This is a genomic window from Agrobacterium rubi TR3 = NBRC 13261, from assembly GCF_000739935.1.
Taxonomy (GTDB): Bacteria; Pseudomonadota; Alphaproteobacteria; order Rhizobiales; family Rhizobiaceae; genus Agrobacterium; species Agrobacterium rubi.
In genome coordinates this window covers 57,672-159,734 of record NZ_BBJU01000027.1, presented here as the reverse complement: position 1 = coordinate 159,734, position 102,063 = coordinate 57,672, and the positions used below count along the sequence as shown (strand labels likewise).

At 56.0% G+C, this 102,063-nt stretch carries 89 protein-coding genes and 4 pseudogenes (1 of these 93 cut by a window edge); 49 read left to right on the top strand and 44 right to left on the bottom strand.

Translation table 11 applies throughout. The annotated features are described in order from the left end of the window. A partial coding sequence (locus RRU01S_RS21070) for a hypothetical protein (RefSeq protein ID WP_045232171.1) occupies positions 1 to 477 on the bottom strand: 477 nt, incomplete at its 3' end. A 183-nt stretch (positions 478 to 660) separates the two neighbouring features. Between RRU01S_RS21070 and RRU01S_RS26845 the strand changes: the two are divergent. Next, positions 661 to 741: pseudogene (locus RRU01S_RS26845) on the top strand (DUF2000 family protein); the annotation flags it as partial. A 97-nt stretch (positions 742 to 838) separates the two neighbouring features. Here the strand turns inward: RRU01S_RS26845 and RRU01S_RS21060 are convergent. From RRU01S_RS21060 to RRU01S_RS21050, 3 genes are read right to left on the bottom strand one after another with little or no spacing between them, the layout of a single operon-like run. Further along, positions 839 to 1,345: a DUF1810 domain-containing protein gene (locus RRU01S_RS21060; RefSeq protein WP_081880148.1), complete on the bottom strand. Its 507-nt coding sequence runs from the start codon at positions 1,343 to 1,345 to the stop codon at positions 839 to 841. Positions 1,346 to 1,400: 55 nt separating this feature from the next. Continuing rightward, on the bottom strand, positions 1,401 to 1,721 hold the full coding sequence (locus RRU01S_RS21055; RefSeq protein ID WP_045232169.1) for a hypothetical protein: 321 nt from the start codon (positions 1,719 to 1,721) through the stop codon (positions 1,401 to 1,403). Beyond that, positions 1,718 to 2,494 (bottom strand): exonuclease domain-containing protein, encoded by a 777-nt coding sequence (locus tag RRU01S_RS21050; protein ID WP_178119237.1) that lies wholly within the window; start codon positions 2,492 to 2,494, stop codon positions 1,718 to 1,720. Before RRU01S_RS21050 ends, RRU01S_RS21055 begins: the two co-directional genes overlap by 4 nt. Before the next feature lie 329 nt (positions 2,495 to 2,823). Between RRU01S_RS21050 and RRU01S_RS21045 the strand changes: the two genes are divergently transcribed. The 3 genes from RRU01S_RS21045 to RRU01S_RS21035 are packed head-to-tail and all read left to right on the top strand — an operon-like array spanning position 2,824 to position 8,268. Then, positions 2,824 to 3,576 (top strand): ImuA family protein, encoded by a 753-nt coding sequence (locus tag RRU01S_RS21045; RefSeq protein ID WP_045232168.1) that lies wholly within the window; start codon positions 2,824 to 2,826, stop codon positions 3,574 to 3,576. Beyond that, positions 3,497 to 5,008: a Y-family DNA polymerase gene (locus RRU01S_RS21040; RefSeq protein WP_045232167.1), complete on the top strand. Its 1,512-nt coding sequence runs from the start codon at positions 3,497 to 3,499 to the stop codon at positions 5,006 to 5,008. The genes RRU01S_RS21045 and RRU01S_RS21040 overlap by 80 nt, the downstream gene beginning before the upstream one ends. Beyond that, positions 5,005 to 8,268, top strand: a complete 3,264-nt coding sequence (locus tag RRU01S_RS21035) for an error-prone DNA polymerase (RefSeq protein WP_045232166.1) — start codon at positions 5,005 to 5,007, stop codon at positions 8,266 to 8,268. The genes RRU01S_RS21040 and RRU01S_RS21035 overlap by 4 nt, the downstream gene beginning before the upstream one ends. A gap of 64 nt (positions 8,269 to 8,332) precedes the next feature. On the opposite strand, the gene RRU01S_RS21030 is transcribed toward RRU01S_RS21035, so the two are convergent. The 8 genes from RRU01S_RS21030 to traC all read right to left on the bottom strand — a co-directional run bounded on the left by RRU01S_RS21030 (position 8,333) and on the right by traC (position 14,311). Next, on the bottom strand, positions 8,333 to 8,536 hold the full coding sequence (locus RRU01S_RS21030) for a cold-shock protein (RefSeq protein WP_045232200.1): 204 nt from the start codon (positions 8,534 to 8,536) through the stop codon (positions 8,333 to 8,335). Between the two features lie 124 nt (positions 8,537 to 8,660). Continuing rightward, the gene (locus RRU01S_RS21025) at positions 8,661 to 9,752 is read right to left on the bottom strand and encodes a nucleotidyl transferase AbiEii/AbiGii toxin family protein (protein ID WP_045232165.1); all 1,092 of its coding nucleotides are present in this window, start codon (positions 9,750 to 9,752) and stop codon (positions 8,661 to 8,663) included. Beyond that, positions 9,733 to 10,440: a DUF6088 family protein gene (locus RRU01S_RS21020; protein WP_045232164.1), complete on the bottom strand. Its 708-nt coding sequence runs from the start codon at positions 10,438 to 10,440 to the stop codon at positions 9,733 to 9,735. Before RRU01S_RS21020 ends, RRU01S_RS21025 begins: the two co-directional genes overlap by 20 nt. Before the next feature lie 586 nt (positions 10,441 to 11,026). After that, positions 11,027 to 11,293: a WGR domain-containing protein gene (locus tag RRU01S_RS21015; protein WP_045232199.1), complete on the bottom strand. Its 267-nt coding sequence runs from the start codon at positions 11,291 to 11,293 to the stop codon at positions 11,027 to 11,029. 95 nt (positions 11,294 to 11,388) lie between these two features. Beyond that, positions 11,389 to 11,841, bottom strand: coding sequence for a thermonuclease family protein (locus RRU01S_RS21010; RefSeq protein ID WP_052816184.1), 453 nt, complete (start codon positions 11,839 to 11,841; stop codon positions 11,389 to 11,391). Then, positions 11,838 to 13,793 (bottom strand): Ti-type conjugative transfer system protein TraG, encoded by a 1,956-nt coding sequence (gene traG, locus RRU01S_RS21005; RefSeq protein ID WP_268823039.1) that lies wholly within the window; start codon positions 13,791 to 13,793, stop codon positions 11,838 to 11,840. Before traG ends, RRU01S_RS21010 begins: the two co-directional genes overlap by 4 nt. 1 nt (position 13,794) lies before the next feature. Continuing rightward, positions 13,795 to 14,010, bottom strand: coding sequence for a type IV conjugative transfer system coupling protein TraD (gene traD, locus RRU01S_RS21000; RefSeq protein ID WP_045232163.1), 216 nt, complete (start codon positions 14,008 to 14,010; stop codon positions 13,795 to 13,797). 4 nt (positions 14,011 to 14,014) lie between these two features. Then, entirely contained in the window at positions 14,015 to 14,311 is a 297-nt protein-coding gene (gene traC, locus RRU01S_RS20995; protein ID WP_045232162.1) for a conjugal transfer protein TraC, read from the bottom strand. A gap of 258 nt (positions 14,312 to 14,569) precedes the next feature. Between traC and traA the strand changes: the two genes are divergently transcribed. The 5 genes from traA (at position 14,570) to RRU01S_RS20965 (ending at position 20,669) form a co-directional block, all read left to right on the top strand. After that, positions 14,570 to 17,872, top strand: coding sequence for a Ti-type conjugative transfer relaxase TraA (gene traA / locus RRU01S_RS20985; protein WP_045232160.1), 3,303 nt, complete (start codon positions 14,570 to 14,572; stop codon positions 17,870 to 17,872). Then, the gene (traF, locus tag RRU01S_RS20980) at positions 17,869 to 18,396 is read left to right on the top strand and encodes a conjugative transfer signal peptidase TraF (protein ID WP_045232159.1); all 528 of its coding nucleotides are present in this window, start codon (positions 17,869 to 17,871) and stop codon (positions 18,394 to 18,396) included. The genes traA and traF overlap by 4 nt, the downstream gene beginning before the upstream one ends. A 16-nt stretch (positions 18,397 to 18,412) precedes the next feature. After that, on the top strand, positions 18,413 to 19,582 hold the full coding sequence (locus tag RRU01S_RS20975; RefSeq protein ID WP_045232196.1) for a conjugal transfer protein TraB: 1,170 nt from the start codon (positions 18,413 to 18,415) through the stop codon (positions 19,580 to 19,582). A 13-nt stretch (positions 19,583 to 19,595) separates the two neighbouring features. Further along, positions 19,596 to 20,222, top strand: coding sequence for a TraH family protein (locus tag RRU01S_RS20970; protein ID WP_045232158.1), 627 nt, complete (start codon positions 19,596 to 19,598; stop codon positions 20,220 to 20,222). A gap of 141 nt (positions 20,223 to 20,363) precedes the next feature. Then, on the top strand, positions 20,364 to 20,669 hold the full coding sequence (locus tag RRU01S_RS20965; protein ID WP_045232157.1) for a transcriptional repressor TraM: 306 nt from the start codon (positions 20,364 to 20,366) through the stop codon (positions 20,667 to 20,669). 62 nt (positions 20,670 to 20,731) lie between these two features. Here the strand turns inward: RRU01S_RS20965 and traR are convergent, their stop codons facing one another. The 4 genes from traR to RRU01S_RS20945 all read right to left on the bottom strand — a co-directional run bounded on the left by traR (position 20,732) and on the right by RRU01S_RS20945 (position 24,754). Next, a complete protein-coding gene (traR, locus tag RRU01S_RS20960) occupies positions 20,732 to 21,436 on the bottom strand; it encodes an autoinducer-binding transcriptional regulator TraR (RefSeq protein ID WP_045232156.1) in 705 nt (234 codons plus the stop codon). A gap of 118 nt (positions 21,437 to 21,554) precedes the next feature. Further along, positions 21,555 to 22,472: a nucleotidyltransferase and HEPN domain-containing protein gene (locus RRU01S_RS20955; RefSeq protein WP_045232195.1), complete on the bottom strand. Its 918-nt coding sequence runs from the start codon at positions 22,470 to 22,472 to the stop codon at positions 21,555 to 21,557. A gap of 194 nt (positions 22,473 to 22,666) precedes the next feature. Then, positions 22,667 to 23,908 (bottom strand): 8-amino-7-oxononanoate synthase family protein, encoded by a 1,242-nt coding sequence (locus RRU01S_RS20950; RefSeq protein WP_045232155.1) that lies wholly within the window; start codon positions 23,906 to 23,908, stop codon positions 22,667 to 22,669. A 105-nt stretch (positions 23,909 to 24,013) separates the two neighbouring features. Then, positions 24,014 to 24,754 carry a winged helix-turn-helix transcriptional regulator gene (locus RRU01S_RS20945; protein ID WP_045232154.1) on the bottom strand — a complete coding sequence of 247 codons (741 nt, stop codon included), beginning with the start codon at positions 24,752 to 24,754 and terminating at the stop codon, positions 24,014 to 24,016. A 300-nt stretch (positions 24,755 to 25,054) separates the two neighbouring features. On the opposite strand from RRU01S_RS20945, the gene RRU01S_RS20940 reads away from it, so the two are divergent. After that, entirely contained in the window at positions 25,055 to 25,270 is a 216-nt protein-coding gene (locus tag RRU01S_RS20940; protein WP_045232153.1) for a Y4oE-related protein, read from the top strand. Here the strand turns inward: RRU01S_RS20940 and RRU01S_RS20935 are convergent. From RRU01S_RS20935 to RRU01S_RS20915, 5 genes are all read right to left on the bottom strand, one after another. Then, the gene (locus RRU01S_RS20935; RefSeq protein ID WP_045232152.1) at positions 25,257 to 25,952 is read right to left on the bottom strand and encodes a response regulator transcription factor; all 696 of its coding nucleotides are present in this window, start codon (positions 25,950 to 25,952) and stop codon (positions 25,257 to 25,259) included. The two genes, RRU01S_RS20940 and RRU01S_RS20935, sit on opposite strands and share 14 nt — an antisense overlap. Positions 25,953 to 25,993: 41 nt before the next feature. Further along, positions 25,994 to 26,773 (bottom strand): 3-oxoacyl-ACP reductase FabG, encoded by a 780-nt coding sequence (fabG, locus tag RRU01S_RS20930; protein ID WP_045232151.1) that lies wholly within the window; start codon positions 26,771 to 26,773, stop codon positions 25,994 to 25,996. Then, positions 26,770 to 28,485, bottom strand: a complete 1,716-nt coding sequence (locus RRU01S_RS20925; protein WP_045232150.1) for an acetolactate synthase catalytic subunit — start codon at positions 28,483 to 28,485, stop codon at positions 26,770 to 26,772. Before RRU01S_RS20925 ends, fabG begins: the two co-directional genes overlap by 4 nt. Then, a complete protein-coding gene (locus RRU01S_RS20920) occupies positions 28,485 to 29,819 on the bottom strand; it encodes an aspartate aminotransferase family protein (RefSeq protein ID WP_045232149.1) in 1,335 nt (444 codons plus the stop codon). The genes RRU01S_RS20925 and RRU01S_RS20920 overlap by 1 nt, the downstream gene beginning before the upstream one ends. A gap of 112 nt (positions 29,820 to 29,931) precedes the next feature. Next, entirely contained in the window at positions 29,932 to 30,618 is a 687-nt protein-coding gene (locus tag RRU01S_RS20915) for a GntR family transcriptional regulator (protein WP_052816182.1), read from the bottom strand. A gap of 200 nt (positions 30,619 to 30,818) precedes the next feature. Between RRU01S_RS20915 and RRU01S_RS20910 the strand changes: the two genes are divergently transcribed. From RRU01S_RS20910 to RRU01S_RS20890, 5 genes are all read left to right on the top strand, one after another. Then, complete coding sequence (locus tag RRU01S_RS20910; RefSeq protein ID WP_045232148.1) at positions 30,819 to 31,934, top strand: ABC transporter ATP-binding protein; 1,116 nt, start codon at positions 30,819 to 30,821, stop codon at positions 31,932 to 31,934. Beyond that, on the top strand, positions 31,931 to 32,833 hold the full coding sequence (locus tag RRU01S_RS20905; RefSeq protein ID WP_045232147.1) for an ABC transporter permease: 903 nt from the start codon (positions 31,931 to 31,933) through the stop codon (positions 32,831 to 32,833). The genes RRU01S_RS20910 and RRU01S_RS20905 overlap by 4 nt, the downstream gene beginning before the upstream one ends. Then, a complete protein-coding gene (locus RRU01S_RS20900; protein WP_045232146.1) occupies positions 32,823 to 33,677 on the top strand; it encodes an ABC transporter permease in 855 nt (284 codons plus the stop codon). The genes RRU01S_RS20905 and RRU01S_RS20900 overlap by 11 nt, the downstream gene beginning before the upstream one ends. Before the next feature lie 82 nt (positions 33,678 to 33,759). Further along, on the top strand, positions 33,760 to 34,788 hold the full coding sequence (locus RRU01S_RS20895) for an ABC transporter substrate-binding protein (RefSeq protein ID WP_045232193.1): 1,029 nt from the start codon (positions 33,760 to 33,762) through the stop codon (positions 34,786 to 34,788). Between the two features lie 110 nt (positions 34,789 to 34,898). Continuing rightward, complete coding sequence (locus tag RRU01S_RS20890) at positions 34,899 to 36,356, top strand: NAD-dependent succinate-semialdehyde dehydrogenase (protein ID WP_108722704.1); 1,458 nt, start codon at positions 34,899 to 34,901, stop codon at positions 36,354 to 36,356. 369 nt (positions 36,357 to 36,725) lie between these two features. Here the strand turns inward: RRU01S_RS20890 and RRU01S_RS20885 are convergent, their stop codons facing one another. After that, a complete protein-coding gene (locus tag RRU01S_RS20885; protein WP_045232144.1) occupies positions 36,726 to 37,646 on the bottom strand; it encodes an NADP-dependent oxidoreductase in 921 nt (306 codons plus the stop codon). A 57-nt stretch (positions 37,647 to 37,703) separates the two neighbouring features. On the opposite strand from RRU01S_RS20885, the gene RRU01S_RS20880 reads away from it, so the two are divergent. Then, the gene (locus RRU01S_RS20880; RefSeq protein WP_234936196.1) at positions 37,704 to 38,486 is read left to right on the top strand and encodes an AraC family transcriptional regulator; all 783 of its coding nucleotides are present in this window, start codon (positions 37,704 to 37,706) and stop codon (positions 38,484 to 38,486) included. 296 nt (positions 38,487 to 38,782) lie between these two features. Here the strand turns inward: RRU01S_RS20880 and RRU01S_RS20875 are convergent, their stop codons facing one another. Together RRU01S_RS20875 and RRU01S_RS25980 are read right to left on the bottom strand one after the other, a co-directional pair. Next, complete coding sequence (locus RRU01S_RS20875; protein WP_045232142.1) at positions 38,783 to 40,978, bottom strand: methyl-accepting chemotaxis protein; 2,196 nt, start codon at positions 40,976 to 40,978, stop codon at positions 38,783 to 38,785. 691 nt (positions 40,979 to 41,669) lie between these two features. Further along, a pseudogene (locus tag RRU01S_RS25980) lies at positions 41,670 to 41,759 on the bottom strand (GTP-binding protein); the annotation flags it as partial. 378 nt (positions 41,760 to 42,137) lie between these two features. Between RRU01S_RS25980 and zigA the strand changes: the two are divergent. From zigA to RRU01S_RS20840, 7 genes are all read left to right on the top strand, one after another. After that, positions 42,138 to 43,343, top strand: a complete 1,206-nt coding sequence (gene zigA / locus RRU01S_RS20870; RefSeq protein ID WP_045232192.1) for a zinc metallochaperone GTPase ZigA — start codon at positions 42,138 to 42,140, stop codon at positions 43,341 to 43,343. A 671-nt stretch (positions 43,344 to 44,014) separates the two neighbouring features. Further along, the gene (locus tag RRU01S_RS20865) at positions 44,015 to 45,130 is read left to right on the top strand and encodes an ABC transporter ATP-binding protein (protein ID WP_045232141.1); all 1,116 of its coding nucleotides are present in this window, start codon (positions 44,015 to 44,017) and stop codon (positions 45,128 to 45,130) included. After that, on the top strand, positions 45,127 to 45,777 hold the full coding sequence (locus tag RRU01S_RS20860) for an ABC transporter permease (RefSeq protein ID WP_045232140.1): 651 nt from the start codon (positions 45,127 to 45,129) through the stop codon (positions 45,775 to 45,777). The genes RRU01S_RS20865 and RRU01S_RS20860 overlap by 4 nt, the downstream gene beginning before the upstream one ends. Next, the gene (locus RRU01S_RS20855) at positions 45,774 to 46,445 is read left to right on the top strand and encodes an ABC transporter permease (RefSeq protein ID WP_045232139.1); all 672 of its coding nucleotides are present in this window, start codon (positions 45,774 to 45,776) and stop codon (positions 46,443 to 46,445) included. Before RRU01S_RS20860 ends, RRU01S_RS20855 begins: the two co-directional genes overlap by 4 nt. Positions 46,446 to 46,510: 65 nt before the next feature. Beyond that, positions 46,511 to 47,425, top strand: coding sequence for an ABC transporter substrate-binding protein (locus RRU01S_RS20850; protein ID WP_045232138.1), 915 nt, complete (start codon positions 46,511 to 46,513; stop codon positions 47,423 to 47,425). A gap of 88 nt (positions 47,426 to 47,513) precedes the next feature. Next, on the top strand, positions 47,514 to 48,254 hold the full coding sequence (hutC, locus tag RRU01S_RS20845) for a histidine utilization transcriptional repressor HutC (RefSeq protein ID WP_045232137.1): 741 nt from the start codon (positions 47,514 to 47,516) through the stop codon (positions 48,252 to 48,254). Between the two features lie 71 nt (positions 48,255 to 48,325). Beyond that, complete coding sequence (locus RRU01S_RS20840; protein WP_045232191.1) at positions 48,326 to 49,822, top strand: HAL/PAL/TAL family ammonia-lyase; 1,497 nt, start codon at positions 48,326 to 48,328, stop codon at positions 49,820 to 49,822. Between the two features lie 12 nt (positions 49,823 to 49,834). On the opposite strand, the gene RRU01S_RS20835 is transcribed toward RRU01S_RS20840, so the two are convergent. Together RRU01S_RS20835 and RRU01S_RS20830 are read right to left on the bottom strand one after the other, a co-directional pair. Beyond that, positions 49,835 to 50,578 (bottom strand): phosphate/phosphite/phosphonate ABC transporter substrate-binding protein, encoded by a 744-nt coding sequence (locus RRU01S_RS20835; protein WP_045232136.1) that lies wholly within the window; start codon positions 50,576 to 50,578, stop codon positions 49,835 to 49,837. A gap of 20 nt (positions 50,579 to 50,598) precedes the next feature. After that, a complete protein-coding gene (locus RRU01S_RS20830) occupies positions 50,599 to 51,639 on the bottom strand; it encodes a fatty acid desaturase (protein WP_081880151.1) in 1,041 nt (346 codons plus the stop codon). 134 nt (positions 51,640 to 51,773) lie between these two features. On the opposite strand from RRU01S_RS20830, the gene RRU01S_RS20825 reads away from it, so the two are divergent. Next, a complete protein-coding gene (locus RRU01S_RS20825; protein ID WP_045232135.1) occupies positions 51,774 to 52,610 on the top strand; it encodes a helix-turn-helix domain-containing protein in 837 nt (278 codons plus the stop codon). A gap of 143 nt (positions 52,611 to 52,753) precedes the next feature. Further along, positions 52,754 to 53,116 (top strand): site-specific integrase, encoded by a 363-nt coding sequence (locus RRU01S_RS20820; RefSeq protein ID WP_052816180.1) that lies wholly within the window; start codon positions 52,754 to 52,756, stop codon positions 53,114 to 53,116. Positions 53,117 to 53,575: 459 nt separating this feature from the next. Here the strand turns inward: RRU01S_RS20820 and RRU01S_RS20815 are convergent, their stop codons facing one another. Together RRU01S_RS20815 and RRU01S_RS20810 are read right to left on the bottom strand one after the other, a co-directional pair. Then, positions 53,576 to 53,875 (bottom strand): DUF982 domain-containing protein, encoded by a 300-nt coding sequence (locus RRU01S_RS20815; protein ID WP_045232134.1) that lies wholly within the window; start codon positions 53,873 to 53,875, stop codon positions 53,576 to 53,578. Positions 53,876 to 53,951: 76 nt separating this feature from the next. Further along, a complete protein-coding gene (locus RRU01S_RS20810) occupies positions 53,952 to 54,425 on the bottom strand; it encodes an Hsp20 family protein (RefSeq protein WP_045232133.1) in 474 nt (157 codons plus the stop codon). A gap of 486 nt (positions 54,426 to 54,911) precedes the next feature. Here RRU01S_RS20810 and RRU01S_RS20805 point away from each other — a divergent pair, with 486 nt between their 5' ends. From RRU01S_RS20805 to RRU01S_RS20770, 8 genes are all read left to right on the top strand, one after another. After that, the gene (locus RRU01S_RS20805; RefSeq protein ID WP_165572256.1) at positions 54,912 to 56,144 is read left to right on the top strand and encodes an acyl-CoA dehydrogenase family protein; all 1,233 of its coding nucleotides are present in this window, start codon (positions 54,912 to 54,914) and stop codon (positions 56,142 to 56,144) included. After that, on the top strand, positions 56,141 to 57,448 hold the full coding sequence (locus tag RRU01S_RS20800) for an NtaA/DmoA family FMN-dependent monooxygenase (protein ID WP_045232131.1): 1,308 nt from the start codon (positions 56,141 to 56,143) through the stop codon (positions 57,446 to 57,448). The genes RRU01S_RS20805 and RRU01S_RS20800 overlap by 4 nt, the downstream gene beginning before the upstream one ends. A 206-nt stretch (positions 57,449 to 57,654) precedes the next feature. Further along, a complete protein-coding gene (locus tag RRU01S_RS20795; RefSeq protein ID WP_045232130.1) occupies positions 57,655 to 58,974 on the top strand; it encodes an LLM class flavin-dependent oxidoreductase in 1,320 nt (439 codons plus the stop codon). A gap of 259 nt (positions 58,975 to 59,233) precedes the next feature. After that, a complete protein-coding gene (locus RRU01S_RS20790) occupies positions 59,234 to 60,073 on the top strand; it encodes an ABC transporter ATP-binding protein (RefSeq protein WP_045232129.1) in 840 nt (279 codons plus the stop codon). An 86-nt stretch (positions 60,074 to 60,159) separates the two neighbouring features. Continuing rightward, entirely contained in the window at positions 60,160 to 61,176 is a 1,017-nt protein-coding gene (locus RRU01S_RS20785) for an ABC transporter substrate-binding protein (protein ID WP_412674302.1), read from the top strand. 37 nt (positions 61,177 to 61,213) lie between these two features. Beyond that, positions 61,214 to 62,032: an ABC transporter permease gene (locus RRU01S_RS20780; RefSeq protein ID WP_052816179.1), complete on the top strand. Its 819-nt coding sequence runs from the start codon at positions 61,214 to 61,216 to the stop codon at positions 62,030 to 62,032. 2 nt (positions 62,033 to 62,034) lie between these two features. Then, positions 62,035 to 62,814: an ABC transporter permease gene (locus RRU01S_RS20775; RefSeq protein ID WP_045232187.1), complete on the top strand. Its 780-nt coding sequence runs from the start codon at positions 62,035 to 62,037 to the stop codon at positions 62,812 to 62,814. A 42-nt stretch (positions 62,815 to 62,856) separates the two neighbouring features. Then, positions 62,857 to 63,963 (top strand): LLM class flavin-dependent oxidoreductase, encoded by a 1,107-nt coding sequence (locus tag RRU01S_RS20770; RefSeq protein ID WP_045232128.1) that lies wholly within the window; start codon positions 62,857 to 62,859, stop codon positions 63,961 to 63,963. Between the two features lie 275 nt (positions 63,964 to 64,238). Here the strand turns inward: RRU01S_RS20770 and RRU01S_RS20765 are convergent, their stop codons facing one another. The 11 genes from RRU01S_RS20765 to RRU01S_RS20715 all read right to left on the bottom strand — a co-directional run bounded on the left by RRU01S_RS20765 (position 64,239) and on the right by RRU01S_RS20715 (position 76,360). Next, entirely contained in the window at positions 64,239 to 65,405 is a 1,167-nt protein-coding gene (locus RRU01S_RS20765) for a M20 aminoacylase family protein (RefSeq protein ID WP_045232127.1), read from the bottom strand. 18 nt (positions 65,406 to 65,423) lie between these two features. Beyond that, positions 65,424 to 66,401: an ABC transporter ATP-binding protein gene (locus RRU01S_RS20760; protein ID WP_045232126.1), complete on the bottom strand. Its 978-nt coding sequence runs from the start codon at positions 66,399 to 66,401 to the stop codon at positions 65,424 to 65,426. Continuing rightward, the gene (locus RRU01S_RS20755) at positions 66,398 to 67,396 is read right to left on the bottom strand and encodes an ABC transporter ATP-binding protein (protein WP_045232186.1); all 999 of its coding nucleotides are present in this window, start codon (positions 67,394 to 67,396) and stop codon (positions 66,398 to 66,400) included. The genes RRU01S_RS20760 and RRU01S_RS20755 overlap by 4 nt, the downstream gene beginning before the upstream one ends. Then, on the bottom strand, positions 67,396 to 68,961 hold the full coding sequence (locus RRU01S_RS20750; protein WP_045232125.1) for a gamma-glutamyltransferase family protein: 1,566 nt from the start codon (positions 68,959 to 68,961) through the stop codon (positions 67,396 to 67,398). The genes RRU01S_RS20755 and RRU01S_RS20750 overlap by 1 nt, the downstream gene beginning before the upstream one ends. Before the next feature lie 4 nt (positions 68,962 to 68,965). Then, a complete protein-coding gene (locus RRU01S_RS20745; protein WP_045232124.1) occupies positions 68,966 to 69,868 on the bottom strand; it encodes a polysaccharide deacetylase family protein in 903 nt (300 codons plus the stop codon). Next, positions 69,865 to 70,650 carry an SDR family NAD(P)-dependent oxidoreductase gene (locus RRU01S_RS20740; protein WP_045232123.1) on the bottom strand — a complete coding sequence of 262 codons (786 nt, stop codon included), beginning with the start codon at positions 70,648 to 70,650 and terminating at the stop codon, positions 69,865 to 69,867. Before RRU01S_RS20740 ends, RRU01S_RS20745 begins: the two co-directional genes overlap by 4 nt. Before the next feature lie 5 nt (positions 70,651 to 70,655). Beyond that, positions 70,656 to 71,525: an ABC transporter permease gene (locus RRU01S_RS20735; protein WP_081880146.1), complete on the bottom strand. Its 870-nt coding sequence runs from the start codon at positions 71,523 to 71,525 to the stop codon at positions 70,656 to 70,658. Continuing rightward, positions 71,522 to 72,448: an ABC transporter permease gene (locus RRU01S_RS20730; RefSeq protein ID WP_052816177.1), complete on the bottom strand. Its 927-nt coding sequence runs from the start codon at positions 72,446 to 72,448 to the stop codon at positions 71,522 to 71,524. Before RRU01S_RS20730 ends, RRU01S_RS20735 begins: the two co-directional genes overlap by 4 nt. A 13-nt stretch (positions 72,449 to 72,461) precedes the next feature. Then, a complete protein-coding gene (locus RRU01S_RS20725) occupies positions 72,462 to 73,967 on the bottom strand; it encodes an ABC transporter substrate-binding protein (protein WP_045232121.1) in 1,506 nt (501 codons plus the stop codon). 81 nt (positions 73,968 to 74,048) lie between these two features. Beyond that, the gene (locus RRU01S_RS20720; protein ID WP_052816175.1) at positions 74,049 to 75,560 is read right to left on the bottom strand and encodes an ABC transporter substrate-binding protein; all 1,512 of its coding nucleotides are present in this window, start codon (positions 75,558 to 75,560) and stop codon (positions 74,049 to 74,051) included. Then, complete coding sequence (locus RRU01S_RS20715) at positions 75,557 to 76,360, bottom strand: GntR family transcriptional regulator (RefSeq protein WP_045232119.1); 804 nt, start codon at positions 76,358 to 76,360, stop codon at positions 75,557 to 75,559. Before RRU01S_RS20715 ends, RRU01S_RS20720 begins: the two co-directional genes overlap by 4 nt. Before the next feature lie 669 nt (positions 76,361 to 77,029). On the opposite strand from RRU01S_RS20715, the gene RRU01S_RS20710 reads away from it, so the two are divergent. From RRU01S_RS20710 to RRU01S_RS25085, 4 genes and pseudogenes are all read left to right on the top strand, one after another. Further along, positions 77,030 to 78,112, top strand: a complete 1,083-nt coding sequence (locus RRU01S_RS20710) for a Fic family protein (RefSeq protein WP_327787146.1) — start codon at positions 77,030 to 77,032, stop codon at positions 78,110 to 78,112. A 122-nt stretch (positions 78,113 to 78,234) separates the two neighbouring features. Continuing rightward, positions 78,235 to 78,405: pseudogene (locus RRU01S_RS25560) on the top strand (IS3 family transposase); the annotation flags it as partial. A 109-nt stretch (positions 78,406 to 78,514) separates the two neighbouring features. Then, positions 78,515 to 78,859 (top strand): hypothetical protein, encoded by a 345-nt coding sequence (locus RRU01S_RS20705; protein WP_045232118.1) that lies wholly within the window; start codon positions 78,515 to 78,517, stop codon positions 78,857 to 78,859. A 1,095-nt stretch (positions 78,860 to 79,954) separates the two neighbouring features. Then, a complete protein-coding gene (locus tag RRU01S_RS25085) occupies positions 79,955 to 80,536 on the top strand; it encodes a TetR/AcrR family transcriptional regulator (RefSeq protein ID WP_165572254.1) in 582 nt (193 codons plus the stop codon). A gap of 28 nt (positions 80,537 to 80,564) precedes the next feature. On the opposite strand, the gene RRU01S_RS20695 is transcribed toward RRU01S_RS25085, so the two are convergent. Continuing rightward, entirely contained in the window at positions 80,565 to 83,702 is a 3,138-nt protein-coding gene (locus RRU01S_RS20695) for a multidrug efflux RND transporter permease subunit (RefSeq protein WP_052816186.1), read from the bottom strand. A 6-nt stretch (positions 83,703 to 83,708) separates the two neighbouring features. Next, a complete protein-coding gene (locus RRU01S_RS20690; protein WP_052816172.1) occupies positions 83,709 to 84,890 on the bottom strand; it encodes an efflux RND transporter periplasmic adaptor subunit in 1,182 nt (393 codons plus the stop codon). 1,038 nt (positions 84,891 to 85,928) lie between these two features. Here RRU01S_RS20690 and RRU01S_RS20685 point away from each other — a divergent pair. From RRU01S_RS20685 to RRU01S_RS25555, 12 genes and pseudogenes are all read left to right on the top strand, one after another. Beyond that, entirely contained in the window at positions 85,929 to 86,402 is a 474-nt protein-coding gene (locus tag RRU01S_RS20685; RefSeq protein ID WP_045232116.1) for a hypothetical protein, read from the top strand. A gap of 706 nt (positions 86,403 to 87,108) precedes the next feature. Continuing rightward, entirely contained in the window at positions 87,109 to 87,873 is a 765-nt protein-coding gene (locus RRU01S_RS20680) for a response regulator (RefSeq protein ID WP_045232115.1), read from the top strand. After that, on the top strand, positions 87,870 to 89,234 hold the full coding sequence (locus RRU01S_RS20675) for a sensor histidine kinase (protein ID WP_045232114.1): 1,365 nt from the start codon (positions 87,870 to 87,872) through the stop codon (positions 89,232 to 89,234). Before RRU01S_RS20680 ends, RRU01S_RS20675 begins: the two co-directional genes overlap by 4 nt. A 104-nt stretch (positions 89,235 to 89,338) precedes the next feature. Further along, positions 89,339 to 90,001: a DUF3313 domain-containing protein gene (locus tag RRU01S_RS20670; RefSeq protein WP_045232113.1), complete on the top strand. Its 663-nt coding sequence runs from the start codon at positions 89,339 to 89,341 to the stop codon at positions 89,999 to 90,001. 147 nt (positions 90,002 to 90,148) lie between these two features. Further along, positions 90,149 to 90,520, top strand: coding sequence for a hypothetical protein (locus tag RRU01S_RS20665; RefSeq protein ID WP_045232112.1), 372 nt, complete (start codon positions 90,149 to 90,151; stop codon positions 90,518 to 90,520). 44 nt (positions 90,521 to 90,564) lie between these two features. Then, complete coding sequence (locus RRU01S_RS20660; protein WP_045232111.1) at positions 90,565 to 91,281, top strand: hypothetical protein; 717 nt, start codon at positions 90,565 to 90,567, stop codon at positions 91,279 to 91,281. Positions 91,282 to 92,762: 1,481 nt separating this feature from the next. After that, the gene (locus RRU01S_RS20645) at positions 92,763 to 94,895 is read left to right on the top strand and encodes a peptidase domain-containing ABC transporter (protein ID WP_234936195.1); all 2,133 of its coding nucleotides are present in this window, start codon (positions 92,763 to 92,765) and stop codon (positions 94,893 to 94,895) included. After that, complete coding sequence (locus RRU01S_RS20640) at positions 94,892 to 96,130, top strand: HlyD family secretion protein (RefSeq protein ID WP_045232108.1); 1,239 nt, start codon at positions 94,892 to 94,894, stop codon at positions 96,128 to 96,130. The genes RRU01S_RS20645 and RRU01S_RS20640 overlap by 4 nt, the downstream gene beginning before the upstream one ends. Positions 96,131 to 96,195: 65 nt before the next feature. Then, positions 96,196 to 96,435 (top strand): hypothetical protein, encoded by a 240-nt coding sequence (locus tag RRU01S_RS20635; RefSeq protein ID WP_045232107.1) that lies wholly within the window; start codon positions 96,196 to 96,198, stop codon positions 96,433 to 96,435. Between the two features lie 407 nt (positions 96,436 to 96,842). Continuing rightward, a complete protein-coding gene (locus tag RRU01S_RS26095) occupies positions 96,843 to 97,079 on the top strand; it encodes a hypothetical protein (protein WP_131367812.1) in 237 nt (78 codons plus the stop codon). Positions 97,080 to 97,179: 100 nt separating this feature from the next. Continuing rightward, complete coding sequence (locus tag RRU01S_RS20630) at positions 97,180 to 97,797, top strand: outer membrane protein (RefSeq protein WP_045232106.1); 618 nt, start codon at positions 97,180 to 97,182, stop codon at positions 97,795 to 97,797. A 242-nt stretch (positions 97,798 to 98,039) separates the two neighbouring features. Next, positions 98,040 to 98,183, top strand: a pseudogene (locus RRU01S_RS25555) (transposase domain-containing protein); the annotation flags it as partial. A 502-nt stretch (positions 98,184 to 98,685) separates the two neighbouring features. Here the strand turns inward: RRU01S_RS25555 and RRU01S_RS20615 are convergent. The 3 genes in view from RRU01S_RS20615 to RRU01S_RS20605 are tightly spaced (at most 17 nt apart) and all read right to left on the bottom strand, a layout consistent with a single transcriptional unit that may run on beyond the window. Then, positions 98,686 to 100,710 (bottom strand): SUMF1/EgtB/PvdO family nonheme iron enzyme, encoded by a 2,025-nt coding sequence (locus tag RRU01S_RS20615; protein ID WP_045232104.1) that lies wholly within the window; start codon positions 100,708 to 100,710, stop codon positions 98,686 to 98,688. Further along, the gene (locus tag RRU01S_RS20610) at positions 100,707 to 101,090 is read right to left on the bottom strand and encodes a VOC family protein (protein WP_045232103.1); all 384 of its coding nucleotides are present in this window, start codon (positions 101,088 to 101,090) and stop codon (positions 100,707 to 100,709) included. Before RRU01S_RS20610 ends, RRU01S_RS20615 begins: the two co-directional genes overlap by 4 nt. Before the next feature lie 17 nt (positions 101,091 to 101,107). Next, on the bottom strand, positions 101,108 to 102,063 hold the 3' portion of the coding sequence (locus RRU01S_RS20605; RefSeq protein WP_081880145.1) for an ABC transporter substrate-binding protein. 430 nt of this gene lie beyond the right edge of the window; 956 of the gene's 1,386 nt are visible here — the last part of the coding sequence; the start codon falls outside the window, past its right edge — the gene reads right to left on this strand; the stop codon is at positions 101,108 to 101,110.

The window sequence follows — 102,063 nt, the reverse complement described above, 5'->3', positions numbered from 1 at the left end:
AGCTTTTGCCTCGGCATCCTCCACACGCCATTCTTCCGCGGCTCCTCTGTCGAGAAGATCCTCCACCACCTTGGGGTCGAACACATGGAACGTAATCTGACGAGCGCGTCCGTTCAGTCTGACGGTCCTCGTCCCGGCGCTCGGCAGACGACCGTCTGCAAGCCAACGATGTCGCTCGCTAGTCTTGATCGTGAGGATGTCCTCGATTTCTCGCGGGATGACCGGCATTGCTCCGGCTTCCGCCACCACTTTCGCGACGATAGCCGCTGCCGCGTTGAATGCGGTCTTATCGTTGGCTGTCATCGCCAGTGTAAGATCGACACCTTCCAGCGAGATCGACTTTTTAGAGATCGCAGGCAGCCTTGCTTGTATTTCCTGAAGAACGCCTTTCGCCCGAACGGCCGACCCCATTGTTACCGTGGCTGGCAGGGTCCATGTCCTGATCAGTTCGATCTCATCTTTTTCACGCTTCGGCATGTCACACAAATGGTGGTTCAGCGCTTCCAAGTCAACGAGCCTGGTGACAGCAGACGAGGAACTGCAACCGATCTTTCTGATCCCTCCCTCTTACCGAAACTCTCCATCAAAATGTTCAGGAAGGCTTCCCGTAATCGATGCAGCATGATGCATAAGCGGGCGGATAGTATTCGCCCGCGACCTCACGACGCCGCCAACAGGGAGGTGTTCGCCCAGTTCGGCCCCGACAATTCGAAACTGGTAGGACTGGCACTTAGAGCCTAAAAGAAGGTCGTCGATAAGATCGTAAAGGGAGCAAAAATGCATCCTTGATGTATGGAAATTTAGGTCTCGGCGCCGCGACGCCGTCGAATATAGCCGTCTACGAAAGCGCTTTCACGCGGCCGAAACTTGGTTTAGCTACCTTAAGTCGGGACTTTTGCGAAAGTCGGTAAGCGTCTGATCGTACATGGTTCTTCAGTGCTGCAAGCGTGGCTTGATCGCCTTGACCTCTATAAAAAACGTTGAGGGCAGTCTCGAACGACGAACCACTCTGGGCGGCGATGCCAAATAACGTCATGCTGGAATGAAACTTGAGGTCATCGGGAGAGCCAAGAATTTCGCGTGCACTGAGGCTGGGATGGCTGAGCATGGTGCGCGTGCACTCCTCCAAACGGGCGCCCAAAACAGGATGTTCCAGGTAGGCTTCGGCTTCAGAACGCCCAGAGATCGCGTAAAAGCGGGCAGTTTCCGATCGACCAAGTCCGTGAATTTGCGGAAAGATGAACCACATCCAGTGAGACCTCTTCAGTCCGTCGCTTAACTCCTGCAAGGCTTTTGCGTACGTATCTTGTTGCGCTTTGATGAACCGCGCCAGATCAAATTCCATCCCTGTGTCCTTCGCTCAGCGGGTCAGATTTTTGTCTTCCAGGTGCCATCACATCTCATTCCATTTCCAACTGTGCAAACCATGTAGCGTAGGGGGTGTTCCTGGCGAGATGGCGATTGAAGTCAGGCGCGTCGTCATCCCACCAGACCGGACCGCGTTCTCCAAGGGCAACTTTGGCTGCATCCACTTTCTTGCGTGCTTCGATCATCGCTGGTGAGCCTGCCGATGCATCGCGAACTGCCCGGCGTGCCACCATCAAATCCTTGACCAGTGCCGTACGGGTTTCCTCATCGAGTTTAGGACTGCTGCGACGCCACAGCCTTCCTTTTACGACGAAGTATCGACCATCGGGCGTATCCGGATACTTGTTGCTCATTCGAATCCAAGAGTCCCTTGTGCCGGTTCCGCATCCCGAGACGGCTTGTCCTCAATCCGCCGATCCAGTTCAGTCTGTGCGCTGAAGCGCACGTCCACATCCCGATCTGCGATAAACGCGTTCAGCGCCTCGATGCTGATGCGACCCCAGGGTTTTCCCCGGTCTGGTCCGGCAGGCACACGCGGTAGAAGTCCCGGTTCGTTGCTCCACGTCAGGCAATCCTCAAGCGAGGTTTGGTTCAACATGTCTCGGAGGTGATGAGCCGTAACGTAGGCGTCGGGCATAGCCCTATGCGCTGGGAGGCCGATTTCATGCACCAGTCCGGTGGGCATTCGTTGATAACGCAGCATCTGGTTGGAAAACCGCGGAAGTTGTGGCCAGACACGCAGCGCGCATTTCCATGTGCAGATCCAAGGTGTTCCGCCTGTAAACCGCGGTGTACAATATCGTTGCTCGAAAGCGGCTCGATGAGCTGCCAAGGCGTCAATACGGCCGGGTGGACGGAGAACGGTTGACGCTATTTCTTTCCAGAAGGGAGCATCCGCGACTTGGGCATCCAGAATATGATGAATCGCCATCGTGTCGGGTGAGATGGGACGTCCAGGGTTGACGAACAGCGCCCCGCGCTCGTCAGTGACCTGCCACTTTCCAGTTAGGTCGATGACGACATCCTGCCAGCCGATCTCACAAACGTCGTTCGGGCCATTGCCTCCTGTTTCGAGATCGATGACGCGTACCCTGGCTTCGACCACTTCGGTGCTACCTTTCTTCAAGCTTCAGCATTGGTAAGCGCGATCGGCATAGGATGGTTCCTGAATATGAGGCCTGCGGACAGCGGAGCTTGCATGCATTGACAGCCGAAGCTGAGGGATTGATCAGGCTCTCCTGAAATTTATTTTGTGCACGTTACCAAGCACCGTTCCAAATCTTACTCACTGATTCAATTTGCGAATTTCTCGAGTTGCTAAAAATAGAGGACTGCTTTCCTAATTTAGCGCCTCTTGACTCTCATTGGGCGCAGGAACAGAACGTGAACTTCAACATTGAAAACGGCATGAAGCTGTTCCTATAAACGACACGAACCGGAAGGATTGCGTGAACGATGGCTGCTGCGCGCGAGCATGTCATAGCGGATCTGCGTGGTCGCATCGCTTCGCTGGAAGGCGTCGTGGCCAAGCAAGCTGAGTGTCTGCCGTTCGGGGTAAGCGCAATCGACGCGGTGCTGCCAGGAGGCGGTCTCGTCAGAGGCGCTCTTCATGAATTTGCAGGAGGAGGCACCGGAACCGTCGATGGGGCAGCCGCGGCCCTGTTCGTGGCAGGCGTTGCCGCTCGCACCAAAGGCAAGATCGTCTGGTGCCTGACGCGCCCGGATTTGTTCTTTCCTGCGCTCGCGCAGGCAGGTCTTGACGCAAACCGCGTGATCTTCGTGGAAAGCGATCGCGAAGAGGACGTGCTTGCCTCAATGGAAGAGGCGCTCTCCTTCGGTGGGCTGGGCGCGGTCGTCGGCGAGGTCGTGCGACTGCCGATGCTGGCGAGCCGGCGGCTTCAGCTTGCGGCGGAAAAGAAGGGAAGCTTGGCGCTTGTTGTTCGCAGGTGGCGACGACAGACGGAGGCCAATGATTTTGGCCAGCCGACGGCGTCGACCACCCGGTGGAGGATAAGTGTGCTTTCGTCGCAGGACTTACCCGTGCCGGGTGTTGGGCGGGCAAGATGGTTGCTGGAACTGATGCGGTCGCGTGCTGGCGAATGTGCCGAATTTATCGTTGGAGCGTGTGATGACCAGGGTCGTATCGATCTACCTTCCGGATCTGTCGACGGATCGCATTCGTCGCGCCGATCCAGGCATTCCGGCTGAACGGGCCATCGCCGTGATCGCGAAATCCGGATCAAAACGCTGGGTGTCGGCGGCAGATGTTGCCGCGAAGAAGGCAGGTCTGCGTATCGGCATGCAGGCAGCAAAGGCACAGGCGCTGTTTCAGGGACTGATGATGATCGATGCCGATCCGAAGGCGGACGCCGAAGCGCTGGAGCGCATTACCTTCTGGGCACTGAGCCAATACTCTCCGATCGTCGCAGTCGATGCGCCTGATGGCATCGTCATGGACACAGATGGTGCCGACCATCTCCGGGGCGGAGAGCTTGCCATGTTGAGCGGGATTGCCAATCGCTTTCGGGGCAGGGGGCTGACGGCCCGTGTTGCCATTGCCGACACATGGGGTGCCGCTCATGCCTGCGCACGTGCCATCACCAGAGAGACGGTGATCGTGCCGCGCGGCGAAACCGTAAAGGCGGTCGAGCGATTGCCGATTTCCCTGTTGCGTCTGCCTGAAAAGATGGTGGGTGATCTAAGAACGCTCGGCTTTCGAACCATCGGTGAGCTTTCTGCGACGTCGCGGGCACCACTGACACTGCGCTTCGGACCGGAAATCGCCCGCCGTCTCGATCAGATCTTCGGCCGCACCGGCGAACCCATAGACCCCATCCGCACGCCCGAACTGATCGAAGTCAGCCGCATTTTCCAGGAGCCGATCGGTGCTGCCGAAACGATCGACAAATATGTCGGTCGTCTGGTCATAGAACTCTGCAACCAGCTTCAGAAAAAGGGGCTCGGTGTTCGCCGCGTCGATCTTATCGTCCACAAGGTCGACAACACGACCCAGGCGCTGCGGGCAGGAACGGCAAAGGCCGCCCGCGATGTCGCCTGGTTGACGAAACTGTTTCGCGACATGACCGAAAAGATCGATCCTGGCTTCGGGATCGAGAAGCTGACCCTTGCGGCGATCATGGTGGAGCCGCTTGAGGAAAAACAGAAGGCGTCTTCGCTTGTCGAAGACGAGATCGTGGACATCACTCCGCTCATCGACATCTTCGGCAATCGTGGACAGCGTGTCTATCGTCTCGCCCCCGTTGCCTCTGACGTTCCCGAGCGCAGCGTTCAGCGGATTGCACCCATTGCAGATGACATTGTCGTCTCCTGGTCGCATCACTGGCCGCGTCCGGTACGACTGCTCGCTCATCCCGAACTGGTAGAGGTCATCGCATTGATGCCCGATCATCCTCCCGTTTCCGTCACATGGCGGGGCAAACGCCGCAAGGTGAAACGCGCCGATGGGCCGGAGCGGATTTTTGGCGAGTGGTGGCAGCGAACATCCGAGTGGGCCGCAGTCCGGGACTATTTCATCATCGAAGATGAAGCGGGCGAGCGTCTCTGGGTTTTCCGGGCAGGCGATGGCGTGGATAGCGAAACCGGGTCGCACAAATGGTTCATCCAGGGAATATTCGCATGAGATATGCCGAGCTTCAGGTCACCACCCATTTCTCGTTTCTGCGCGGTGCCAGCAGCGCGACCGAACTGTTCGAGACGGCGAAAAGCCTCGGCATCGATGCCATCGGTGTCGTGGATCGCAATTCACTAGCTGGCATTATCCGGGCACTGGTAGCATCTCGCGCCACCGGCCTTCGTCTCGTGGTCGGCTGTCGGCTTGACCTACAGGACGGGATGTCGATCCTGGTCTATCCGACGGACCGGGCCGCCTATTCGCGTCTGACCCGACTGATCACGCTTGGCAAGGGGCGCGGCGGCAAAAACAACTGCATCCTCCATTGGGACGATGTGATGACCTACGCCGATGGCATGATCGGCATCCTCATTCCCGATCTCGCCGACGATACATGCGCGTTGCAGCTCAGGAAGATGGCAGAGGTGTTTGGCGCCCAAGCCTATGTGTCCCTTTGCCTGCGCCGCAGACCGAACGATCAGCTTCGACTACACGATCTTTCCAACATGGCCACGCGGCATAAGGTCAAAACCGTCGTCACCAACGACGTGCTGTTTCATGAGCCGGGGCGGCGGCAGCTTCAGGACATCGTCACCTGCATCCGCACCAAATCGACCATCGACGACGTCGGCTTTGAGCGCGAACGTCATGCTGATCGATATCTCAAGCCGCCAGAAGAGATGGAACGCCTGTTTCCGCGCTATCCCGAGGCACTACGGCGGACGATGGAAATTGTCGATCAGTGCAGGTTTTCACTTGAGGAGCTGACCTATCAGTATCCCGAGGAGGCGATCGTTCCGGGTAAAGACGCTCAACAATCTCTCGAACATTATGTCTGGGAGTGCGTACCGGACCGCTATCCGGAAGGTATGCCGCCAGACGTTCTGGCGACAGTCCGGCACGAACTCGATCTTATCAAGACGATGAAATATGCGCCGTATTTTCTGACGGTGTTTTCCATCGTCCAGTTCGCGCGCTCGCAGGGAATCCTCTGCCAGGGGCGCGGATCGGCTGCGAATTCTGCCGTCTGTTACATTCTCGGCGTCACCAGCATCGACCCTTCGACGAATGATCTTTTGTTCGAACGTTTCATCAGCCAGGAGCGCGACGAACCGCCGGATATCGATGTTGATTTCGAACATGAGCGCCGCGAAGAGGTCATTCAGTGGATTTACAAGACCTACACCCGCGAGAAGGCGGCACTGTGTGCGACCGTCAGCCGTTACCGTGCCAAGGGTGCCATTCGCGATGTCGGCAAGGTGCTTGGCCTGCCTGAGGATGTGATCAAGGCATTGTCGTCGGGCATGTGGTCGTGGTCGGAAGAGGTCAGTGATCGCAATGTGAGGGAATTGAACCTCAATCCCGATGACCGCAGGCTGAAGCTGACGCTGCAACTCGCACAGCAACTGATGGGCGCACCACGTCATCTCGGTCAGCATCCCGGCGGGTTCGTGCTCACCCACGACCGCCTCGATGACCTTGTTCCGATCGAACCTGCCACGATGGAAGACCGACAGATCATCGAATGGGACAAGGATGATGTGGAGGCGCTCAAGTTCATGAAGGTCGATGTTTTGGCACTGGGCATGCTCACCTGCATGTCCAAAGCATTCGATCTGATCCGTGAGCATAAGAACGATGATCTGGATCTCGCGACCATCACCCAGGAAGATGCGGCAACATACGCGATGATCCGCAAAGCCGACACCCTCGGCACGTTCCAGATTGAATCCCGAGCACAGATGGCGATGCTGCCACGTCTGAAGCCTCGGACATTTTACGATCTGGTCGTCCAGGTGGCGATCGTGCGCCCCGGTCCTATCCAGGGCGACATGGTGCATCCCTATCTGCGCCGCCGCGAAGGCAAGGAAAAGGTCGAATATCCAACGCCAGAGCTCGAGGCAGTTCTTGGTAAAACACTGGGCGTGCCGCTGTTTCAGGAAAGCGCGATGCGCGTAGCCATGGTTTGCGCGGGTTTTACCGGGGGAGAGGCGGACCAGTTGCGCAAGTCAATGGCGACCTTCAAGTTTACGGGCGGGGTCAGCAGGTTCAAGGAGAAGCTGGTCTCCGGCATGGTGCGAAACGGCTATACGGCCGAGTTCGCCGAGAAGACATTTTCGCAACTGGAAGGCTTCGGATCCTACGGTTTCCCGGAATCCCATGCTGCGTCGTTTGCGCTGATCGCCTATGCCTCGAACTACATCAAGTGTCATTTCCCGGATGTGTTTTGCGCGGCGCTCCTGAATTCCCAGCCCATGGGTTTCTATGCCCCGGCGCAGATTGTCGGCGATGCCCGCGTCCATGGCGTCGAAATCCGCCCTGTCTGCATCAACCGATCCCGTTGGGACTGCACACTGGAGCCAATTGGAAATACCGACCGTCATGCCGTGCGCCTTGGGATGCGGATGGTGAAGGGCTTGGCAGCGTCGGATGCGGCTCGAATCGTTGCCGCGCGCATGAACGATGGGTTCAGTTCCGTCGATGATATGTGGCGACGATCGGGTGTTCCGGCAGCATCTCTCGTAGAACTCGCAGAGGCCGACGCCTTCCGGCCATCGCTTCAGCTCGAACGGCGCGATGCGCTATGGTCGATCAAAGCGCTGCGCGACGAGCCACTGCCGCTGTTTGCAGCGGCTGCAGACCGCGAGCAGAAATCGATCGCCGAGCAGGCGGAGCCTGAAGTCGAGCTCCGGCAGATGACCGAGGGCCATAACGTGGTTGCAGACTACGGACACGTCGGCCTGACACTGCGCGAACATCCAATGGCATTCCTACGGGAGAGCTTGACCAAGCGCAGCATGGTGACGTGCGAAGACGCGATGTCCGCCCGCGACGGTCGATGGGTCTACACCGCAGGTCTTGTCCTGGTTCGGCAAAAGCCGGGGAGCGCGAAAGGCGTGATGTTCATCACGATTGAGGACGAGACAGGTCCGGCGAATGTCGTCGTCTGGCCGAGTCTCTTTGAGAAGCGGCGCCGTGTCGTTCTGGGGGCATCCATGATGGCAATCAACGGGCGAATCCAGCGGGAAGGGGAGGTCGTGCACCTGGTCGCCCAGCAGCTATTCGACCTTTCTGCGGACCTCTCTGGTCTCGCTGACATGGATGTCGTGTTCAAAGCCCCATCAGGACGTGGAGACGAGTTTGCTCACGGCTCGGCAGGTGGTGGGGATTCTCGCGATAGACAAAAACCGGTGCCCGAGGCGCGGGACATCTTCGTGCGTGATCTGCACATCGATACGCTCAAGGTGAAGAGCCGCAATTTTCATTGAGCTCCGTAGAGGGCGAGACCAGTTTGCCACTATTTAGCGGCAGGCTGGTCTCGCGGACCATAGGTCAGAGCACGCTGACGTTCTCAGCCTTTGATTTTCCGGTTTTCCGGTCCTGGCCAACTTCGAAAGTAACATTGTCACCTTCTCTCAGCGATCCCCCCTGTTGCGAAGCGGAGACGTGAACGAACACGTCGGTTCCACCATTCTCAGGTGTGATGAAGCCAAATCCCTTGTCATCATTGAAAAATTTAACTGTACCGGTAGGCATAAGAATTCCTTTTAATGTCCCTGCAGTCGCTTGACCAGCATTAGGCTTTTTACCGCTCGTTTGCCTGACCGACAACCTCCAACGCGACAATAGCTGCATGGAAATGTCGCAGGCTGCTGTTCGACTATTTGACCGTGTTGACTGCATCCTCGAGCGCTTCAATACTTTCCATGACAGCTTCGAAACCAGGTGGATTTGCAAAGATCATCGCTGACATTCTATCGTAGTCACTGGCGAGTTTTTTGCGCATATCGGGTGTCGGCACCAGGCGATAAGTGCCTGGCACGGCCAGATCGTATCGGTGATCCGGCGATCGAAACATCAGTTCCTTATGCCGTCGGCATGCCTCGGCGAGTTCACGCATTGAAGCCGTTACCATGCCATAGTCTGGGTGGGTCCAAATCTGGTGGACATCGTAGTAGTGGCGTGAATATCGGTTGAGGTCGGGAACCTTTCGTTCTGGATTATCCTCAGCGCTGCGCTTTTCTGTCGTTTCCGTCATTGCGTGCAGGATGAGGACCTTCTCCCAAAATGTCCTCTCCGGCTTGACGGTCGTAACGTTTTCGACTTTGAAATCGCTTTCCCCCATTTCCCTGGCGACGTAGGCAACAATGGCGCGCGCTTCTGCTGGTAATGGGTCCGGGCGCGCTCCGCCTTCAATGCGCACGGCGGCCTCGACATAGCCTCCGCTGGTATCGAAAACGCTCTTGTATCGGAGCACAAGAATGTCGAGAGCCTCTTTCTTCCGGTAGATGTCGTAGCCGAAACCGAGAGAGAAATGTCCGGTTTGGCCGGTTTCGGTCTCGACTAAGGCAATCTCCTGGCTAAGATTTTCCCTCAGGGGACCAGATATGTACTGGCGCGCGGCCTCGTCCACCACGTCTGCTAATGCCTTTTGCTGCTTGGTCACCGAGGAGAGCGCGGCGATCTCGCTTTCAGTCGGCACTTGGAGATCAGCTTTGTAAATTCCGATATCGATATCCTCGGAGAAGCGATTGATGAGGCTGTAGGCTTTGCTAAGGCTGGTGCCACCTTTGAAATAAAGACCGATCTGATCATTGGCTCGCCCATTGAATAGGAAGTCGAGGACCCAGCAGACATAGAGATCCTTTTCGATATTCTCAGCCCGAGTCTGCAGGTCGGACGCCACCGTTTCAAACAAGGCCCGACGCTCATCGGGGCTACTGCGAAGCACATTAATGAAGCCCTGCCGCATTTTCTTCCTCTGTGACGCGAGTGTCGCGCGCTATCGTTTCCACCACGGGATACATCCACGCAGGAAGCGCGCGAATGTTATCGCGTAAATCCTCGACAATTAGTTGCTTTTGTAGGTTTTGCGCGAGGTGACGGACAATCCCTTCGACGATGATTTCCAAATTTGAGCGTTCATCTCGAAACCAGGTCAGTGCCTGGACGATCCGCATGGCAGGTCGTCCGGCCCAGAAAGCCGTCTTCGCCGCTATTCTCTTGAAATCAAGCTGGTAAATGACAGGCTTCGCTGCATTCGGATCCCCGGAGTTCGCTTCAATCACAATGGTGCGGGGGTAGGTATCCGCATAGATCGTTGAGCGGGCGGGGACAGCTGTTGTCAAGCCAAGGTCGTTTGCGGCGGTCATTCCGTCGACGAGGACACGCAACTTATCACGCCGCGCAATCGCATCGACGAACGCGGCGCGGGGCGGGAACACCATTTTCCCAGTCAGTTGGCTGATGCCCGGCTTATCGTAGAAGCCTCGATATGGTCGCCGGATATCTCCTCGCGCAGTGAGCCTCTGCAGTGCCTTTTCGACCGCATTGGGTGTTCCGATATCGAGGAAGTCGTCACGCGACCAAACGCCTCCAGGGGAGGCGGCAGTTATGCGATCTTGAATGCGCTCAAGAGTATTCGATGTGGGATCTGGCATAGTTATCCTATTTACTGACCGAAGATTATATACAAATTTTGGTCACTAACAACTGGCGAAAGTATACTGACCAATATTTAGATATAAAAATTGGTCAGTGGGCCTTCCGCAGCATTCGGCATAAGGTGTTGTTCTAATCGTATAAACCGGCGAGAAGGAGGTCTCCTCAGTCGGCGGTAACGTAGCCCGAGCGGCCGGGCTATTGGTTATGCTGAAGCCTCAGGCCGCGAGCCTTTTCCCTTCCGGCTTTCATACCTGAAAGGGTTCAATGACTCCGTAGTCTGGCAACATCGAGCATTGCTGCACCGCCCTTTTCAAAAAGCCACAAGCAGCAACTGGCCAACACCTCTGTTGTATCGGAACCAGCAGGTCGCCTGATCAGCAAGCAGCAGGTCAATCCTTGCCGAGCGCAATAATGCTCCACCCATCGGCGTTTCCAACTCCCGCTCTCTTAACTGGCATCCCTAATCCAGTCCCGTCCTTGGACGGTCAACCCGCAAGGGGTTCGCAGCTATCTGCGACCTCTCTGGCTGCGCCGCCGAGGTGACCGCGGTCAGATTGTCATCGGTGACGATGGGGCCGAGGATCAGATCGATGGGATGTCCACAGGTCGTTTTGGCCGATAACCCCGTTTGCGCTTTTCGCGAAGCACGTCGAGGAACAGGTCGATGGCGTGGCTCTCATTGTCGAACAGATGCACCATCTGCTGTCCGCGCGTACCAATCCGCCCCCAGGCGCGTACAAGCGACACATCGCCGAACAATGTCGGCTGAACGGCGAGCGAATAAAACCGCGCCATGTTTTTCTCCGGCGCGATACGCTCGACATAGAGGTGGTAGGGCTGCGTGATCATGCCCGCAGAATCGCGCGTTCGGATTCTGCCGTCCAATGAGAGTTTTGAATCGGACGGGCATTATCGATTCATATCGTTGATCCGTCTGGTTCGTTTCATTCGCACCAACTTCGGCGTGATCCTCCCCATTTCCGAGCCAGGCCTTCAGCGACGAGAATTTCGCCGACCGATCGCCGGTCCCGGTAGACGATCCTGAGCTTCCGCCCAGAGCGATCTTCATCTCTTGCAGCCGCCTTGAACGAGAGCGGACCCGAATTGAGAATGTCGAGCAGACGCTGTTTCGCCGCGAGACCAAGCTCGCGTTCTCGCTTGCATCTCGGTGGACTTAGCTCTGGCGTGTCGATGTCCGCTATCCGGATCTTCTCGCCTCGAAACCAAAACGTATCGCCGTCCACCACGCAGTTGACGCGTTCGCCGCTTCCGCAGATGGAAAAAGCTTCGCTCGCGCTACTTGCATTGCTTGAAGGCTGGGCTGAGGCAATAGCTGCGAGGAAACCAACGGCTAAGGGGGATAGGCTGGCAATTGCCGTAACAAATCTCAATGTCATGTCGTCTCAGTGTCTGTCGTAGAAGCGGTTTCATAGTTCTTCACCCCCTCTGTGGCTAGTTTGTGAAAACGGTTTGCTCCGACGGACGCGCTCATGTCTTTGCGTCTGAACCAGATGGCGCGTCCACATCTGAGCGGCGGATTGCCTGATGTGAACACGATCTGCTCGTCAGCGCGCATGCGCAGCACCTCATGCGGCAGGATCAGCGGCCGGCGGCTGAGCTGCCGGGAACGCGAGCGCGACGATCCCCTCATCCCTGACGAGCGGTTTGTCTGGTCAACTTCGACCGTCGTCTCGCCGCAGCGTTTCGAGATATAGTCGGCGGTATCAGGATCATTGATCGCGGCAAACGAGATCCATGATGCGGATTCGAACCATTTGCTCGTTGCGTCCCGGCCGCCATAGGCCTCGCGCATCTGGCCGATGGACTGGAAGATCATCGTCAGCGTGATGCCGTATTTGCGCCCGGCGTCGCGCGCGGTCTCTAAGATGCGCAGGTAGCCGAGCCTGGCGACTTCGTCGAGCAGGAAGAGAGCGCGACCTTTCACATCGCCATTACGATTGTAGATGGCATTGAGCAGCGATCCGATAACCACGCGCGCCAGTCCCGGATGGGCTTCCAGCACCTTAAGATCGAGCGCGATGAAGATGTCGGTTTCACCATCGGCGAGATCGTCGGTCGAGAAACTGTCGCCCGAGACGAGGGCGGCATAGTTCGGATAGGATAGCCAGTGGGTTTCTTTCACCGCATTGGCGTAGACGCCAGAAAAGGTCTCGGGTGTCATGTTGACGAAGACCGAAACGTTCTCCTTCACGAAGTCCGATTCCGACTGCTCGTAGATCTTGGTCAGTCTCGCCCGCAGCTTCGGTTCCGGCTCGGAAATATTGGCTCTTACGCGGCGCAGCGTCTGGTCTTCCTCGTCCGTGAGACCGGACAGGCAGACGTCGGCGATCAGAGCCGTCAGAAGCTGCATGGCCGACGCCCGAAAGAAGTCGTCGCGCGCAGAGGCCGATCGCGGATTGTCGGTCATGATCCAGGTCGCGACGGCAACGATATCCTCTTCCTTCGTGCTACCATGTCGCCCGATCCAGTCGAGCGCGTTGAAGCCGACGCCTGACGCCGAGGGATCGAGAATGATCACCTTTCGGCCAGCCTTGCGGCGATGCTCTGATACCATCGGCGCAACCTCGCTCGATGGATCGAGGACGACGAGACCGCCACCCCACTTGAGCGCGGTCGGGACCGTTACCGACGTCGTCTTGAAGCCGCCGGATCCGGCGAAGACGATGCCATGCGACGAACCGAAAGAGCCGTCGAAGCATAGGAGCGGGTTCTTGCCCCCCGCGCCCCAAGTCGACGGATCGTCGGCGCGGAACGACACTGCCGCAACGCTATCGCGATCGACACGGTACCTTTCGCCGACAACGATGCCGCCTGGATCGGGGAAAAGTTTTGCAGCCTCTTGCACTTTCATCCAGTCGGCCTCGCCATGCACCGCTCGCTTTCCCCCAATCCGCCGTGGTGCGGCTTTCGCAAAAGCTGCGTTACCCTTCATCGCGACGCGTAGTGCGAAGACACCGGCAAGGAACGTTTTCGATGCGCCAAGCATCGTTGCGGGATCCACATATCCGAGCACGGATTGTCCTTCCGGAATTTCGCCAGCGATCCCGGCCAGGCGAACCCCCTCGCGCAGGAGAGCGATGAGGATGGCCACTCCATTTCCGCTGACGACGCCCCATCCAGCAGCCTTGATACCCGCTGCGCCATTTGCCGCGAACAGAAAGATCGTGCCGATTGCAGCCGCGGTGGCATAGGGCAGCGCGAGGCCGATACGCCCGAGCATCAGCTTCGCCTGCGCGGTCTTTCCAAACGCGGCCAGCCAGTGTTCGATCCCCGGCATGAAAACCACGACAACGATCATCGTCGTGGCCGGGATGACGGCGAGGAACAGTTTACTCACTGTTACGACCGAACGCCTCCGCGCCTATCGCCGTGAGGCGCGATTGCTCCGCATCGTCGCCCTGGAGGCGGCGGCTTGCATCGATCAGCAGGCCGAGCAATAGCGCCCGCTTTTCGTAGCGCAATCCTGCCTTGACGATCAGGCCACCGAGTTCGATTTTTTCGCGCGTGTCTTTCTTGCGTGCATCATTCGTCATCGTGCGAGCCATGCGTTCAAGCCTCACGACTGCTGCCCGCAGCAGCGCCAGTCTCGATCGTCGTGAGCGTCTCGCCTGCTGTCCTGCCGTCACCAGCATTTCTCTTCCTGGTCGAAGCCGCCATGCCACCGCGAAACCGCCCGGTGATTTCTTCAAGCGCAGCCTGTAGCGCGGTTTCCTCGGTCTCGATCTCACCGAGGCCGGCCTTCAGCGCGATCCGGCCGATGCGCTCGGCCTCACGTGTTTCGGCTTGTCTCAGTTGATCCTGTAATCTGGCGATTTCTTCCCTGATCTTCGATGATGGTTTCTTCATTCCGGTCGCATCCCCCTGGAAATCTTGTGGCGTTTGTCACGCTGCAAGATTTCCTCAAAAGCGCTTCCGAAGGAATGTGCAGATCTGCACGTCGGCAAAGCCGACACTTTGGAGGATGATCCCGCCGTTCCGAAGGAGCGGATCCAAGGGCGCAATTATACGTCGCTGACGCGACGCGTTGCTCAGAGCCCCGAAGTGGGGCCGACCATGGCCTGACCGCTCCAGACGAACGGCGTTCGAACCGGGAGATCTACCGTCGTGGCCATCGCCCACTTTTCAGCCAGCATCGTCAGCCGCGGCAGAGGCGCCAGCGTGGTGCTGTCTGCGGCCTATCGGCACTGCGCGAAGATGGAATACGAGCGCGAGGCCCGTACCATCGACTACACCCGCAAACAGGGGCTCCTGCACGAGGAGTTCGTCTTGCCCGCCGATGCCCCGAAATGGGTCCGCGCGATGATTGCCGACCGCTCGGTATCAGGAGCTTCGGAAGCCTTCTGGAACAAGGTCGAGGCTTTCGAAAAGCGCTCCGATGCGCAGCTTGCCCGGGACCTGACAATCGCTCTTCCGCTGGAGCTCACCCCGGAGCAGAACATCGCGTTAGTTCGCGACTTCGTGGAAAAACACATCCACGCCAAGGGCATGGTGGCCGACTGGGTTTACCACGATAATCCCGGCAACCCGCATATCCACCTGATGACCACATTGCGTCCGCTGACCGAGGAAGGGTTCGGATCGAAGAAGGTCGCGGTGATTGGTGAGGATCGCCAGCCCGTCCGTACCAAGTCCGGGAAAATTCTCTATCAGCTCTGGGCCGGGTCGACCGATGACTTCAGCGTTCTGCGTGATGGATGGTTCGAGCGGTTGAACCATCATCTGGCGCTTGGCGGCATCGATCTCAAGATCGACGGCCGTTCCTACGAGAAGCAGGGTATCGAGCTCGAACCGACGATCCATCTTGGCGTCGGCACCAAGGCAATCGAGCGCAAGGCGCAGGAGCAGGGCGTCCGGCCAGAGCTTGAGCGCATCGAATTGAACGAAGAGCTGCGGAGCGAAAACACCCGCCGTATTCTTCGCAATCCAGCCATCGTGCTCGACCTGATCACGCGAGAGAAGAGCGTCTTCGATGAACGCGATATCGCCAAGGTTCTGCACCGCTATGTCGATGACCCGGCTGTCTTCCTGCAACTAATGGCCCGTATCATCCAGAAGCCCGAAGTGTTGCGTCTCCAACGCGACACGATCGAGTTTTCCACCGGAGAAAAGGTGCCGGCCCGTTATTCGACCAGAGCGATGATCCGGCTGGAAGCGACGATGGTGCGGCAGGCGTTGTGGCTGTCGAACCGGGACGGTCATGCTGTGTCTGAAGCTGCTCTGGCCGCAACGTTCCGGCGGCATGAGCGGCTATCGCAGGAGCAGAAAACCGCAATCGAGAGGATCGCCGGTCCCGCTCGGATCGCGGCCGTCGTTGGACGCGCCGGTGCTGGCAAGACCACGATGATGAAGGCAGCCCGCGAGGTTTGGGAACTGGCCGGATATCGGGTCGTCGGCGGGGCGCTTGCCGGCAAGGCCGCCGAGGGCCTAGAGAAGGAAGCCGGGATCCAGAGCCGGACGCTCGCGTCGTGGGAGCTGCGCTGGAACCGTGGTCGTGACGTTCTCGATGACAAGACAGTCTTCGTCATGGACGAGGCGGGCATGGTCGCATCAAAACAGATGGCCGGCTTCGTCGATACCGTTGTCAGGGCAGGCGCCAAGATCGTTCTGGTCGGCGATCCCGAACAGCTCCAGCCGATCGAGGCGGGGGCTGCCTTCCGCACCATCGTTGACCGCATCGGTTATGCCGAACTCGAGACGATCTATCGCCAGCGCGAGGACTGGATGCGCAAGGCGTCGCTCGATCTCGCCCGAGGAAATGTGGAAAAGGCACTGACCGCCTATGATGTGAATACGAGGATCAAGGGAACGCGCCTCAAGGCGGAAGCGGTCGAGCGGCTGATCGGTGACTGGAACAACGATTACGATCAGACGAAGACAACGCTGATCCTTGCGCATCTGCGCCGCGACGTGCGCATGCTCAACGTCATGGCCCGGGAAAAACTCGTTGAACGCGGCATTGTCGGTGAGGGCCATGTCTTCAAAACGGCTGACGGTGTCAGGCGGTTCGACGTGGGCGACCAGATCGTCTTCCTGAAGAACGAGACCTTGCTCGGCGTCAAGAACGGGATGATCGCTCATGTCATTGAGGCCGCACCGAACAAGATCGTTGCTGTCGTCGGAGAGGGTGATCAGCGCCGGCAAGTCATCGTCGAGCAACGCTTCTACAGCAATCTCGATCATGGTTACGCCACGACGATCCATAAAAGCCAAGGCGCGACCGTCGACCGCGTGAAGGTGTTGGCAAGCCTCTCGCTGGACCGGCATCTGACCTATGTCGCGATGACCCGCCATCGCGAGGATTTGCAGCTCTATTACGGGACGCGATCCTTTGCCTTCAATGGTGGTCTTGCAACGGTTCTCTCCCGCAGACAAGCCAAGGAGACCACGCTCGATTACGAGCGCGGAAAGCTTTATCGCGAGGCGCTGCGGTTTGCGGAAAGTCGTGGCCTCAACATCGTCCAGGTGGCGCGGACGCTGCTACGCGACCGACTCGACTGGACGCTGCGCCAGAAGACGAAATTGGTCGATCTCGGCCAGCGTCTTACAGTCTTTGCAGAGCGTCTCGGTCTGCACCACCCCCTAAAAACCCAAACGAGGAAGGAGGCCGCGCCCATGGTCGCAGGCATCAAGACATTTTCTGGTTCTGTTTCCGATACGGTAGGCGAAAAACTCGACGCCGATCCAGCCCTCAGACAACAATGGGAGGAGGTCTCGACCCGTTTTGCATACGTCTTTGCCGATCCCGAAACCGCCTTCCGGGCGATGAACTTCGATGCGGTGCTAGTGGATAAGGAAGCGGCCAAACTGGCGCTTCAGACGCTGACGACCGCCCCGGCGTCGATCGGGCCGCTCAGGGGCAAGACCGGCATTCTGGCCAGCAAGGTTGAGCGCGAGGCGCGTCGTATCGCCGAAATTAACGCCCCCGCCCTGAAGCGCGATCTTGAGCAGTATCTGCAGATGCGTGAGGCTGCCACAAAGCGGCTGCAGGCTGACGAGCAGGCATTGCGTCAGCGCGTGTCGATCGACATCCCGGCACTGTCGCCGGCCGCGCGCGTTGTGCTTGAGCGTGTACGCGACGCGATCGACCGAAACGATGTGCCGGCGGCCATGGCCTATGCGCTGAGCAATCGGGAAACCAAGCTGGAAATTGACGGTTTTAATAAGGCCATCACCGAACGGTTCGGCGAGCGCACGCTGCTCACCAATGCCGCGCGCGAACCCTCCGGAAAGCTCTTCGACAAACTCTCCGAAGGAATGCAGCCCGAGCAGAAGGAGCGTCTGAAGGAAGCCTGGCCGATCATGCGCACGTCCCAGCAGCTCGCCACTCACGAGCGCACCGTCCAAACCCTGCGGCAGGCGGAGGATTTGCGTCTCGCCCAGCGCCAGACGCCGGTGATGAAGCAATGAGGCGTCGGCTTCTCCTGGTCCTGGCCGGCGCGGGCGGGATGATCGCCGCTCTGGCGGCAGTCGCCTATATGGGCGGCTTTCGGTTGAACCTGACGCCGAGCGAGCCGCTTGGGCTCTGGCGTATCGTGGCCCTCCAGCGTCCGGTCGAAACTGGCGATCTCGTGTTCATCTGCCCACCGGTGACCACCTCATTCGAGGAGGCACGCCGCCGCGGCTATGTCCGGCGTGGCCTCTGCCACGGTGGCTTTGCGCCGCTGATCAAGACAGTGGCGGCGCTTCCCGGACAGCATGTCGAAATCGGCGCTAATGTCACTGTCGACGGCAGGCCTCTTGCCTCATCGATCGTTCGCGGGAGCGATGGAGAAGGCAGGCCGATCGCACCGTTCAAAACCGGCATCGTGCCACCGAAAAACCTGTTCCTTCACTCATCCTTTGCGAGCTCCTATGATAGTCGGTATTTTGGGCCGGTTCCCGACACGGGCCTTCTCGGCCTGGCGCGGCGGGTCCTCACGTTCGAACCGTAACTGGCGGCGTTCCTGCCTGCTCACCGCCGTATCCGTCGCTTGCGGCTGGATTGCCTGGAGCGGGCATGTCTTGACCCTTCCTGTCGCCGTGTTGTTTCCGGCGCTCTGGGCAATGTCACCATCACGGCTGACAGCGGGGCTCGTGTCGGCCGGATATTTTCTGGCTGCGTCGCGTGGGCTGCCGCATGGCGTCGCCAACTTCTATGCCGCCAAGCTCTGGCCTGGGCTTCTGCTTTGGGCAGTTGCTTCGCTTTCCTTTGCCGGCGTGCATGCGGCGCTCTGGAAGGGGCGACCGGAAGGCAAGTGTCCGGGAGAAGGTCGAACGAGAATGGCAATGGCGGCGCGCTATCTGGCGGCGGCGACGCTGATGGGCCTGCCACCCCTCGGCATAATCGGCTGGGCGCATCCGCTCACGGCTACTGGCGTGCTTTTTCCGGGATGGGGATGGTGGGGGCTGGTCGCGATGACAGCCGGCCTCGCGATGATGACATCGCGATATTGGCCGGCTGTCGCCATCGTCTTGGGAGGACTTTGGCTCTGGTCCACCGCTACTTGGACATCACCCAATCTACCCGAGGGATGGAAGGGCGTCGACCTTGAACAGGGTGAGAAACTCGGACGAGACGGCTCGCTCGACTATCACCGTGACCTGATCGCAGCGGTGCGCGCGGTTGCGGGAGGGAAAATCAGCTTCGTCGTCCTTCCCGAAAGCGCACTCGGCTTCTGGACACCGACGGTCGAGAGAGTGTGGCGTCAGGGCTTGCGAGGCTCGGAGCTCACTGTGATCGCCGGCGCTGATGTCATCGATCCGGGCGGCTACGACAATGTCATGGTGGGGATTTCGGCTGACGAAGCACGAATTTTTTATCGCCAACGCATGCCGGTCCCGGTGTCCATGTGGCAGCCATGGCGGGCATGGACCGGGCAGGGTGGAGGAGCGCGTGCCAACCTCTTCGGCAATCCAGTTGTGCAAAGCGGTGGCCAGAAGCTCGCCGCGCTGATCTGCTACGAACAACTCCTCCTTTGGCCGGTCCTGCACTCGATGCTGCATTCGCCCACCGCAATCGTCGCCCCGGGCAACGGATGGTGGACCGCGGGAACGTCGGTCGTCGCCATCCAGAATGTGAGCGTGATGGCCTGGGCTAAACTGTTCGGACTGCCCGTCGTCACTGCGTTCAATAAATAAGGAGATATTCGCGATGGTCGATGCCGCCCTCATCAAGGAATGCAGCGATCCCGGCCTAAAGCCGGCGATCGTCGAACAGTTCATCGAGCGGGCAGGGGCACCGGACCCGCTCGTAGTTACGGTCCGCTCCGGAAACCGCGTCATACTGGTGCCGAAGCCGACGACTCCAGAGGAAGCGCTTGCACTGATACGCCAGAACCTCGGCCGCAACACCGTGCGCGTCGGGATCACACAATATCCTGCCGGGCTCAGCATTGTTGAGGCGGGTCAGATGAAGCCGGACCTGGTCGATGCTTGCGAGAACATCCGCATGGGCACTGCGTTGTTCGCCAAGGTCTATCGCATCGTCACCAAATGGTATGGCAACCCGACCGAAAGGCAAGTCCTGCCACAGGTGTTCGACGACGCGATCATTGCCTGGCAGACGGGATACTTCGAGGGGGAGGCAGTGTTTCGAGCGCAAGATCCAAGCGATGTAAAGCTCGCCCAGCCGGGCCTAGTCCGGCGGGATGGTGCCGACACGCAAAATGGTCTTCGGGAAAATAAAGCCAAAACCGAGTTGCCCGCCAACGCTTCGGCATCCGATCCCAACACTGCAGGGATAAGGATCGACCTGTCGAGCATTGACGCCAAGCGCTGACTCCTGCAGATCTGCACGGCAATTGTTCGTCCATCGCAGTAGCGAAAAAAATATCCACATCCTATGAGGGGGCACAAGGCCGGGCGCGTTGTCCCAGGGCGCAGGGGCGAACCGCAGACAATATAAAGGGTTGGATCACAAATGAGTTCAGAAGATACGCTAGTCGAGACATGTGAACTGCGTCCAGTGATCGGGCTGACGGCCGGCCTCGCAAAGGCGGACGTCGAGAGGCTGACGGTCGATGCTATTCGGCTGCACAGGCAGCTTCTTGAGAAGACGGATCAGCTGTTCCAGTCTTTGCCAGAGGACTATAGGACAGGAAAGGCCAATGGTGGGGTTCAGCATCTCGAATACATCGAAGCAATGATCGAGATGCATGCACAGATGAGCGCGGTCAAAACGCTCTTGAGCGTTCTCGGGTACATTCCCAAGATGACCACGAGCTGACCCCGATCTTTTTGGGTAAAGCCTGATGCGCAAAAGATCGAGCGGAGCCGGCCACCGGTCTTTCAGATTAACTTTCTACGAATTGCGAGCGCGGTAAGGTGTGCCTTGCTCCGCACGTTGAAGCGCTTCATAGCCTCGCGGAGCTTGACACGGACGCTATTGTATTTGATGCCCTCCACGGCGGCGATTTCCTCCATTGTCATTCCAACAGCAATCCATCTGAGATAGCTCGCCTCTTTCGGATCGAGCCAAGCAGCGTCTTCAACGGTCGGAGTGGCTTGAAGAAACGATATGCGGGCATGGAGTTGTCCGACGGCAGCCGCCGCTGCGACCGCGTCGATCTCACGGTCGAGATCGATTGTAGGCCTTTCAGACGCCAGAGTGAACATCGACATCGAGCCATTGGCCGTCTTGATGGGTACGGTGACTCCGGAGCGGATACCGAAATCTGCAGCAAGCGCGTATAAGGCGCGCTCTTCCTTCGATTGTCTCGCGCGATCCTGCTCGCCAGACCACGTAAAAATTTGCTTTCTGGAACGCGCGCGTTTGACAACTGGATCAAGCCGGTCGAAACCTTTCTCGAAATACGTTGACCGCCACTCGTGGTGATAATTGGTAACTGCGATGCTATGCTTGTGTTGGATGTGGAGATAAGCGTAGCCGGTGAAGCCGAAATGTTGGGTGAGGTCGGAAAGGCCTTGCGTAAGGATGCTGTCGTCGCCGCGTATAGCCGCAAGATCGGTCAGTTTGTCCAGCCAGTGCTGCATTTTTCACTCCGTTGTGGTGGGAAGGTGAAACGGGTCACGCGAGACACTCAATTCATACTATATAAATAAAATAAAAATCAATCTAAGATTGCATAATGTATGTTATGGAACTTTTAGGTTAGTTCAGCTTATCGGCTGCCTTCTGAAGTGCAGAAATGTGATCGGTACAAACGACGTTTACCAAGGCCAGCAAAACTGCGGTGCGTTGGCCCAGCCACTCGAGCGTTTCTCCGGTTATGTTGTATTGGCTTGAATATCGCGCCTTCACATAGGCTTCGTTGATCGTATTGAACGCAGCACGCTCCCGGTGATGCTCACGCGGAAAAGCCTCTGCCAAGCGGCGATCCTGTTCCTCGGCGAATGACCGCAGAATTTTCAGGTTGTGAGATGCTGGGGCGTAGTTTGTTAGGGTCAATAAAATGCACGAGTATGCCTGTTCAAGCGCTTGGTGAAGCTCGAACGCGGCATTTTCCGAGTATGACTTCTCTGTTGCCAGTTGAGCCATATCGAGGAAACGGGTCGCGGCATTGTATCGCTGTCTGAAATGTTCGCTTGCTAACCTCAAGCGTTCTCTCGGTTCCAACTCCTTGGGTCCGGCGAGCGGTTCGTCATTCAACTCGTAAAGCACAATGCCTTCTTTGCGAATATCCGAGAAGAAATGATGGCCCTCCCTCAGGGAAGTATTCACCTCGCGTAGCGAATGCACGATGAACTGAACTGGCAATTCAATGTCCTTGCTGCGTATCAGCCTGTCTGCCGCCTTATACCAATATTCGGCAAAGTCGGTCAGCTTGCGGTTATTGACGATGACGAGGAGATCGAAATCGGAACGGTATCCCTTCGATGTGAACGGTTCATCGATATACGTCCCTCTGGCATAAGACCCGAACAAAATGATTTTCAGGATCCGTCCGCGCTTTTTGAAGTCCGCTGTCGCGTCCTTCAATGCGTCCTCGAACTCCTCATGAAGAATTTCCAGAGCTTTGGAAAGCTGCTGTTGTTTTTGCGGCGGAATGTGGTCGATATTGGTTTTCATCGTGGATGATAGGTCTTTTGTTACAGTGGCACGGCGGGTTTCGAGCATTAGATCAGTAGCTTACACCACGTGTTCAAAACGACAAATGCATACCGATCGGTGTTTTTCAGTCCGTACGGCTTCTCCGAAAACAGTTTAATCTCTTTTGCAAGTATGGTCGCTCGCGTTCTTTGCAGAGCCCTACTCTTGATCGATCACGTGCCACTCTGTCGTCTGACAGCGCCAGACAAAGCGGTGCAAAGATCTCGGACCTGCTCGTCGGTGTGGTCTGCGGTGACACAGACACGAATACCCGCCCTCCCCTTTGCCACGGTAGGAAAAAAGATCGCGGAACTGTAAATGCCCTTATCCAGAAGTCCCCGGGTTGCGGCGACCGCACGTTCCTCGGAACCAAGGGCAACAGTGCGGATCGGCAATTGGGCACCGGTTTGTTCCGTTTGTAGCAGCGAGTCCAGTAACTCAATATTCGATTTAAGTGCTTTTTGCCGTTTGGCGAGTTCCCCACTGCTATGGATCGCGGCGGACTCGATTGCCGCACCGATGGCCGCAACGTTGAGTGATGCAGAAAATGCGTGGGCGACGGCAAAGCGTCGAAACAGCTCTTCTTGCCTAGCTGTACCCAGCATCAACATTCCGCCGGACGCACCAAAACCCTTTCCCAGGGACGCAGCAATGATCGTGCGTGAGCCGAGATCACTTCCAAAGTGTGATCGCGCAAAACCTTCTCCGTTTTGCCCCCATATTGAAATACCGTGGGCGTCGTCGATATAGAGGAATAGGCCATATCGATCCTGCAATGAGAGCAGATCCTCCATAGGCGCATTTCCGCCCATCGAATAGACGCCATCACAGACATAGGCGACAGATTTGTTGGCCCGGCAAAGATCCTCTAACATGTTCAAGTCATTATGTCCGATCGTGCGGACCTCTGTCTCCAGCGCAATCGTACCCTTATGGAAGGCGAGCGTTGCGTGCGCGTGCTGGTCGAATGCCATCAGCGGCCTGACCCCTCCAGTAAGATGGCCCGAGGCGACGATAGGCAAGGCCCCCATGTTTGCCGCCAAAACCGTTGTGTAGGTTATAATCCGTGCCCGAAAAAGGTCCGCAAGTGTCGACTCTAGGTCACGCAAGATGGCAAAATTTAACCTGGTTCTGGCGCAGGACCAATGCAATGCCCCATAGTCGGTAAGTGCCCGGATCGCGCCGTCAACGACTGCCGGATGATTATCTAGGCCAAGATAAGAACATCGAACAAAATCAGTGATGCGTCGCGCCGGAAAGCCATCGAAGACGATATCCACCTCTCTGCCTTGACGTGGGTGAGCATATATTGCCATCAGTCCCTGGTGATGGGCCGCGCTAAAGTAGCTCTCCGCGTGGTCGATCAAACCGGCCGTGTTTCGGCGCGCTATACGAAGCTCTTCATGACTGGACATCGCTGAAATCCTTGAACGAAACAGATGCACGCAGGATCGGCCAAAGGACAAATTGATCAACAAAGGGTTGCAGAATGTTTTGAGAAATTTCTGTGAAGGTGATTGTCACGCAGTCATGTCAGCAGGATTTGTCTCCCTTTGTGTCAGCTCTATCGCGTAACCACTGGAACGGGCGGTACGGATAACGTCCGAGCCGGTCGCCTTTTTGAGGTGCCGTCTGATGCGGCCCATGTGAACATCGACTGTTCTTGGTTGCACATAAACCTCTTGGGGCCACGCCGCAGCGATCAAGTCGTTGCGACTAAAAATTCGTCCCGGGTCTGTGAGAAGGTGTTCGAGAAGTTTGAATTCGATCGGACCAAGTAAGATTTCCGTGCCGTTCACCATCGCGCGCTTTCGCTCTGGCCAGAGCTCGATGTCTCCCAGTTTCAAATGAGCCTTTGATGGGGATGATCCATAGCGTTGCGCAGGATTGATATCCTTGAGAAATGTAAGAAGATGCGGCGGCCAGAAAGGGCGTATCAAGCAGTGGTCAGCCCCTGCGCGCATCAGGGACATGTATGTTTCGTTGTGTCCGTTGGGGATGATTGCGAGAATCTCAATGCGTTTCCCTATCGCGCTGTGTTTGATGCGTTGACAAATCGCACTGGCGGTTTCGCCATCGTCTTCCACATCGATGATGAGACCAACGATATCCGGGTCAGCACATTTTGCCTCGACGTCTGCCTCGTTGCACAGCGCCGATTTGATCCCTTCGCTCGACAAAATATGCTTGAGGACAGCGAAGTAGTCGGCGCTTTGCGTCATGATAGCGACTGCTTTTGTTGTTTCAAAACTGTGTTGCATTGCAGCTCCGCGATACCTGTTAAAACTGATTTTGATGTCACAAAACGTATACAATATACGGTTAAAATGCTACACAAATTGGAAAAATTGCATATTTTGTTTTATATGCTTGAAATACTCTATCCTTATGTGACATCAAATAGGGGATTTCCTGAACGTCATGTCACGAGGTAATGGAAAGCGTGTGACCGCTATTAATCTGCCAGGGGCGAACATGCAGCTGTTTGACAGTTCTGCATCTCTGAGACGAGGCTAAACGCCCGGCATTCAAGATCCTGCGCCAGGCTCGTAGGAGGTCACATGGATATGAAAAGAAATGAGGAATTCGCTCCGCTTATCGGCGGTGGTATTCCGCCGCGTGTTGACGCGTGCGATGTAGCATCCGCAGCACGTAAAATATTTGGGGCAGATGCGGCGCTCGCGGTCGCGTTTAGTGCTATTGATGCACGTCTCGACGGCAGAGACAGTGATTTTCGCTTCTGGACGTCTGTGTTCCACACACTTACGCGCAATTGACGCGATGGACGTCATCAATGGCGGCGGCGTATCCGATTGATCGCACGGTCCGGATAACGTTGTCGCCAGAGGTGTTCAGCGCTTGCCTGATTCTACCGACATGGATGTCGACAGTGCGTGGTTCCACAATCGCTCCAGCAGGCCAGCAACAGGCGATAAGTTCGTCACGGCTGACGGCCCTACCCGCATGCTTGGCAAGGTGAACAAGAAGCCTGAAATGCAGCGCAGACAAATTGATTTCAACATCGCCACGGCGAACGCGGATTGCTGCTAGGTCGATTTCGACATCCGCGAACGTCACGGTTTTAAAGTTCTCTGGCCCCGATTTGAAAGGCGCGCCAAGTTTCAGAAAGTTGAGCAGGTCGGACGGATCGAACGGACGTTGCACCATATAGTCGAAATGGACAAGGTCAGTGTCGTTGACTGGTTTGCTATCAAGAGGAAAGCCGACTATCCGGAATTCCGGTTTATGTTGTCTCATCAGTGTGGCGGCGCGAAGAAGATCACCTGAACCAAGGCACAGAAGGATCGTGTTCCCCTTGGCGACGAAAGACGGCGCTGTGACGAGCAAACCATCGAGATTGGATGCCAGACCCACGCCATGGCCTGCCTCTTCCAGTATGTATCGTAAAATGAGATACAGTTCGGGGTCAGTCGTGTGGATGAGCAGCGAATGACGCACGTCCGTCCTCCATAAATTTGCGTTTTGCCCGTCTTTCTCAATTACGCGGGGGTGTATTCACCACCATTGATGTCAACGACAGCTCCGTTGATAAAAGCAGCTTCGTCGGAGATGAGAAAGCACACAAGCTTTGCAACCTCGGCGGTTTCTCCTGTTCGTCCAGCCGGAATTCGTTTTGCTGCGTCGAGATTAACCTGGCTTGTTCGGCTTCCCGCCATAGGCGTGACAATGCGTCCAGGTGCGACGACATTGACGGTAATGCCGTTTGACGAGAATTCACTGACGAGCGCGCGGGCGAGACCACCAAGTCCGGCTTTTGAGGCAGCGTAGGCCGCTCCAGCAATCATCGGTCGAGTACGCCCTGCAAGCGACCCTATCAGAACAATACGCCCGAAACCGTTGGTCACCATACCGGGAATTACAAACTGGCAGCATAGCATAGCCCCGGTCAGGTTCACGTCGAGCACATTCTTCCATTCGTCCAGATCGATCGCCACAAAAGGCCGGGCCACGCCATCCGGCCCTTTGGGCGAGATGCCCGCGCAATAGACAAGGATATCGGGAGCAGACCACCGGTACTCAAGATCTTTGAAGAAGCCCCTCACCTCACTCTGATTTCTCACATCGCAGCATTCGACCATGGCACTGTTGGACTCGATGTAACTTCGAAAGGTGGAGCGCGCGGCTTCTGCCGCGCCCTCCGTGTGCCCGAACAATGCAACCTTGTGGCCAAGGCCGAGGAGGTGATGCGCAATTGACAAGCCGATACCTGAGGTACCTCCAGCAACGACTGCCACCCTGCTTCTTTTGTTTCGTGTCATGCAGCGCTGTCCATCTGCGCAAACAGAGAGATGGCTGGGTGAGCCTCTGGATCTGTGACCACCTCAATGAGCAATGGAACGTTGCGACCCGTGACTTTTTTGATCTGAGCCTCAAGTTCCCCCGTGTGGCTGATCCGCACCGCCTCGCAGCCACATGCCTGTGCGATTTTGACGTGATCCACCTCCGCAAAATGGCACGCCGTCGTGTACTTGCCGAACTTCACGGTTTCCGCGTCACGCTGAAAACCGAGAATACCGTTGTTGAGCACAATAATGGTGATTGGGATTTGCATGCGTACCAGCGTTTCCAGCTCGGCCCAGCTATGTGCAAATCCGCCATCACCCACCAATGCAACAACATCGGAATGTGGTGCTGCGACTTTTGCCCCGATTGCAAGCGGCACGCCCCACCCAAGGCCAGCAAGCCCACGGGGTGTGATGATCCGCGTTTTTTCTGACGCCACCCTTAACTGACCGAGAACCCACATCGACGAGTAACTGGCGTCCGCAACAACTGTTGTGTTTTCGGCGATGATGTTTTGGAGTTCAGCCATGACCCTTTCAGGGCGCAGCGGGTTTGCATCGGAGCCATAAAAAACCTGACGATCCGCATTGAAGTTTTCCCAGCACGCGCGGATGCGCGCACATGTTGTCTCACGGGAAGAATACCTGAGATGCAGATCGCAAAGCTGGATCCTTTGACGCAGCCCTGCAAGGGTTTCGCGAGCGTCGCCGACGAGTCGAATCGCTTCGTAGTTTCGGCCGACCTCCTGAGGATCGGCATCTATGTGGATTATATCAGCATCTGGATGATAATGACGCCAGTTGTCAGTACCATTTTGGTTGGTTCTTGTGCCGACCAGAATGACAAGGTCTGCCTCCCGAACCATTTCGACCGTATGTCGGCCAAGTGATTTTGGTCCTACAAGTGATGCCAAAACGCCCGCGGACAATGGATGCCACTCGTCCACCGCACCCTTGCCCATATTGGTTGTGAAGACGGGTAAAAAAGCCTCGTCCTGGAGCATTCGCAATTGCGATGCAGCGCCGGAGGCATGCACACCGCCGCCCGCAATCACGACCGGTGCTCTTGCGGCAGCAATCGCCTGCGCCGCAATGTCAAGATCGTTGTCGGAAGGTCGTGGTCTGTCCAGTGGCCAATGGCCAAGATTTTTCCGGCGAGCCCTTGATGAAGCAACATCTGCGGATCGAAGCAAATCTGCGGGCAACAGCAGGGCGGCCGGGCCCGCGCGGCCTGATGTTGCTGCGGTAAAAGCGGCATCAACGTAGTCTTCTACGCGCTCCTCAACCGTCAAACGTCGCACCCACTTCGTACACGATTGGAAAAGACTGATGTGATCAAGATCCTGAAAAGCGTTGCGATCTGTCTGGTCGCGCTCCACATCCTGCACAAGGGCAATCACAGGAACGCTTGCCTTGAGTGCCTCTGCCAGCGGAGGGACGAGCAGTGCTGCCGCCGGTCCATTCTGGGCGGCCACGATCCCGACCTTGCCGGACCGCCGGGCATAACCGTCTGCCATTGCGCCGCCCATATTCTCCTGCCGGTAGGATATCTGACGGATGCCGATATTTTCAGCTGCAAGTATGACAGCGGACGGAAGGCTTTGGCCAAATATGACCTCGACGCCGTGGCGCTTTAGCGCACGCGCGATCCGTTCAGCGACGGTGGTTATATGAATTTCACTGTCCATCAGGCTGCCTCCCCGGCATGCGTTTTGAAGTTTATGAGGAAATCGTCGAAGACAGAGATGATGTTGCTCATATCCTCTTCTGTCATTGGTGTCGAAATTGATGCCGCTGCTCCGTATGGCATCAAGATGCCATTGCTCAAGAAGTGGCGGCTCATCATCTTCAGAGCATTTTCCCCAGCTGGCGTCGGCAGGCTTTCGCGAAACGAAAAGGGTTCGGATGCCCTTGCGTGAATACGAAAAAGCGATGCTGCTCCCGTGACGCACAAGTCGACACCATGATACGCAATCCTTGAACGCAACCCGTCCCGGACGAAATTGCCAAGGTGTTCAAGATGTTCAAAAGCCTCTTCGTTCAGCGCTTCCATGGCAAGGCGTCCCGCAAGCATTGAAACCGGGTTGGCAGAGAAGGTACCGCCCTGGGGCACAACTGGTTTGCCTCCAGTTTTGCCAAACACCGACATGATTTCCATTCGGCCTCCTATTGCACCCACAGGAAAACCACCACCGATGATCTTACCCATTGTGACAAGGTCTGGCTCAAGGCCGTACCGTGCCGAGGCACCCGCATGCCCTTGTCGAAGGTTAAGGACTTCGTCGGCTATGATGACAATTCCGTAGCGCTTGCCAACGGCGTTGATTGCTTTCATGAACTCCAGCGTCGGTGGTATCAGGCCCGCGCGACTTGGCATCGGATCGATAAGGATGGCCGCCAGGCGCTCCGAGTGTTTCGATACCTGCTGTTCCAAATTTTGGACGTTGTTGAACTGAATGACGACCACATCATCAAGAACACTTTCCGGCATTCCAACATATGCGCCGCGTGGCGCGGTCTGCGTTGCCGATTGGCCAGCCTCAGCCCAGTCATAGGCTCCGTGATATGCGCCTTCGACCCTCGCAATAGCAACGCGACCAGTCGCGGCACGCGCAGCCTTGATAGCGAACATCACCGCCTCTGTTCCACTGACGACAAAGCGGAGATGTTCAACAGCAGGAATACGGTCAATCAAAAGTTCTGCCAGGTCGATTTCGTGGCTCATTGGATTCGCGAAACAGCTTCCCATCCGTAACACATCAGCAACCGCCTCTGTTATCGGGGGGAAGGCGTGTCCGTGGATCAGTGTCGTGAAATTATTGTTGAGATCAAGCATTTGATGACCATCAATATCGGTCACGTACGCGCCTTTTCCATACGATACAAAGATCGGGTGAGGATCCAGCTCGATAGTGGAACGTGTTACTCCCGCTGGGAAAACCGATTGGGCACGTTCAAATAATTCGATCGACCTTTGCCGCTTGAGTGCAAGGTTGCGAGCAGCATTTCTGTGTGATTGCATTGATCCTCATCCTTTCATGGAGAAAAACGGACGAAGTTTACCCGCCCTTCACAGTTTTGTTGCAACAAAAATATGAAGAGTCAATATGTGACGTCAATTTGGGGTTTAGTTGTTATTCCGAACTGTCGGGTGCCGCAGAGCGCAGTTTTCGGTAACCTTCCCGGATGTCATTCTCAACAGCAGCCCTCACGCCTGTCGGGTCCCGGTCTGCCAGCGCTTCAATTGCCACCATGTGATTGTGAACGCCCTGACGGTGTCGTGCATACTCTGGATAAAGATTGAGAAGCGTCGGACCGATCCTCACCCAGAGTGATTCAATCATGCTCAAAAGACCGGGCATGCCCGCTAGCTCGTAGATTGCGAAATGAAACTCCTTGTTATGCCAAAGCGCGTCATGATAGCGGCCAGCCTCAAGGCTCTCATTTATAAGACATTGAATTCCATGAAGGTTTGACACAGTTTTCTCGTCAAAGGTCCTGGCGCCGTACTCCGCCGCTACGCCTTCAAGCGCTATGCGCGTTACCGTGATATCGCGCAGCTGTGCTTTGGTCAGTGTAGGTACAACCAGTGTCTTTGGCCCAGAGAAGATCAGGGCAGACTCTGTGATCAGTCGGTTCAGGGCATCGCGCGCAGGTGTTGTACTCACGTCAAGTTCCCCGGCCACGCCGCGCACTGTGAACTTATATCCTGGAGGGTAGGCGCCGCGGATCATCCTTTCGCGGAGGATATCGTAGACCGCACTCCCCATCCTCTGGTGCGGTAGGTTCGCATCACCCTCTTGACGTGAATTTTCGATCATTTTGCCTCCGTAGCACGTTGACTCGTCATATTTTTGATGTCACAAAAATCAAATGCAAAGCTTTTGCGAAGGCTATGTGACATCAAAGACTAAATATCATTGATTTCAAATGTTGTCTCTTGGGACAGCAGAATAACGCTGCATCTGCCCAAAACGTAAAATCGGGATCTTGGACAGCACGAAAATAAAAGGGGATTCAATTGATTGGCGAAGCACTAAATCTCGAGGGTCTGGTGAAAAGTTACGGGGACACGATCGCGGTGGACGGAGTCGATATCTGTGCATTGCCTGGTGAATTCGTTTCCGTGCTTGGGCCGTCGGGGTCCGGAAAAACAAGCGTACTAACGATGATCGCAGGTTTCGAGCGCCCGTCGGCCGGAAGGATCACTATCGGTGGCCGGAGCATTACCGACCTTGCGCCGAATAAGCGCAACATTGGGATGGTTTTTCAGAAATATGCGCTCTTTCCCCATCTCACGGTACGCCAAAATATCGCATTTCCTCTCAAGCTCAGATCGAAGTGGAAGTCCGGATGGAAACAACGGGCCGACGAGATGCTGGAATTGGTGCAAATGGGCCATCTCGCGGACCGACTGCCTTCGGAGCTTTCCGGCGGCCAGCAACAACGTGTGGCCGTGGCCCGTGCGCTCGCGTTCGAGCCGCCGGTGATGCTTATGGACGAGCCTCTTGGGGCGCTGGATAAAAAACTGCGGGAAGCAATGCAGTTCGAGATCAAGCGAATCCAGAAACAGGTCGGAGCCACAGTACTTTATGTCACCCACGACCAGGAAGAGGCGCTGACTATGTCAGATCGGGTCGCAATCATGCATGCTGGACGTGTCGTGCAGATAGGTACCCCTGCTGCGCTCTACCACGCGCCATCCAACCGCTTTGTTGCTGATTTCATTGGAAAAATGAACTTCCTTGACGGAAAAATCCTATCTGTGGATCACGATGAGGTACTCATACGGCTATCCGGGGATGTGGTTGTACGCACCACAGACAGTTCCCAGGTCGCCCTGAAGACAACGCGAGAAGGCGATAATATATGCTTTGCTATGCGGCCTGAGCGATTGGCACTTAAGAGCCGCGGATCTCAGACCCTTGGAGCAATACCAGGTGTCATCGAGAGCTGTGTTTTCACCGGCTCGTTCCACGTTTTTCTTGTCCGGCTGGAATTGCCTGGAGCACCAGTGGTCGAAGTTCAGGTGGTAACAGGCAGCGAAGCGGAATTCTCGATAGGTCAAAGCGTTGACCTTCTACCCGATCCAGATGCAGCCAGCTGTTTTCTAGAAGATGAGAGGCGTGCGGCATGACTGCTTCTTTGACCGCCCATCGAGCGCCTCGCAAAATTGCTCACATCTTGTTTTCATCGGCCTCTGCGAAGACTTACTCTCACGCAACAGCACTTATATTGCTGTCGCCAGCAGCCGCCTTCCTATTGGCAGGGTTCGCTTATCCGCTTGCGAAGCTCGTGGCGATAAGCCTGCCAGCGATGAGCCTGGAATACTATCGGCGCATCTTTCAGGAACCCCTCTATCTGGACGTTCTGCTGTCGACTGTATTTGTCGCAATTTTTGTTATGTGCGCTAGCCTTATCCTTGGGTTTCCTGTGGCCTACGCCATGACGCGACTGAAAAAACCGTGGGCGACGATTGTAACAGTGTGCGTATTGATCCCGCTTTGGACTTCCGTCCTGATCCGATCATACGCGTGGATTATTCTGCTTCAGCGCAACGGCATCATCAATCAGGTTCTGGTCTCTGCAGGCCTCGTTGATGAACCCTTGCGAATGATCTACACGCAAAGTGCAGTCATTTTGGCTATGACGCATGTCCTTCTTCCCTTCATGATATTGCCGATCTTCGCCGCATTGCGCGCAATACCGGACGAGTATGTCAAGGCAGCCAGAAACCTTGGCTCGGGCCCTGTCCACGCATTCTGCAAGGTTACGGTTCCATTGAGCCTGCCTGGCATCTTCGCAGGCTGTGTCATGAGTTTCGTTCTTGCGCTTGGATTTTATGTCACACCGGCACTCGTCGGAGGTGCAGGTTCTCTCATGATGGCGACGCTGATTGGCCAACAGACGATCGTCTTGCTGGACTGGCCTTTCGCGGCAGCCCTCTCCACAACACTCCTCATCGTCACACTCGCCGTGATCGTCGCGTTCCGCAAGACACTATCGTTGAGCAAGGGGCTGAACAATGGCATCTGATAACCCGACATTTGAAACGCCGCTCGTGACCAATTCTTTAAGTTCGTCACGAGGGTCTCGTCGCAGTATCGTGGCCACGTATGCTGCAGGCCTTTTGGTGTCTGCAATCATGATCTTCCTTATTCTGCCGACATTTCTGGTCATTCCAATGAGCTTGAATGAAAGCAGCTACCTTGCGTTCCCACCACAAGGGCTTACGTGGAAGTGGTATGCCGCGTATTTCTCGGACCCGGATTGGATGGCTGCGACGGCTTTCAGCCTCCAGATTGCGCTGGCAACATCCCTTGTCGCAACCGTGACGGGGACAATGGCCGCATTGGCCCTCGCAAAGAGTAAACTTCCCTTTAAGGGGTTTCTGCAAGGCTTGGCTCTGGGGCCTATGATCGTGCCACACGTGGTCCTCGGTGTTGCACTTTACCTCGTCTTTTCGCCCTGGAGGATGACCGGGACGCTCAGCGGATTTGTGATCGCCCATACGGTTCTGGCCATACCCTATGTCATGATCGTAGTTGGCGCAGCAGTTCAGAAGTTCGACTCATCATTGGAACTGGCGGCACTCAATTGCGGTGCGAACAGAGTTCAAGCTTTCTTTCTTGTCATGCTGCCCAGCATCGGGCCGAGCGTGGCATCCGCTTCCGTTTTTGCCTTTCTGGCATCTTTTGACGACGCGACAGTTTCGTTCTTCATATCTGACATCGGGGGCAAGTCGATCGGGCGCAAGATGTTCGAGGATATCGATTTCAATCTGACGCCTGTCATCGCGGCAGCATCGACAGTGCTCGTTGCAATTTCGCTTGCACTGATGACCGGAGCACAACTTTTGACATCACAACGCAGACGCTAACTCAACGTTACAAATAAGGGAATTTGAAATGATCAAACTGGATCGGACGCCGAAGGCTTGCCTGAAATCAGGTTTAGGTCTGATGTTGGCACTCGCTTTCACAACATCTCTCCACCTCGGAAACGCACAAGCAAACGAGCGCGTCGTCATCGCTACGACGGGTGGCACCTACGAAAAGGCCTTGCGGGATGCCTGGTTCGTGCCTTTCACCAAGGAAACTGGGATAGAAGTTGTTACGGTATCTGCGACAGACGCGGAAAAACGAGCCAAGGTCACGGCCATGGTGCAAACCAACAACGTGACATGGGACCTCTATCTGGACGGAGAAATTCAGGCAGGATCCGACGCTCATTATAAGATCACCGAGGATCTCTCAGCATATTGCCTGCAGTTCGACGTTGACACTCATCTCGTGGCCGATGCCTGCACACGGGGCGGGGCGCGATTGCAGTCGACCGCTACCCTGTTGGCTTACAAGCCTGACGGAAATGGCAGTGACCCGAAAACATGGGCGGACATGTGGAACGTTGAAAAATTTCCAGGCGGGCGAGCATTCCCAAACTTCGATGACCCCTGGCGGGTACTGGCCGCGGCGTTGCTTGCTGATGGCGTTGCGAAGGAAGACCTTTTCCCAATCGACGTTGATCGCGCATTCCGCAAGCTGGATGAAATTCGGCCCGCCGTTCAACTGTGGTGGAAGACCGGTGACCAGAGCGTACAGGGCTTTCGCAACGACGAGTATCGCCTCGGACAGATCTGGTTGACACGGGCTAAAGCGCTGCAGGCTGAAGGGTTTGACATTGGCTGGAGTTACGACGGAGCTTTCCTCGTCGGCGATCGGATCGCGCTCATTCGAGGTGCGAAAAACCGCGAGAATGCGTTGAAGCTGATCACGTACTGGCTGAAAAACCCATCGGTTCAGGCGAAGGCTTGCGAGACGCTTTCGTGCACCCCTCCGAGCCAACAAGCAATTTCTATGATGTCTCAGAAAGCCCGGGACACTCTCCCATCATCGTCAGATGTCGAGCAGCGCATTATCGTACCCGATGCGCAATGGATCAACGCAAATATGAGCATGCTGGTACAGCGTTGGAATGAATGGATCCGCTGATCTGTTCCCAGGAGGCAAGGCACGCTGCTGCCTCCTAGTACACTGTTCCTTTTGAAAATCTCGCCTGAAAACAACGGCTCCACCTCACACCTTCTATTCTGGAAATCATGATGTTGCATAATCACGTGGGTAGCGACTGGCTGAATGAACGTATTTTTATTGGCGGTGACTGGATCGAAGCGGACGACCGCAGGACACTTGGCGTCACCGACCCTGCGACCGACCGCATCGTAGGAACTGTTCCCTATTGCGGTGCAAATGAGACGGCCCGTGCCATCCTGGCTGCAAACGACGCCTTTCCGACCTGGAGCAATTTTACCGCAGGCGAGCGTGCACGCGTACTTCACCGCATGGCTGATCTTATCCATCGACATCGCGATGAACTTGCCGAATTGCTTACATTGGAGCAGGGGAAGCCGCTTCCCGAGGCCCGAGGCGAGATCGAAAGCGCAGCCGCCTACGTCACCTGGTTTGCGGAACAGGCAAGGCGTATCAACGGCGAAACCATTCCCTCGCCTTGGGCTGACCGTAAAATCCTGGTGACGCGGGAGCCTGTCGGTGTCGTCGGCGCGATTACGCCATGGAATTTCCCATTCTCCATGATTGCGAGAAAGCTCGCGGCGGCACTGGCTACCGGTTGCACGATCATCATTAAGCCTTCTGAACTGACCCCCTATTGTGGCCTTGCTTGGGGAAGGCTCGCTGCTGAGTCGGGTGTTCCGGCGGGTGTAGTCAACATCGTCACCGGAGATCCTATCGCAATCGGGGCGGAGTTGACGTCAAGTCGAATGGTGTCAAAAATCACTTTTACGGGTTCGACGGCGGTGGGAAAACTTCTGTACCGTCAATCGGCGGATACGATGAAGCGCGTCTCCATGGAACTGGGGGGCAACGCGCCCTTTATAGTTTTCGACGATGCAGACATCAACAAGGCAGTCGAAGGCGCGATGGCCTCAAAGTTTCGCAATTCGGGGCAAACATGCATCTGTACAAACCGCTTCTATATTCATGACAGCGTGTACGACGCCTTCCTCGAAAAGCTCTCTCATGCCGTGGAGACATTGGAAGTCGGAAATGGTTTTGATGAGGGTGTCGAACAAGGTCCTCTCATAAACATGGCCGCACTCGAGAAAGTCGAACAACACATTTCCAATGCTGTTGCGGAGGGTGGCCGGATCGTAGTCGGAGGCGAACGCCATAAGCTTGGCAAAACGTTCTTTCAGCCCACTGTGTTGGCTGAGGTGAAGGATCATATGGCCGTCTGCCGAGAGGAGACATTTGGGCCCCTGGCTGCCGTCTCTCGATTTCGTGCGGATGAAGAAGTTATAACGGCAGCGAATGCGACGGATTCCGGGCTTGCTGCGTATTTCTATACTCAGAGTCTCAAGCGCACATTTGCCATTTCTCAGAGCCTCAAGTTCGGCATGATAGGGGTAAATGCAGGACTTATCTCCACCGAAGTGGTCCCTTTTGGCGGGGTGAATGAAAGCGGGATCGGAAGAGAAGGATCAACCCACGGGCTTGATGATTATCTAACTTGGAAGTACATGTGTTTGAGCGGATTATAATCCTCGAATGGGATAAGCATCGCATGATTAGTCCTGGTCTCGCCTCGCATGCGCGTCGCCGTCGCTGGTCGAATGCAGAGAATCTTACGATCATCCAGGAAACAGAACTATAGCAGTCTTGAATTTCACCGAGATCTAACCCGTTTTTCCATTTAGCGTAAGCCCATCAGATCCGATGTAAACAATTGCCCGACAACAATATTATAAAGCGTCAGTGGATCACGACGAAACGGAAAAATGGATCAAACGCATATGAAACTGAACACTGATAGGGCGCTGAAACTTTTTGGTTGGACGATTCCGCAGCCTCTAATGGCCGCTAGTTTGACTTGGCGGTCATCAGCAGACGGAACCGACTTGAGATCGCGGCTATTGGTCAATGGGTGTAAGAACGATCTTGCCACGGGCGCGACCAGCCTCAGATAGCGTAAGCGCCTGCCTGATCTCTACCAACGGCAGAACCGCATCGACGTGTGCTACCACCTTACCAGCCTCGACCAGTTCCGTAATCGAGACCAGGTTACGCGCGCTCGGAACGGTGAGCGATCGCTTTACGCTGACACCATATCGCTCGGCTTCCTTGTTGGGGAAGGCTACGACGGTGACCATGAAACCGGCCTTCTTGAGGGTTTTGAAAGCACGCTGAAATGTCTCGCCTCCCATTGTATCGAAGACGATGTCGACTTCGCGTGCCGCGTCTTCAAAGGGTTGGGTTGTGTAGTCGATGAACTCGTCGGCTCCGAGAGCACGAACGAATTCTTCGTTGCGACCCGACGCTACCGCTGTGACATGCGCCCCGCAGGCCTTGGCGAACTGAACGGCAAGAGAACCGACCCCGCCCGAACTGTTGGTGATGAGAAGACGTTGTCCGGCGGAAAGTCCTGCTTCATCGAAAAGTGCCTGCCACGCAGTGGAGCCTGCTAGTGGAAGGGCCGCTGCGTGGATAAGGTCGATATTATGAGGCGTACGCACGACATTGGTTGCTTTAGCAACCGCATAGTCTGCAAAAGCACCGGTGTGGACCATGCCGAAGATGGTCTCACCCTGCTGAAAGTTATCGACACCAGCACCAATCTTCTCGATTGTGCCGACAACTTCGCCTCCGAGGTGAATCGGCAGGGTCATCCCCATGCGCTGGCCCATGCCCCCACGAATTTTCCAATCAATAGGGTTCACGCCTGCCGCGTGAACCTTCACCAAGACCTCGCCGACCCCCGGCTCTGGCCGATCGACCTCAGCGATCTCCACCACATCATTGGACCCGTACTCCCGGATAACAACAGCTCTCATAATTACGTCTCCTAAATATTGACCTGCTCTTTCATATAGATGTAGTTTCCCGATGTGATGCCAATCCGCATCGCGGACAGGCCATTCCACATGCACCCACCTTTCAATATCCACCGCATGAGCAAACCGAGCGGTTCAGCCTTGCCGCTCCATAGTCATGATGAGGCGCAACTCACCTATGCTGCGTCTGGTATGATCCAGCTTCATACTGATGAAGGTGTCTGGCTTGTGCCTCCCCAGCTTGCGGCATGGATTCCGGCAGGTGTTCTGCATCGCCTGGATATCATAACCGACGCCGAGCTTTGGATGGTGCAGTGGCAACCACCTGCAATGGCGATCTGGGCTCCTCCAAATTTCCCGGACCGTGCCTTCGCATCCAAGGTCACACCGTTACTCCAGTCCCTGCTTGCAGCGGCAGTTGAAGACGATGCGTCATCGGTTAAAGCAGAACTTGTGGTGAGGCTGATATTACTTGAACTGAGCGCAGTGTCAGATGCACCGACCTACCTTCCTATACCCAGTAACCCTGTCGCAAAGCGGGTGGCTGAGATCGCTCTTGGCGATCATCGCAATCGCATGGATTTGAACGAGTTGGCATCGCGAGCCGCAACCTCGGTTCGGACAGCAAGCCGTCTGTTCCCGATGGAGACGGGAATGACGCTCAAAGCCTGGAGGCAACGGGCGCGGATCGTAAAAGCCATGGAGCAGCTTGCCCTGGGCAAGGCAATCGCCGACGTGGCGAGCGACGCAGGCTTCTCAAGCACTGCCGCGTTTTCCTGTGCGTTCAGGCAGGTGACAGCGACAACACCTGGCGCTTTCATCGGAGAGCCTCGAAACTAGATGCGATTGGCAGACTGTTTCCGGGCCAACGTTGGAGTAAGTCTGGCAACGCTGCATTTGGCCGATGCCATTTTAAGAAAACTCGATGATTAACCCCTTATCCGCCACTTTAGGTCTTGTGTCGGAGGTATTACTAGGTTTCCCTTCAGCGCTCCGGAGTTGCTGATATCCCATCATTGCTCAATCCCCCGCAGCTATCAGCGCAAAGCCAACTTACATTCACAATGGTATCGTTTCCTCACAGGCGAGCTTGAGAGATTGGTCACTCTCTAATTCTGGACTTCTAAGGCTTCACGTCAGCTAGCCGCTTGGTACTGAAACTCGTGGTTCTGGGTCCGCGCTTGATTTCCCATTACTTTGAAACGACCGATGATTGCAGCCAGTTTTTCGGTTTCCTGTGCAAGACTCTGAGCGGCAGCCGTCGTTTCCTCCACCATGGCCGCGTTCTGCTGTGTGACTTTATCCATCTGATCTGCTGCGGACGACACCTCCCGCAGGCTCACCGCCTGTTCACGCGCATTTGCAGCAATCTGATGGACGGTGTGGCTCATTCCCAAAACCTGTTCGACAATCTTGCCTAGAGATGAACCGGTTTCCTCGACCAGTTGGACACCAGCCTCGACCTGGTTGGATGACATGGAGATCAGTTCCTTGATTTCTTTCGCAGCCTTGGCGGAGCGCTGTGCAAGTTCACGCACCTCCTGCGCCACGACCGCAAAGCCCTTGCCCGCCTCACCTGCCCGTGCAGCCTCGACGCCTGCATTCAGTGCAAGCAGGTTGGTCTGAAAAGCAATCTCATCAATGACGCTGATGATATTGCCAATTTTGCTTGAGGACCCCTGAATTTCCATCATCGCCGCAATCGCGCGGGCGACGACTTCGCCACCCTTCTCAGCATCCCCACGAGCGACATTCACAGTTTTTTGCGCAGTCGATGCGCCATCTGCAGTATTGTTTACGCCACGAGTGACTTCACCCAGAGCCGCGACGGTTTCCTCAAGCGAGGCAGCCTGCTGCTCGGTACGCCGGGCCAAGTCATTCGACGCCGTGGATATCTCAGAGAGACCGGAGCGTATCGTATAGACTGCGTTAACGACGTTGCCGATCGTTTCTTCAAGCGAAGAAACAGATACGTTGAAGTTCTGCCGGATGGCATCAAATTCGGGCGCAACTCGCTCGTTCATGCGCACCGTCAAATCTCCGGCAGCAAGGGAATTGAAGCTGCTCTGGACGATTTCAACAAAGCGACGCAGATCGTCAGCCTTGTCGCTGTCGATCGCGTTCTGGCGCTTGCGGTCGCCGTCGATCTGGCGCTGGAGTTCCTCCTGCTCAGCCTGCATTTCTTCACCCCGGGCCAAGGCAAATCGAAACGTCTCGAGCGCGGCCGTCAGTCTGCCTAGCTCATCCTTCTTGGCCGTCTGACCAACCGGATCCCTGTAATTGCCATCTGCCATCTTGCCGACAGCGCTCAGAACCGCCGTCAATGGCTTTTTGATAAGGATCTGGCTCGCCAGTAGAATGACGCCAAGCGTGACACACAGAATAAGTAGCCCGCCAATCAGAGTGCTGTAGACCTGATGCCATACCGGAGCGGAAAAAACCGTTGACGGAACGTCGAGCACAGTCGCCCACGTGGTGTTCATGCCGGATGCAGTGAATGGATAGATGAGGCGCACCGAACCGTCCGGAAGTCCGGTCACGACCCTCATCTTGCCATCTGCCAACGACTGTTTGACATCTGCAGCACCAACGTCAGAATAATCCTTCATCAGATTATCCGAGTTCGGATGGGTCAACCATTTGCCGTTGCTGGCGAGCAGCATGACGCTACCGCCTTCAAACGGCTTCATCCGTGCCAAACTCGCCGTTAGATCGTCGAGCTTGATATCGACGCCCGCCATGCCGACGACCTTGCCGTCGATCTTGACCGGCACCGACACCGATGTGACAAGCTTTGACATGTTGGTGAGATAAGGCGAGGTGATAATGGCGTTCCCGCTCTTTAGCACACCGCTGTAGTATTCATCTCCCGGTTTGATGGTCCAGGTGGAAAACTCCATCTGGCCACCGTTTCCTTTCGTCCAGTAGGGCGTGAAGATACCTTCCTTGTTCAATCCATCATTACCGACTGTAGGCTTCGGGCTCCTGCCATCGATCAGCTCGCACATCCAGGCCCCGAACACGTTTGGATATTGCGGAGCAACCGACTTGATCATGGCTATAATATCCGCGCGGCTGCGAGAGCCATCGCCAATAATTCCTGTGATCGTAGCAGCAAGTGTTGCGCCAGCTGATGTTGCTTCGGAAATATCTGTTGCAACGTGCTGGCTGACCAAACCGGCCTTTTCGTTCGCCAAGGCCATCACGTCGCGTTCTGTCGCAGATTTGACAGCGACAACATTGAAAGCCGTATAAGCGATGAGGATACCCGTAATGGCGGTTCCCGTCGCCAAAATGAGTTTTCCCGACACAGTACTAAAAAGTTTTTTCATTGACCCGCCCCTGAATACTAGCGGCATCCTCGGCTAAACGTATAAATAATCCGCAAACGATGGTAAATTAAAACAATTCCGGTCACAGGCTATGGGCAGCGAGCAACTTATAAGCAAATAGATCATCAGCATCCCCTGCCTGAAATAATCTCAGGATCAGACGCTCGTTCTCGATAAATTACATGTTGAGATGCTCCAGATCTGTCGGTTTTCACGAAAGACGAGCACAAACACACCGCGCAGATCAAGATAACTTTCGCCGGAAAATTCTGCCGTTGTTAGCAGCTCTTCATTGCATCTAGCGCGCCAAGAGCCCCCCACTCTCATCAGCAACGTCGCAATTGCATTGCAAGCGCTGATGCCGCGCTGGCAGGAAGCGACAAAACAAGCAAAAAAGCAGGCCCATCATGAATGAAGGGTCGTTGTTCGCAGCGACGAGCGCAGGCAACTGAGCGAATGTTATGATCGTTCCTACGTACCACATTTTCCTGGAAAACCAGGCGATCAGTCCAGATACTATCACTGATAACGATAGGCAGCGTACCAATATGTAATGGCATCCCGAGGTTCATTGACGTCGCCTAGATGACACACAAACTGCCGGAAGAATATGTCAAAGATCAATGTTGCGGCCGGTCCTCTCCATCGCGGGTTCATCATCATTAGATCAAAGCACCTTGTTAGAATTAACCGCGTTCGCCACTCCGGACTCCCGAGGAATGTCGTTGAGTAACGTTGTTTTCCCTGCGCCGAGGAACCCGGTCAGCAACGTTACAGGCATGGTCCCATGCGTTGACTGAGACGACCCAGTCGATGTCTGTATGGCGGTTTCCTCTTGGCAAAAGGGTTGGCGAACATGTCTCCTCGCTTGTTCAAGATGGATTTTCGCGGTCAGGGCGGGCCGTACTCGTCGAATCTGCGGGTGGAAAAAGATCGGTGGCGAAACGGCTTGACAGCCATGTAGTATGTAATGGTATTACATTCGCGAATGTTTGTGTTGTTATACCATTACGTTAGATCGGAGGTTTGGCATTGTTGCTAGATTGGCCCGAAACAAGCATCTGGTCCTAACGGTGGTCGAAGAGTGTGAGCGGCCCCCTCCGCCCGGCTCCGTAAGCTTGCTGTTCCACCCTTCCCTTTCGAAACAACGGAGATGCAAATGACGTCGAAACTCCCAGTAACGGTATTGTCGGGATTCCTCGGCGCCGGAAAAACAACCTTGCTCAACCACATCCTTACCAATCGCGAAGGTCTACGCGTTGCCCTCATTGTCAACGATATGAGCGAGGTCAACATTGACGCCGCGCTGGTGCGTGATGGCGGAGCCAACCTCTCGCGGACTCAAGAACAACTAGTAGAGATGACCAATGGCTGCATCTGTTGCACATTGCGCGATGATCTCCTCCAGGAGGTTCGCTCTCTGGCCGAGCAGGGTCGATTCGATTATCTCCTGATCGAATCCACCGGGATCGCCGAGCCACTGCCAGTCGCCGCAACATTTGACTTCCGCGACGAGAATGGTCGCAGTCTTTCCGACGTTGCAAGGCTCGACACGATGGTGACTGTGGTTGACGCTGCCAACCTGCTCAAGGACTACAGTTCCTCCGATTTCTTGGCTGACCGGGGTGAGACGGCTGGCGACGGCGACAACCGAACGCTCGTAGATCTCCTCGTCGAGCAGATTGAGTTCGCCGATGTCGTGATCCTCAACAAGATCGGCACGGCGAGCCCCGAGCAGCGAGACGCCGCACGCAAGATCATCGCCAGCCTCAATGCCGATGCAAAACTCATCGAGGCAGATTTCGGCAAGGTCGGCCTCAACGAAGTGCTGGGTACAGGACGTTTCGACTTCGCCAAAGCGGAGACCTATCCTCTCTGGTTCAAGGAACTGCATGGCTTTGCCCACCATGTTCCAGAATCGGAGGGATACGGTATCCGGTCCTTTGTCTATCGCGCTAAGAAACCGTTCAATCCTGCGAAGTTCCAGTCATTCATCAATCGCTCGTGGTCGGGCGTTGTCCGCGCGAAAGGTTTTTTCTGGCTTGCCACACGTCCGGACCACGTCGGCGAACTAAGTCAAGCGGGTGCGCTCGTACGGACTCAGAAGATGGGCCTATGGTGGACATCGGTACCGAAGGACCAGTGGCCCGACGACCCTGGCTTCCTAAACATGATGAAACCCTACCTTGATCCGATCTGGGGTGATCGAAGGCAGGAAATCGTTTTCATCGGCGCAGATCCCATGGATGAGGCGGCCATTCGAGCTGAACTGGACGAATGCCTGATCGACAGCACCGAATTTTTGCCAGATCGCTGGCAAGGTATGCCTGATCCGTTCCCGTCGTGGCAAAGGCAGGCAGTATGACCGCCGCAACCACCAGGCCATCCGCAAGTTTTGCGGATGGCCTGCTTCTCGCGATGCTCATCGCGGGCGGACATACTCGAGAAGCGAATGCAGCCGGGTTGCGCCATACTCGGCAACGGTCCAGGAACCGGTCCTTCGGTCGCGCAGCTAGCCATGCGTTTCCCGGTAAGTCTCAAAAAACGTCTTAAGCGAGGTGCAGTCTGCGGCCCGATCCTCTATGTCGTGAACTTTCGCAGACCGCGCATTTGAAAAGGCGATCCTTATTAAGGGTTGCGGTTCAAGATGGGGAGAACGTCAAACGCCTTGACTGAATTCGAACTGCTGCCCGCGTTAGTTCTCATAAGCGATTAAATTAGAAGCATTGTGCGAGAAATACTCGTGCCCCTATTGGAAATACTGAGATTGATTTGACACCTCTTTCAGAGAAACTCCCAGAAAATTCGTACGTCGCGGCAACCGGTCCGACTCGACCTCCGCAACGAAACCGCACGTTTAAGTGCACCAACTAGCTGCTGCCCCACGACACTCCCGCATAAAAATTAAGCACAATTAGGGCGCGCAGAATTTTTGAGCGCCCTGCTTGCGTAGGTTTGGCGTTCGTGCTTGTATAGACAACTAACGCATATAGGAGCCTCGGCCAGATCCGATTTTCTACATCAGGGGACTGCGACATGATAACTTTTGACAACGTCAGTAAGCATTACCGCGGCCCAACAACGGCTGTCGACACTTTGTCGCTGACTGCGCCAACCGGCAAGCTTACAATCTTTGTCGGCCCTTCAGGCTGCGGCAAGACGACGTCGCTTCGCATGGTCAACCGACTGATCACGCCCTCCTCGGGCAGAATTCTTCTCGACGGCGAGCCAGCGGATGCGATGGATGTCGCGCTGCTGCGCCGCAGGATCGGGTACGTCATTCAAAACGCCGGACTGTTTCCCCACCGCACAGTCGTGCAAAACATCGCTACAACCGCGCGGCTGAACGGAACGCCCACGCAGCAGGCGCTTCGCACTGCTCATGACCTCTTGGAACGTGTCGGCCTCTCCTCCGCCTTCGCCAATCGCTATCCATGGCAACTTTCCGGTGGCCAGCAACAGCGAGTGGGCGTTGCCCGAGCACTCGCGTCAGACCCGAAATTCATGCTCATGGACGAACCTTTCAGCGCTGTCGATCCGGTTGTCCGCGCCCAGTTGCAGGACGAGTTCCTGCGCCTCCAACACGAAATCGGCAAGACCATTATTATGGTTACGCATGACATCGACGAGGCTCTGAAGCTTGGAGATCAGGTCGCAGTCCTGCGCACCGGCGGAACGCTGGCGCAGATCGCTACCCCCCAGCAATTGCTGGCAAGACCCGCCGACGACTTCGTCGCCGATTTCATTGGACGTGACCGGGGTTATCGCATCCTTGGCTTTGCCGAATTCAACAATGACGGCGTGCCACTTGGCCAGGAGCCGACAGCCACGCTCGGCGCCACTCCGGAGTCCCTTCTTCAGATTGCGATCGACAGATGGGTGCTTGTCGCAGACGCCGAGCACCGGCCGCTAGGCTGGGCCGATATCGAAAGCGTCAAGGCTCCATTAAGAGATGGCGATCTCAATCTTAGTGGCACGCTTGCCGTCGAAGGCAGCAGCCTGCGCCATGTCCTTGATGCTGCACTCAGTTCACCATCAGGCCGAGGCGTGATCGTCGGTCCATCAGGTAAATTGGCGGGCACCGTCACCCTGTCTCATGTGGCAGCCGCGATCGAGGCGGCGCGCACCGGTCGCATGGGAGCGCATGCATGAGGTTCGATTGGCTGTACCGCGAGTCCGGCCGTATCGCCGAACTCTTCCTCTGGCACCTTTGGCTTTCCGTCATTCCCGTGGTCATCGGCCTCCTCCTCGCTCTTCCTCTTGGTTGGCTTGCGCAGAGGGCCGGCTTCTTCCGCTCAAGCATGCTGGGCGCGGCTGGTTTGCTTTACACCATCCCGTCTCTAGCCCTCTTCGTTCTCTTGCCGCTCGTTCTCGGTACGCGCATTCTAGACCCGCTTAATGTGCTCGTGGCGCTGACGATTTATGCGCTGGCTCTTCTCATCCGCACCGTCAATGACGGCCTCGATTCCGTGCAGCCCGACGTCATTCAGGCTGCCAACGCCATGGGCTACCGCACATTGCCGCGGCTTATTTTCGTTGAGCTACCTCTTGCGGTGCCGGTCATTGCCGCGGGCCTCCGTGTCGCCGTGGTGTCCAATGTCAGCATCGTCTCAGTCGCAGCACTCGTCGGCACGCCGCAGCTCGGTCTACTCTTCACGCAAGGGCTTCAACTGCGCTTCCTGACGCCGATCATCGCCGGTATCGTTCTTTGCGTGCTGCTGGCAGCTTTGCTCGATGGGATCGTGGTCTTTGCCACAAAACAGCTGACACCGTGGCAGCCCGGAGGTGCAGAACGATGATCGCATGGTTTTCCGATCCGGCCCACTGGACAGGCACCGATGGCGTCTTCGCCCTCGTCATTCAGCACCTGATCTATAGCGGTGTTGCCCTCTTCTTCTCCTGCCTAATCGGCTTGCCGATCGGTCTTTATGTCGGACACACCGGCCGCGGTGTGGTTGTCATTGCTGGCCTCGCGAACGCACTGCGTGCACTGCCGAGCCTTGGTCTTATCGTACTGCTCGTCATCCTCTTCGGTCCGATCTTTGCGTCCGACATGGCATTCATCGTGCCCAGCATCATCGTTCTCGTGCTGCTGGCCGTACCGCCCATCATGAGCGCAACATATGCCGGGGTTGCGGCGGTGGATCCGGCAGCGGTGGATGCGGCGCGCGGCATGGGCAAGCGTCCGCTCGATATTCTCTTCGATGTCGAACTCCCTTGCGCCCTACCGCTCATTTTCTCCGGGCTGCGGAGCGCGACGCTGCAGATCATCTCTACGGCAACCATTGCCGCCTATGTATCGCTCGGCGGGCTTGGGCGTCTCATTATCGATGGCCGAGCGCAGAACGACTACTACCAGATGGCGGCCGGCGCCGTTCTGGTCGGTTTGCTCGCACTTGTGGTCGATCTGGTGATCGGCATTATGTTGCGGCTTACGGTATCACCGGGACTAACCCGCCGCGCATAAGGCAGGAACACCAACCTAGACTGCAATTTCATCCTGACGACATTGAAACAAAAGGAGTAGCTTGCATGGCATTCAGTATCTTAAATTCCGCCGGCGCGTTTGCGCTCATCGTGTTTTCCGCCACTACGACACTTGCCCAGACCGACCCCCTCGGGAATGCGCCGGCTCAGCGTACGGATACGTCCACCATCATCGTCGGCTCGGCCGATTTTCCTGAAAGCCAGCTTCTGGCCACGATCTATGCAAAGGCGCTGGAGGCAAAGGGCATCAAGACTGAAACGAAGCTCAGCATCGGCAGTCGCGAAGTTTATATGCCAGCACTTCTCGACGGCTCGATCGATCTCCTGCCGGAATATGCCGGCGCGACCTTGAGCTACCTCGACAAGAATGCCAGCGCCCACTCGCCGGAAGACGTAGCGAAGGCTCTGAAGACCGCGCTGCCGGCAGGCGTCACGATGCTGACACCATCCCAGGCGCAGGATTCCGATGGCGTTGCCGTGACCCGCGCGACGGCGGAGAAATACGAGCTCAAGACGATTGCCGATCTCGCGCCGGTTGCATCAGAACTCGTCCTCGGCGGCCCGCCGGAATGGAAGACGCGCAAGGAAGGCATTATCGGCCTGAAGGACCTTTACGGGCTTGAGTTCGAGTCGTTCAAGTCCCTGGATGTCGGCGGCCCGCTGACCCTTTCTGCACTCCTGAACGACCAAGTTCAGGTAGCAAACCTCTTCTCGACGGACCCGGCAATTGCGGCCAACGACCTGGTCATTCTGGAAGACATAAAGAACCTATTCCCGGCCCAGAACATCGTGCCGGTCATGGCAAAGGCAAAGGTCAACGATACGGTGACGAAAACACTAGATGCGGTTTCGTCCGCTTTGACGACCAAGGATCTGATCGTGATGAACGGTCGCCTTGCCAATCACGACAGCTTCGATGTGGTGGCCGAAGAGTGGCTGACGACACACACGTTGAACTAACTGCAGTTTGCGGGTATGGCACGCACCATACCCGCACGCGCGCCCACCGCGTCAGATGCCGAACCTTTGTCGTTCGCCTTGGAGCCTTATGCAAACGCTAAAGAAAAAGGTCGACAAGCTTCAAGACGAGCAGGCGTCCGACAAGCCGCTTTACGTCACGCTCAAGGATTATGTTCGAAGCCGTGTCGAAACCGGAGAATGGTCGGTCGGACAGCGTGTCCCTTCGGAAAACGAGCTGGTTGAGTTGCTCGGCGTCAGCCGCATGACCGCCAACCGCGCATTAAGGGAACTGGCCGATGAGGGCTTCGTCATTCGTGTGCAGGGCAAGGGTTCATTCGTTGCCAGTGAGAAGCGGACGTCGCAGTTTCAAAGCGTTCCCAATATTGCCGATGAGATCACCCGCAATGGCGGCGTCCATACCGCCAATGTCATCGTGCTGCGCATGGAAAGCTGTGACGCCGAACTGGCAGAAGCGCTTTCGGTCGAAATCGGCAGCTCGGTGTCCCATTCGATCATGGTGCATGCGGAAGACTCCGTGCCGATGCAGATTGAGGATCGCTTCGTCAACCACACCATCGTGCCGTACTATATCGATCAGGACTTCACCAGAACCACGCCGAACGCATACCTCACATCGGTCGCGCCAATCATTAGGGCCGAACAGCATATCGAGGCGGTGACAGCGCAGCCCTGGGAATGCAAGCTACTGGCGATCTCCAAGACGGAACCCTGTCTATTGGTCCGCCGTCGCACTTGGTCGCAGGCCGGCGTAATCTCCTCGGTGCGCCTGCTCTATCCTGGAAGTCGCTACCGCCTCTACAGTACCTGATCCTCCATTCGGGGACGATGCTCCTCTCCCGAATGAACAGTCCCTTTCCGAACGAATATCAGGACACTCGCATGACCGTGTTGCTCGATGACAGGCTGATTTGGCAGGATGTGGCCGCTGTCAGCAGGGGAGAGGCGTTAGCCCTGTCTGACGCCGCCATTCAGCGCATCCAGACGGCCCAGCAGATCGTCGACAGCATTGTCGAGCGCGGCATCCGCGCCTATGGCGTCAATACCGGCGTTGGTGCCCTCTCGGACACGGTTGTCGACCGGGCAGCGCTTGGCAAGCTTTCGCACAACATCATTCTGAGCCACGCCTGCGGCGTTGGTCCCCTTCTCCCGCCTCGTGACGTGCGCGCAATCATTGCAGCCCAGATCGCCAATTTCGCCCATGGATATTCCGGCGTCTGCCGACAGGTCATCAAGCATCTGACGACCCTTCTCGAACTGGACTGCATTCCAGAAGTGCCCTCCCGCGGATCGGCAGGATATCTGACCCATAACGCGCACACAGCACTCGTCCTCATTGGCGAAGGCTCCGCCAGAATAGGAGGACGCATCTTCAGTGGGCGGGACGCATTGGCCGAGATCGGACTGGAGCCCCTGGTGCTTGGCCCTAAGGAAGGGTTGTGCCTTGTCAATGGCACGGCCTGCGCCACCGGACTTTTCAGCGTTGCTCTCGACCGCGCCGCCCGCCTTCTCGACTGGGCCGATGCGATTGCCGCCTTGACGCTGGAGGCTGCCCGTTGCCAGATGCCCGCGTTCAGCGAGGCCGTCCTTTCGCTGCGCGTTTCCGACGGCATTGCCACGGTCGGGGCGGCCCTGCGCGCCCGCCTGGCGGGAAGTGGCCTGATCGAGGCTGCGAAAGGCCGCCGCACACAGGATGCGTTGAGCCTGCGCGCCATTCCCCATGCCCATGGCGCTGCACGCGATCTCTTCGAACACTGCGCCACCGTAGTCGACCAAGAACTCGCATCGGTCACCGATAATCCAGCAGTCGCTGGGACACCCGAGGAGCCACTCGTCTGGTCGGAAGCCCATGCGGTGGCCCCGGCGCTTGGCCTTGCCGCCGACGCGCTTGCCATTGCCATTGCCCAGATCTCGGCCATGAGCGAGAGACGGATCGACAGGTTGGTCAACCCGCTGGTGAGCGGGCTGCCACCTTTCCTCGCTTCCGATCCGGGAAGCCACTCGGGGTTCATGATCGCACAGTATACGGCTGCCACTCTTGCAAACGATAACCGACGGCTTGCGGCCCCTGCCTCGACCGATGGTGGCCTGACCTCCGCCCTGCAGGAGGATTTCCTGGCGCATCCGACCGCTGCTGTTAACAAGCTTCTCGCCGTTCTCGACAATGCCGAATACATTCTGGCGATCGAATGGATGGCCGCCACGCAGGCCCATGATTTCTTAGATAGCGTGGCGTGCAGGGCACCCGGCACGGACGTGCTCCATAGCCTTTTACGGTCGCGGCTCAGCCATTACGTTGATGACCGCCCAATCTCATCAGACATGGAAAAGACGAAGTTGCTCATATCTCAGACCGTCCCTCCACATGCGTCCGAGTAACTCGGGCGGGTGTTACATCATGAAGTCGAGGTGGACAGACTTGGCGCGGATGAAAGGCAGGCCCTTGCGTTTTCCGGTCCAGCCAACGACATGCAGATCCCTTGCCGCAGCTTCGTGTCGTTTTGCTAGCATCCATGACCGACAATCGATTGCGGCAAAATCCGCTTCACCCCTTGCCACAGCCATGACCGACGCGCGATGCGCACCGGTTTCGATGAATGCGGAAAATAGGTCAAGACTTTCGCCGATGGATTCCAAGTCACGCTTTAAGGCTAGATAACCCGACATCGAGCGATGCTCGTTGAAGGCAAGTTTCCGGCCTTGAAACAACCTAAGCGGCAAGACAGGTCCGCCGGTGCCAGACGCCTCGACGCTCGTGCCATTCTCCCTGCGGGCAATAACGGCGCTCGAGTAGAGGATGCCGGAACCGCCTGCGATATTGTCATAGGAGCTTTGACCAATGACCTGGACATGATCCTGCAAGCCGAGCTCCATCGGCCCCCAGCAGGTGGCGGAGATGAGGAGAGCCGGATGGCGCCACAGGACATCGAGATCGAGAGCATCAGGATCGAGTGTCGCCGGGTCTGGCGCGATGAGCGATCCGCCCTCACCTCGAATGCCGCCTGGAACTGGCGGCATGTCCACGTTGCGTCGAACGAGGTGCTGTGGCGCATCAATGCCTTTTGCCATGAAGCAGGAACGCATTTCCTCCCAAGTGCGATCCACATCGGAACGCACTTCTGGCCAGTCATACATCGGCAGAGCTGCAATCCAACTCACGCGGAAAGATCCGATGTTACGACTTTGCCGGGTAGAAGAAAGTCAGAAAGATCAATCTGCTCCTGGGGCGAAACGATTGTCATAGGGGAAGCTTCATCACGTCTCAGGACTGGATGCACAACGGGCTCCTTCGCCTTGATCGCGAATGCGCGAAAAACCTCGAAATAGTTAGCAAACACGTAGCCCTCATTCATCCTTTGCCAGTCAGCGCGTCCGCTACGATAGAGTGATGGAAGATCATACCATGCCACGGTGGGCAATTTGTGATGCACGAAGTGCAGGTTGTTGTAGAGAAAGAGCGGCGCAAGAAGCGAGTTTTCGACAATGATCGTCCGCCCGTCCGGCTGCTCCGCCCATTGATGCTCGCAATAGGAGCGGATGGCGATAATCGCAATGCCGAGATAGGTGGAAACCCCCATATAAAGCCAGACGGGAATTCCGAATAGTTGGGAGACCACAAGCAAGGTCGGAATGACGCCGGCAAAGTGGAGGAGCCACGCAACTGTGACCTTAAGGTCGCCCTTTAGGATCTTGCGCCATTCGGAGGCGGTAAATCCGACCACCATGAGGGGCGGACCGATCAGCACACGTCCGATTAGGGTATTGTTCCAGGTAAGCAGGCGCTTCAGGAGCGCCGGCAAAGTCTTCCAGTCACTCGTGGCACGATAATAGCTTTCTGGATCGTCGAAAGGATCTGTAAGACGCTCGTCTGCATGATGCTGAAGATGCGTCCGCTTGTAGCTGCGATAGGGGTAGAAGACGCCGAGCGGTGCAAAGACCAGTGCCTCGTTTACCTTTGCGTTTCGTGTGGGATGGCCGTGCAGGACCTCATGCTGAAGCGAGGAGTGCAAGGCGACTGCCACCCCCATCAGCACGAGTGCGACGATGGGATAAGCCGGATAAAGACCGTATCCTGCCGCCGCCCAAAGTCCATAGCACGCAATAAGCAGACCGACCGTCGGCCACTCTATTCTCCGCATCCTCGTTCGACGGTGGTGCGATCGTAGTTTTTGACTGTCGGAAAAAGTTCGGCTCATCATCATCCCATACATTGTTCCCGGATCAGAATCGCACCACCACGGTAGTTGAACAATGAGACGATGGTGACCAGTCGTTGCTTTTGGTAACAAATAATGTGATATGTTCACTTTAATAAACAGTTGGGTGGATTATGGACAAACGCACTCTGGCGGAACTGTTCCGTGTTCGCTTGATGGAATTGGTGATGCGTTCGGGTGCTAGACATTCCGCATTTGCAGCCGGGATCGGCATTGATCGCTCGGCGCTTTCGCAACTTTTGTCGGGTGATTCGGCGCGTTTGCCGCGCGTGGAAACCCTCCTCAACATTGCGGAGCGCCATGCGGTCTCGCTCGATTGGCTTCTCGGCATCTCGCACGATCCCGGCCTGACAGGCGAATTGCGACCGAGTTTCGAAATCGAGGAAGGCGGCGAGGATTATACCGATACGCTGCTAATGAAATGGCATGCCGAGGCGACGGGGTCGAAAATTCGCTATGTACCAGCACGCATCCCAGACCTGTTGCGGACCCCGCAGATCATCGCCTTCGAAGCTGAGAGCGCGCATCAGAATGTCGGGCCGCAGGCCAGTGAGACAGCCTTTCGGCTCGATTACAATCGCCAGCCGGGCACTGACATGGAAGTTTGCATGCCCTGCGAAACGCTGGAAGCCTTGGCGCAGGGACAGGGCATGTGGAGCGGGCTGACGAAGGAGGTGAGAGCCGCACAGCTGCGTTATATGTCCGATCTCATCAATGAACTCTATCCATCCTTCCGCCTGTTTCTATTCTACGAAAAGGAGCGATTTTCCGTGCCTTACACGATCTTCGGATTGCAACGCGCCGCGATCTTCGTGGGCGGCATGTATCTCGTCCTTAACAACGCCGAGTCCATCCGCAAGATGCAGCGCCACTTCGATGAATTGATCCGGTTTACCCGCGTGCATGCGCATCAGAGCGCTGACTATGTGAGATCGCTAAAGGTTCTTTAGGAGTAAAACGTTAAAAAGTACCTGCTCACTGGTGGATGCTGCTGCTCTTCACCAATACGAACCGCTCACGCGCTGTAAGAACTCGTTGTGTTTCTGATAAATCCCATACGCAATCTCCGGCGTTCCATTCGGCGTAGCAAGTTATGGACCACCGTGACCTTGCTAGCACGGTCAATATTCGCGGTGAGGCCGGCTGGCGCGAAGTGGAGATTCGCCGGGGGTCATCAAACGCGACTTGCCCAATCTTTTCAGTCAAAATTTGGCTCAAGCTTGCTAATATCGCGCATAGTGCGCTGTTTCACCGGGTCATTGGGCAGGGGAAGGCTGTCGGCACCGATCGGTTGAACGACAAGCTGGTCGCCCGACTGGTCAAAACGGCGGCAATAGAGGCCAGTGTTCAAAGCGATCTTGCCGAGCATGCCCGCGGTACCTTGTTCGCGGGCCATTTAGTTCGAGCCGGTCTCGCCTCCTCGGCTGAGGTTGACGAGCGCTATGTGCAAAAGTAACTCGTACATGTGTCGTCCGAGATAACGAAACGCTGTCAGCTCTGGCGGGATTGGCTCCGGGTTAACGTCACCAAGGCTGCCGTGCTGTAGCACCTTGCCCGCTGGATGGCCGCTCTTGAACCCCAACTCAGCCGTAAAAGAAGCGCGAGGGCCACCTCAAAATCGGTCATGATGTTCAGCATGGCAGTGGCAAGGCGTGTGACGTCCACTACGGAACCAGAGCTTTCTGCGTCATCGACTTTTCAAAAAATTAGGCCTGTTTCCGGCCAACCTTCGACTCGATCTCCGTCCATCCAAGGTCGCCACAGAATTTGCGTAGCTCTGGCACGCAACATAAGTATACACATCCTCTCCTCTTGCGGTCGCAAGCTGTTCGCTGCATTGACCTGAACCAGGACCGTTGGTTTTCATCGCGTTGTTGGCAGTGTTCTGGAGTATATTGTCCATCATCCCGTCACCTCACAGCACGTGCGGATCTTTGTCTCGGCACCAACGCCACGCAGCGATTGAGTTCGTTTCCGGCGCTATAAGATCGTGTTTCTCAGCAAAAGCAGCAAAAAAGCCGCGCGCTGTCTCGGCTTCGATTTCACCGCGTAGCGCGGCATTACATGCCTTAAGCGCGACCGAGTGCGCGCTATCCCTCTGCGATGGTGGCCATTCGACAAGATGTCGGTAAGCGTCCATCACGCTTCGAACCTCAGCCGGAAATCCGAGGCCCACCATAATCGACACGGGCTGTCTGAACATGTCGGGTTTCATTCTTTTCTCCTTCCCCACGCGGAATGTTGTCGGGTGCCGTTGCAACGGCACCCTCTTGTTGAGCCGACAATGAAGTTTAAGCCGCCTTTTGCGCTTCGATCTGCGCGGGAGCGGCCGATGTCAGCGTGGGTGCGCTTTCGATGGAAATCTTGCGCGGTTTCAAGGCCTCGGGGATCTCACGAACAAGATCGATGGACAGAAGACCGTTGGCCAGCTCCGCTCCGTTCACCCTGACATGGTCGGCAAGTTCGAAGCGGTGCTCGAAAGGACGGCCGGCAATGCCGCGATGCAGGTAGTCGTCATTTGCTGCCTCCTGCTTCTTGCCCGTGACGGTTAATAGGTTGGACTGAAAGGTGATGTCGAGGTCTTCCTGCGCAAAGCCTGCCACAGCCACAGAGATCCGGTAGCTGTCATCACCGGTCTTGACGATGTCATAGGGCGGCCAATCGCTGATCGAGCGGGCGCGCTGGGCATTTTCCAGAAGGTTGAAGACCCGATCGAAACCAACGCTCGAGCGGAAAAGAGGTGCGTAGTCGTAAGATGTTGCCATAGCCATATCCTCCTTGAAGCAACATGGGGTACGGAAGCGCCGAAACACGGTGCCTCCAGCAAGGCCAGCCCTTTACTAGCGACTGGCGGCAATCGATTTGGTTTTTCACAATTTCGGGTTCAAGAGCTTGGGCAGAAAAAATTCTAGGTTTATTGCAGCCGTCGTAAATAGCGCGTAGCGACGGCGGATCACCGACGATCCCGGCGTGTTCGCCGGATCCGATATCAATTGATACGTGGGACGACTGGACTGAACTCGTGGGAGTATATCGGGGCCTAAAGAGATCGCGCTTCACCTCCATGATTTCGAGCAAAGTGCACAAGCAGCCGCCTGAGCCACGACATCTCCTTGCAAGCTCCGCAAGTTTTTCTTTCTGGCGGACCAAGGATTTTTAACTCGCAGCCGGAATCCCGGCTGCTACCATCATGGACATTGCCCGGTTGCTCCCACGCACAGGATTTAATGAATGATCGACACCCTGCACGCATGGGCCCCCCACCCAGCAAACGCTATGAAACAATTGCAAACCGGTTTCGCCCGATTTTCACCCAGATTGCAACGCATACGGTAGCGCGCGATCTCGACAGGCAACTTCGCTTCGACGCGTATGAAGCATTAAAGGCAACTAGCTTTTCCAAGTTGCGCCTGCCGGAACAGCATGGTGGTCTCGCTCTCACCCTGCGCGAACTGTTCGGCCTCATCATCGAATTGGCTGAAGCCGATCCCAATCTTACCAATGCCTATCGCAGCCATTTCGGCTTTACTAAAGACCTGCTCAACGCCCCCTCAAGCGCATGGCTTGACAGTTGGCTTGGCCGGCTCGGAGAGGGAGAGACCATCGGCAGCGGCTTTTCGGAACTGGTTGATACGCGGCTTGGGACCTACTCGACACAGTTGATCCGTGACGGAAGCAGCTGGCGTCTGAATGGCGAAAAATACTACACCACCGGCTCCCTTTATGCCGACTGGATAACGCTTGGCGCGGTGGATGGAGATGGCGAACCCATCGGCGCACTCGTTCCAACCCGTGCACCCGGCGTTGACATTGTCAACGATTGGGATGGCTTCGGGCAGGCGTTGACGGCAAGTGGCACGGCGCGCTTTACCGATGTGGGGATCGCGGACGAGTTGATCAAACCCAGCGCGCTACGTTTCAGCTATTCCGGCGTATTTTTCCAACTGGTTCATCTGGCATCGCTTGCCGGTATAGGCCGCGCGGCGGCCTCAGATCTGGCACGTCAGGTGGCGGATCGGAAGCGGGTCTATCAGCGTAGCAATGCCGGTCTCTTTTCGGATGACCCGCAAATCCTCCAGGTCGTCGGCCAAGTGCGGCGTGCAGCCTATACCGCAGGTGCAATCGTGCTGAAGGCAGCGGAGGCGCTTCAAGCCGCCTATGACGCCAATCTTTCTGGCGACGAAGAGCAGATTGCTTCTACCAACCGCAACGCGGAAATCGAAGTCAGCCAATCGGTAACAGTTGTCAGTAATCTGATACTCGAAGCCTCCACCACTCTTTTCGACGCCCTTGGAGCCTCTGCCGCCAAACGCAGCCATGGGCTGGACCGTCACTGGCGCAACGCACGCACCATCACCTCCCATAACCCACGCATCTACCACGACCGTATCGTCGGCGATTTCGCCGTCAACGGTGCCTCGCCGCCAGCCAATGGTGGCGTGGGAGTAGCGGTGCAAACAGACAAAGAAAAAACAGAAGCATGAGCAAATCACAACGCCGGCTGAACCTGAACGTTGGTATCAACACGACAGGCTATCTCCCAAATGCCTGGAAATACCGCACCGGCACCCGGCACGACATCAATGATATCGACTATTATCGCCGACTGACGGAAATCGCCCATAAGGGCCGGTTCGATGCCGTGTTTCTGTCGGATCATCCAGCACTTCTGACCGATCCGCTCAGCCGGCCGTTTCACACCATCGACCCGCTGATCCTATCCACATCCCTTGCGGCCCAAGTGCCCGACATCGGCTTCGTGGCGACGATTTCGTCCACCTATAACTCCCCTTACAATCTGGCGAGACGGACGCAATCCATCGATATCGTTTCGGGTGGTCGCCTGATCATCAATGTCGTGTCTTCCTTCAATCCAAATGTCGCAGCCAATTTTGGCAACGCACCGCTGCCACCGCGTAGCGAGCGTTACGCGAAGGCCACAGAGTTTCTGAATGTGGCCAAAAAACTGTGGTCCAGTTGGGATGAGCGCCGTGATCAAGCCGTGCCCAAGGACTGTTTCTGGGACGCGACGAGCGCGCAAGCCATCGAGCATGAAGGAGCCTTCTTCTCCGTCAAAGGCCCCCTCAACGTGCCACGCGGGCCGCAGGGCCACCCTGTAATCGCCCAGGCAGGCGCTTCGGAAGGCGGCATCGATCTGGCAGCACGTCACGGCGAGATCATCTATTGCAACATTCTCGCCCGGCCCCCCGGGCAGGTCTTTGGCAAGAAAGTGCGGGACCGCGCCGTCGCCTTCGGCCGCGATCCATCCGGCATCCGCATCGTTCCGGGCCTTGTCGTAATCCTGGGCAAGACCCGCGAAGAGGCCTTAAGAAAACACGAACTCTTCAGCGGCATGGGTTCTGAAGACGGACTAATCGCCCTCTTCATCAAAGAAAACGGCCTTGATCCTGACCGCTTCGACCCGGATGCCGTATTAAATGCCGAAGAATTCATACCGGACCAGAACCGTCAATGGGCGGTCGGGATGGGGCTCGGCCTCTCCGATCTTCTGACCCATGAGCGGCTGACGGCCCGCCAAGTCGTACGACGCTCCGAGGGACATCACCGCCTGCTGCTGGGCACCGCCGAAGAGGTGGCAGATGGCATCATCGATCTGTGGCAGGACGGAACCGTGGACGGCTACACCCTCCAGCCCCCACGTGCGCCAGATGACATCATCGAATTTGTGGAGCAGGTGGTGCCGATTTTGCAGGATCGCGGCGTGTATCCCCGTGATTACAGTCCCGGTACAGTAAGAGATCGCTCTGGTTTGCCCTACCCTGAATGAAGGTCACACGACCGATGCTGCCGAGTGCCAAGGTTTAGAGAGCGAGACTGCATGCCAAGATGCATGGCTGATGTTATGACCCGCCAGTCATATCAGATTGCGATTCAAGGCTTACCAGTTGCAAGGTAGCCCTACCGTTTCGATATGAAAGGTCACGCCCTCGTTGCGCTCTATCGGGGGTCATTTTCCTCCAGCGAGAGATCCCCATGCCCAATTTCCTTCACCTCACCGCCTTCATGCGCCCCGTCAGCCTTCATACTGGCGCGTGGCGCTATCCAGGTGCTTATGCGGATGCCAACTTTAATTTTAGCCATGTGAGGTCATTTGCTCAGAAACTGGAACAGGCAAAGTTCGACGCCTTCTTCATGGCAGATCACTTGGCCGTCCTCAACATGCCGGTCGAAGCGCTGAGACGCAGTCACACGGTAACGTCTTTCGAGCCGTTCACACTTCTGTCGGCTCTTGCCGTCGTAACTGACAAGATCGGTCTTGCCGCAACCGCCTCAACCACGTTTGACGAGCCGTATCATGTCGCGCGCCGCTTTGCCTCCCTGGATCATATCAGCGGCGGCCGGGCTGCCTGGAACATCGTCACGACGTCAAACCCTGATGCCGCCCGCAACTTCGGGCTCGACGGGCACCTCGAGCATGGTGAACGATACAAGCGGGCGCGCGAATTTTTTGATGTGGTGACAGGGCTGTGGGACAGCTTCGCAGATGATGCGTTCATTCGCGATCAGGAAACCGGAATCTTCTTCGATCCGGAAAAGATGCATGTGCTGGACCACAAGGGCGAGGAGTTCAGTGTGCGCGGGCCGCTGAACATCGCCCGTCCCGTCCAGGGATGGCCAGTGATCGTGCAGGCGGGGCAATCAGAACCCGGCAAGCAACTGGCCGCTGAAACCGCCGAAGTCGTCTTTGCCGCCCCGCGCGATTTGGCCACGGCCAAAACGCTCTATGCCGATATCAAGAGCCGCATGGCAGGATTGGGTCGAGATCCCGCACATCTGAAGATCCTGCCCGCAGCGATGATCGTGGTCGGGGACACGGTAGAGGATGCCCAGGCCAAGCGCGCCAAGCTTGATAGCCTCGTGCACTACGATAGCTCCATGGCTTCGCTTTCCATCGCGCTGGGTCACGATGCCTCTGGCTTTGATCCAGATGCACCTCTACCGGACATTCCGGAAACGAATGCCAGCAAGAGCGGACGGGCGCAGGTGCTGCGAGTGGCCGAGCAGGAAAGGCTCACAGTGCGCCAACTTGCGCAGCGCTATGGCGGCTATGCCGGTCTTGCCTTTGTCGGCACGCCCAGGACGATCGCGGATGAGATGGAAATCTGGTTAAACGAAGAGGCTTCGGATGGCTTTACCTGCGTCTTCCCATTTCTCCCGCAGGGGCTGGATGAGGTCACGGAAAAGCTGGTTCCGGAATTGCAACGACGCGGTCTGTTCCGAAAGGATTATGATGGAACGACTTTGCGTGAGCATCTTGGCCTTCCCCGCCCCGCAAACCAGTTCTTTCTCTGACGATATGGTGGTGTCCATCCTTGAGAAGAGGGTCACGCACAGGAGAGGCCCTAGGACGGCGAACGACTAGCGCCGTCATGCGGGAGACATTGTTCACATGCAAGAATGAAAATAGAATATAATTTCTATAGATTTATTTTCTCACTGTTAGTCTTTCAGCATTCGCATCCTGAGCGTTCATGCCGACCACGGCAGCAGGATCGTTGCGGCAAGGTCGGCGTGTGCTGGCCCTCCATTTCCATTCGAAAGGGTTAGGTCGATGAGCAATACAGCGCATCTCACTATCGAGAACGCAACACGGCAATTTTCCGTTGATTCGAAAACGATCACTGCGTTGCAGGAGGTCAGCCTTTCGGTGGCTGAGGGAGAGTTCGTCACAATCGTCGGTGCCAGCGGCTGCGGCAAGTCTACCCTTTTGCGGTTGGGTGCCGGGCTAGATACCGGTCACCAGGGTGAAATCCGTCACCGGGGAGATGTCGTCAAAGGACCAAGTCTCGACCGTGGTATTGTTTTTCAGGAGCCTCGACTTTTTCCGTGGCTGACAGTTGAACGCAACATTGCTCTCGGGCTGGAAAATGCTGACGTCAGCAAGGCCGAGAAGAAGCGTCTGGTAGACGATCATCTGGAACTCGTAGGCCTGACGGGCTTTGCGAAGGCCTATCCGCATCAGCTTTCCGGCGGCATGGCGCAGCGTGCCGGCATTGCCCGCGGGCTCGTCAACCGGCCAGACGTTCTCTTCCTGGATGAACCTTTCGGTGCTCTTGACGCAATCACGAAGGCGCATCTTCAGACTGAGTTGCAATCAATCTGGTCACAGGAAAAAATCACCATGATCCTGGTGACGCACGATGTGGATGAGGCGGTCTTTCTCGGCGACCGCGTGGTCGTCATGTCCCCACGCCCGGGTCGCATTCGCGAAATCGTACCGGTGAACTTACCACGCCCACGTGACCGGACCTCCGCTGCCTTTTCGGAAGTCCGCGCCCATGTCCTGCAAAGCCTGAACGGAATAACTCCTCTTCGCGAACTCATACCGGTAGCCAGCGAACAGCGCTCCGCCCATGCCAAACCCAACCTAGCCATCGCTAGCGTCGGCTAATTTTTATGAACCATTGGAGCATTGCCATGAAACTCTCGTCCGTTTTGCTTGCGGCGGCAGGGGCCGTATTCGGCATCACCTTGTCGATGCAGCCGACATTCGCCGCGGAGCCGCTTGTCATCCACGTTGGGTATGCAGCTATCGGCGTCGACAACCGCCCCTTTGCAGAAGGTACCTCTGCCGCTACCGCGCGCGCCGGTGAATTCTTGAAAAAGGAATTCGCCAATGACGGAAATATTAAAATCGAATGGACCTTCTTCAAGGGCGCCGGACCTGCAGTCAACGAGGGCTTTGCCAATGACCAGCTGGATTTCGCCTATCAGGGTGATCTGCCCGCGCTCATCGGTCGTGCCACAGGGTTGAAGACGAAATTCTTGCTCGCAAGTGGCGCTCGTAAGCCGCTCTATCTGGCCGTCGCAAAGGAGTCTGGTATTAAAAAGATCGAGGATCTGAAGGGCCGCAAGATTGCCTTGCAGCGCGGCACCAATGGTCACTTGGCGACAATCAAGATCTTGGAAGCGCATGGCCTGAAGGAACGCGATGTGCAAGTGGTGAACCTGGACAGCGCAGCAACGGTCGCAGCACTCACAAGCAAGGATATCGATGCCGCCTTCGGCGATACACAGCTGATCAATCTTGCCGCCAAGGGATCAGCCGATGTGATCTACACCACAAAGGGCGACGATCCCCGTTTCGGGCGCAATGCCGGCATCATTGCTCGGGAAGCTTTCATTGATGCGCATCCAGAAGTAACCCAGCGCGTGGTGGACGCCTTCGTCAAGGCCGCACAATGGTCTTCGGATGAAGCAAACCGCGCCGCGCAGTTCGAACTCTGGGGCAAGTCTGGCACGCCAATCCCGATCCTGGAAGAATATTTCAGCGAGGACACCCTCGCCTATCGCAACTCGCCGCTGATCGATGACCTGCTCGTGTCGCAGTACAAGGAGCAGGCGGTGAAAAGCAAGGAATTCGGCCTTATTCGTCGTGATGTAGACCTGAACGGCTGGTTCGAGCCGAAGTACCTAGACAGTGCCCTGGAGCGGCTGAAACTAAAGAGTTTCTGGCAGCCGTATGGTTCCAACGGCAAGCCGACTGCCTCGTAATACGTTATTGCGACGAACATCAAGGAAATTGAAGTCCATGGCCGCTCTGACGGAATCTAAAACGGATACGGTCATCATTGTCAGTGGGCAGTGGCGCAACCGCGCCGCTGTCGGTGCTTTGTCGCTTTTGCTACCGATTGCGCTTCTGCTGCTGTGGTGGATAGCTTCCGAGAAAGGTTGGCTGGCGGAACAGATCCTGCCGCATCCTCTCTACGTCTGGCAGACGCTACGAGAAATGGTTGCCAGCGGCGAACTTCTGTATCACACCACGGTCAGTCTACGCCGCGTTCTGATCGGCTTTATGCTGGGCGCTACGCTCGGACTCGCGCTTGGCGTCGCAATGGGTCTATCAGAGACCGTGGAAGACTATGTCAAACCGCTTTTCCTCGCCTTGGCCCAGATTCCAACACTCGGCTGGATACCGCTGCTGATGCTGTTGGTCGGCATCGGCGAAACCTTGAAAATCATTATCATCACCAAGGGTGCTCTGGTGCCTATGGCGCTCAACAGCTTTGCTGGCATCCGCAATGTCTCTCCTCGCTACCACGAGGTGGCGCGGGCTTTGCGCTTCAGCCGCTGGCAGACATTGCGGCTAGTCATCCTCCCCGCCTCCATCCCCTTTGTTTTTACGGGTATCCGCTATGGGCTGACGCATGCATGGACGTCCCTGGTGGGCGTTGAACTGCTCGCCTCGTCCGAAGGGCTTGGCTATCTGCTGGTTTGGGGCCGGCAGATGTTCTGGCTGGATACCGTCATCATCGCCATGCTGGCCATCGGCCTTGTCGGCTTCATCATGGACAGTGGGCTCAATCGCACGGAACAGCTGATCCAGCGATGGAAACGGAACGAGATGTGACCATGAGGACTCAAACCTCTACCGCAGTTCGGATCCGCCGTGGTCTTACCCTCCCATTGCTTCTGCTCGTTCTCTGGGAAGTCTCCAGCCGAACCGGGCTAATCGATCCAAGGTTCCTGCCTCCGCTGGAAAGCGTAGCCGCGACCGCAAAACGTGAATTGCTCGGCAATGACCTGGTTTTCGATCTGCTCTCGAGCCTCGCCCGCAATCTGGGCGGCTTTCTGCTAGGGGCTATCGTTGGGATCGCCTTTGCGACCCTGCTTGCACTGTCTTCGCTGGCGGGTATGCTCGTGATGCCGATTTTCAATGGCTTCAAGCAAATCTCGCTGCTGGCCTGGATCCCGCTGATCTCCGTCTGGTTCGGCTTCGGCGAGCAGGCCAAGATCGTCTTCGTGGCACTTGCCTCGTTTATACCTGTGGTTCTCAATACATATGACGGCATCCGGGACGCACCGAAGGAACTGCTTGAGGTCGGGCGCGCCCTGCAGTTCAACGCGCGCCAGCGCTTTCTGCGCATCTATCTGCCCTCTGCGATGCCAACGATTGCCACCGGCATTCACCTTGGCCTCATCTATTCATGGCTGGCGACTGTCGGCGCTGAGTACTTCCTCGCTGTAGGCCCGGGCATCGGCGGCTTGGTGATTGCTGGACGAGAACGCTTCGACATGGCGATGGTCATGGTCGGTGTCATCATCCTCGGCCTTGTCGGCTTTGCCCTCAATCGCCTCGCCTCAATGCTGGAAAGCCATCTTCTTCGCTGGCGCCCACGCCGCACGACGTAAACTCAAATCCATCCTTCCCATTACTTTGATGCAGGCATCAGAATGAACAGCAAGAGCGAATTTCTCTGGTATATCCCGAACGACGTAAAGGCAGGCCATCGCGGCGACACCGCCGCCGAAGGGCACAACAGTCTTGATGCCTTGACCGCGAATGCCTCCGCGCTGGAGGACAATGGCTGGACCGGCGCACTGATCGGCACGGGCTGGGGCCGGCCGGATACCTTCACCGTCGCGGCATCCATTACCGCCCGTACGAAGACGTTCGAGCCGCTGATCGCCGTACGTCCCGGCTACTGGAAGCCTGCCAACTTTGCCTCGGCCACTGCCACGCTCGATCACCTGAGTAGTCAGCGCATCCGCGTCAACATCGTGTCCGGCAAGGACGATCTAGCAGCCTATGGAGATCAAGAAGGTGACAGCACCCATCGCTACGCTCGAACCAAGGAATTCATGCGGCTCGTGCGACGGCTGTGGACTGAAGACGCCGTGACCTTTGAGGGCAAGCATTTCAAGGTGAAAAACTCGACCGTGCAGCCGGGGATCAAGGCAACGGTGGACCGGCCGCATCCAAAGCTGTATTTCGGTGGGGCATCGCAAGCAGCGGAACAGGTTTCTGCAACGGAAGCGGATGTGCAGCTGTTCTGGGGCGAACCGCTGGAGGATGTGGAGGAGCGCATCGAACGTCTAAAAGCTTTGAGCAAGACGCTCGACCGCGATCTACCACCGCTGGAATTTGGTCTTCGCATTACCACGCTGGTGCGGGACACTACGGAGGAGGCTTGGCGAGATGCCGAGGCAAAGGTGGCTGCTATGGCCAAGAATGGCGGCGATAACTGGCACGACCACAAGCGTGAGGTGGCTGTGGGGCAAAGGCGGCTGCTTGAACTGCAGGCAAAAGGCGACGTGCTCGATGACAACCTCTACACTGCACCCGGAAAATTCGGCGGCGGCGGCGCGGGCACAACATGGCTAGTCGGCTCGGCAGAGGATTTGGCGCAATCCCTGAGCAAATACCGCGATCTCGGCATCACGCATTTCATTCTTTCGGACACGCCCTATCTCCAGGAACTCAAGCGCCAGGGAACACAGCTTTTACCGCTGCTGAAAGCATCTGCTTTGCAATCGCATAATCCTGTTCATAGATTATGAGAACATGCCCGCCTTTGTGCGAGTGCCTGCTTCACACGGAAGGGTAAGATTGACGACCAAAGGCTCTTGCTATTTCCGGGCCACATTTACAGCACATCCGCTTCACTCGCTCTCATAGTCGCTGAAATCAGGTTTGCCTCGAGCCGCATTTCGAAGCGACACAAGTGCACCGGATGTAGGACCTTTGTAACTCATTGTGAAAAAAGGATTTTTTAGACACCTTGAAAGAACATCAACCCACGGCACCCTCGCGTTATACGAACATGCACTTAATACTAGTTGTCACCAGCGCATAAAATTCTGGTCTGCGCGATCGAAGCAAGAAGGGCCGCGCCGACTGGAATTATGTCATCGTCAAATTTGTAAGCTGGATTGTGCAGCGGAGCGCCATTTTCCTGGCCAATGAAATAATAAGCGCCCGGAACGATTTTCAACATGTCGGCAAAGTCTTCACTCGCCATGAAGGGTGGGCATTCCGCGTTCACATTACCGCTTCCCAGCAGCGAACCTGCTATATCAATGAGCGCCTGTGTTTGAACAGGATGATTGTGCAGCACCGAAAAAACATCTCGGATATCGACCTCAATCTCTATGCCGTAAAGTTCCTCGCAGCCTCGCGCAGTTTGAAGCATCCTCTCGCGAGCCAGCAAGCGAGTATCCTCGTCTAGCGCCCTGATCGTACCACCTAATTCCACCACATCTGGAATGACGTTGTAAGCAGATCCGGCCGATATTTTGGTGACGGAAATGACCGCAGAAGAAATAGGCGAGACGTTTCGCGAGACGATCGTCTGAAGCGACTGGATCAGCGTGTTCATGACAATAACAGGGTCAATCGTCGTATCGGGCAAAGCTGCGTGACCTCCCTTGCCCTTGATGCGGATATCGAAGAAGTCGGCCCCTGCCATCGCGGGGCCCCTTGAGATTGCAACCGTTCCCTTGGGATGATGAGGTGCGTTGTGAAGCGCATAGATTTCATCACATGGGAAACGTTCGAACAGACCGTCGGCTATCATCGCCCGCGAGCCGCCCAGTCCTTCTTCAGCGGGTTGGAACACAAACATTACGGTCCCTGAGAAATTCCGGGTTTCTGAAAGGTAGCGGGCAGCTCCGAGGAGCATCGTCATGTGTCCATCGTGCCCGCAACCATGAAAGCGATTGTCGTGGCGCGACCGATAGGGAAGATCGGTCAATTCCTGCATCGGCAAAGCATCCATGTCCGATCGCAAGGCAATCGTCGGGCCTTCACCATTTTTCAGCAACCCCACCACGCCGGTCTTGCCGATACCCCGATGCACTTCCACGCCCATGGCCTGCAAGTGTGTCGCCACGACATCTGACGTTCGCTCTTCTTCAAAACCGATCTCCGGGTTCGCGTGGAGATCGTGACGGATGGCGATAAGGTCGGGAAGAAGCCCCGTAATGTGATCGATGATTGACATGCACTCCGTTCCTTCAAGCTATCCGCGTCGCTCGTGGCAAGCGACATCTGTTCCGCTGGTCGTCGGCTCAAGTCGGGGCCGATCTGTATAACATCGTTCCACTTTGATCGGACAGCGCGTGACAAAGGGGCAACCAGATGGCGCGGCGAGCGGGCTTGGAATTTCACCAGACAGGACGATCTTCCTGCGCGCTCTTTGCGCCACCGGATCTGCCAGCGGAATGGCCGATAGCAACGCTTCGGTGTAGGGATGGCGTGGTGCACCATACACATCATCCGTCCTGCCGCGTTCGACAATGGTGCCGAGATACATGACGACCACCTCGTCGGCGATATGCCGAACGACCGACAAGTCATGGGAAATGAACAGATAGCTCAAGTTCAGCTCTCGTTGCAGTTTCATCAGGATGTTCAGGACCTGCGACCGTATCGAGACGTCCAGAGCCGATACGGGCTCGTCACAAACGATTAGCTTGGGCGATAGAGCAAGTGCCCGCGCAATAACCACCCGTTGCCTTTGGCCACCCGATATTTCGTTGGGGAAACGGTTGGCCTGCATGGCTGAAAGACCGACCATCTCCATGAGTTCGGCTACGCGCTTGGTGCGATCCGGGCGCGACCAGCCACGGATTTTCAGCGGCTCGCCGATGCTGTCGGCAATCGACATTCTTGGATTGAGCGCGGCACTCGGATCTTGAAAAACGATTTGCATCTCGTTTGAAATGAGCTCGTGGCGCGCTTTGGCCTGCATGGAGTTCAGAGGCTTGCCATCAAAGTGAATTTCGCCACTGGTGACGGGTGCAAGACCCAGAATTCCGTAGCCGGTCGTGGACTTTCCACAACCGCTTTCGCCTACAAGCGCAAGCGTTTTGCCTCGCTCGATGTCCATCGAGATGCCATCCACGGCCTTGAGGACAGCGCGTCCGCCGGATGCAGCCGGTTGGCTGACATTGAAATGTATCTTGAGGTCTTTTACGGAGAGAATGGGTGACGTCATGCCAGTTCCACCGTTCTTTCAGCGTGCCAACATTCACGCAGGTGAGCGTCTTCGCCGACGGAGTTGCTATTCGGCGCAGGTTCGGTGGCTGGCTGTGTTTCGCATGCCGCATCGCTCAATGGGCAGCGATTGCGGAAACGACAGCCAGCAGGCCAGCTGCCGACATCGGGAACAGTGCCTTTTATGGTATTGAGTTCTGTTTTGCGTTCTCCCGAAAGCTTGGGGATCGTCGTCAGCAGAAGTTTTGTGTAGGGATGCGCTGGCGCGGCAAACACGTCGTCCACCAAACCTGTCTCCACAATTCTGCCCGCATACATAACGGCCACGCGGTCAGCCATCTCGGCGACGACGCCCATGTCGTGGGTAATCAGCAAGATGGACATGCCGGTCTCCTGTCGGAGGCTCTTCATGAGGTCGAGGATGGACGCTTGGATGGTGACATCGAGCGCCGTCGTCGGCTCGTCGGCAATCAGAAGTTTCGGCTTGGAGATCAGCGCTGCCGCAATCGAAACACGCTGACACATGCCGCCGGAGAGCTCGAAGGCGTACTGGCTGTAGCGACGTTCCGGGTCAGAAATGCCGACGCGGCGCATGATCTCGATGGCCGTCTCTTTGGCCTCGGCCTTGCCCGTTCCGCGATTGAGAATGAGCGCTTCGGCAATCTGGTCACCGACAGGCATCAGAGGATTGAGCGCGGCAATCGGCTCCTGAAAGATGACGGACATATTTGCGCTGCGAAATGCCCGTCGCTCTTTCGGACGAAGATTGCCCACATCCCTATCGGCGATACGCAAATCGCCCTGCATTTTTGCCGCATCAGGCAACAGACCCAGGATGGACAGCGCTGTCATGCTCTTGCCGCAACCACTTTCACCAACGATGGCCAGTATTTCGCCCTGCTTGATCGAAAGGTCGATCCCATCGACGATCGTTGCGCCATCGATGCTGACGCGCAGCCCTTCCACATGTAACAATGGCGCCGATTGCCCAACCATCACGTTGCCTCTTTGCCGGTATTGCCCTCAGCCGCCACATGGGCCCAGGGGCTGTAGGGGTGCGCCTGGCCGACACGCATGCCGTCGCTTCTTATCATCACGGCCGACGGGATCGCAAAATTGACCGGGTAGAGCGCGTTGTCGACAATCTCCACTGGATAGTGTTCAGATACGGCAGCGGCGATGTCGTCCGCATCGCGCTGGTCGATCTTGATCGTCGGCGTACTGCTGTCGATGCGGGGGCGATGAAATGCGTCCTCAAGCGTCAACCCGAAATCGACAACAAAGGACACAAGCTGCGTCAGTGCTGGGAAAATCTGGCGCCCACCGGCCGCACCGATGGCCATGAACGGCTTCCCCTCCTTGCGCAGCAAGAGAGGACACATATTGGCAAGCGGCTTCACCCCCGCAGCGATGGAGTTCGGGTAACCTGGACGCGGATCGAACCACATCATGCCGTTGTTCATCAAAAAGCCGGTTTCCGGCAAGGCGACCTTCGATCCGAACCGGGACAGGAGCGTGTTTGTCAGTGAGACCATGTTGCCATGGGCATCGACCACGCTGATATGGCTGGTGCAATCACTATCTGGTGTCGCCGCCTGTCCCATCGTGGTCAGCCGTTTCCGATAGGACGTGCGTGCCGCGGTGGCATAGGCAACGGCTGAGGTCGCATCCGGCGTTGCCTGAGCCGAAAGAGAATTCGCAAGCAACTCCATCGCGTCGATAAAGCTCGGCCCGCCGCTTAATCCCGGCATCACATTGATTTCGACCCCACGGTAATCCATCGTCCTGGGTTCGACCCAGCGCGGCTGATAGGAGGCGAGATCTTCCAGATCGATGGGCGAGCCACCCGCGTTCAGGTCACGCACCAGACTTTTGGCGATATCGCCTTCATAAAAGTCACGCGCACCCACTTCTGCCAGCCGCCTCAGAACCTTCGCTTTTGTGTTCATGGGACGATAGACGTCTGCGGCACGGTCCGAAGTGCGGGGCGGTTTTCCATTCTCCATGAAGAGATCAGAGGTCGTCGGGAACGTCGACAACGTTGCCCACTCGGTCGCGATACAGAAACAGGAATACCAGTCCATCAGCAGACCGCGCTCGGCGTGCTCTATGGCAGGCGCGAGTGCCTCGGCCCAGCTCAATGTCCCAAAGCGCCGGAGTGCTTCGGAAAAGCCTGCAATGGTTCCCGGGACGCAGATGGATGAGTAACCGATGAGGTTGCGGTCGTCTTTCACACCCGGCCAATTGAACCAGTCACCGCCTTGGTCGCCAGTGATCGGATAGCTCTCCGGGTTCAGTCTGCGCGATGATTTCACGCCGAAATCTAGACCATGGACGTCGCCCGTTTTTACGTCCGCATGGAGCAGAAATCCGCCACCGCCGATGCCCGAAAGCCAAGGCTCCACGATGCTCAGGACAAGGCCAGTAACGACTGCAGCATCCATGGCGTTTCCGCCTTTTGCCAGAACATTCGCCCCGGCTTCCGCCGCGAAGCGGTTCTGGGCCGAAACGATGCCGGTGCGGCTTTCGACGGAAGGCTTCTGTATTGTCCAGGTCTGCATAAGGCTATTCCATGTTCGTGCGGGTGTTGAAACCCGCCGGTATTTCGGCATCGACACGAAATCTGTCGTGATTGGGCGAGTTCAGATGATGTCTGGCAATGTCTCCGACGGTGGCGACCCACACGTCTTTTTCCTGCGTGACGAGGTCGAGCAGTTGCTCAAGGAGATGGATGCGATGCGCCCTTCCGGAAATCCAGTCATGGATGGTCAGCATCAGCATGCCACCGTAATGGTGCAGGTTTTGCCACTCGTCACGCCATATTTCGAAAACGGCTTGGGGCGATGCCGGTGGCCAGTGGTCGGCTCCGCCGCCCAGAAATTTGAAATAGATGGCGTCATCGATTGCCCATTGCACCGGAATCTCGACGACATCTTCTATGACGTAAGGGTGATCAAAACCCGACAGGGACGTATCATACAGCCCGTGGCGCTTGATCTCCGCCAGCATATGTGGCGTCACTTCCCACGCGGGTGAGCGAAAGCCAGCCGGTTTTATCCCCGTTTGGCTACGGAAAATCTCAAGTGACCGTTCAAGCGCCTCGGAGAATTCGTCATCGCTCGTCTGCGCGACGATTTCATGGAAGTAACCATGCAGGCCGATCTCATGGCCGCGTTCGACCATGACTGGCAATAGCTCTGGATAGAACTCTGCGACAGAACCCGGCACGAAAAAACTGCCTTTGATGCCATATCGATCCAAAAGGTCGAGAATACGCCAGATACCGACACGCGGACCGTATCGTCTTTGCTCTAGCTGACCCAGAAATCGCGAAGACGCATCGTCCCGGTTCTGCCAGAGCCACGGTGAATCGGCATCGACATCGACCGAAAATGAGAAGGCACTTTTCTTGCCGTCAGGCCATTGATAGTCGGGCCATGGGCCTGAAGTCTTCAAACGCGGTGTCAAAGAGCGCTCCTCTTGTCCTGAAAGACCGTCATAACCCCTGCGGAATTGCCTCCATCGACGGTGAGCGTCGCGCCGGTCACGTAACCTGCGTTGTCGCCTGCGAGGTAAAACAGGGCGTCGGTGACATCCTTTGCGGACGATGCCCTGCCCAGCGGGATGGTGTTCGTAACCGTATTGATGTGGTCATCGGTGAGCTGGCTGACGACACTTCCCGCTGCAAAGCCGGGCTCAAGCGCATTCACGCGGATGCCATATTCCGCAAGCTCGAGAGAGAACCCTTTGGTCAAGCGATCGAGCGCTGTCTTCGATACGCAATACGGTACGACGGTGCGACGCATCTTGCGGGCTGCACCAGAGGAGATGTTGACGATATTGCCACGCACCTTCTCCCTGATCATCAAAAGAGCCATGCCTCGCGTAATCGCAAAGGGAGCGCGCAGATTGATGTCGAAGATCTGGTCCCACTCGGCGACATCGATATCCAGAAGGAAGCCGCTTGGGTAGATGCCGGCATTGTTCACGACGACATCCGGGGCGCCCCACTTGTTTCCGACAGCGTCCACAAGCCCCTGAATGGACTTCGCATCAGTGAGATCGCAGGTGTGAACGAAAGATTGTTCCGAAAGGCTCAGCCGCGCCGCAAGCGCATCGAGTTCCGCCGTTCGGGCATCGGTGATACAGAGATGCGCACCTGCTGAATGGAGCGCCTCGACAATCCATTGACCGATAACGCCGCACGCACCTGTTACAACGATCCGTTTACCGGAAAAATCGTTACTCATAAGAACTACCTCATTTTGGGGTCGAAGCGATCACGAAGCTGGTCCCCGAGCATGTTGACGGAAAGGACGAGAAGAAACAGACAGATGCCGGGGAAGGTCGCGATCCACCAGGCGGTGGCCACATAATTGCGCCCCACGCTCAGCATCGCGCCCCAGCTGGCGGTGGGTGGCTGGACGCCCAGCCCAAGGAAAGAAAGCCCCGCCTCGAACAGCACCATGAGGCCAAACTCCAGCGTTGCGACAACGATCAGCGCGCCCATGATGTTTGGCAGGACATGGCGCAGAAGAACGTGCAGCGTACCGGCACCCATGAAGCGCGATAGCCGAACATAAGGCATATTGGCGACGGACAACGTCTGGCCGTAGGCAACGCGTGCATAGCGGGGCCACCGGGTCAGCGCGAGAACGATCACGACATTGACGAGGCCGGGACCGAGGATCGCGACGGTGATGATGGCCAGCAGGATGGCTGGGATAGAAAGGAAGATGTCGGTAAGGCGCATGATGACCGTCTCGACCACGCCACGGGCGTAACCAGCGATCATTCCAAGTGCAGTGCCAACGATACCGGAGAGAATGACAGAAGAGAACGCAACGAAGAGCGACACGCGTGCGCCATATATCAGGCGGCTCAAAAGATCACGGCCAAGCTCGTCGCTGCCCAGTGCGTAAAATACGTTGCGTGCGGTTGTGCCCGGGACTTTCAGTCGCCCCAGAAGATTTTGCGTGTTGGGATCATAGGGCGCAATGAGGGGTGCGAAGATGGCAGCCAGCACGAACAGCGCCATGATGATGATGAATGGCAGCGCCTTGAGATTGCGACGCAGACGCCTGGGGTTTGTGCGCGGAAATGCCGCCGATACTGCGCCGCTCATCGCTTGATTTCCAGTCTGATGCGCGGATCGACAACGCTATAGAGAACGTCTGCAAGGATGTTCAGCGCGATGGTCACGAAAGCCCCCATGATGACGACGCCCTGCACGACCAGAAAATCTCGGGAGATGATCGACTGCACCGTCAGCTGTCCGAGGCCCGGCCATGCAAACACCGTTTCCACGATCACGGCACCTGCAAGAAGATTGGAGATTTCGAGTGCGGCGACGGTGATGACGGGTATGGATGCGTTTCTCAAAAGGTGTTTGACCACCAGACGCCCCATTGGCACGCCGCGGGCGCGTGCTGTCCTGACATAGTCCTTGGAAAGCTCATCGATCAGGGCCGTGCGCGTGACACGAGCAAACGTCGCCATGCTAATCAGCCCCAGGGCAATGGAGGGCAAAATCAGGTGTTCGAAACCACCTGCCGATGACGGCGGCAGCCATCCCAATTTTACGGCAAAAAACATGATAAGCAGAATACCGCTCCAGAATGTCGGAAGGCTTTGGGCGGCCAGCACAAAGCCAGCCAGAAACACGCTGACCGGATTGCGGTGAAACAGCGCCAGAAAGATTCCGACCGGAATACCGATGCCGCAGGCCACGAAGAGTGCGCCACCGGCGAGCATCAATGTGTAAGGCAGTCTCGACGTGATGATATCGACAACCGGGACGTTCTGAATGATCGACCGCCCGAAATCGAACCGCATCAGATCGAGAAGAAAGGAAGCATACTGAACGAGAAGCGGCCGGTCGAAGCCGAGGGAACGCCGCATCGCTTCAATATCCTGAAGCGATGCCGTTTCGGGTACCAGCAGGAAGGTCGGGTCGCCTGTCAGACGCTGAAGAAAGAAGATGAGTGTCGTGACACCGAAAACCACGACCAAAGCTTCGCCCAGCCGTTTGATGAGGAAATGTTTCATGATGCTGCCAACATCAGTCAGTCCACGTCATGCGGTTGAGGAACATGCTTTCATTCGGCGTCGGCTTCCATTGGAGCTTGTTCGAAGCACCGTAGATGATCGCGGCCTGATAAAGCGGAATCACATAATTCTTTTCCGAGTTAATCTGCTGCACGGTTTTATAAAGCTCCAGCCGCTTGGCCTCATCGAGCGTTTGCCGCGCTGCCACCAGCGCGTCGTCAATCGACTTGTCGCCTGCGGTGGCCCAGCCACTGGTTGAATTGAGGGTTGGGAAGAGAATACCATCGGCATCCTGACAGGCGCAGGACCACCGGCTGAACGCCGTTGGTGGGACGGTCGCAGGCCCGCCCTGCATCTGCTTCAACCAGGTTGCCATGTCCGTCATCTGGATCTGCGCATTCAGCCCCACATCTGTCAGCATCTGCTGCAATGCCTGCACGACACGCTGGTCATAGACGGGAGATGTCAAAAGCGGGATCGGCTGGGTTGCTGCGGAACCGGCGGCAGCGATGAGCTCCTTGGCCTTTTCCGGCTCGTATGGCGTGGAGGTCACACCTTCGACCCAGCCAAAATGCGCAGGGCTCATGAACTGATCGACGGGCTTGTCATATCCGCCGAGAATGCCCTGAGTGATACCCTCCTTGTCGATCGCATAGGCAACCGCCTTGCGAAGGTTGGCATTGTCCATCGGGGCCTTCTGGGCATTGAAGGCAAAATAGGCGACCCGTTCGGTGAGAACAGACAGCGCCTTACCGCTGGTCGAGCCTTCAAGCTGGGCGGCCAGATCAGAATCGAGCGTGACGACGAGATCGGCAGCACCGGCCTGAATATTTGCAAGGCGCGTCGCCGCATCAGGGACAGCACGGAATGTCACTTCCTTGAACGGTCCCTTGTCGCCCCAGTAGTCTGCATTGGCCTCGACAACGACTGCAACCCCGCGATCCCAGCGCTTGAATTTATATGGTCCGCTGCCAACCGGGTTGAGATTGAAAGCGTCCTTGCCGACTTTTTCGACGGTCTCCTTCGGCAGAACCGAAAGCTTCACCAACTGCGCGAGCAGGGCCGGATAGGCACCGTCTGTCGTTAGCGTGACCTTTGAGCGGCCCGTCACCTCTGCATTCACGATCTTGTTGAACTGGCTCAGCTGTGGGCTTGCGAAAGCAGGATCGATGATCCGCTTCACGCTGAAGGCCACATCTTCCGGGGTCAGCTTCTGACCGTTGTGAAAGGTCACATCGTCGCGAATGGTGAATTCGATCCTCGTATCGGAAAGATACGTCCACTCGGTGGCCAGTTGCGGAACGATCTTGCCGTCATCGTCGCGTGTGACGATGTTGTCGAAGATGTTTCGATAGACGAAGTAGCTGTCTGGGTTCCATTGCAAATGGGGATCCAGTGACGACGGCTCGTTCACCAAGTTGACCGTAAACATATCCTTTGCCACCGCAAATTGCGGGGTGGCCGTCGAGAGCAACCAACCTGCGGCGAGGGCAAGCAACCCGTTCCTCACGTTTTTCATGTTCGTTCCCTTTATACTCGAAGCTTTCTGCTTCTTTGAGCTGGCGCCAGATACGCTCTGGCAAGCGTTCGGTACGATGCCTCAATCACTCCATGTCATGCGGTTCAAAAACAGGCTTTCATTTGGAGTCGGCGTCCAAGCGAGGTGCTTGGACGCGCCATAGATTGCGGCCACCTGGTAAAGCGGGATCACAGGGATATCGCTTGCCACCGTTTCATGGACCTTCTTGTAGTTTTCCAGACGCTTGCCCTCATCCAGCGTAGAGCGGGCATCCGCCAGTTGCTTGTCGACCTCGGGATTTCGATAGGTCGACCAGATGTTTTTGGAATCCAGAAGTGGGAAGAGAACACCATCGACATCCTGGCACGCGCATGACCAGCGGCCATAGCCCAGCAAGGATGCGGTTTCGGGACCACCCTGAGAGCGCTTCAGATAGGTCGCCATATCCGTCATTTCGATTTCGACGTTGAAGCCGACATCGGTTAGCATCTGCTGTATGGCCTGCACCACACGCTGATCGAAGACCGGTGCCGTTGCGAAATTGATCTTCGCCTTCGCAGATTCTCCGGCATCAGAGACGATTTTTTTTGCCTGATCAGGATCGAATGCCGGTCCTTTGATGCCATCGACCCAGCCGAAGTGAACCGGCGTTGCAAGTTCGTCGACTGCCTTGTCGTGACCACCGAGAATGCCCTCGATCAGCCCCTCCTTGTCGATTGCATGAGCGACGGCCTGACGCAGCTTTGCATTGTTAAAAGGAGGTTTTTGCGTATTCAGGCGCAGATAGGCGACACGTTCCGTAAGCGCCGACAATGTTTTGGCGGAAGCGGAGCCTTCCAGCTGCGCTGCCAGATCCCCGTCGAGAGTAACGCCGAGGTCCGACGTTCCAGCCTGAAGATTGGCAAGCCGGGTGGAGGCATCCGGCACGGCTCTGAATGTTGCCTTTTCAAACTTCCCTTTTTCGCCCCAATACGACTCGTTGCGCGCAAGGGTGACGGAGACACCCCGCTGCCAGGCCTCGAACTTGTAAGGTCCACTGCCGATTGGCTGGAGATTGAACGCATCCTTGCCTCCCCGCTCGACAATGGCCTTAGGCACAATAGACAGTTTGACGAGCTGCGCCAACAAAGCTGGGTACGGCCCGTCCGTTGTCAAGATAACGGTGTCTTGACCGTTCGCCTTCGCATTCAGAATCTTGTTGAATTGGCCAAGTTGAGGACTGCCGAATTTTGGGTCGGTAATGCGCTTGACGCTGAAGGCGACATCGTCGGCCGTCAGTTTTGAGCCATCGTGAAACGTGATGTCGCTGCGTATCTTGAATTCGATTTCAGTATCGGAAAGATACTTCCACTCCGTCGCAACCTGCGGGATGATGGTGCCCTTGTCGTCACGTGTGACCAGATTGTCAAAAATATTTCTATAGACGTAATAGCTGTCCGGGTTCCATTGCACATGGGGGTCCAAGGAGGATGGCTCGTTGACGAGATCAATTGTCAGCGCATCTTTCGCCCAGACCGGACCAACCATGGGAGCGGTCAAGAGAAAGATCCCGAAGACCGAAACAAGCATTTTCCTGCCAAGTGAAGTTGTCATTGCTCATTTCCCTTTTTTTTGGAATTCGACGGGCCTACCAGGATTTTTGACGCAGTGCTGGGATTGATGGAGGGCTGTTCGCTCATTCGAGTGGCCGCAGCGACCTGAGGAAACGCTGACGTGAACGTTTTCGATCGCAGCATGCGATCGACGATATATTCGCGGAACCGCCGCAAATCGTCCAAGAGCAGGCCCTTTGCGGCAGCCCCATCTCCATTCTCGAGAAGATCGACCAGGGCTGTGTGGGAAGAAGGAATGTAGTTGGGATGGCTCCCTTCAAAATAGGACAGCAGCCGTGCTGAGTGATCCAGAGCGCTATTAAGCCATTGGACGACTATTTCGCCGCGCGGTTTTGCCAGAAGAGTGAGGAAGGAGCGATCAAGCGCTCTCGATGCTAGAACGGCCTCGGTTTCTGCTCGGTCGATCAAGGCATCAAGTTGCGAAGCGACGCCTCGCAAATTTGCCAACTCTTCCGGTGTGAAAACACCCGTTGCCAACTGAGGCTGGACAAGGTTGCGGGCCTCTAAAATGTCACCGATCGCCGCGCCTGTGATTGGTGCGACCTGCCAGCCATTTCTTGGGATGGGAGAGATAAACCCTTCCACTTCCAGCCTGGCAAGCGCATTGCGGACGGCGGCTCTGCCCAGACCAAAACGTTCCGAAATTTCACCCTCAGACACTGCATCTGCGGGAGCGAGTTCGCAGGTGATCAAGGCACGCTTCAGACGCTTGAACGCGAAGGCGTTCTTGCCTTCAGGCTGCAGGGACAGATGGGAGAGGGGTGAGGACTGATCTAACATGGCATGACGATACTGAGGATTTGAGATTTCACAAGGTCAAAATTAATATCTCAAATACGAATTTTGGAATATTACACCTTGCCTGCGTCTTCTTTCGAACATGTCCTTCCAGACGGAACTATTGCTTGTGCGAAGATATCCAAGCAGACGCCTGCATCTGCGAGCTTCTACGAACCCGGCCGAACTGAATCAGGGGATTACCGCGTGTAACGTTTGGAGCACGACTGCCAAGACCCACGGAACTGGCGTTAAAGTAGCTTTCTCCAGCTTCGCAAACCAACAATGTCTAAGGTCAGACGACAGACATTATCTTGCATAAGGCTACAACGCCCCGATGCGGGCGTAATGGAATAGAACGCCTACGACTAGATCGTTTGACGCACCTCCTTGAAAGGATATGAGCCAGCGACCCTGCTAATCAATCTTCCTCAGTTTGGAGATTGTTTTACCAAAGCAATTTCTTGTCGCGATTTGAAATAAGATCGACCAGTCTATTTATCCCATCGCGCCACCTAGCATCACTGATTGAAGCGCCGTGCGGAGATTAAGCGCCATAAAATCCGCATAGTTGCGGAGCTTAACTTGCTACTCTCCAATCTGGAGCGTACTCTGAACTATGGTGTATATCTGGCAGTCTCCTCAATGGCCGAAGTTCCGATGGAAGTTTGAATACTTGGCATAGCAGCCGCACGCCTCGATCAGGGGCGCCGCATTGGTCGCGTCGAGAGTCTCGGGTTTCGCATACGCGAGGCAACGTTCCTGCAGGCGCTGACGGACGACGTCGTCAAATCGTCGGCGATCGAAGGGGAGCGCCTGGATGAACAGCAGGTTCGATCATCGTTAGCCCGACGGCTTGGTATCGACATCCATGGCTTCGTGACGCCGAACCGCTCTGTTGAGGGCATTGTCCATATCACTTTCGATGCCACGATCAATTGCTCACACCCACTAACGGCAGAGCGGCTATTTCAATGGCATGCAGCACTGTTTCCGATCGGGCGAAACGAATGGGGTCACAAGCTGCGTGTCGGAGATTGGCGTGATAACTCAGGCGGTCGTATGGAAATCGTGTCAGGCGCATTCGGATACGAGAAAGTCTACTTTGTCGCGCCGCCGGCAGATTGCTTAGAGCGTGAGAAGTCAATCTTCCTTGAATGGTTCAACGAAACGCATGATCTCGATCCCCTTGTCAAAGCCGCTATCGCCCACCTTTGGTTTGCAGCCATCCATCCTTTCGGGGATGGCAACGGTCGCATCACCCGCGCAATCGCCGACATGACTCTTGCACGGAGTGGTGGTGAGGCACAGAGACTTTACTCTATGTCCGCCGCTATCGAGAGGTCTCGCACTGGCTATTACGAAGCCCTGCAATTAATCACCAGCAATGAATCTCTCGACATAACAAGCTGGGTTGAGTGGTTCTTGGATCGTTTGGGCAACGCTGTTGAAGGCGCCCTGGCAACTCTCGACAACGTCATGCTGAAAAATGATTTTTGGCAAAAGCACGCTGCGCATGATCTTAACCCGCGACAAGCCAAGGTCCTCAACAGGTTGCTAGAGGGCAACTTCGAAGGCAAGCTCACATCGACGAAGTGGGCGAAGCTGACGAACGCATCTCAAGATACGGCGTTCCGCGACATCTCAGACCTTTTGGAGAAAGGCATCCTGAAAAAGGGAGATGCTGGAGGCCGCAGCACAGCCTATGAGTTGCTTGTCGAGTTTCCAGTGAGCCAATTGTCCAGAGGAGCTTAATCAGGAGTCGTTAGAACTCGCGATGTCGCCTCGTCCGGCAAAACCACCTCTTCGGCGTAGTCGCATCAACTCAATCAGCGTATTAAGGCCTCGTTAACCTCATTCCCTTAGCAAGCCGCCCCCGGGCTGGAACGGAACTCTTCTATCCACGCGACTGGAAGGCCATCACGATCGACCAGTTCGTTAAAGAAGTGGATGCCTATATCCGCTTGTACAATGAGAAGCGTATCAAGATAGCGCTGGGATCACTCAGCCCGATCGAGTATCGAAGAAGCCTTGGTCTTAGCCCATAAAGCAGTCCAACTTTTTATCCGCACCCCCGTTTGCAACAAAACATAATCATTCGAAACGCAAAGACACACGTCTCTGAACTAAACTTCGTAGAAAACCGGAGAGTGGTCGATGTTGAATCTTGTTGGATTGTGGGCGTTGAAAAGTGTCTGTCTCTACATGCCAGAACCGCGGGCAATCAAACTGTTTGAAAGCGTCTGCGAGGCAGAGGGTGTTGCGACGTTTAGTGCAACAACGCCTGATGAGTTTGAGCTGGCAGCTCGGAATCACCAATTCGCAGCAATCGTAACTGTCGCTGACTGCATCGACGAGATTCGGTTAGTGAGCAATCTACCGATCATCGATATTCAACCCCTTATAGACGATTGGCTCGCAGCGGGTTCATTCCAAAAATTGGTGGGGATCGAAAACCTGACATTTCTTCACGGTACCTGTTTCATCGCTAGGCGACGATAATCGTATCTGGCTTCGGATATGTTCAGAGCATTCAAAGGCAGAATGTGAGCCGTAACGGGAAACCTGCGCGTAACTCAATCAGCGGCCGTAGTCAGCAGGTGTCAGTCACAGTCCCGTTTTCCAACGCAATCCTCTCCAGCCCTGGATCCCTTCACGGTTTGGCGCGCTAGTGGTGAACCGCTTCGAAGCGGGATCGGGAACAACGCTTAGCCGGAATGACGGGCCAAAGGCCAATTGACGACCCCATTTGCACGCTTAGGAGCCGTCTGACTTGCGGCCTCGCATGTCGTAGCAGCCCATGTTCGATACGGCCGGTCCATTAACTTGGCCAGAAGTCGGAGGGGCGTGGTCCCGCCGCCATTTCCACGGAAATCAAGGGTGAGGGCCTTGGCTTTCTGCGATTGATCTACAAAATCGATGGCTGCGTCCTCGAATGCGTCCCTTTCGAAGCTGCGACTGCGCAGGATTGGAATGAACGAGGAGAAACGATCAAGCGCCGGTGCGAGCGAGAGTGTTGGCAAGACGTGTTCGCTTCTCCGGACTTGGACACATTCTCCGCCGGCCAGAAGAGGCGAGAAGCTAGATGGAAAAAGGAAGGTACGACGAAACAAAGCAACTCGTGCAGCCCAAACGCGGGGCCGAAGCCCCGTAAGTCGGCTATAGCCTTCTTTTTCGCCATAGCTCAATTGTCCGCTTCATCGTGACCACGCGGGCGAAAATATCCGCTCCTGGAACGCCAGCGCATCATCCAAGCTCCCGTGAAGCCATTGTTCATGCTCGTCTGCATGTCCACAAGGCGGGTATCCGGTTGTGCGCGGGGTCGGATCGCCTCGTAGCATCCTTCATAACCCCGGAACAGACCGGACCCCACTCGTACTTTTTCACATCGCTTTGAACGAAATGGTGGCGCAGGGGCTGCACCTAATCAGCATTGGGCCGCCGCTGGTCGCGATCCGCGCACGCGACACAACTTCTGTGAGGGCATTGGATCGTTACGGGTTGGCACGCATGACCCATTAGAATATCAATCTGGGTATGAGACAATCGACTAAGTCAGGCTCCGGTGGACGTCCAACTCAAGAGGCAACCGCGCAATTGTCGGGCAAAATCCTCGACGTAGCTGAATCTCTGTTTTTGGCGCAGGGTTTTGAGCGGACATCGATCGATCAAATCGCTACGACAGCGCGTGTAGCCAAGCGCACATTATACGCACGCTTCGCAGACAAGGAGGCCGTCTTTGACGCGGTAGTCAAGAGACGTATTGACAACAACCTCCTGGAGATAGATAGCCTCGACCTGCAGGGCTTGAAACTCGAAGACAAACTGTTGAAGCTGGCTTATCTTCTGCTCGAGCACATCCTCCAGCCGCAGGCAATTGAACTAGACCGGGCGATCACAGCTGAAGCAGTCCGTTTTCCCAATCTTGCGCGCCTCTACAGAGAGCATGCGGCCCCTCGCTATATAGGGTATATCGCGCGGGTGCTGATCTCTTCGTCGGAGTATTATTCAAGCGAGCAAGGAGATGCGCAACGGGATGGGAGCAATTTTTTGGTTCTGATAGTGCTGCCACTTCTACGAACGGCGCTTTTTTCGACTCCAGACCAAGTCAGGCGGGAACTGGAGGGTGGCGTCATAGAAGACCGTGTTCGATTTTTCATGAACGGCATCCGGCCGTAGCCGAAAATTCCTCCCTCGTGTCCTGCACTCACTCAGCCGGAGCGACTTGCGTTGTATGATCCGCTCTTCGCTCGGCCGGATTCTTGCTGAACTTCATCACGAAGGCAAAGAACACAGGAACAAAGAAGATCGCGAGGACCGTAGCGGAAATCATGCCGCCAAGTACGCCAGTTCCAATCGCCGTCTGGCTACCGGATCCTGCGCCCGTAGCGATCGCCAGAGGTACCACACCCAGAGCGAAGGCGAGTGACGTCATCAGGATTGGTCGGAAACGAAGGTGCGCAGCCTCCACAGCTGCATCGAACGTCGACTTGCCTTCCGCCCTGAGGTCCTTGGCGAATTCAATGATCAGAATGGCATTCTTCGCTGACAGTCCCATGATGGTGATCAAGCCAACCTTGAAATACACATCGTTTGGCATGTCACGCAGCATTACTGCACCGACCGCACCAATCACGCCAAGTGGAATGACCAACAACACCGAAAGCGGTATCGCCCAGCTTTCATAGAGAGCCGCGAGGCAGAGAAACACCAGTATGACAGACAGGCCCAAAAGCATCGGCACCTGCGAGCCGGACTGGATTTCCTGTAGCGACTGCCCGCTCCATTCGTATCCAAAACCGGATGGCAGTGCGCCAGCAATCCGTTCGACCTCAGTGATGGCATCGCCCGAGGAATAACCCGGAGCCGCCTGACCGCTGAACCGGACCGCCGGGAAACCATTATAACCGACGATCTGCGCCGAACCCTTGGTGAACTCATATCTGGCGAAGGCCGAGATCGGCACCATGCCGCCTTCGGAGTTTCTCACCGTCAGTTTCATGACGTCGAAGATCGTGCCGCGCTTGTTCGCGTCGGCCTGCACGGTGACCCGCTGCATGCGCCCAGCATTGGGGAAGTCATTGACGTATGCAGAGCCGAGGCTGGTGCTGATGGTCTGGTTGATGTCGGCGAAGGTGACGCCATAGGTGTTGGCCTTCTCGCGATCGATGGTCAGCACGGTTTGCGGTGCATCGGCAAGACCCTCGACCATGACCCGCGCAAGAATTGGGCTTTTGCCGGCCTCTGCCATGAACTGATCACGCGCCGAATTTAAAGCGTCTGTACCTTGTTTGCCGCGATCCTGAAGCCGGAACGCAAATCCATTGGAGGTGCCGAGGCCAGAAATCGCGGGCGGCGACAGGGCGTAAGCCGTCGAGTCCTTGATGGCCTGGAAGCCGGCATTGAACTTGTTCGACAAAGCCTTGGCCGACTGCTCAGCGGTCCGTTCGCTCCAATCCTTCAGGGTGATGAACGAAAGTCCGGCGTTCTCGCCCGACCCGGAGAAGCTAAAGCCACTGATCGCCACAATGCGATCAACCGATCGTTCGGACGTGACGACCTTCTCCATAAGCTTGATAGAATCGAGCGTCCGTTCCGCCGTAGCATCGGCCGGACCCTGGACCTGGGCGAGCAACGTGCCCTGATCTTCATCAGGAAGGAAGGAAGACGGCAATTGCAGGAACATCCAGGCCGTCGCTGCTGCTACGACGAGGTAGATCAGCATGACGCGTCCTGAACGCTTGATCAGGCGCGCTACCCAACCGCTATATGTATGGGAACCACGGTCAAAGCCACGGTTGAACCAACCGAAGAAACCTTTCTTGTTGTGAGCATGCCCCTTTTCGACAGGTTTAAGAAACGTCGCGCAAAGAGCAGGGGTTAGCGTCAAGGCGAGGAAAGCAGAAAACAGGATCGACGCCACCATTGTCAGTGAAAATTGCTTATAGATAACGCCGACTGCACCCGGGAAGAATGCCATCGGAACGAAAACCGCAGTCAGCACCAGAGTAATGCCGATCACCGCGCCGGTTATCTGCATCATTGCCTTCTTGGTCGCGTCTTTCGGCGAAAGCCCCTCTTCCATCATAATACGCTCGACGTTTTCAACAACAACGATCGCGTCGTCCACGAGAATACCGATGGCCAGAACCATGCCAAACATCGTCAGAACATTGATCGAGAAACCGAGCACGAACATCACACCGCAAGCGCCTAGCAACGCGATCGGCACGACGATTGTCGGAATGATGGTGTAGCGAATATTCTGCAGAAATAGGAACATGACGAGAAAGACAAGGACCATCGCCTCGGCCAGCGTCATCAAAACCTGTTCGATGGAGATATAGACGAATGGCGTGGTGTCGTAGGGGACCGAATATTCGATGTCTTCGGGAAACGATGGTGCCAGCTCTGCCAGCCGCGCCTTGATGGCAGTGGCGGTGGTCAGCGCATTCCCGCCCGGTGCAAGTTCGATCGACGCACCGGCAGCAGGTTTGCCATTTATCCTGACCGAGGTGGCATAGCTGTCGGCACCGACTTCGATCCGCGCTACGTCTCGCAGTCTAACTGTCGACCCGTCTGTTTCGGCGCGAAGTACGATCTGGCCGAATTCGTCCGGCGAGGTTAACTGCCCCTTGATCAACAACGATCCCGTGGTACGCCTGTCCGGCGCCGACGGTGCTGTCCCGAGACGGCCGGCAGCAACCTGAGCATTCTGTGCCTGGATAGCACTTGTAACGTCGGCTGGCGTGAGATTGAGACCAAGCAGTTTGTCGGGATCAAGCCAGACGCGCATGGCACGCTCGCTGCCGAACAGCTGGGCATTACCCACACCGGGAACGCGCCGTAACTCGTTGGCAACATTACGGCTCATATAGTCACCCAGCGCGATGCCGTCCATTGAACCGTTCTTTGATGTCAGAGCCACCAGCAACAACGTGCCACCGCCTGCAGTATCGACGCTGATACCCTGCTGGACGATGGAGGATGGCAGTCTGGCCTCAACGCGGCGAACACGGTTCTGCACTTCGACGGCAGCCGTTTCGGGGACGGTACCTGGTTCGAATGTCACGGTAATGCTGATAGAGCCTTGGGCATTCGACGTGGACTCGTAGTAGAGCAGCCCCGGGATACCATTAAGCTCTTCCTCCATCAGACGCGTCACGCCCTCATAGGTGTCTTCAGGCGATGCACCGGGGTAAGTGGCGGAGATGGTGATCTGCGGAGGTGCCACATCCGGGTATTGGGAGATGGGCAGCATGGTTAGCGAAATTGCGCCTGCTAGCATGATGGCAATGGAGAGCACCCAGGCAAAGACTGGCCGATCGATAAAGAATGCAGGGATCAATGGTCAGCCCTCCTTTTTCGGGGAGGCGTCAGCAGCGACTGGATTGATCCATGGCTCGGCTTTCACATCCTGACCGGGGCCGACCTTCTGAAAACCTTCGACGATCACCTTGTCATTGGCCGCAAGTCCTTTGATGACTACCCATCTGCCATTGACTATCCAGCCAAGCGCCACTTCACGGATTTCGACCTTGCCCTCGGCATTGACGATGTAAAGCTGTGGCTTTCCAGCGGTATCACGCTGGACGGACTGTTCCGGCACAGCGAAGGCTCCTTCGAGCGCTCCCTGCTGGAGTTTTGATCGGACATACATGCCCGGCAAAAGGTTGCGCTCCGGGTTGGGGAATTCACCACGTAAGATGAGTTGGCCGGTCTGGGCATTGACGCTCGCCTCAGAAAACAAAAGCTTGCCGTCATGAGGATAGGGACGACCCTGCTCCGTCACCAGCTTCATGCCGACGCCACCTGCAGCATCTTCCTTGAGATCGCCATTCTTGATGGCGTTGCGCAACAGGATCAACGTGTCGGCCGGCTGGGTGAAATCCGCGTAAATCGGATCGATCTGCTGGATAGTTGCCATCACGTCGGATGTCGGGCTAACCAGCGTGCCTTCTGTGATCAGTGCACGGCCGATATTGCCGCTGATTGGCGCCTTGATTTGAGTGTACTGTAGCTCGAGCTGGGCAGATCGGAGGTCTGCCTGAGCGCGTGCGACATCTGCATTGCTTTGCGCAAGCTCGCCGATTGCTGTCTCGCTGGCGTCGGCACTGGCGACACCGCTCTGACGTAGCTGGGTCTGCCTGTCTGCCTTCTGCCCTGCAAGCTTCTGTGCTGCGAGCGCGGCGTCGAGAGTGGCCTGGGCGGAGTCGACCTTTGCCTGAAATGGTGCCGCGTCAATGACGTAGAGAAGATCGCCCTCTGTGACAGCTGCTCCCTGCTCGAATACCCGCTTTTGCACGAGACCGGTTATCCGGGGACGGACATCCGCGGTAATCATCGGCGACACGCGGCCCGGTAATTCGCTGACAACCGGGATGGTCTCGGGTTTGACTTCAACGATAGAAACTTGTGTTGGCGGTCGTTCAGCCCCTTGTTTCTGTTCCCCCTCCTCTTTTCCACAAGCCGCGAGCGAAACGGCAGCACAGGCCAAAATGGCCAAGCGGATGGAGTTCGTCATAAGGTGCATTGTTTATCCTGAAATTAATTGGCGCGGCGCGCAACGCTGCACTTCTGATGGAAGTCAAACGCAAAAGAAACGAAACGGTTCCGTTGCGTTTCAGTTGCGCAGCATTGTTGATTTTCATTGCGGCTCGGTCTCACAATTCCGCGATGCGCACGAAGAGGAATTTGGAGTGAGCGCCCCTCTGTTCATGATCAGTATATGGCATACGTGCCGTACGATCATGCCAGATCCAATTGTGTCCTAAGATGCTATTATGTTCAGAAATGTTGTAGGGCTACCGCGCCTTGCCGCGCCGCGCGGCAGCTGTCAGCAAAGTGCGATGGCCAGATAATGCGGATCGGACTTTCGTTTAAGCTCAGTTCGTTCGTCGTAGTCCTCGCTGGACTGTATTAAGGCATCGAAACAGCTTAACGTGCTGGGCAGGATATTACCCACATCCGCGGCACACTCACGCAAGCTGCCACCTATCCCTTGGCGGAAGTTGGCCGACACACAGCGGAGGCGTACAGTGAAGTCAAAGCAAGGCTCGCCGCACACTATTTGGATCTATGGCGCAGTGTTCCGCGATGGATAGAAGATTGGCAGGATCGAGTACCAAGCAAGACGCTTCAGGTCGACGAAGATGATCGTCGCGCAAGCGATCGAGCGTGACTACCTTCTAGTTACGAGGCGATCAAAGACTGGCCGACCTTTTCAGCAAAGCGATCCCAGAATTGCGACTTTCGGTCGTGTCACCATCCACCTATGCGCCCAAAAATCAGAACTTTCGTACATTGCAGCGTTTCCCTTTAAAGTAACTCATATCCGCACGTGTTGAAGTAATTTTGAGCCTCTTTGGCTTAACCGGATCAATGAGTTTCCCGATGCGTTTCCAAGCCCGGTAACGTTTCAATCGGCCGCGTTTCGCAAGAGTGTCTATGCGTTGCGAATGATTATATCTTGTTGCAACCACGCTTTGCGCACATAAAAATACACATAACCGAACACAGTGCTGCAATGGCCCGGGCTAATCTTCGTCATCACCGATGAGGAAAGCGCAACATGCTCCACCCCCCGAAAGTTTCGAAAATACTAGTCTTTCTGCCTGAGGCAGCCGGCGCGACGATCGTTGCCAGGCTGGCAGACCATGGATTTCAGTCTGTCTGCGTGTCCACGGTGCCCGAGGCTTTTGATGCGTTACGATCGGACGAGTTTGTTTTTGCCATAACGAGTCGGCCGGACATTGACTTGCTGCGTAATATTCGCGTCTTACCCGTTATCAACCTGGAAGTTTTTTTCCATGCCGACATCTCAAGCGATGGTAGGCGAGTTAATTCGAAGCGGTTTGACAATAAGGCCTTTCTTGAAAGGGTACAGTTTCTTGCCGTGCCAGTGCCGGCTACAAGGTCGGTCATGGCGACAGGTCACGTGACACCGTTGACCACAAAGGCGAAGCGCACTTTCCGATGGTGGACCATCGCCGCCAATGCGCTACGCTCTCAAAGTCGCAAGGATACGATGGATGCTCCCTTCTGATATATCCCGGCATTCCACAGGGCGTCCGTCAAATGTATCGCAGGTCTTAGCGCTCTTGTCAGAGCCGCCTGCCGGGCGGGTGAAGAGTTGGGTCGCGAGACGACAGCGATCAAACCGGTTTTTGCGCGTCGGTGAGATTTGGCAAACGGCCGCACCAATAAAGGAACAATCGTTTTTGGGAGTATGCCTTGTAATGTCTTGGCTGATTAGTGCTGCATCCTTGACAGGTTACGTCATCCTGGCAATGTTTGTGCTCGTGGCGCTTGGGCGGGTTGCCAAGCATAGCTGCCTTGCATTGGCAGGCAGATTGCCTCGGCGGTCACGATCGAGGCATCACGTAGTAACCTGGGTATCCGCAGCATTTTTTTCGCTACTGGCGGTCAGAGCCTGCTACATCGCAGCAGCTATTGTTGACGCCGAGTTTCGGTCAAACCCAATCGAATACAGTAACGCGGAGTAAGCGCGTTGTTGGAATGTCTGTGTTTTTAACGATTCCGGTGAGCAGAAATTTTAACGCACCGGTTCGGACCGCACGCGTATTTTGTTATAGATTTCTGCGGTCTGCAAAATATTTCGGAGCCGCAACATCTTGCAATATTTCCTAATAAAGTTTTGCATGAGATCGGATAAAGGTTGGATTGCAGGCGGGCGGTCCCGCTAAAATTCGCCAAACGGATTTCCGATATCACCCGACAAAAGGTTGCATATGGCAATATCCCCGCAACAGCCAGGAAATTTGACGCCGATTAGAGCGGGCGCACTGTCGCATAAAATCCTGATAGTCGAAGACGACAGAGATATTGCGGACATGCTCGTCGATCTGATGAAAGGCCACGGCTACGACGCTGCCTCGGTCGGAAACGGCATCGAGATGGACAGAATCCTTGGCCGTCATAGTTTCGATCTGATCCTTTTGGATGGAATGCTACCCGGGGAGGATGGCTTCAGCATCTGCAGGCGATTGCGGTCTTCAGGAAAGACTCCGATCCTGATGTTGACAGCACTTCGCGAGGATATAGACCGCATACTCGGGTTGGAACTGGGAGCGGACGACTATGTTACCAAGCCGTTCAATTCTCGAGAGCTGCTGGCGCGCATTAGAAACATCCTGCGCAGAGCATCTGATCATGATGAGCCTGAAGCTGAGCTTGAACCAATGACGTTTTCGGGATGGCGAATAGACCCGCGGAGTCGTCAGCTCTTCGATGCGGATGGCGCGCAGGTTTCCATGACAACAGCAGAATTCGACCTTCTTTGGGCCTTTTGCTGCCACCCCAACAAGGTTCTCACACGTGAACAACTTCTTGCGATGACGCACGCGGGCTCGGCAGGCCCGATCGAACGAAGCATTGATGCCCATATCAGCCGTGTTCGGCAGAAGATTGAGCCTAATCTCAAGGACCCGACATTCATCAAGACCGTGCGGCTGGGTGGATACCTGTTCGCCTCGCAGGTTGAGCGTCTTTCATGAAGGGGCTTCGAAGCGCCTCTATCCGCAAACAGCTCTTGTTTCTTGCGATCCTGCTTGTCGTTCTCGTATCAGTTGTTGCAGCGACAACGGAGCCCTTTATATATGGGAGGCACGATAAGGGCATAGAGATTGGGTTGTTTGCCGGTCGTATCGAAACAGTGCTCGAACAATATTCCCGAGGCCAAACCGAGCTGGAGGAAGAGGCCGCACTGCGCTTTGCCGATCGGCTCGGCATTTGGACAAAGCGCGCGTCTGTTTCCCGAGCTTCCATGTTGTACGAGGCTGGTACGCCGAACCCTGAGATCCTGCAGCGTGTTAAAGAGCTCATAAATGATGGGATCGTGACAGCGATGCAAAATGCGGTCTCCAGTGATCATGGCGCACCCGTGCTCACCATCAAAGTTGATGAAACGAGAGCCCTTTCTTTTACAATGCCGCAGTTTCCTACCAGCGTCTGGCTGGTACCAGCCATGGCAAGCGGCATTTTGAAGATTGTCATCCCGCTGATCCTGTTGGCATACTTGGGCAGTTGGTTAATCACAGAGCCCGTGATCCGGTTCGCGGCAGCTGCGCAACGCGTCAGCATGGACGATCATTCTGAGGAGCCGTTCAAAGCCGAGGGTGCGTTAGAAATCAGGAGCCTGGCGGCATCGCTTAATGTCATGCAGGGCCGAATACAGACAATGCTACGTGAGAGGACGAGGGTACTTCGAGCGATCAGTCACGACCTTAGAACACCACTCACAAGGTTGCGAATGCGTATCGAAAGATCGAATGAACCCGCTCTGAGAGAGATGATGCTGGCTGATGTGACAATGCTGTCCTCGCTGATCGACACCAGTCTCAGCTTTCTCGACAATACGTTCGAGCCAGCCCGCAAGGTGGACCTGTCGAGCTTGCTGCAAACGATTTCTGACGACTTTGCGGATACTGGTGTCAGCACTCGCTTTATCGGGCCCAGGCGCCTCACATACATATGCATGCCGCAAGGTTTGACACGCGCCGTTTCAAATCTTGTCGATAATGCCTCTAGATACGCCGACCATATCGAGATCGCGCTTGAAGATCGGCATGACACAGTCACCATCACGGTTTCAGACGATGGGCCGGGTCTGCCAGATGATTTGAAGGAGAAGGTTATAGAGCCGTTTTTCAAGGCAGATGCATCCCGTCAATCCGGAGCAAAGACCGGTGGTTTCGGACTTGGTCTGTCAATAGCGCAGGGGATCGTGGTGATAGGTCACAAGGGCGTCTTCACATTGCGGAACCGACAGCCAAACGGCCTCGCCGTTGAGATCATCCTGCCGAAAGGAGAGATACTGCAGTCTCGGAACTCGTCCTCCGATACTCTCATAATTTAATGTCTCCGACCCGCGCGAACATTTCCTAACATTTTTGAAAACGCAATAACGTTGCGGTCAGCTATCGGTGTGCCACACGGTGCCAACCGGCTGGAGTCAGACCATTGAAGATTACCTACAAAGCAAGCATTTGCCTTGTCATCGCCAGTGGCCTGCTTGCCAGCTGCACCACTGCAGATCCGACTGCCTACAGCGGTCTGGCGTCGGCGCAGCACCTCAAAGCAGACACCAGTGATCGCAATGGCCGTGTTCCATACAGTTACAATAGCGGGGCAAACTGGAGCCACTACGACAAGGTCATCGTTGATCCTGTCACGGTTTACCGGGGACAGGACAGCCAGTTCGTCAAAGTCAGCGAGCAGGACAAGGTCGCTCTTGCCAGCTACATGCAATCTCGGTTCACGCAGAAACTACGGACGCGTTTTTCTGTTGTTTCCGCACCCGCGCCTGGAACGCTGCGCGTTCGTCTGACACTCACCGGCGCAAAGACGACGACGCCCGTTCTCGGTCCTATCTCGCATCTTGATGTCGGGGGAGGTGTGTATAACGCGGTGCAGGCCGTTCGTGATAAGGAAGGCACGATGACCGGCTCGGTGTCCTACGCCGTTGAGATATTCGACACGACGACGAGCACGCTCTTGTCGGCCTACGTTACCAAACAGTATCCCAACGCGATGAATGTTGGTGCCAGCTTCGGCTCGCTCAAGGCGTCGGAAGTGGCGATCGACAAGGGTGCCGATGCGCTGCTGTCCCGGTTGCGCCCCTGAGGCCAGCCGCAACATTTCAGCACAACAAACGACACACAGCAACAGTAGCCACGGGCATGATGCCGCCATGCTTCCTTTTGAGATGCCAATACCCATCCCTCGGGGCACTGGAGCATGCTGTTCAATGCACACTAAAAGGAGAAGATCATGAGACGCCATGTTATCCTATTCAGCGCGACCTCAGTCTTCAGCGCGATCGCTGCACTACCTGCCTTCTCGCAGGTCGTGATTTATGATGGCCAATCCTCGGAGCCCTATTCTGTGGATGGCAACACAGAATCCAACTTCCTTCATGCCTGGAACCGCAACCATGACGATCAAAACAGATGGTCCCAGCGAGGCGGGCGTTTTGGACCGGACGACGTCATCACCTTGCTTGAGGACAGGGGTTACCGGGTGAGAAACGTTCAGGATGTTGGTGAACGATTTCTCGTCAAGGCGACCCGCGGAGGCGACAACCTGCTCGTTAGTGTATCGCGTTCTGGCGATATCATGGGGGTTGTTCACGACCAGTACTGAGGCATATGCGCATCATTCCAACACCGTCAACAGAAAGGCAACCCATGGCCATTTATCTCAGCGGCGATATCATTCCGCCATCCGCAATACACACGGATAGCGCAATACATCTCGAGCGCGTATGGCGGCATCGCCATGATCTCGAGCTCGGAGCGGGAAAGCCGCGGCGCGTCCGTTTAGCAATGCTCGCACTTGGGGTTGGCGGTCTTCTTCTCGGCTCACTCGGTATGTTGTGGTATGGCAATCTCGGACCTGCCCATACCACTGTTTTTGAGGAAGCCATGGCTTCCACGCCTATTCGGCAGGTTGGTAAAGTCGTTTCGACAAAACTGACAGAAGTTCGCGATGCAGCGTCGTTGCCCGTCTCGGCAAGCAAGGCCGAACCTCAGAATGACACTCTTCCCTATGGTGTCATTCCAACCAAGCGCCCGACCTCTGCAACGATCAAGTCCGGTGGGTCCCAGGCGACTGGTAAATTTTCTACAGCTAACTCGGCGAGGGTCGTTCGCTATGACCGCTGCCAACCCAAGTGCGAAACTCAAGACCCGCTCATTGTCGGCACCACACGGCCTGTAGTTTACGTGCCAACGTCCACGGGCGTCGCCGAAACCATCGTAAGTGAGCGTGCGGACAAAACTCCAGATATCGGTGCAGCCGCAATGAATAGCGCGGGAACGATCCTTTTCCAGACCGCAACCTTGCCTTTTACGGCGGTGAAATTCGGTCGGGATGCCCTGATCAAAACGGCAGACTTGGATTGACGAGCTGAGCCGTTAATGGGGCCTACTAAGACGAGAAACAATCGCGTCCGACAACAACTGCCCCGCGTGAGAGCCTAAACCTAAGCCTCTCGATCGGTCATAAACCTATCCGCAAAGCTTATCGCAGCCGCGTCACCCCAAGTGCCCACCCTTACAACCATATAGATATATCCTAATTCAGTAGTTACTAGAAGTTGTTGTTAAATCCAGTGAATAATATGCACATCCGCAAAATCGACGATGCAACCGCCATCCCCTGATGTCGGCGGTTTCATGTTTTTCCACTGAGGCCCAACAGCCTGTTCCAGAATTGGTGCAGGCGGAGTCCCACATTATCGGCCGGCGCGGACCTTGGGGGCGTTGAGCGGGTCGGACCTACAAACTTTTTTGCTCTCTCGTGGCGTCACCCAGTGCGGCACGGCGGCGAGCGTCGGCGTCGAGTCGACGGCCCGTCAGTCTTATGATCTGAGTCTAAATGTGACTATCGTGCTTGATGTAATCTCGGATTTCAATCCGGCTGCCAAAGCAGCTTGTGAGGCCAACATCTACCCCATGCCGGCTGAGACCAGATCTCTACTTGAGATCATCGAGGTCCTTAATCGAATTTCCCGGGCGTAAATGTCCGCCGTGTTGCTCGGATCGGTTACTGCCAGTGCAGAGATCAAGTTTTTCGCAAATCGGTCTGCATGCATTTTCTCGCACGCCTAAAGCCGATTTCCAAAAGGCTGATTGGATAATCCCACATCGCGCGACACTGTCGTCAGCGGCAAATGTTTCAGGCTTTATACGTAGTGCGGACAGGACGCGCTGAGCGGCTCCAATGTCCTCCCCAGGCAAATCCTCCGCCAGAGCTCTACAAGCCGAAAATAAAGGCTGATTACGGCCTCATAGGTTTGCTTCCCTTGGAGGTTAGCCGCGAACGTGTCCTGGCTGCCAGAATCATCCGAAAATACGATGAATTTTAAACGGTATTCCATGTCGTATTCACCCAGTCGATTACAAGGCTGTTGAAGCCTCAACATTTCGCAACAAATTGAAACACACAGCAACGCGCGCCCAAAGTAGGTTTCATCACAAGCTAAAAACCTAAGCCAAGGGTGGTTTTGATGAAAGATTTATGAACTTTGGGTCGTAATAGTGCCTCCGCATCCTACGTCAGAGTCGCGTCCCGAGGGCGGTTGCAGGGAAATTTCAATGACAGACGTCATTTTCAAAAAAGGGACTGCGGGACGATACGGAGCCAAGGCAATAACGCCGAGTGCGTGGAGACTGCCGACAAGGCTGCGTGAATTCGCAAACCGGGACAAGATATCGCTGGGAAGCCTTGGGGATAGTGTGTCGCGCTGAATGAACCCTGGGACAAGCCAGCGTTAAAACTGTTTTCATAAGCTCGTTGACTAAAGCCGCTGCTCAGTAAGCCGGTGAAACGCGCTGAACTTCAAATACGCTTGTTGCAATCAAACACGCAGGAGGATTGTCCGTTGCTTCTCGATGTCATGAACAATCGTTCTCGGATCGTACCAATTCTACAGTCGGAAGCAGCGGAATGCGGGCTTGCATGCCTAGCTATGGTGGCATCGTATCACGGCCATCTCGTGACAATGTCCGAACTGAGAAGACGCCATGCGGTATCGGCCAAAGGAACCACCCTCAAGAGTCTGATTTCCATTGCTGACGACCTTGCCCTTACCGGTCGGGCATTGAAGGTAGAAATGGACGGCTTGGGCGAGTTGAAGACCCCTTGCATCCTTCACTGGGATATGTCGCACTACGTCGTTCTCAGTCGTGCCAACAGGAAATGGATCAAAATACACGATCCAGCGAGTGGACACAGACATCTTACCCTGACTGAAGCGTCCGCACATTTCACTGGAGTTGCGCTGGAACTCACGCCGGCAGCTTCGTTTCAAAAACGCCAAAAAGTCGAACGGGTGCACTTGACGGATTTGTGGTCAAGGAGCGCAGGGTTTATTCCAAGCTTTGTTCAAATCCTCCTTCTTACTGCTTCGCTTCAGTTTCTTGCTCTAGTGTCACCTCTAATCAACCAGTTGATCGTAGATGAAGCGATCGCGAAAGGCGATTTCAGCCTCCTGAACATTATCGTCATTGGTGCAGGTCTTCTGTTGTTAATCCAAGGTGCGACCACATTGCTGCGTGGGTACGTACAGATGCACTTCAGCACCCTTCTGACGTTTCAGATGCGTGGTAATCTGCTTCGTCACGCTTTGCGCTTACCAGTACCTTGGTTCGAGAAGCGTCGCCTCGGCGACATCTTATCTCGATTTAATTCCCTTCAACCTGTTGAGGATCTTCTAACGGGTGGCTTGGTTTCAGGTATTCTGGACGGGCTGATGGCAATCCTTACCCTTGCGGTCATGCTCATCTATGCGCCCTATCTTGCACTTGTGGTGTTGGCCTCACTAGCTGTCGTCATTTGCACAAGGTTGATCACGTTTCCTTGGTTGCGCAATCTCACCAATGAAGGGCTTCAATACCAAGCGAGAGTGGACAGTGTTTTCCTGGAAACCATCCGCGGCGCACGGGCTTTCAAGCTCTTTGGTCGAGAACTGGAACGACACGGGGTATGGCAGAATGCCTATGTTGACAGTCTCAACAATAATGTGCGCCTTCAAAAAATCGGCCTAAAAGGCACGGCCGGGCTGTCGATTGTCACAGGCGGAGAACTGCTTCTGGTGTTCTATCTCGGTGCGAGCGCGATCATCCGAGGTGAGATGACGCTCGGCATGTTGCTGGCCTTCCTGTCCTATCGTGGCCAATTCAGCAGCGCTGCGCTGTCATTCGTAGAACAGTGCTTCAAGTTTCGCATGACGGGACTGCATCTCGAGAGATTGTCTGACGCCGTGCACCAAGATTCGGAGCCTGGTATCGAGGCCGGTCCGCATGCACTTCGCCCTGTAGTGGGCGGGCTTAGCATAAGCAATCTCTCATTCCGTTACGCCGAGCGTGAAGCCTGGGTGCTGAAGAATGTTTCCCTGGACATCACGGCGGGTCAATCAGTGGTATTTGTCGGACCTTCCGGTGGTGGAAAATCGACACTTCTAAAAGTGTTGATGGGGCTTTATCCGCCGTGTGAAGGGGAGGTCTTGGTTGATAGTCTAAGCTTCAGTGCTGTCGGCATGCGAGCCTATCGCGCGCAAATTGGCGTGGTGATGCAAGATGACCAGCTTTTTGCGGGCACGATTGCGGACAATATCGCCTTCTTCGATCCAGAGATGGATATGGCGCAGGTCGAATTTGTAGCTCGCAAGGTCGATCTGCACCAAGAAATCGAACGTATGCCGATGGGCTATATGACACTGGTTGGAGACCTGGGCACAACATTGTCGGGCGGGCAGCAACAGCGCGCGCTTCTGGCGAGAGCTCTCTACAAAAGACCCAAAATCCTGTTCCTTGACGAAGGAACAGCCAATCTCGATCTTTTGTCCGAACGTCGCGTTATGCAGTCTCTCAAGGGCCTCGGTATAACCCAGATTATGGTTGCCCATCGCCCTGGCGCTATTGAAGGGGCGTCACGTATCTTCGCCATCGAGGCAGGCGAGGTTCGCGAATTGCACCGGGAAATCCCGGCGCAGCCATTGCAGGTGGTGCCATGAGCGACACGCTGTTTAGACCCGAAGCAATTGAACATCGTCGCAGGTTGCGTGGTGAGGTGATGATTGCACAGCCCGTGAGTTATGGCGTGATGACGGTGTTGCTGGGTGTCGTGGTCGTCGTCGGGGCTTCATATCTGATGACCGGTACCTACGCAAGAAAGGAAACGGTCCAGGGATATGTCGCGCCCACCGGTGGCCTGGCTCAATTATATGCCACAAAAGGAGGCGTCATTTCCAAGGTCCTGGTCCGTGAAGGCGACCTGGTCACGCAAGGCCAGCCGATGGTAGAGCTATCGCTGGAGACAACCGGTTCTCAAGGGAAGGTTGGCGAGGAACTGCGCTTGCAGATTGTCTCCCGCATCCAGTCCCTTGATATACAAATTGAAGCGGCCGAAGCACGCTTTGATGAAGAGCGTCGTCGACTGGCTGCAAGACTTCACGGTCTTGCCGAAGAGCTTGCCTCGCAAACCCGCCGGCTCTTGTCGGAACGCGAACTCAAGGATCTTCAAACGCGAGATGTTGAACGCTACGCCGGCCTCCAAGTGGGGGGCAGCGGCACAAAGTTTGAATTGTCGCGACTGCAGCAGCAGATTCTATCGCAGAAAAGTGTAATTTACGAACTGGAGCGCCAACATGCACAGCGCCAGGGCGATCTGGATGACGTGCAGTCGCAATTGACAAAACTACCCGCTGAGCAGAACGATAAGCTCGCCCAGTTGCAGGGGCTTCGCAGCGAACTTCAGCAGTCGCTGGCTCAGCTTCAGATTGATCGAGCTTACGTCGTCGTTGCACCCGTTGCCGGTAGGGTTGCTGCTCTGCAGGCGCAGCCTGGTCAGACGGCTGTGGCTCAGTCCCCCTTGGCAGCACTTGTTCCCGCGGGAAGTTCTCTTGAGGCAAATCTGCTTTTGCCGTCACGAGCCGCCGGTCTGGTCCAGATCGGCCAGGACGTCAGGCTCAGGATTGACGCCTTTCCCTACCAACGCTTTGGAGTGATTGTCGGCCGCGTCGCCCAAGTTTCGCGCTCGACTTATCTCGAAGGCGAATTGTTGGCTCCAATCTCATTCACAGATCCCGTCTACCGGGTCACCGTCAGCCTCGATCGTACGAGCGTTTCCGCCTACGGCGAGGAGCGCCAACTGACGCCCGGTATGACACTCATCGGCGATATCATTACAGATCGCCGACACTTCACCGACTGGATCACGGATCCGCTAAAAGCCATAGCCAGTCGGTGAATCCAGCAAAGGGAACGACCTTCCTGGTCGGACCTTCACGACTAACCAACCCAAAGGAGACTAACATGAGCAAGATGATTGAAATCAACAGCGATATGCTCGATCTCGTGAGCGGCGGTGCCACAACCGTCGCTTCCACGGTTACGATTGGTGCTGATGGCGCTGTCACCGGGAACTACTCGTTCGGTAGCCGATCGGGAAGCTTCTCGGCAACATTGCCGGCCGAAGTCGTACAGAAGGCCGGAACTTTTTCTTTTAGCAATAAGTCTGGTTCTTTCAGCTTTGAGAACTCGTTTGCTAGCTAGATTTAGCTGACCAAACTGAGCCTGGCGGATAAAGATCTAGCCGCCAGGCTCCCCCTTCCGGGACCTTCGCGTCTTACCCGTCATGAACTCAGAGTCTTTTCCCACCCACATTTCTCGCGATGGAAGGTTTGGCGATGCTAAGCGTGGGACAGCGAGGCCTTCCTTAATAGGAATGAGTTTCTCGCTATGCAGGTGCCAGCTACAAGGTTCGGTCATGCCAACAGTTCAGGTGGCACCGTTGTCGGTAAGCCTGAGTGGTGACGTCGATTGATGGGCATCTGTTATACGCTCTTCAATCCCATCCGAAATTGCAATCTTATTGAACAACTTGCCTCTATGTCGACTTGTTTTCGACATCGCAAGGTTACGTGGCGAGCGTATAAGCTCTCCAAACAAAGGTGACGAGCATGTCGCAAACCGAGTTAACGCTTCAAGAAGTTCTCAATGACCCGCTGATCCTTCAAGTCATGCAAGCAGACGGAATATCCGCCTGTCAATTGCTGAGTTTGCTTAGTGAAGCGCGTGATCATCACAGGAACACCAACTACCGCGACATCCGGGGATCGTCCATGACTGCATCCGCCACCAAAACTGATCTAGCACCAAAGAAAGTCAAGACCACATTGCAACATAACATAATGTGAAAAGACACTCTGCAACAAGCGCTTAGGCCATAATCGTTCTCGAACAGGGCTAGACCGTCTTGGGTTTTCCTGTTCCGCCATTCAACACAGGAACGATCACATGAAACTTAAAATTTTTGCGCTTGCAGCGCTCGCAGTCTCTTCTGCAGCGCCGGTTGTTGCAGCAGATATTGTCTATGAGCAACCTTCGGCTCCAAATGAGCAGCAGGTTTCCTCCTTGTATGATTGGTCTGGCTTTTATCTCGGCGCGCAGGGCGGATACAGTTGGAATCAGGCGACAATCTTTGGCTCTGACGTGGATCTCGACAGTGGCTCGGCAGGTGCACATGCTGGGTACAATTTTCAGCGTGGAAATATCGTTTTTGGTATCGAGAACGACTTCAACTATAATTTTGAAGAGAGCAGCGGCGCTAACGTCGAGTGGGACGCCTCGGGCCGCGGTCGTGTTGGTTATGCGTGGGATCGCACTTTATTCTTCGCTACAGCCGGTATCGCTGCGGCAGGTGTTAAGGTCGATGTTCCTGGCGCGGACAAGAAAGATGATATTCTGATTGGATGGACGGCCGGCGGCGGTGTCGAGTATGCCTTCACGGATAATATTCTTGTGCGCGGCGAATATCGATACTCTGACTTCGGCAACAAAGACTTTGGGTCGGCGGTTGGCGAAATCGGAGCAACCCAACATAAGGTCATGTTAGGCGCGAGCTATAAATTTTGACAATCCGGCTTCCCATTTCCTCCAGTCTCGGAGGCCGGTAAAATGGCGGATTGTTGGTCCCCGCAAAGCATTAGAGCTTGTGGAAGATCAACAATCGACTGCCTTGGGAGCTTTGCAGGCCTGACGACGGTGGTCTCGTGGACGCCCGGCGCCTTGTCATAATCCAAAGCCGCTATCACAAATCCAGTCATCAGACGCCCATGGCGACCCGGTTATTACGAAATTCCCTCAGTACGAGATTCATATGCCTGGCTTGCCGCGCTTGTGGCGTCGACCCGCTCGCCTGGCTGCGTCACGTGCTCCATGAGTTGCCACAACGCGCTACCGACGTCAGAATTGACGACCTCCTGCCGTTCAACTTCGCCAGCAAAACACCGCGAGCATAACAAACAGATCCGAACCACGACCCGCGATCTCATCTTCTATCGCGTTGACAATGAAAAGGTAGTCATCATTCATATTCTGTATGGTGCAACCGACTATGGCACCATCCTCTTCGGGGAGTGATTAGAATGTGTCACGCTCGGCGATCCCTCGCGGTGTAGCCAAGGGGAGTTGCTGCGGCTTACCTCTGAGCGTCAAAATATAGACCCTATGGCCGCTCACTCAAAATGGATAGCGAATGGCAACTTTGTCAAAAATTTGGGCAAATCCATGCAGAAGCCGGCTCGTATCGCGACGCATTTCCATGTGGCGTAAACGTTTCTGATGAAATAGACAAAGCGCTGATCGCTTATCCGGAGGAAAGGATATTTGGGCTCATGTGTATAGTGGCCGGCCGTCTGCATGTGTTTTGACCCTGGAATATTCTATCGAGTGCGCGTGGAGTACCTCTTGCTGGACATTTTAAGGCGGAACCGCCAGACGACCTTCGAAAATGAAACAACGCTACCGCGAAACTACGATCCGAAATCCATTGCCGCGCCAGAAGCCATTCGGTTCGAGGCTTCCACGGTATGTGCAGCAGGCCTTCAGTTTACCGCTCGAAAAACAGCCTCCGCGTAGCACGCGCCGGATTGACGGTGCGGCATCCACCGCTTCACGCCCATCGTTCGAATAGGGATATTTGAAGTCGGGCGTTGCCAAATCGTCGCCCCACAGCGTGGTGCACCACTCCCAGACCTGACCGACCATATCGTAGCAGCCATAGGGAGAACGCCCTTTCGGAAACAGACCAACTGTGCAGGTGGTATTGAAGCCGGCCTCTTCCGAATTCGCCGCATCGTCCATCCAAGCATGTCCCCAAGGATAGCTGAGGACATCCGGCCCTATATCCGGCTGGTCGCCGCGCGCGGCACGTTCCCATTCCGGTTCCGTCGGCAATCGCACGAATTCGTCTGCCGAAATACGCCCTTGCGCACGCCAGCGGTGGGTCAACCAGCCACAATAGGCTCGTGCATCGTGCCATGTGACGTCAGTCGCAGGAGAACTGCGTCGGTCATCCGAAAACCCTTCCGGGCTGCGCCACAGCCGGTTCGTGTCTCGCACGAACACACCGTAGGCACTGTTGGTCACCGGATAAAGGCCGATACGAAAGGCGTCGACGGTAACTGGATGAGGCGGTGCTGAATTGGGATGGCTGTGAGAGCCGGAGGTGAATTCTCCGCCTTTAACATCTGCCAATGCATCGAGTTCGCGCGGATCACCCCAGAGCGAGAGCCTGCGGCCCGCCGTCTCACGTTCCGGCGCAGAGAGCGCTCCGTGGCTGACGATCGTCAGCAAATGCGCAGCGATGCGATCACGCAAAGGCCCTGCTTCCGTCACCATATCAGCCGCCAGCAACGCGCCCCGCAGAACCGCATCACCCTCGCCTTCTATCAGTGCTTCAACCAAGGCGCTGGCCTCATTCGTGCCGGAAAGACGCGCCGCAAGGCTTGTCATGACCGGTACCCAAAGGTCTGGCTTCTTGCGAAAATGTTCAACGGCCAAATCAGCGGGCTTGGATGCCAGATGCACCGCCGTCAGCAATTGCCGCACGCGGGTGATGGGCATGATGCTTGGGTCATCCACCTCGGCTGTCAGCGCATCGAACGCCAGACCGCAAAAGAGGTCGCTCGTCTGAGCATCACCGGAAATCTTTACAAGCCAGCTGTCGGTGATGGCCTCGGCGCTCTCCCCCGCATCGCCGCCATGCATGGCCATGACGAACTGCGCGGGATTTGCAGCTGCAGTGCCAAGAGCAATCCCTGTCGCGCCGAGATCGAGGCCCGCCAGTCGCAAAGCCGTGTCCCGACGTTGGCTTTTCAGAAGCGGCAGCAGATCATAGCGCACATAGCCCGCGGGAAGCGCCCAGCTTTTGACGACAGAGACCTCGCCGAGTGCAAGCAGCTTCACAGCCGGATGGCGGTTCTGGAACGCCAGCGCTTCGGCAAGCAGCTGACGCCCTGCGTCACCGGCCGCCTCTATGCCATCGAGTATCAGCAAAAGCCCACGGTCCGCATGGAGCGCAACATCGGTGAAAGATGCGAGCAGTTCCTCGAAAGTTTTCGAGGTCTCGACAGTGAGATATATCGGGACAACGCCCTCCAGCGTCCAGTGCTCATCATGCACTGCACCCAGATCGTTGCGCGGAACGGCGCGCGGCGAAAAGCCACCTTGCGCCAGTGAGAACGCCAGATGCTTCGCAAACGTGGTCTTGCCGCTTCCAGTCTCCCCTGTCAGCACGAGTGCGGGATGATCGCGCACCATTTCCAGCGCCGAGAAATAGACGGCGGGTTCGGGTTCTGCCTGATCGGTAAGCTTGCGCAGGCCCTTGGCCGCCTTGTCCTCAAATGTAAAGTTGACGAGCAGCGGAATATAACCCGTCGCCAGATCAACAATCGAGGCATCCGGCAGAGCAAAAAGCTGCTCAGCACCGAACTCGTTTGGCCGCGAAACAGGACTGTCTACCGCGTCAATATCGTCACTGTTCATGGAAAGAGCTTTGCCACATCTGGGTTATGAAATCTCTGAATCTCGATGGCATAACCGGCCGGATCTTCAAAGAAGAAATGCTCGCAGAAATTTCCTCGCAACATCTCAGACTGACCGGCAACGCCTGCTTCCTTCAACCGCTTGTACCAAACCTCCACATCTTGAGAGACGATGGTCAGCAGCACGGCACTCTTTTCCTGATGTTTCAGATGACCGCGATTGCCATCGACAATGCCGAAATAGCAGTTTTCAGCGATGCGGTAGATGCGTGCCATTTTCTGATCGAGCACCAGTTCGAAGCCCAGAACCTTTTCATAAAACGGCACGACAGCATGGATATCGTCGTAATAGAAGAAGGTGATCGAATAGTCTTTTTTCATCCTGTGCGTCCTCGTGTTCAGGCAATCGTCAGCGCGCCCTTGTGATCGATCGAAAGGCCGGCGATGTCCTTTCGCGCCGCGAAAACATCGACGGGATGCGCCAGATAAAGCCAGGGCGGGTTGGCGTTGAGATAGGTCAGGCACGCGGCATAGGCACGCTCCCGCGCATCCGGCTCCGCTGCCGCGTTGGCCAGCGCGATCAGCCGTTCCGCTTCGGGATCGTCATAACCCTGCCACCAAACGGCCTTCGTTACACTCGATATCTTGTCGTTAAGAATACGGTACGTGCTGTGTGGCGAGGAATCGAAGATCGCCAGATCACCCATCTCTTTGCGGCCAATCTGGCGGGCATATTCAGGCCGGTCGGTTTCGATCTCGATTTCTACCTCGAATCCGACCGCCTCAAGCGCTTTGGCTACGAACCGGCTGATCTCCGGTGCCCGCTCCGGCATGAAGGTGGGCGTGCGCAACGTGATCTTGCGGTCTCCCTCCGCCTCAGCCAGCAAGGCGCGTGCTCGGTCGGGATCATAGGCGATCGGTGAAAGCCCGGCCGTTCTCATACCGAGATGAAACGGACTGACGATGCTGGACGACGGCACGGCCAGATCACCGAATATTTCACGGCAGATAGCCACGGTATCGACGGCATGATTGGCGGCAAGCCGTGCCTGGGGTGAGCGGAAAATGCCCTCGCTGCAATTGAGATAATACATGACCGACAACGTGTTGACGGCCTTGTCCCACTGGAGGGCGTCATCGAACTCCAGCTGGCCCTCGACACGCTCAAGATTGAGCGCAGCATCAACCTTGCCGGATTTCACCAGTGCGTAACGTTTATCGGCGGAAGGCTCGCAAAGCGCAATGATGCGCTGCGGTTCTGCATTACCGGACACCCGCTCTAGTTCAGTTCGGACCTTGGTTTCGAAATTCAGAACGCGGAATGGCCCCGTACCCAGAACCGGCGTGCCGTCAG

Bases quoted from the DNA above. Each gene is read 5' to 3' on its own strand.
- RRU01S_RS21060 (WP_081880148.1), bottom strand. From the start codon at position 1,345: ATGGAATTTGATCTGGCGCGGTTCATCAAAGCGCAACAAGATACGTAC.
- RRU01S_RS21055 (WP_045232169.1), bottom strand. From the start codon at position 1,721: ATGAGCAACAAGTATCCGGATACGCCCGATGGTCGATACTTCGTCGTA.
- RRU01S_RS21045 (WP_045232168.1), top strand. From the start codon at position 2,824: ATGGCTGCTGCGCGCGAGCATGTCATAGCGGATCTGCGTGGTCGCATC.
- RRU01S_RS21040 (WP_045232167.1), top strand. From the start codon at position 3,497: ATGACCAGGGTCGTATCGATCTACCTTCCGGATCTGTCGACGGATCGC.
- RRU01S_RS21035 (WP_045232166.1), top strand. From the start codon at position 5,005: ATGAGATATGCCGAGCTTCAGGTCACCACCCATTTCTCGTTTCTGCGC.
- RRU01S_RS21030 (WP_045232200.1), bottom strand. From the start codon at position 8,536: ATGCCTACCGGTACAGTTAAATTTTTCAATGATGACAAGGGATTTGGC.
- RRU01S_RS21025 (WP_045232165.1), bottom strand. From the start codon at position 9,752: ATGCGGCAGGGCTTCATTAATGTGCTTCGCAGTAGCCCCGATGAGCGT.
- RRU01S_RS21020 (WP_045232164.1), bottom strand. From the start codon at position 10,440: ATGCCAGATCCCACATCGAATACTCTTGAGCGCATTCAAGATCGCATA.
- RRU01S_RS21015 (WP_045232199.1), bottom strand. From the start codon at position 11,293: ATGATCACGCAGCCCTACCACCTCTATGTCGAGCGTATCGCGCCGGAG.
- RRU01S_RS21010 (WP_052816184.1), bottom strand. From the start codon at position 11,841: ATGACATTGAGATTTGTTACGGCAATTGCCAGCCTATCCCCCTTAGCC.
- traD (WP_045232163.1), bottom strand. From the start codon at position 14,010: ATGGCTCGCACGATGACGAATGATGCACGCAAGAAAGACACGCGCGAA.
- traC (WP_045232162.1), bottom strand. From the start codon at position 14,311: ATGAAGAAACCATCATCGAAGATCAGGGAAGAAATCGCCAGATTACAG.
- traF (WP_045232159.1), top strand. From the start codon at position 17,869: ATGAGGCGTCGGCTTCTCCTGGTCCTGGCCGGCGCGGGCGGGATGATC.
- RRU01S_RS20970 (WP_045232158.1), top strand. From the start codon at position 19,596: ATGGTCGATGCCGCCCTCATCAAGGAATGCAGCGATCCCGGCCTAAAG.
- RRU01S_RS20965 (WP_045232157.1), top strand. From the start codon at position 20,364: ATGAGTTCAGAAGATACGCTAGTCGAGACATGTGAACTGCGTCCAGTG.
- traR (WP_045232156.1), bottom strand. From the start codon at position 21,436: ATGCAGCACTGGCTGGACAAACTGACCGATCTTGCGGCTATACGCGGC.
- RRU01S_RS20955 (WP_045232195.1), bottom strand. From the start codon at position 22,472: ATGAAAACCAATATCGACCACATTCCGCCGCAAAAACAACAGCAGCTT.
- RRU01S_RS20950 (WP_045232155.1), bottom strand. From the start codon at position 23,908: ATGTCCAGTCATGAAGAGCTTCGTATAGCGCGCCGAAACACGGCCGGT.
- RRU01S_RS20945 (WP_045232154.1), bottom strand. From the start codon at position 24,754: ATGCAACACAGTTTTGAAACAACAAAAGCAGTCGCTATCATGACGCAA.
- RRU01S_RS20940 (WP_045232153.1), top strand. From the start codon at position 25,055: ATGGATATGAAAAGAAATGAGGAATTCGCTCCGCTTATCGGCGGTGGT.
- fabG (WP_045232151.1), bottom strand. From the start codon at position 26,773: ATGACACGAAACAAAAGAAGCAGGGTGGCAGTCGTTGCTGGAGGTACC.
- RRU01S_RS20925 (WP_045232150.1), bottom strand. From the start codon at position 28,485: ATGGACAGTGAAATTCATATAACCACCGTCGCTGAACGGATCGCGCGT.
- RRU01S_RS20920 (WP_045232149.1), bottom strand. From the start codon at position 29,819: ATGCAATCACACAGAAATGCTGCTCGCAACCTTGCACTCAAGCGGCAA.
- RRU01S_RS20915 (WP_052816182.1), bottom strand. From the start codon at position 30,618: ATGATCGAAAATTCACGTCAAGAGGGTGATGCGAACCTACCGCACCAG.
- RRU01S_RS20905 (WP_045232147.1), top strand. From the start codon at position 31,931: ATGACTGCTTCTTTGACCGCCCATCGAGCGCCTCGCAAAATTGCTCAC.
- RRU01S_RS20900 (WP_045232146.1), top strand. From the start codon at position 32,823: ATGGCATCTGATAACCCGACATTTGAAACGCCGCTCGTGACCAATTCT.
- RRU01S_RS20895 (WP_045232193.1), top strand. From the start codon at position 33,760: ATGTTGGCACTCGCTTTCACAACATCTCTCCACCTCGGAAACGCACAA.
- RRU01S_RS20890 (WP_108722704.1), top strand. From the start codon at position 34,899: ATGTTGCATAATCACGTGGGTAGCGACTGGCTGAATGAACGTATTTTT.
- RRU01S_RS20885 (WP_045232144.1), bottom strand. From the start codon at position 37,646: ATGAGAGCTGTTGTTATCCGGGAGTACGGGTCCAATGATGTGGTGGAG.
- RRU01S_RS20880 (WP_234936196.1), top strand. From the start codon at position 37,704: ATGCCAATCCGCATCGCGGACAGGCCATTCCACATGCACCCACCTTTC.
- RRU01S_RS20875 (WP_045232142.1), bottom strand. From the start codon at position 40,978: ATGAAAAAACTTTTTAGTACTGTGTCGGGAAAACTCATTTTGGCGACG.
- zigA (WP_045232192.1), top strand. From the start codon at position 42,138: ATGACGTCGAAACTCCCAGTAACGGTATTGTCGGGATTCCTCGGCGCC.
- RRU01S_RS20865 (WP_045232141.1), top strand. From the start codon at position 44,015: ATGATAACTTTTGACAACGTCAGTAAGCATTACCGCGGCCCAACAACG.
- RRU01S_RS20860 (WP_045232140.1), top strand. From the start codon at position 45,127: ATGAGGTTCGATTGGCTGTACCGCGAGTCCGGCCGTATCGCCGAACTC.
- RRU01S_RS20855 (WP_045232139.1), top strand. From the start codon at position 45,774: ATGATCGCATGGTTTTCCGATCCGGCCCACTGGACAGGCACCGATGGC.
- RRU01S_RS20850 (WP_045232138.1), top strand. From the start codon at position 46,511: ATGGCATTCAGTATCTTAAATTCCGCCGGCGCGTTTGCGCTCATCGTG.
- hutC (WP_045232137.1), top strand. From the start codon at position 47,514: ATGCAAACGCTAAAGAAAAAGGTCGACAAGCTTCAAGACGAGCAGGCG.
- RRU01S_RS20840 (WP_045232191.1), top strand. From the start codon at position 48,326: ATGACCGTGTTGCTCGATGACAGGCTGATTTGGCAGGATGTGGCCGCT.
- RRU01S_RS20835 (WP_045232136.1), bottom strand. From the start codon at position 50,578: ATGTATGACTGGCCAGAAGTGCGTTCCGATGTGGATCGCACTTGGGAG.
- RRU01S_RS20830 (WP_081880151.1), bottom strand. From the start codon at position 51,639: ATGAGCCGAACTTTTTCCGACAGTCAAAAACTACGATCGCACCACCGT.
- RRU01S_RS20825 (WP_045232135.1), top strand. From the start codon at position 51,774: ATGGACAAACGCACTCTGGCGGAACTGTTCCGTGTTCGCTTGATGGAA.
- RRU01S_RS20820 (WP_052816180.1), top strand. From the start codon at position 52,754: ATGGACCACCGTGACCTTGCTAGCACGGTCAATATTCGCGGTGAGGCC.
- RRU01S_RS20815 (WP_045232134.1), bottom strand. From the start codon at position 53,875: ATGAAACCCGACATGTTCAGACAGCCCGTGTCGATTATGGTGGGCCTC.
- RRU01S_RS20810 (WP_045232133.1), bottom strand. From the start codon at position 54,425: ATGGCAACATCTTACGACTACGCACCTCTTTTCCGCTCGAGCGTTGGT.
- RRU01S_RS20805 (WP_165572256.1), top strand. From the start codon at position 54,912: ATGGGCCCCCCACCCAGCAAACGCTATGAAACAATTGCAAACCGGTTT.
- RRU01S_RS20800 (WP_045232131.1), top strand. From the start codon at position 56,141: ATGAGCAAATCACAACGCCGGCTGAACCTGAACGTTGGTATCAACACG.
- RRU01S_RS20795 (WP_045232130.1), top strand. From the start codon at position 57,655: ATGCCCAATTTCCTTCACCTCACCGCCTTCATGCGCCCCGTCAGCCTT.
- RRU01S_RS20790 (WP_045232129.1), top strand. From the start codon at position 59,234: ATGAGCAATACAGCGCATCTCACTATCGAGAACGCAACACGGCAATTT.
- RRU01S_RS20785 (WP_412674302.1), top strand. From the start codon at position 60,160: ATGCAGCCGACATTCGCCGCGGAGCCGCTTGTCATCCACGTTGGGTAT.
- RRU01S_RS20780 (WP_052816179.1), top strand. From the start codon at position 61,214: ATGGCCGCTCTGACGGAATCTAAAACGGATACGGTCATCATTGTCAGT.
- RRU01S_RS20775 (WP_045232187.1), top strand. From the start codon at position 62,035: ATGAGGACTCAAACCTCTACCGCAGTTCGGATCCGCCGTGGTCTTACC.
- RRU01S_RS20770 (WP_045232128.1), top strand. From the start codon at position 62,857: ATGAACAGCAAGAGCGAATTTCTCTGGTATATCCCGAACGACGTAAAG.
- RRU01S_RS20765 (WP_045232127.1), bottom strand. From the start codon at position 65,405: ATGTCAATCATCGATCACATTACGGGGCTTCTTCCCGACCTTATCGCC.
- RRU01S_RS20760 (WP_045232126.1), bottom strand. From the start codon at position 66,401: ATGACGTCACCCATTCTCTCCGTAAAAGACCTCAAGATACATTTCAAT.
- RRU01S_RS20755 (WP_045232186.1), bottom strand. From the start codon at position 67,396: ATGGTTGGGCAATCGGCGCCATTGTTACATGTGGAAGGGCTGCGCGTC.
- RRU01S_RS20750 (WP_045232125.1), bottom strand. From the start codon at position 68,961: ATGCAGACCTGGACAATACAGAAGCCTTCCGTCGAAAGCCGCACCGGC.
- RRU01S_RS20740 (WP_045232123.1), bottom strand. From the start codon at position 70,650: ATGAGTAACGATTTTTCCGGTAAACGGATCGTTGTAACAGGTGCGTGC.
- RRU01S_RS20735 (WP_081880146.1), bottom strand. From the start codon at position 71,525: ATGAGCGGCGCAGTATCGGCGGCATTTCCGCGCACAAACCCCAGGCGT.
- RRU01S_RS20730 (WP_052816177.1), bottom strand. From the start codon at position 72,448: ATGAAACATTTCCTCATCAAACGGCTGGGCGAAGCTTTGGTCGTGGTT.
- RRU01S_RS20725 (WP_045232121.1), bottom strand. From the start codon at position 73,967: ATGAAAAACGTGAGGAACGGGTTGCTTGCCCTCGCCGCAGGTTGGTTG.
- RRU01S_RS20720 (WP_052816175.1), bottom strand. From the start codon at position 75,560: ATGACAACTTCACTTGGCAGGAAAATGCTTGTTTCGGTCTTCGGGATC.
- RRU01S_RS20715 (WP_045232119.1), bottom strand. From the start codon at position 76,360: ATGTTAGATCAGTCCTCACCCCTCTCCCATCTGTCCCTGCAGCCTGAA.
- RRU01S_RS20705 (WP_045232118.1), top strand. From the start codon at position 78,515: ATGTTGAATCTTGTTGGATTGTGGGCGTTGAAAAGTGTCTGTCTCTAC.
- RRU01S_RS20690 (WP_052816172.1), bottom strand. From the start codon at position 84,890: ATGCACCTTATGACGAACTCCATCCGCTTGGCCATTTTGGCCTGTGCT.
- RRU01S_RS20685 (WP_045232116.1), top strand. From the start codon at position 85,929: ATGCTCCACCCCCCGAAAGTTTCGAAAATACTAGTCTTTCTGCCTGAG.
- RRU01S_RS20680 (WP_045232115.1), top strand. From the start codon at position 87,109: ATGGCAATATCCCCGCAACAGCCAGGAAATTTGACGCCGATTAGAGCG.
- RRU01S_RS20675 (WP_045232114.1), top strand. From the start codon at position 87,870: ATGAAGGGGCTTCGAAGCGCCTCTATCCGCAAACAGCTCTTGTTTCTT.
- RRU01S_RS20665 (WP_045232112.1), top strand. From the start codon at position 90,149: ATGAGACGCCATGTTATCCTATTCAGCGCGACCTCAGTCTTCAGCGCG.
- RRU01S_RS20660 (WP_045232111.1), top strand. From the start codon at position 90,565: ATGGCCATTTATCTCAGCGGCGATATCATTCCGCCATCCGCAATACAC.
- RRU01S_RS20640 (WP_045232108.1), top strand. From the start codon at position 94,892: ATGAGCGACACGCTGTTTAGACCCGAAGCAATTGAACATCGTCGCAGG.
- RRU01S_RS20635 (WP_045232107.1), top strand. From the start codon at position 96,196: ATGAGCAAGATGATTGAAATCAACAGCGATATGCTCGATCTCGTGAGC.
- RRU01S_RS26095 (WP_131367812.1), top strand. From the start codon at position 96,843: ATGTCGCAAACCGAGTTAACGCTTCAAGAAGTTCTCAATGACCCGCTG.
- RRU01S_RS20630 (WP_045232106.1), top strand. From the start codon at position 97,180: ATGAAACTTAAAATTTTTGCGCTTGCAGCGCTCGCAGTCTCTTCTGCA.
- RRU01S_RS20615 (WP_045232104.1), bottom strand. From the start codon at position 100,710: ATGAACAGTGACGATATTGACGCGGTAGACAGTCCTGTTTCGCGGCCA.
- RRU01S_RS20610 (WP_045232103.1), bottom strand. From the start codon at position 101,090: ATGAAAAAAGACTATTCGATCACCTTCTTCTATTACGACGATATCCAT.